Origin of the sequence: Kitasatospora sp. NPDC088160 (genome assembly GCF_044741445.1) — a bacterium.
Taxonomy (GTDB): Bacteria; Actinomycetota; Actinomycetes; order Streptomycetales; family Streptomycetaceae; genus Kitasatospora.
The window spans coordinates 112,231-225,980 of sequence record NZ_JBIUSS010000011.1; the positions used below are offsets into that span (position 1 = coordinate 112,231).

At 72.9% G+C, this 113,750-nt stretch carries 102 protein-coding genes and 1 pseudogene (2 of these 103 only partly in view); 40 read left to right on the plus strand and 63 right to left on the minus strand.

The features are described 5' to 3' along the window. From ACIOGZ_RS18815 to ACIOGZ_RS18830, 4 genes are all read right to left on the minus strand, one after another. A protein-coding gene (locus ACIOGZ_RS18815) for a TIGR03364 family FAD-dependent oxidoreductase (protein ID WP_363580509.1) crosses the window boundary here: on the minus strand, positions 1-489 show its beginning. The gene continues 633 nt to the left of window position 1, outside the view; 489 of the gene's 1,122 nt are visible here — the first part of the coding sequence; it begins with the start codon at positions 487-489; its stop codon lies off the left edge, out of view. 104 nt (positions 490-593) lie between these two features. Next, positions 594-1,109: a pyridoxamine 5'-phosphate oxidase family protein gene (locus ACIOGZ_RS18820; protein WP_350880400.1), complete on the minus strand. Its 516-nt coding sequence runs from the start codon at positions 1,107-1,109 to the stop codon at positions 594-596. A 221-nt stretch (positions 1,110-1,330) separates the two neighbouring features. Next, positions 1,331-2,002 carry a phosphatase PAP2 family protein gene (locus ACIOGZ_RS18825; protein WP_371519329.1) on the minus strand — a complete coding sequence of 224 codons (672 nt, stop codon included), beginning with the start codon at positions 2,000-2,002 and terminating at the stop codon, positions 1,331-1,333. Further along, positions 1,999-2,667, minus strand: coding sequence for a DedA family protein (locus tag ACIOGZ_RS18830; protein WP_363580503.1), 669 nt, complete (start codon positions 2,665-2,667; stop codon positions 1,999-2,001). Before ACIOGZ_RS18830 ends, ACIOGZ_RS18825 begins: the two co-directional genes overlap by 4 nt. A gap of 115 nt (positions 2,668-2,782) precedes the next feature. Between ACIOGZ_RS18830 and ACIOGZ_RS18835 the strand changes: the two genes are divergently transcribed. From ACIOGZ_RS18835 to ACIOGZ_RS18845, 3 genes are all read left to right on the plus strand, one after another. After that, positions 2,783-3,238 carry a BlaI/MecI/CopY family transcriptional regulator gene (locus ACIOGZ_RS18835; protein ID WP_363580501.1) on the plus strand — a complete coding sequence of 152 codons (456 nt, stop codon included), beginning with the start codon at positions 2,783-2,785 and terminating at the stop codon, positions 3,236-3,238. Further along, positions 3,238-4,332: a M56 family metallopeptidase gene (locus ACIOGZ_RS18840; RefSeq protein ID WP_400986506.1), complete on the plus strand. Its 1,095-nt coding sequence runs from the start codon at positions 3,238-3,240 to the stop codon at positions 4,330-4,332. The genes ACIOGZ_RS18835 and ACIOGZ_RS18840 overlap by 1 nt, the downstream gene beginning before the upstream one ends. A 276-nt stretch (positions 4,333-4,608) precedes the next feature. Next, positions 4,609-6,135 (plus strand): GAF domain-containing protein, encoded by a 1,527-nt coding sequence (locus ACIOGZ_RS18845; protein ID WP_363580497.1) that lies wholly within the window; start codon positions 4,609-4,611, stop codon positions 6,133-6,135. Here ACIOGZ_RS18845 and ACIOGZ_RS18850 read toward each other — a convergent pair. After that, positions 6,054-6,554 carry an SsgA family sporulation/cell division regulator gene (locus ACIOGZ_RS18850; protein WP_363580495.1) on the minus strand — a complete coding sequence of 167 codons (501 nt, stop codon included), beginning with the start codon at positions 6,552-6,554 and terminating at the stop codon, positions 6,054-6,056. The two genes, ACIOGZ_RS18845 and ACIOGZ_RS18850, sit on opposite strands and share 82 nt — an antisense overlap. Positions 6,555-6,894: 340 nt before the next feature. On the opposite strand from ACIOGZ_RS18850, the gene ACIOGZ_RS18855 reads away from it, so the two are divergent. The 4 genes from ACIOGZ_RS18855 to ACIOGZ_RS18870 all read left to right on the plus strand — a co-directional run bounded on the left by ACIOGZ_RS18855 (position 6,895) and on the right by ACIOGZ_RS18870 (position 11,534). Then, positions 6,895-8,235, plus strand: a complete 1,341-nt coding sequence (locus ACIOGZ_RS18855) for a hypothetical protein (protein WP_400986509.1) — start codon at positions 6,895-6,897, stop codon at positions 8,233-8,235. 234 nt (positions 8,236-8,469) lie between these two features. Beyond that, entirely contained in the window at positions 8,470-9,747 is a 1,278-nt protein-coding gene (locus tag ACIOGZ_RS18860; protein ID WP_400807619.1) for a TerD family protein, read from the plus strand. Positions 9,748-9,938: 191 nt separating this feature from the next. Next, a complete protein-coding gene (locus tag ACIOGZ_RS18865) occupies positions 9,939-10,901 on the plus strand; it encodes an SGNH/GDSL hydrolase family protein (RefSeq protein WP_363580491.1) in 963 nt (320 codons plus the stop codon). A 144-nt stretch (positions 10,902-11,045) separates the two neighbouring features. Then, entirely contained in the window at positions 11,046-11,534 is a 489-nt protein-coding gene (locus ACIOGZ_RS18870; protein ID WP_363580489.1) for a GNAT family N-acetyltransferase, read from the plus strand. Between the two features lie 9 nt (positions 11,535-11,543). Here the strand turns inward: ACIOGZ_RS18870 and ACIOGZ_RS18875 are convergent, their stop codons facing one another. Then, the gene (locus ACIOGZ_RS18875; protein ID WP_363580487.1) at positions 11,544-11,921 is read right to left on the minus strand and encodes a hypothetical protein; all 378 of its coding nucleotides are present in this window, start codon (positions 11,919-11,921) and stop codon (positions 11,544-11,546) included. A 98-nt stretch (positions 11,922-12,019) separates the two neighbouring features. Between ACIOGZ_RS18875 and ACIOGZ_RS18880 the strand changes: the two genes are divergently transcribed. Next, positions 12,020-12,205 (plus strand): hypothetical protein, encoded by a 186-nt coding sequence (locus ACIOGZ_RS18880; RefSeq protein ID WP_400986511.1) that lies wholly within the window; start codon positions 12,020-12,022, stop codon positions 12,203-12,205. 79 nt (positions 12,206-12,284) lie between these two features. Here ACIOGZ_RS18880 and ACIOGZ_RS18885 read toward each other — a convergent pair whose 3' ends face one another. The 4 genes from ACIOGZ_RS18885 to ACIOGZ_RS18900 form a co-directional block, all read right to left on the minus strand. Then, entirely contained in the window at positions 12,285-13,214 is a 930-nt protein-coding gene (locus ACIOGZ_RS18885) for a proline dehydrogenase family protein (protein ID WP_363580483.1), read from the minus strand. 212 nt (positions 13,215-13,426) lie between these two features. Beyond that, on the minus strand, positions 13,427-15,055 hold the full coding sequence (pruA, locus tag ACIOGZ_RS18890; protein ID WP_400986512.1) for an L-glutamate gamma-semialdehyde dehydrogenase: 1,629 nt from the start codon (positions 15,053-15,055) through the stop codon (positions 13,427-13,429). Between the two features lie 150 nt (positions 15,056-15,205). Further along, positions 15,206-16,471: an FAD-dependent monooxygenase gene (locus ACIOGZ_RS18895; protein ID WP_363580479.1), complete on the minus strand. Its 1,266-nt coding sequence runs from the start codon at positions 16,469-16,471 to the stop codon at positions 15,206-15,208. After that, positions 16,468-17,064 carry a PadR family transcriptional regulator gene (locus ACIOGZ_RS18900; protein WP_363580477.1) on the minus strand — a complete coding sequence of 199 codons (597 nt, stop codon included), beginning with the start codon at positions 17,062-17,064 and terminating at the stop codon, positions 16,468-16,470. Before ACIOGZ_RS18900 ends, ACIOGZ_RS18895 begins: the two co-directional genes overlap by 4 nt. Positions 17,065-17,206: 142 nt before the next feature. Here ACIOGZ_RS18900 and ACIOGZ_RS18905 point away from each other — a divergent pair, with 142 nt between their 5' ends. Next, positions 17,207-18,862: a helix-turn-helix domain-containing protein gene (locus ACIOGZ_RS18905; RefSeq protein ID WP_363580475.1), complete on the plus strand. Its 1,656-nt coding sequence runs from the start codon at positions 17,207-17,209 to the stop codon at positions 18,860-18,862. A gap of 27 nt (positions 18,863-18,889) precedes the next feature. Here the strand turns inward: ACIOGZ_RS18905 and ACIOGZ_RS18910 are convergent, their stop codons facing one another. Together ACIOGZ_RS18910 and ACIOGZ_RS18915 are read right to left on the minus strand one after the other, a co-directional pair. Continuing rightward, complete coding sequence (locus tag ACIOGZ_RS18910; RefSeq protein ID WP_363580473.1) at positions 18,890-20,380, minus strand: alkaline phosphatase PhoX; 1,491 nt, start codon at positions 20,378-20,380, stop codon at positions 18,890-18,892. Positions 20,381-20,583: 203 nt separating this feature from the next. After that, the gene (locus ACIOGZ_RS18915) at positions 20,584-21,672 is read right to left on the minus strand and encodes a hypothetical protein (RefSeq protein ID WP_363580471.1); all 1,089 of its coding nucleotides are present in this window, start codon (positions 21,670-21,672) and stop codon (positions 20,584-20,586) included. A 285-nt stretch (positions 21,673-21,957) separates the two neighbouring features. Between ACIOGZ_RS18915 and ACIOGZ_RS18920 the strand changes: the two genes are divergently transcribed. Continuing rightward, on the plus strand, positions 21,958-22,401 hold the full coding sequence (locus ACIOGZ_RS18920) for a VOC family protein (protein ID WP_363618678.1): 444 nt from the start codon (positions 21,958-21,960) through the stop codon (positions 22,399-22,401). 43 nt (positions 22,402-22,444) lie between these two features. Here ACIOGZ_RS18920 and ACIOGZ_RS18925 read toward each other — a convergent pair whose 3' ends face one another. Continuing rightward, positions 22,445-24,085, minus strand: a complete 1,641-nt coding sequence (locus tag ACIOGZ_RS18925; protein WP_400986515.1) for a hypothetical protein — start codon at positions 24,083-24,085, stop codon at positions 22,445-22,447. Between the two features lie 345 nt (positions 24,086-24,430). On the opposite strand from ACIOGZ_RS18925, the gene ACIOGZ_RS18930 reads away from it, so the two are divergent. Beyond that, complete coding sequence (locus ACIOGZ_RS18930; RefSeq protein WP_363580465.1) at positions 24,431-25,762, plus strand: MFS transporter; 1,332 nt, start codon at positions 24,431-24,433, stop codon at positions 25,760-25,762. A 61-nt stretch (positions 25,763-25,823) separates the two neighbouring features. Here the strand turns inward: ACIOGZ_RS18930 and ACIOGZ_RS18935 are convergent, their stop codons facing one another. From ACIOGZ_RS18935 to ACIOGZ_RS18975, 9 genes are all read right to left on the minus strand, one after another. After that, positions 25,824-26,483, minus strand: coding sequence for a Uma2 family endonuclease (locus ACIOGZ_RS18935; RefSeq protein ID WP_400986517.1), 660 nt, complete (start codon positions 26,481-26,483; stop codon positions 25,824-25,826). Between the two features lie 125 nt (positions 26,484-26,608). Beyond that, positions 26,609-26,989: a metal-sulfur cluster assembly factor gene (locus ACIOGZ_RS18940; RefSeq protein ID WP_350880450.1), complete on the minus strand. Its 381-nt coding sequence runs from the start codon at positions 26,987-26,989 to the stop codon at positions 26,609-26,611. A gap of 20 nt (positions 26,990-27,009) precedes the next feature. Further along, the gene (gene sufU, locus ACIOGZ_RS18945) at positions 27,010-27,462 is read right to left on the minus strand and encodes a Fe-S cluster assembly sulfur transfer protein SufU (RefSeq protein WP_063349529.1); all 453 of its coding nucleotides are present in this window, start codon (positions 27,460-27,462) and stop codon (positions 27,010-27,012) included. Between the two features lie 16 nt (positions 27,463-27,478). Then, on the minus strand, positions 27,479-28,738 hold the full coding sequence (locus ACIOGZ_RS18950) for a cysteine desulfurase (protein ID WP_350880453.1): 1,260 nt from the start codon (positions 28,736-28,738) through the stop codon (positions 27,479-27,481). Beyond that, on the minus strand, positions 28,735-29,499 hold the full coding sequence (gene sufC, locus ACIOGZ_RS18955; RefSeq protein ID WP_030290237.1) for a Fe-S cluster assembly ATPase SufC: 765 nt from the start codon (positions 29,497-29,499) through the stop codon (positions 28,735-28,737). The genes ACIOGZ_RS18950 and sufC overlap by 4 nt, the downstream gene beginning before the upstream one ends. 6 nt (positions 29,500-29,505) lie before the next feature. Continuing rightward, a complete protein-coding gene (locus ACIOGZ_RS18960; protein WP_063349526.1) occupies positions 29,506-29,823 on the minus strand; it encodes a bifunctional 3-phenylpropionate/cinnamic acid dioxygenase ferredoxin subunit in 318 nt (105 codons plus the stop codon). A 5-nt stretch (positions 29,824-29,828) separates the two neighbouring features. Next, the gene (gene sufD / locus ACIOGZ_RS18965; protein ID WP_363627949.1) at positions 29,829-31,061 is read right to left on the minus strand and encodes a Fe-S cluster assembly protein SufD; all 1,233 of its coding nucleotides are present in this window, start codon (positions 31,059-31,061) and stop codon (positions 29,829-29,831) included. A 64-nt stretch (positions 31,062-31,125) separates the two neighbouring features. Then, positions 31,126-32,541, minus strand: a complete 1,416-nt coding sequence (sufB, locus tag ACIOGZ_RS18970) for a Fe-S cluster assembly protein SufB (RefSeq protein ID WP_063349524.1) — start codon at positions 32,539-32,541, stop codon at positions 31,126-31,128. A gap of 9 nt (positions 32,542-32,550) precedes the next feature. Next, a complete protein-coding gene (locus tag ACIOGZ_RS18975) occupies positions 32,551-33,393 on the minus strand; it encodes a MarR family transcriptional regulator (protein ID WP_350880459.1) in 843 nt (280 codons plus the stop codon). Positions 33,394-33,557: 164 nt separating this feature from the next. Here ACIOGZ_RS18975 and ACIOGZ_RS18980 point away from each other — a divergent pair, with 164 nt between their 5' ends. Both ACIOGZ_RS18980 and ACIOGZ_RS18985 read left to right on the plus strand, forming a co-directional pair. After that, entirely contained in the window at positions 33,558-34,484 is a 927-nt protein-coding gene (locus tag ACIOGZ_RS18980; RefSeq protein WP_363580457.1) for an ABC transporter ATP-binding protein, read from the plus strand. 50 nt (positions 34,485-34,534) lie between these two features. Then, positions 34,535-35,254 (plus strand): ABC transporter permease, encoded by a 720-nt coding sequence (locus ACIOGZ_RS18985; RefSeq protein ID WP_363580676.1) that lies wholly within the window; start codon positions 34,535-34,537, stop codon positions 35,252-35,254. 105 nt (positions 35,255-35,359) lie between these two features. On the opposite strand, the gene ACIOGZ_RS18990 is transcribed toward ACIOGZ_RS18985, so the two are convergent. Both ACIOGZ_RS18990 and ACIOGZ_RS18995 read right to left on the minus strand, forming a co-directional pair. After that, complete coding sequence (locus tag ACIOGZ_RS18990) at positions 35,360-36,064, minus strand: LAETG motif-containing sortase-dependent surface protein (protein ID WP_363580455.1); 705 nt, start codon at positions 36,062-36,064, stop codon at positions 35,360-35,362. Between the two features lie 301 nt (positions 36,065-36,365). Continuing rightward, the gene (locus ACIOGZ_RS18995; RefSeq protein WP_400986519.1) at positions 36,366-37,709 is read right to left on the minus strand and encodes a choice-of-anchor A family protein; all 1,344 of its coding nucleotides are present in this window, start codon (positions 37,707-37,709) and stop codon (positions 36,366-36,368) included. A 267-nt stretch (positions 37,710-37,976) separates the two neighbouring features. Here ACIOGZ_RS18995 and ACIOGZ_RS19000 point away from each other — a divergent pair, with 267 nt between their 5' ends. Beyond that, positions 37,977-38,897 carry a heme A synthase gene (locus tag ACIOGZ_RS19000; RefSeq protein WP_400986589.1) on the plus strand — a complete coding sequence of 307 codons (921 nt, stop codon included), beginning with the start codon at positions 37,977-37,979 and terminating at the stop codon, positions 38,895-38,897. Positions 38,898-38,941: 44 nt separating this feature from the next. Here ACIOGZ_RS19000 and ACIOGZ_RS19005 read toward each other — a convergent pair whose 3' ends face one another. Then, positions 38,942-39,346 (minus strand): NUDIX domain-containing protein, encoded by a 405-nt coding sequence (locus ACIOGZ_RS19005; protein WP_363627998.1) that lies wholly within the window; start codon positions 39,344-39,346, stop codon positions 38,942-38,944. A 165-nt stretch (positions 39,347-39,511) separates the two neighbouring features. Next, positions 39,512-39,919 (minus strand): annotated as a pseudogene (locus ACIOGZ_RS19010) (GNAT family N-acetyltransferase); the annotation flags it as partial. Between the two features lie 259 nt (positions 39,920-40,178). Here ACIOGZ_RS19010 and ACIOGZ_RS19015 point away from each other — a divergent pair. Next, a complete protein-coding gene (locus ACIOGZ_RS19015) occupies positions 40,179-40,301 on the plus strand; it encodes a hypothetical protein (protein ID WP_400332509.1) in 123 nt (40 codons plus the stop codon). Between the two features lie 66 nt (positions 40,302-40,367). On the opposite strand, the gene ACIOGZ_RS19020 is transcribed toward ACIOGZ_RS19015, so the two are convergent. After that, positions 40,368-40,706, minus strand: a complete 339-nt coding sequence (locus ACIOGZ_RS19020; RefSeq protein WP_350880471.1) for a hypothetical protein — start codon at positions 40,704-40,706, stop codon at positions 40,368-40,370. 72 nt (positions 40,707-40,778) lie between these two features. Here ACIOGZ_RS19020 and ACIOGZ_RS19025 point away from each other — a divergent pair, with 72 nt between their 5' ends. Then, positions 40,779-41,420: a DUF2461 domain-containing protein gene (locus ACIOGZ_RS19025; RefSeq protein ID WP_363580447.1), complete on the plus strand. Its 642-nt coding sequence runs from the start codon at positions 40,779-40,781 to the stop codon at positions 41,418-41,420. Positions 41,421-41,474: 54 nt separating this feature from the next. Here the strand turns inward: ACIOGZ_RS19025 and ACIOGZ_RS19030 are convergent, their stop codons facing one another. Further along, the gene (locus ACIOGZ_RS19030) at positions 41,475-42,422 is read right to left on the minus strand and encodes a heme o synthase (RefSeq protein ID WP_363580445.1); all 948 of its coding nucleotides are present in this window, start codon (positions 42,420-42,422) and stop codon (positions 41,475-41,477) included. A 463-nt stretch (positions 42,423-42,885) separates the two neighbouring features. On the opposite strand from ACIOGZ_RS19030, the gene tkt reads away from it, so the two are divergent. From tkt to pgl, 5 genes are all read left to right on the plus strand, one after another. After that, a complete protein-coding gene (tkt, locus tag ACIOGZ_RS19035) occupies positions 42,886-44,985 on the plus strand; it encodes a transketolase (RefSeq protein WP_400986521.1) in 2,100 nt (699 codons plus the stop codon). 89 nt (positions 44,986-45,074) lie between these two features. Continuing rightward, positions 45,075-46,214 carry a transaldolase gene (tal, locus tag ACIOGZ_RS19040; protein WP_063349514.1) on the plus strand — a complete coding sequence of 380 codons (1,140 nt, stop codon included), beginning with the start codon at positions 45,075-45,077 and terminating at the stop codon, positions 46,212-46,214. Positions 46,215-46,278: 64 nt separating this feature from the next. Beyond that, positions 46,279-47,835, plus strand: a complete 1,557-nt coding sequence (zwf, locus tag ACIOGZ_RS19045) for a glucose-6-phosphate dehydrogenase (RefSeq protein ID WP_363580670.1) — start codon at positions 46,279-46,281, stop codon at positions 47,833-47,835. Continuing rightward, on the plus strand, positions 47,832-48,938 hold the full coding sequence (gene opcA, locus ACIOGZ_RS19050) for a glucose-6-phosphate dehydrogenase assembly protein OpcA (protein WP_363627954.1): 1,107 nt from the start codon (positions 47,832-47,834) through the stop codon (positions 48,936-48,938). Before zwf ends, opcA begins: the two co-directional genes overlap by 4 nt. Continuing rightward, positions 48,935-49,723 carry a 6-phosphogluconolactonase gene (gene pgl / locus ACIOGZ_RS19055; RefSeq protein WP_363580439.1) on the plus strand — a complete coding sequence of 263 codons (789 nt, stop codon included), beginning with the start codon at positions 48,935-48,937 and terminating at the stop codon, positions 49,721-49,723. Before opcA ends, pgl begins: the two co-directional genes overlap by 4 nt. 68 nt (positions 49,724-49,791) lie before the next feature. Here pgl and ACIOGZ_RS19060 read toward each other — a convergent pair whose 3' ends face one another. From ACIOGZ_RS19060 to uvrA, 11 genes are all read right to left on the minus strand, one after another. Beyond that, a complete protein-coding gene (locus ACIOGZ_RS19060; RefSeq protein WP_063349510.1) occupies positions 49,792-50,079 on the minus strand; it encodes an RNA polymerase-binding protein RbpA in 288 nt (95 codons plus the stop codon). Positions 50,080-50,284: 205 nt separating this feature from the next. Next, positions 50,285-50,521 carry a preprotein translocase subunit SecG gene (gene secG, locus ACIOGZ_RS19065; protein WP_063349509.1) on the minus strand — a complete coding sequence of 79 codons (237 nt, stop codon included), beginning with the start codon at positions 50,519-50,521 and terminating at the stop codon, positions 50,285-50,287. 87 nt (positions 50,522-50,608) lie between these two features. Beyond that, positions 50,609-51,394, minus strand: coding sequence for a triose-phosphate isomerase (gene tpiA, locus ACIOGZ_RS19070; RefSeq protein ID WP_350885798.1), 786 nt, complete (start codon positions 51,392-51,394; stop codon positions 50,609-50,611). A gap of 5 nt (positions 51,395-51,399) precedes the next feature. Then, entirely contained in the window at positions 51,400-52,602 is a 1,203-nt protein-coding gene (locus ACIOGZ_RS19075) for a phosphoglycerate kinase (RefSeq protein WP_363580436.1), read from the minus strand. 150 nt (positions 52,603-52,752) lie between these two features. Next, positions 52,753-53,760, minus strand: a complete 1,008-nt coding sequence (gene gap / locus ACIOGZ_RS19080) for a type I glyceraldehyde-3-phosphate dehydrogenase (RefSeq protein ID WP_363580434.1) — start codon at positions 53,758-53,760, stop codon at positions 52,753-52,755. A 300-nt stretch (positions 53,761-54,060) separates the two neighbouring features. Beyond that, the gene (whiA, locus tag ACIOGZ_RS19085; protein ID WP_063349505.1) at positions 54,061-55,041 is read right to left on the minus strand and encodes a DNA-binding protein WhiA; all 981 of its coding nucleotides are present in this window, start codon (positions 55,039-55,041) and stop codon (positions 54,061-54,063) included. Next, a complete protein-coding gene (gene yvcK / locus ACIOGZ_RS19090) occupies positions 55,032-56,129 on the minus strand; it encodes a uridine diphosphate-N-acetylglucosamine-binding protein YvcK (RefSeq protein ID WP_350885867.1) in 1,098 nt (365 codons plus the stop codon). The genes whiA and yvcK overlap by 10 nt, the downstream gene beginning before the upstream one ends. A 63-nt stretch (positions 56,130-56,192) precedes the next feature. After that, complete coding sequence (gene rapZ, locus ACIOGZ_RS19095) at positions 56,193-57,077, minus strand: RNase adapter RapZ (protein WP_350885802.1); 885 nt, start codon at positions 57,075-57,077, stop codon at positions 56,193-56,195. A gap of 118 nt (positions 57,078-57,195) precedes the next feature. Continuing rightward, the gene (uvrC, locus tag ACIOGZ_RS19100) at positions 57,196-59,277 is read right to left on the minus strand and encodes an excinuclease ABC subunit UvrC (protein ID WP_400986523.1); all 2,082 of its coding nucleotides are present in this window, start codon (positions 59,275-59,277) and stop codon (positions 57,196-57,198) included. Between the two features lie 96 nt (positions 59,278-59,373). Beyond that, entirely contained in the window at positions 59,374-59,817 is a 444-nt protein-coding gene (locus ACIOGZ_RS19105) for a Rieske (2Fe-2S) protein (RefSeq protein ID WP_363580430.1), read from the minus strand. Between the two features lie 111 nt (positions 59,818-59,928). Beyond that, entirely contained in the window at positions 59,929-62,838 is a 2,910-nt protein-coding gene (gene uvrA / locus ACIOGZ_RS19110) for an excinuclease ABC subunit UvrA (RefSeq protein ID WP_350885808.1), read from the minus strand. Between the two features lie 268 nt (positions 62,839-63,106). Between uvrA and ACIOGZ_RS19115 the strand changes: the two genes are divergently transcribed. Continuing rightward, the gene (locus tag ACIOGZ_RS19115; protein WP_363580428.1) at positions 63,107-63,841 is read left to right on the plus strand and encodes a maleylpyruvate isomerase family mycothiol-dependent enzyme; all 735 of its coding nucleotides are present in this window, start codon (positions 63,107-63,109) and stop codon (positions 63,839-63,841) included. A 48-nt stretch (positions 63,842-63,889) separates the two neighbouring features. Then, a complete protein-coding gene (locus tag ACIOGZ_RS19120) occupies positions 63,890-64,543 on the plus strand; it encodes an MBL fold metallo-hydrolase (protein ID WP_363580426.1) in 654 nt (217 codons plus the stop codon). Between the two features lie 80 nt (positions 64,544-64,623). Here ACIOGZ_RS19120 and ACIOGZ_RS19125 read toward each other — a convergent pair whose 3' ends face one another. The 6 genes from ACIOGZ_RS19125 to zapE form a co-directional block, all read right to left on the minus strand. Then, positions 64,624-65,604 carry a TerC family protein gene (locus tag ACIOGZ_RS19125; protein WP_363580424.1) on the minus strand — a complete coding sequence of 327 codons (981 nt, stop codon included), beginning with the start codon at positions 65,602-65,604 and terminating at the stop codon, positions 64,624-64,626. Between the two features lie 217 nt (positions 65,605-65,821). Then, positions 65,822-66,400 carry a TerD family protein gene (locus ACIOGZ_RS19130; RefSeq protein WP_363580422.1) on the minus strand — a complete coding sequence of 193 codons (579 nt, stop codon included), beginning with the start codon at positions 66,398-66,400 and terminating at the stop codon, positions 65,822-65,824. A gap of 281 nt (positions 66,401-66,681) precedes the next feature. Beyond that, positions 66,682-68,775 carry an excinuclease ABC subunit UvrB gene (gene uvrB / locus ACIOGZ_RS19135; RefSeq protein ID WP_363580420.1) on the minus strand — a complete coding sequence of 698 codons (2,094 nt, stop codon included), beginning with the start codon at positions 68,773-68,775 and terminating at the stop codon, positions 66,682-66,684. Between the two features lie 43 nt (positions 68,776-68,818). After that, entirely contained in the window at positions 68,819-69,097 is a 279-nt protein-coding gene (locus ACIOGZ_RS19140) for a helix-turn-helix transcriptional regulator (protein ID WP_363627958.1), read from the minus strand. 26 nt (positions 69,098-69,123) lie between these two features. Further along, the gene (locus ACIOGZ_RS19145) at positions 69,124-69,264 is read right to left on the minus strand and encodes a hypothetical protein (RefSeq protein ID WP_363627959.1); all 141 of its coding nucleotides are present in this window, start codon (positions 69,262-69,264) and stop codon (positions 69,124-69,126) included. A gap of 4 nt (positions 69,265-69,268) precedes the next feature. After that, complete coding sequence (gene zapE / locus ACIOGZ_RS19150; protein WP_350885869.1) at positions 69,269-70,315, minus strand: cell division protein ZapE; 1,047 nt, start codon at positions 70,313-70,315, stop codon at positions 69,269-69,271. Between the two features lie 102 nt (positions 70,316-70,417). Here zapE and ACIOGZ_RS19155 point away from each other — a divergent pair, with 102 nt between their 5' ends. The 4 genes from ACIOGZ_RS19155 to msrB all read left to right on the plus strand — a co-directional run bounded on the left by ACIOGZ_RS19155 (position 70,418) and on the right by msrB (position 73,675). After that, complete coding sequence (locus ACIOGZ_RS19155; protein ID WP_400986525.1) at positions 70,418-71,185, plus strand: pyrimidine reductase family protein; 768 nt, start codon at positions 70,418-70,420, stop codon at positions 71,183-71,185. Between the two features lie 66 nt (positions 71,186-71,251). Beyond that, a complete protein-coding gene (locus ACIOGZ_RS19160; RefSeq protein WP_350885822.1) occupies positions 71,252-71,713 on the plus strand; it encodes an indole-3-glycerol phosphate synthase in 462 nt (153 codons plus the stop codon). Between the two features lie 104 nt (positions 71,714-71,817). Then, positions 71,818-73,248 carry a UDP-N-acetylmuramate--L-alanine ligase gene (murC, locus tag ACIOGZ_RS19165; RefSeq protein ID WP_400986526.1) on the plus strand — a complete coding sequence of 477 codons (1,431 nt, stop codon included), beginning with the start codon at positions 71,818-71,820 and terminating at the stop codon, positions 73,246-73,248. 22 nt (positions 73,249-73,270) lie between these two features. Beyond that, on the plus strand, positions 73,271-73,675 hold the full coding sequence (gene msrB / locus ACIOGZ_RS19170; protein WP_063349491.1) for a peptide-methionine (R)-S-oxide reductase MsrB: 405 nt from the start codon (positions 73,271-73,273) through the stop codon (positions 73,673-73,675). Positions 73,676-73,845: 170 nt separating this feature from the next. On the opposite strand, the gene ACIOGZ_RS19175 is transcribed toward msrB, so the two are convergent. The 8 genes from ACIOGZ_RS19175 to ACIOGZ_RS19210 form a co-directional block, all read right to left on the minus strand. Continuing rightward, complete coding sequence (locus ACIOGZ_RS19175; RefSeq protein WP_400986528.1) at positions 73,846-75,036, minus strand: cytochrome P450; 1,191 nt, start codon at positions 75,034-75,036, stop codon at positions 73,846-73,848. Further along, a complete protein-coding gene (locus ACIOGZ_RS19180; RefSeq protein ID WP_363580665.1) occupies positions 75,033-75,668 on the minus strand; it encodes an ATP/GTP-binding protein in 636 nt (211 codons plus the stop codon). The genes ACIOGZ_RS19175 and ACIOGZ_RS19180 overlap by 4 nt, the downstream gene beginning before the upstream one ends. 55 nt (positions 75,669-75,723) lie before the next feature. Beyond that, positions 75,724-76,077: a DUF742 domain-containing protein gene (locus ACIOGZ_RS19185; RefSeq protein WP_350885830.1), complete on the minus strand. Its 354-nt coding sequence runs from the start codon at positions 76,075-76,077 to the stop codon at positions 75,724-75,726. After that, a complete protein-coding gene (locus ACIOGZ_RS19190; protein WP_363580410.1) occupies positions 76,074-76,505 on the minus strand; it encodes a roadblock/LC7 domain-containing protein in 432 nt (143 codons plus the stop codon). The genes ACIOGZ_RS19185 and ACIOGZ_RS19190 overlap by 4 nt, the downstream gene beginning before the upstream one ends. Beyond that, complete coding sequence (locus ACIOGZ_RS19195; RefSeq protein ID WP_400986530.1) at positions 76,502-78,331, minus strand: ATP-binding protein; 1,830 nt, start codon at positions 78,329-78,331, stop codon at positions 76,502-76,504. The genes ACIOGZ_RS19190 and ACIOGZ_RS19195 overlap by 4 nt, the downstream gene beginning before the upstream one ends. Before the next feature lie 118 nt (positions 78,332-78,449). Further along, positions 78,450-79,463, minus strand: a complete 1,014-nt coding sequence (locus ACIOGZ_RS19200; RefSeq protein ID WP_363580406.1) for an MBL fold metallo-hydrolase — start codon at positions 79,461-79,463, stop codon at positions 78,450-78,452. Positions 79,464-79,584: 121 nt separating this feature from the next. Then, positions 79,585-80,388 (minus strand): hypothetical protein, encoded by an 804-nt coding sequence (locus ACIOGZ_RS19205; RefSeq protein ID WP_363580404.1) that lies wholly within the window; start codon positions 80,386-80,388, stop codon positions 79,585-79,587. A 116-nt stretch (positions 80,389-80,504) separates the two neighbouring features. Next, entirely contained in the window at positions 80,505-81,425 is a 921-nt protein-coding gene (locus tag ACIOGZ_RS19210; RefSeq protein WP_363580402.1) for a GNAT family N-acetyltransferase, read from the minus strand. A gap of 266 nt (positions 81,426-81,691) precedes the next feature. Here ACIOGZ_RS19210 and ACIOGZ_RS19215 point away from each other — a divergent pair, with 266 nt between their 5' ends. The 3 genes from ACIOGZ_RS19215 to ACIOGZ_RS19225 all read left to right on the plus strand — a co-directional run bounded on the left by ACIOGZ_RS19215 (position 81,692) and on the right by ACIOGZ_RS19225 (position 84,995). Next, positions 81,692-83,005: a DUF692 domain-containing protein gene (locus ACIOGZ_RS19215; protein WP_400986532.1), complete on the plus strand. Its 1,314-nt coding sequence runs from the start codon at positions 81,692-81,694 to the stop codon at positions 83,003-83,005. Positions 83,006-83,045: 40 nt separating this feature from the next. Next, on the plus strand, positions 83,046-84,143 hold the full coding sequence (locus ACIOGZ_RS19220) for a TIGR04222 domain-containing membrane protein (protein ID WP_400986534.1): 1,098 nt from the start codon (positions 83,046-83,048) through the stop codon (positions 84,141-84,143). Positions 84,144-84,212: 69 nt separating this feature from the next. Then, positions 84,213-84,995, plus strand: a complete 783-nt coding sequence (locus ACIOGZ_RS19225; protein WP_363580396.1) for a TIGR04222 domain-containing membrane protein — start codon at positions 84,213-84,215, stop codon at positions 84,993-84,995. A 51-nt stretch (positions 84,996-85,046) separates the two neighbouring features. Here ACIOGZ_RS19225 and hemQ read toward each other — a convergent pair whose 3' ends face one another. The 3 genes from hemQ to ACIOGZ_RS19240 are packed head-to-tail and all read right to left on the minus strand — an operon-like array spanning position 85,047 to position 87,809. After that, positions 85,047-85,772, minus strand: coding sequence for a hydrogen peroxide-dependent heme synthase (gene hemQ, locus ACIOGZ_RS19230; RefSeq protein WP_363580394.1), 726 nt, complete (start codon positions 85,770-85,772; stop codon positions 85,047-85,049). Beyond that, positions 85,769-87,202 (minus strand): protoporphyrinogen oxidase, encoded by a 1,434-nt coding sequence (gene hemG / locus ACIOGZ_RS19235; protein ID WP_400986536.1) that lies wholly within the window; start codon positions 87,200-87,202, stop codon positions 85,769-85,771. The genes hemQ and hemG overlap by 4 nt, the downstream gene beginning before the upstream one ends. A 34-nt stretch (positions 87,203-87,236) precedes the next feature. Beyond that, positions 87,237-87,809, minus strand: a complete 573-nt coding sequence (locus tag ACIOGZ_RS19240) for a Uma2 family endonuclease (RefSeq protein ID WP_363618745.1) — start codon at positions 87,807-87,809, stop codon at positions 87,237-87,239. A 55-nt stretch (positions 87,810-87,864) separates the two neighbouring features. On the opposite strand from ACIOGZ_RS19240, the gene ACIOGZ_RS19245 reads away from it, so the two are divergent. Both ACIOGZ_RS19245 and ACIOGZ_RS19250 read left to right on the plus strand, forming a co-directional pair. Further along, the gene (locus ACIOGZ_RS19245; protein ID WP_400986538.1) at positions 87,865-88,317 is read left to right on the plus strand and encodes a DUF523 domain-containing protein; all 453 of its coding nucleotides are present in this window, start codon (positions 87,865-87,867) and stop codon (positions 88,315-88,317) included. 88 nt (positions 88,318-88,405) lie between these two features. After that, positions 88,406-89,386: a DUF4349 domain-containing protein gene (locus ACIOGZ_RS19250; RefSeq protein WP_400986539.1), complete on the plus strand. Its 981-nt coding sequence runs from the start codon at positions 88,406-88,408 to the stop codon at positions 89,384-89,386. Between the two features lie 68 nt (positions 89,387-89,454). On the opposite strand, the gene hemE is transcribed toward ACIOGZ_RS19250, so the two are convergent. Next, the gene (hemE, locus tag ACIOGZ_RS19255) at positions 89,455-90,558 is read right to left on the minus strand and encodes a uroporphyrinogen decarboxylase (RefSeq protein ID WP_063349474.1); all 1,104 of its coding nucleotides are present in this window, start codon (positions 90,556-90,558) and stop codon (positions 89,455-89,457) included. 146 nt (positions 90,559-90,704) lie between these two features. Here hemE and ACIOGZ_RS19260 point away from each other — a divergent pair, with 146 nt between their 5' ends. The 5 genes from ACIOGZ_RS19260 (at position 90,705) to ACIOGZ_RS19280 (ending at position 97,445) form a co-directional block, all read left to right on the plus strand. Continuing rightward, positions 90,705-91,367 carry a DUF3000 domain-containing protein gene (locus ACIOGZ_RS19260; RefSeq protein WP_363368843.1) on the plus strand — a complete coding sequence of 221 codons (663 nt, stop codon included), beginning with the start codon at positions 90,705-90,707 and terminating at the stop codon, positions 91,365-91,367. Between the two features lie 320 nt (positions 91,368-91,687). Then, complete coding sequence (locus ACIOGZ_RS19265; protein ID WP_063349472.1) at positions 91,688-92,422, plus strand: response regulator transcription factor; 735 nt, start codon at positions 91,688-91,690, stop codon at positions 92,420-92,422. Positions 92,423-92,585: 163 nt separating this feature from the next. After that, the gene (locus ACIOGZ_RS19270; protein ID WP_363580384.1) at positions 92,586-93,830 is read left to right on the plus strand and encodes an HRDC domain-containing protein; all 1,245 of its coding nucleotides are present in this window, start codon (positions 92,586-92,588) and stop codon (positions 93,828-93,830) included. 238 nt (positions 93,831-94,068) lie between these two features. Next, complete coding sequence (locus ACIOGZ_RS19275) at positions 94,069-95,313, plus strand: acetyl-CoA C-acyltransferase (RefSeq protein WP_363580382.1); 1,245 nt, start codon at positions 94,069-94,071, stop codon at positions 95,311-95,313. 2 nt (positions 95,314-95,315) lie between these two features. After that, a complete protein-coding gene (locus tag ACIOGZ_RS19280; protein ID WP_363618750.1) occupies positions 95,316-97,445 on the plus strand; it encodes a 3-hydroxyacyl-CoA dehydrogenase NAD-binding domain-containing protein in 2,130 nt (709 codons plus the stop codon). Between the two features lie 75 nt (positions 97,446-97,520). Here ACIOGZ_RS19280 and ACIOGZ_RS19285 read toward each other — a convergent pair whose 3' ends face one another. From ACIOGZ_RS19285 to ACIOGZ_RS19295, 3 genes are all read right to left on the minus strand, one after another. After that, the gene (locus ACIOGZ_RS19285; RefSeq protein ID WP_363580378.1) at positions 97,521-99,050 is read right to left on the minus strand and encodes a glycosyltransferase family 39 protein; all 1,530 of its coding nucleotides are present in this window, start codon (positions 99,048-99,050) and stop codon (positions 97,521-97,523) included. A 137-nt stretch (positions 99,051-99,187) separates the two neighbouring features. Beyond that, complete coding sequence (gene dxs, locus ACIOGZ_RS19290) at positions 99,188-101,095, minus strand: 1-deoxy-D-xylulose-5-phosphate synthase (RefSeq protein WP_363580376.1); 1,908 nt, start codon at positions 101,093-101,095, stop codon at positions 99,188-99,190. 245 nt (positions 101,096-101,340) lie between these two features. After that, on the minus strand, positions 101,341-102,519 hold the full coding sequence (locus tag ACIOGZ_RS19295) for an ROK family transcriptional regulator (protein WP_063349467.1): 1,179 nt from the start codon (positions 102,517-102,519) through the stop codon (positions 101,341-101,343). 418 nt (positions 102,520-102,937) lie between these two features. On the opposite strand from ACIOGZ_RS19295, the gene ACIOGZ_RS19300 reads away from it, so the two are divergent. Continuing rightward, positions 102,938-104,650, plus strand: coding sequence for a PQQ-binding-like beta-propeller repeat protein (locus tag ACIOGZ_RS19300; RefSeq protein WP_400986541.1), 1,713 nt, complete (start codon positions 102,938-102,940; stop codon positions 104,648-104,650). 165 nt (positions 104,651-104,815) lie between these two features. Continuing rightward, on the plus strand, positions 104,816-107,398 hold the full coding sequence (gene pepN, locus ACIOGZ_RS19305) for an aminopeptidase N (RefSeq protein WP_363580372.1): 2,583 nt from the start codon (positions 104,816-104,818) through the stop codon (positions 107,396-107,398). Positions 107,399-107,574: 176 nt separating this feature from the next. On the opposite strand, the gene ACIOGZ_RS19310 is transcribed toward pepN, so the two are convergent. From ACIOGZ_RS19310 to ACIOGZ_RS19320, 3 genes are all read right to left on the minus strand, one after another. Continuing rightward, on the minus strand, positions 107,575-107,808 hold the full coding sequence (locus ACIOGZ_RS19310; protein ID WP_363580370.1) for a hypothetical protein: 234 nt from the start codon (positions 107,806-107,808) through the stop codon (positions 107,575-107,577). A gap of 106 nt (positions 107,809-107,914) precedes the next feature. Further along, the gene (gene malQ / locus ACIOGZ_RS19315) at positions 107,915-110,050 is read right to left on the minus strand and encodes a 4-alpha-glucanotransferase (protein ID WP_400986543.1); all 2,136 of its coding nucleotides are present in this window, start codon (positions 110,048-110,050) and stop codon (positions 107,915-107,917) included. Between the two features lie 378 nt (positions 110,051-110,428). Further along, positions 110,429-110,686: a hypothetical protein gene (locus ACIOGZ_RS19320; protein WP_363580368.1), complete on the minus strand. Its 258-nt coding sequence runs from the start codon at positions 110,684-110,686 to the stop codon at positions 110,429-110,431. On the opposite strand from ACIOGZ_RS19320, the gene ACIOGZ_RS19325 reads away from it, so the two are divergent. After that, positions 110,685-113,750: the 5' portion of a beta-N-acetylglucosaminidase domain-containing protein gene (locus tag ACIOGZ_RS19325; protein WP_400986545.1), read on the plus strand. The gene runs 576 nt beyond the window's last position; 3,066 of the gene's 3,642 nt are visible here — the first part of the coding sequence; the start codon lies at positions 110,685-110,687; its stop codon lies beyond the right edge, outside the window. The genes ACIOGZ_RS19320 and ACIOGZ_RS19325 overlap by 2 nt on opposite strands.

Consider the following 113,750-nt stretch of genomic DNA (forward strand, 5'->3'; position numbering starts at 1 on the left):
GAAGGTGTAGCGGCCGGTGGCCTGGAGGGCGGCGCGCAGCGCGGGCTGGGCGGTGCGGGGTTCGACGGCGGCGTCGCGCTCGCACCACAGGGCGCCGAGGAGTTCGCCGCGCAGGGCGGGGTTGGCGGCCCTGGTCTGGTCGGCGTCGAGCAGCCGGTAGCCGCGGGCGGCGGCGTCGGGCAGGGTGAGTGCCTGTTCGGCGACGGCGAGTTCGGCCTGGGTGCGGATCGCGGTGAGCGATCCGTTGGCGCGGAAGCCGAGGTCGGGGACCCGGGCGCCGATGCCTTCCCACAGTTCGCGGGCGCGCAGCGCGGTGTCCAGTTCCTCGCCCTGCGCGCGGCCGCTGACCCAGACCAGGCCGAAGTTGCGCACCGAGGCGCCGCGCGCCTCGGTCTCGCGCTCCAGGTGGACGACCTCGTGGCCGCGTTCGACGGCCTGCCAGGCGTGCATGGTGCCGAGCACGCCTGCTCCTACGACGATGACTCTCATGCGGCCAGGCTGGTGCGCCCAGGTGTCCTGGGGGCGTCCCGGCAGCGTCCCGCAGATGAATCACCCGAAAAGTTGTACAGACAACCCTGGGGACCGGACAGGGCCTACGGCCGCAGCACCCGCGCCCGCAGGTAGTTGCGCCGCCCGAAGTTCGGCTCGTCCACCGCCGTCAGCTCCTCCACCTGGAACCGGTACAGCGCCGCCGCCCCGCCCCCGGTGAGGAACTGCCGCCGCACCTGCTCGTCCTGTGCGAAGGACGGGTACCGCCCCTGGTAGGCGGCCAGCGCCGCCTCGGCCTGCCGCCCCCAGGCCTCGCTCGCGCCGCCGGCCAGTTGCAGGCCGCGCAGCTGCTCGCCGAAGACCGGCGGCGGCAGGAAGACGGTGGCGGCGGCCCGGGCCTCCTCGGCGAGGTGGTGGCTGTGCCGGGTGGAGCGCTCGCTGACGAAGTACAGGACGAGGTCGTCGTCGTACGCGAAGAAGGCCAGGTTGGCGTGCGGGCCGTGCTCGTGGCCGGCGGTGGCGAGGGTGAGCACCATGGCCTCGGCGAGCAGGCCCTCGACGCCCTTGTGCGGCGACTCGCCCGGCCAGTCCCCCTGCGTGATGTCGAGTCGGTACGGCATTGGCACTCCCTCCGCTGGCACGCCCGGCGCTCCCGCGCCCCGGCACGACTGAGCCGGGCGGGTTCCCCGCGAAGGGGCCCCACGCCCGGCTCACATGCTCTACCCGCCACCCCGGCCAGACAAGGGTCGGACGAGCTACGGGGAGGCTACGGAATCAGCGCTGTCGGGTCTCGCCGCCAGTGCCGCCGACACCCGCCAACAGTGCCGTCGGCACCCGCCGTTCAGTGCTGCCGCGTCCCGTACGCGGCGTGGCGGCCGGCCGTCACCGGCACCGCGCCCGGGCCGAGCAGCGGGCGCAGCGCTCCCGTCCGCATCCGGTCCACCAGCGGCCCGCAGCGGCCGGCGAGCGGCGCCAGCACCACCGCGACCAGGAGGCCGACCAGCGCGCCGACGGCCACGTCGTGCGGGTAGTGCACGCCGACCCAGACCCGGGAGGCGCCCATCAGCACCGCGAAGATCCCGGCGATCCAGCCGAGCCGCCGGTCGGCGAACCAGAGTGCGGTGGCGGCGGCGAAGGCGATCACGGTGTGGTTGCTGGGGAAGGACCAGTCACCGGCGCCGGGGCAGGTCTCCAGCGAGACGCTGCCGGGGATCTGGGCGCACGGCCGGACTTCTTCGACCATGCCCTTGAGCACCGAGTTGACGCCGTACGCGACGACGACGATCACCGGCGAGGCGAGCACCTTGGCCATCACGGCCGAGTCGGCGCCGCGCGCCCGCCACCAGGCGTAGAGCATGAAGACCGCGAACAGGCCGAGGCCGAGCGCCGACCAGACCTTGATCAGCTCGTCGAGCCAGTGCGGGGCGGCTTGCGCCCACCCGTTCACCCGGGTGTAGAGGCTGCCGTCGATGCCGCTGCCGTCGTAGACGGCGAGAGCCCGGGAGGACGTCACTTGTCACCTCCGTGACGGTGCGCCTTACGGGCGCGGAACAGTTCGAGAACAATGGGGAGCACGGAGACAACTACTACCAGACCGATGATCGGGAGCAGATATCTGTCGATGCTGGGGATCGACGATCCGAGCCCGTACCCGGCGAGCACGACGCCGACGGTCCAGACGGCGCCGCCGGTCACCTGCCAGAACGTGAACGAGCGGGCCGGCACTTCGAGCACGCCGCAGAGCGGGTTCAGCACCGTTCGGACCACCGGGATGAAGCGGGCGAGCACGATCGCCTTGCCGTGGCCGTACTTGCCCAGCAGTTCCTCGGCCCGCTCGACGCCCTCCAGCAGGCTCTTGCGCTCGGTGCGGCGCAGCAGCGCGCGGCCGCCGCGCTTGCCGATCAGGTAGCCGACCTGGGCGCCTGCCAGCGCGCCGACCAGGGCGGCGGGCAGCACCTGGTAGAGCTCCAGCTGCGGGCCCCTGGTGGCGCCGGGCACGCACAGCAGCCCCGCGGTGAACAGCAGCGAGTCTCCGGGCAGGAAGAAGCCCACCAGCAGGCCGGTCTCGGCGAAGAGCACGACGGCGATGCCGAGTGCGCCGAAGGCGGCGAGCAGCGAGGACGCGTCCAGCGGGTTCACCGCGAGGTGAGCGGCCGGATCGGCGAGGAACTGAAGCAAGGCTGGCGGACCTCCCGTACGTTGGGGGGCGGTTCACAGCGGAACCCGCCCCGACCGTCTACAGTGACGTAGACGGTCTACATGACTGTAGACGAAACCTGGAGGAAGCGCCGCCATGTCCGACGTACCGTCCGCCCGCCGGCCCGCCGGGGAGCTGGAGGCCGAGGTGCTGGCCGCGCTCTGGTCGGCCCGGCAGCCGATGACCCCGCAGGACGTCCAGTCGGCACTCGGCGGGGACCTCGCCCGCACCACCATCGCCACGATCCTCGCCCGCCTCCACGACAAGGGCACCGTGGAGCGCACCCGGGCCGGCCGCGCCTACGCGTACACCCCGACCGTCCAGGACACCGCGGGCCTCGCCGCCCGCCGGATGCACACCGAGCTCGGCCGCGAGGCCGACCGCTCCACCGTGCTCGCCCGCTTCGTCTCCGACCTCTCCGCCGAGGACGAGCAGCTGCTGCGCGACCTGCTCGGCGACGGCGCCCCGGGTCTCGACTCCACCCCGGGCATCGCCCCCGCCCCCGGCCACCGCACCTCCGGCCACGGCACCCCCGGGGCGGCCGGATCGTGATGATCGCCGTCTGGGCCCCGCTGCTGCTGCCGTTCCTGGCCGCCCCGCTGGCCCGCCGCCTCGCCGACGCGCTGCCGCCCCGGGCCGCCGCCTGGATGCTCGCCGGGACGTCCGCCGTGCTGGCCGGCGGCACCCTCTGCTCGCTCGGCCTGCTCGCCGCCGCCGGGCTGCTCCAGCTACCGCCGGTCGCCGCGATCGGCCACCTGTCGCTGCCCTGGCTCACCGCCGCCGCACCCGACGCGCCGGTGGCGGCCGCCGCGGCCGGTCTGGTGCTCGCCGCGCTGACCGCCCGGGCCGTCCGCACCGCCCGCCGCCACCGGCTGGAACTGCGCGAGGCCCGGGCCGCCCTCCCGGCCTGCCCCGCGCCGGACTGCCCCACGCCGACCGAGGGCCGGCATCCGGACACACGCCCCGGGCACGTCACCGTGCGCCGGGCACGCAGCCCGCAGGCCGTCCTGGCCGGCGCCCGCGCCCTGCTCCAGCCGAGCGAGCACCCGCTCGCCGTCCTCGACGACGAGCGCGCCGACGCCTTCGCCCTGCCGGGGCGCCTGCCCCTCCCCGGCCGGCCCGGCGAGCCCGGCCGGATCGTGGTCACCTCCGGCATGCTGCGCATCCTCACCGGGCCCGAGCGGGCCGCCCTGCTCGCCCACGAGCGCGCCCACCTGACCGCCCGCCACCACGTCTTCCTCGCCCTCGCCGAGCACGCCGCCGACCTCCACCCGGCGCTGCGGCCGCTCCGCGCGCCCCTCGGGTACCACCTGGAACGCTGGGCCGACGAGGTGGCGGCCGCCCGGGTCGGCGACCGCGCCGTGACCGCCCGCGCGGTCGGCCGGGCCGCCCTGGCCGCCAGCCGCTCCCCCTGGCCGGCCCGGCCCCGGCTCGTCCCCGCCGCCCACTCCGGGCCGGTCCCGCGCCGGGTCGCCGCCCTGCTCCAGCCCCGCCCGGCGACCACCGCCACCGGCACCCGCCTGCGCGCGGTCGCGATCGCGCTGGCCACCTGCCTGGCGCTGAGCACCGCCGCCTCCCTGGAGGCCACCGCCGACCTGCACCACACCGTCGAGGCGGCCCAGCGCGGCACCGGCGCGGAACGCTGACCGCGGCACGATCCACCGAGCCCGCACCAGGCCTACGCAAGGCCCTCACCAGGTCCCGTGCCAGGCCTCGCACCAGGCCCGCGCCGGGCCCGCGCCGGGCTCACACCAGGCCCGCACCAGGACCCCCGCTAGTCATCACACCCCGGCATGTCCACGGTCATACCGTCCGGTATGCCGAGTTGGCAGACCCCGTCCCCAGACACTCACCGCCCCCGTACGCTTTCGTCAGCGCGTCGACCCCGGCGCGGCCTCGAACGGCGGCGAGGAGCAACGCGAGTGCGGCAGACCGGACGGCAGTCCCGACGACCAGAACGCCGCACCGCGCCGAGCACGGCCGAGCTGGCCAGGGTCCACGACCGCACCCTCGCCGAAGCCGCCGCCCGCGAACTCGCCCAGCCCCCCTACCCCGACCCCGGCTCCCCCGGCCTGCTCGAACCCCGCCCCGAGATCGGCGACTCCTGGGCCCGGCTGCGCCGCCTCGGGCTCGACCCCGACGCCGGTGCCGCCGCCGTCCACCTCGGCCCCGCCGAGATCGAGCAGCGCCGCCGCACCAGCGGCCTGGACGCGGTCCTGCCGGTGCTGCGCGACACCCTGCTCCAGCCGGTCGGCCAGAGTCCGCTGATCCTCGCCATCGCCGACGCCGACGGCCACGTGCTCTGGCAGGAGGGCGAGCGCGCCCTGCGCCGCAGCGCCGACCGGATCGGCTTCCTCACCGGCGCCCGCTGGATCGAGGAGAGCGTCGGCACCAACGGCATCGCCGTCGCACTGCGCGCCCAGCGCCCGATGCACGTCCACTCCGCCGAGCACTACCTGCGCAGCCACCACTCCTGGACCTGCGTGGCCGCCCCCGTGCACGACCCGGGCACCGGGCGGCTGGTCGGCGCGATCAACCTCAGCGGCCCGGCCCGCAACGTCCGCCCGTACCTGCTGCAGCTCACCGCCACCGCCGCCCGGCTCGCCGAGACCGAGCTGCGCGCCCACCGGCTGGAGGCGCTGCACCAACTGCGCACCCTGGCCGCGCCGGTGCTCGCCCGGGTGGCCGGCCCGGCCCTGGTGGTGGACTCCGCCGGGTGGACCGCCGCCGCGGCCGGGCTGCCGCCGCCCGGCCGGCTGCGGGTGCCGGTCGGCGGCTGGGGGACCGCCGCCGTGCACTGGGTGCCGGGCCTCGGCGAGTGCGCCCTGGAACCGCTCGCGGACGGCTGGCTGGTGCGACCGGTCCGGCCACCCGAGGCGGACGGCTCCGGCACGGTGACGGCCGAACAGGCCGAGCAGGCCGAGGGCGCCCGGCTCCGGCTCGACCTGCGCCGCCAGGACCGCCCGGAGCTGACCGTCCGGGGCGCGGCCGGCAGCTGGTCGCACCCGCTCAGCCCGCGCCACGCCGAACTGCTGCTCCTGCTCGCCACCGGACGCGAGGGCAGCACGGCCGCGCAGCTCGCGGAGGCGCTGTTCGGCGACCCGGGCCGGACGGTGACGGTCCGCGCCGAGCTGTCCCGGCTGCGCCGCTACCTGGGCGGCCTGCTGGCCCACCGGCCGTACCGCATCGCCGAGTCGGTGCTGGTCACGGTGGACGGGCCGGACGACCCGTACGACCTGCTGCCGGCCTCCTCGGCCCCGGCCGTCCGGCGGCTGCGGGCCGGGCTGGCCACGGGGACGGTCCGGCTGCCGGGTACTACGGTGCCCGTCCCGCCGCCGCGCGGGCCCGCCGGCGCCCCGACCGGGCCTCAGCCGCCGGCGAGCAGCGCGGCCAGCTGGGCGTCGGTCGGGCCGCAGGCGCGCTCCGCCTCGGCGGAGACCAGCACGTAGGTACGGTCCAGCCACGCCCGCACCCGGGGCTTGGAGGCCTCCAGCAGGGCGCTGCCGTGCGGTGATTCGAGCGCCAGGTGCAGCGTCGAGCCGTGGCACGGGCAGTACGCCGGCCACAGCTTGACGTCGCCCTGGCCGCTCAGCGTCTGGAGACCGTCGCGCAGCAGCTCGCGCGAGAACACCCAGTCGGCCTCGTCCGGCCGCCCCAGATGGAAGGTCAGCAGCACCTCGTACGGGCGCGCGGCCTCGAACCGGAACCGGGTGCGCACCTCGCCGACCACCTCCTCGCCCAGCGAGATCCGCAGCATCAGCACCTCCTCCACCGCCGCCGGAGCGGCGGTGGAGCCGTCCCCATCGCCGCCCGTGGGGGTGGCGGCGAGGGGTGCACTGGAGGCTGCGGACAGCGGGTCGGGCGGCATGACGGTCTCTCCGGGACGGCGTGGGATGACCTCAGCCTGAGCCACTTCCGGCCGGGCGGGCAAGGGTTGCAAGGAGGTTGCATCGATCCCCGTCCGGGCGGGCCCGACCGCCCTCACCGACTTATCAGACGGATCGTCAACTTCCTTCTGTCGAACGGGTGTCCACGAAACGGATCAAAACCGTCCAGGCCGCGACGAGCCGCTGGTACGCTCTCCCCCTCCCGGCGCGGGCCCCACCCGGACCCCGGCCGACCGACCCCGGGCGGCCGATGCCGGCCCGGTGGCAGCGCATGGGAGAATACCGCGACCGCGACGGCGACTTCGGGGAGGGAGGGGTCCGGTGGCTGCGCGCGAGGACACTGCGCGGGACGTTCGGCACGAACCCGAACGGCACGGCCGGCACGGGCGGCCACGCCCGTTCGGCGGCCGGTTCCGGCTGCCCACCCTGCGCTTCTCCGGTGCCGCGATGGCGATGTCCACCGTCGTCGGCATCAGCATCGCCACCACCCTCCTGCTCAACGAGCAGCAGGGCGTGGGCCGGCGGGCCGGGGTCGCGCGCGTCGGCACCACCCCGCCGCCCACCCCCGCCGCGGGCGACCAGGCCGAGGCCGCCGCCGACCGGGCCCCGACCGCGCCGAACCCCACCGCGCCGAACCCCACCGCGCCGAACCCCACCGACCTCCCGGCCACCGGCCGACCGCCCGCACCGAGCCCCTCGGCGCACCGCCCGGGGGCGGCGGAGGGCACGGCCGCCGGAGCTGCCTCGCCCAGCGCGCCCGGCACCCGGTCGGCACCCCCGGAACCCGCCGGCGGACAGGCCGCGGCCGAACCCATGGCCGACCACGGCCCCGGCACCCGGCCGGCCGGCACCGGCGAGCCCGCCACGCCGGCCGACGCCGCCGCGCCCTCGCCGTCGGCCCAGCCCGTCGCGCCCGCCGCCGAGCAGCCGGCCGACCCCTCTTCGCCCTCCCCCTCGCCGACCACGCCGCACGCGCCCGGACCCCGCCCGGCCGCCCCGGCGCAGCCCGCACCGCCGCCGCCCGGCGCGGTTGCCCCGGGCACCGACGGCCCGACCGCCGGCACCCCTGACCCGGACACCGACCAGGCCCTGACCGGCGTCGCCACGGTCACACCGCTCGGCCGGGACGGCCTCCGGCACCAGCTCGACCTCACCGCCACCGAGCCGCTCACCGCATTTCAGGCCGAATTCCGCCTCACCCCGGGCGAGTTGGCACCCGGAAGCGGCGCCGCCTGGACCGACCTGCCCGGCGCGGTCGTCACCGCCCAACAGGAGCGCGGCACCCTCGTCTACCGCTTCACCACCCCGGCCGGCATCGACGTCCCGCCCGGCCACTACGCCTTCGGCGTGCGCGGCACCCGCCCCGCCGCCGAACCCCCGGGGCCCACCGGCCCGTCCGGCCCGTCCCTCCCGTCCGGCCCCTCGCTCCCGTCCGGTTGGCCCGCTTCGTCCGGCCCGGTCCGCAAGGTCGCCGCGGCGGAGAGCTGGAGCGCCGCCGCCTTCGGCATCGACCGGCCCCGGGCGGTCGCCGCGCTCGGCGCCTTCGGCCCGGTCGCACCACAGCCGGCCGCGCCGCAGCCGGTCACACCGCGGCCCGCCGCGCCCGAGGCACCCGGGCTCCCGCCGCGCCCCGGCACGCCGACGGCCTTCACGCCCCGCTGACCTCCGGCCGCGCCGTCCCGCCGGCTTGCCACCTCGCAGCCTCGCCACCTCGCCGGGGTCTGCCGCCCACCCCCGTCGTCCGGCCGTACCGTCCGACGATCCGACAGGTCACCGCCCCGGACGGGCTCATCCCGACGCGCCCGTTCGTTACTGTGGGCAGCACCCGGCCCGGCGGTCCCAGCGGCCCCGGCCGGCCGCCGTTCCGCATCCGAGGAGGAGTCCGTGTCCACCGTCCTGACCCAAGGCGGCAACGCCCCGCTGACCGCCGCGCGGGTGACTGTCGAGGTCACCGCGCCCAAGGCGCTGGACGTCTCCGGCCTGCTGCTGACCGACGCCGGAAAGGTGCGCTCGGACGACGACTTCGTCTTCTTCAACGCCCCGCACGGCCCCGGCGTCAGCCACCGCCCGGCCGCCGCCGGAGCGCCGGACGCGATCACCGTCGACACCCTGGCCGTCCCGGCCGGCATCACCAAGATCGTGGTGACCGCCAGCCCCGCCGACCAGTCCTCCACCTTCGCCGGGATGGAGCCGACCGCCACCGTCCGCGACGCCGACACCGGGCAGGCCCTGGTGACCTTCACCCCGCCTCAGCTGGGCCAGGAGACCGCGCTCATCGTGGTCGAGGTCTACCAGCGCGGCGGCGCCTGGAAGGTGCGCGCGGTCGGCCAGGGCTACGCCAACGGCCTGGCGGGCATCGCCACCGACTTCGGCGTCTCCGTCGACGACTCCCCGGCCGCGGCCCCGGCCGCCCAGGCCCAGGCCCCGGCCCCCGCCACTCCCCCCGCGGCCCCGCCCACCCCTCCGGCCGCTCCCCCGGCTCCCCCGGCTCCCGCGGCTCACCCGGCTCCCCCCGTCGACCCGCGGATCGCCCTCGCCGCCACTCCGCCCGCGCCCCCCGTGCCCCCGGTCGCCCCGCCGGCCCCGGCCGCCCCCGCCAAGGTCACCCTGGACAAGGGCCGGGTCAACCTGGTCAAGGGCAGTTCGGTCTCCCTGGTGAAGAACGGCCGCCCGTTCCTCTCCTCGGTCCGGATGGCGCTCGGCTGGGAGCCCGCCGGCCGCGGCCGCAGCGTCGACCTGGACGCCTCCTGCCTCGCCTTCGACGCCCGGCGCAAGAAGCTGGAGACGGCCTGGTTCATGAAGCTGACCGTCTTCAAGGGCGCGATCGCCCACTCCGGCGACAACCTCACCGGCGGCGGAGCCGGCGACGACGAGTCGATCACCGTCCATCTGGACGGCCTGCCGGCCGAGGTCACCGGCCTGGTCTTCGTCGTCAACTCCTTCTCCGGCCAGCGGTTCACCGAGGTCAAGAACGCCTACTGCCGCCTGCTGGACGCCCGGACGGAGGAGGAGCTGGTCCGCTTCGACCTCACCCACTCCGAGCCGCACACGGGCGTGGTGATGTGCAAGCTGGTCCGGCAGTCGTCCGGCGAGTGGGTGATGACCGCGCTCGGCGAGTACGTCGATGCCAAGACCGCCCGGGCGATGGTCGATCCGTCCGCCGCCCTGCTCTGAACCGTCTCGCCCCCACCCCGCTCCGCCCCACCCCTCACCGACCCGCCCTGACGCCCAGGGCCGATCGGCCCAACGTCATGGCCGCACACGCGAATTCACCCTCCTGAGGGATCAAGTCGTCCACCCGCCGACTCGATTTACCTCTAGGGGGGTGAATCGCGCTCTCCCGCGCACTCGTTGAGGGAGAGACCGTGCCACGCTTCCTGTCCCGCCTCGCCGTCGCCGGCACCGCCGTCGCGCTCACCGCCGGCCTGATCACCCCGTCCGCCGCCCAGGCCGCCGCCGAGCCGTCCGGCCGCGTCCGGACGCTCGCCTGGGCCGCGCTCGGCGACTCCTACACGGCCGGCTTCGTCGAGGCCGCCGGCGCCGAGACCGAACCCCGCGACGGCTGCGCCCGCACCACCGGCTCCTACCCCGAGCTGATCCGCCGCGGCCTCGGCCCCCTGGTCGAACTGCGCAACGTCAGCTGTTCCGGCGCCACCGTCAAGGACGTCTACCAGACCAAGGAGGCCCCGCCCGGCCGCCCGCTCCCGCCGCTCGGGACCAACCCCGGCGCCCCCTTCCCACCGGTCCCGTCGCAGATCGACGCCGTCTCCCCGAGCGCCGACGTGATCACCGTCGAGATCGGCGGCAACACCCTCGGCTTCGCCGAGATCCTCAAGGGCTGCATCGAACTCGGCGCCGCGGTCCTCGGCCAGGGCACGCCCTGCAAGGACAAGTTCGACGCGAGCCTGCCCGACCGCTTCGACCAACTGCGCGGCGACTTCGACCAGATGCTCGGCGCCCTGCACGCCAAGGCCCCGTCCGCGCGACTGCTGGCCGTCGGCTACCCCCACCTCGTCCCCGAGGACGCCACCCGCTGCACCTACGGCGACCTGGAGCAGTTCGCCACCTTCACCACCGGCGACCTCGCCTGGGCGCGGACGGCCATCCTGGAGCCGCTCAACGCGATCATCGCCCAGCGGACCGCCGCCCGCGGCGACACCTTCGTCGACCTCTACCCCTCCACCACCGGCCACAGCGTGTGCGACCAGGACCACTGGCTGGACGGCGTGCTGACCAGCATCATCCCGCTGCGTTACGCCCTGGTGCACCCCAACGCCAAGGGCCAGGCCCACGCGGCCGCCCTGGTCGAGGACGCCGTCCTGAACTGACCGGCCGCACCGGAAGCGGCCGTACCCGGAAGCGGCCGAACCGGAAGCAGCCGAACCGGAAGCAGCCGCGCCGGAAACGCCCGCGCATCGAGAACCGATCGAAAACCAGTGGCAGGCCCTCCCGTCGCGGATCATGCTGAGCGGATGCTCATCCGCGAAGCCACCCCCGAGGACTGGCCTGCCGTCTGGCCCTTCTTCCACACCGTCATCGCCGCCGGTGAGACGTTCCCCTACCCCCTCGACCTCTCCTCCGACCTCGGCCGGGAGTGGTGGATGCTCGCCGCACCCCATCGCACGGTGGTCGCGGTGGACGAGGCCGGCACGGTCGTCGGCACCGCCAACATGACCCGTAACCGCCCCGGCAACGGCGCGCACATGGCCAGCGCCAGCTACCTGGTCGACCCGGCGCACCACGGCCGCGGCATCGGGCGGGCCCTGGTCGAGTACACCCTCGACTGGGCTCGCGCCAACGGCTACCGCGCCATGCAGTTCAATGCCGTGGTCGCCAACAACCACCACGCCGTGAAGCTCTACCGGTCCCTCGGCTTCGACATCGTCGGCACCGTCCCCGAGGCCTTCCACCACCCCGTCGACGGATACGTCGGCCTGCACGTCATGCACCGGGCACTGTAAGGGAGTTCGCTACTCCTCGATCGCCCCGCCGACCCGCCGCAGGTGCTGCCGGAAGCTGTACGACGGGTCGGCGGCGCGGCGCTCCAGGTACTCGTCGAAGGCGGTCTGCCGGCGCAGCGTGTCGCCGGAGGCGATCCGCCCGGCCTGCGCGCGCTCGGTCCCGGCGATCCCGGCGGCCGTATCCAGCACCTCCCCGGCCCGGTCGGCCGGGACGAACAGCACCCCGTCCGCGTCGCCGAACACCACGTCCCCGGCGCTCACCAGGTGCGGCCCGACCCGCGCCGCCACCGCCGCCACCCCCACCGGCGCCGCCCTGAGCCCCACCCCCAACCGCACACACGCATCCGCCACCAACGGCGTCGACAACCCTGCGAACTCCTTCAGCATCCCCAACTCCTCCCGCCAAAAGCCCAGTTCACGCTGCCTCGATCCTAATCCGGGGTTCCGCCTCACCCCATTGAGTGATCGTCGTCCATCCACCCGACGTGCCACTCCGAGCTCACCTATTCTGTTGGCGCGTCCAACCAATCGACCGCGAGCGGGCCCAGGTCAGCCGCTTCAGCAATCCCCACCGCGACGAGTACACCGAGGTGCACCTGGCAGCCTTCGGCGAACCGCTCGCCCTCCCCGCCCCGTTCGAGTTCGAGTCGGACACCAAGGACTTCCTCTAGAAGTCCCAAGAACGCGACAAACGGCCCGCACCCCCCTTCCACCGGGGGTGCGGGCCGTCGTCGTGCGGGTGCGCGCGGGTCAGCCGCGGGTGGCCATGGCGCGCAGGAAGAAGGTGAGGTTGGCCGGGCGCTCGGCGAGGCGGCGCATGAAGTAGCCGTACCACTCCTGGCCGTAGGGCAGGTACACGCGCATGGTGTTGCCCTCGCCGGCGAGGCGCAGCTGCTCCTCGGGGCGGATGCCGAACAGCATCTGGTACTCGAAGGAGTCGCGCTTGCGGCCGTTCCACTGGGCGAGCTGGCCGGCGATCTTGATCATGTTGGGGTCGTGCGAGGCGATCATCGGGTAGCCCTCGCCGGCCATCAGGACCTTGAGCGCGCGGACGTACGCGAGGTCGACCTCGTGCTTGCCCTGGAAGGCGACCGACTCGGGCTCCTTGTAGGCGCCCTTGCACAGGCGCACGCGCGAGCCGGGGCCGGAGAACTCGCGGCAGTCGGCCTCGGTGCGGCGCAGGTAGGCCTGGAGCACGACGCCCAGCCAGGGGAAGTCCGCCCGCAGCTCGCGCGCGATGCCGAGGGTGGAGTCGGTGGTGGTGTGATCCTCCATGTCGAGGGTCACCGTGGTGCCGGCGTCGGCGGCGGCCTCGCAGATGCGGCGGGCGTTCTCCAGCGCGATCTTCTCGCCGTCCACCGGGAGGAACTGGCCGACGGCCGACAGCTTGACCGACACCTCGGCGCCGGCCGCGAGGCCGGTCTCCTTGAGCGCCTTGAGCAGGTGCTCGTAGGCCTCGGCGGTGCCGGCGGCCTGGGCGGCGTCCTGGGTGTCCTCGCCGAGGTGGTCCAGGGTGACCTTGCGGCCGGTGGCGATCAGGTCGTCGGTCGCGGTGACGGCGTCGTCGAGGACGTCACCGGCGACGAAGCGCTCGACTATCGCGTGGGTCGGCGGGAACTTCTCGACCACGGTGCGGACCTGCGGCGACCGGGAGGCCGCGAGAAGGGCGGAACGGAGCATCGTGACTCCTGGAGCTGGTGCTTCTAAGGGTGGCAGAAGGGGGCCGGGGCGGCGGGCGGCGGGTATGTGACACCGCCGCCCCGGCGGGCGGCGCCCGGCTGCGGGGCCGGGCGTCGCGGGTGACCGAGTGGTCAGGCGACCGGAGTGGTCAGGTGACCGACGCGGCCACGTGACCTGGACGGTCAGGCGACCGGAACGGTCGGGAGGGGCACTCAGCCCATGTGCGGGTAGCGGTAGTCCGTCGGCGGGACGAAGGTCTCCTTGACCGAGCGGGTCGAGGTCCACCGCGCCAGGTTCTGCTTGGCACCGGCCTTGTCGTTGGTGCCGGAGGCCCGGCCGCCGCCGAAGGGCTGCTGGCCGACGATGGCGCCGGTCGGCTTGTCGTTGATGTAGAAGTTGCCGGCCGCGAAGCGCAGCTTGTGCATGGCGTCCTGGGCGGCCGCGCGGTCCTGGGCGATGATCGCGCCGGTCAGGCCGTAGGCGGAGGCCGACTCCATCTGGGCCAGCATCTCGTCGTACTTGTCGTCCTGGTAGACGTGCACGGCGAGGATCGGGCCGAAGTACTCCTCGCGGAAGTACTCGGACGCCGGGTCCTCGCAGACCAGGACGGTCGGGCGGACGAAGTAGCCGACCGAGTCGTCGTAGGTGCCGCCGGCCAGGACCTCGACCGCGGGGTCGGCCTGGGCGCGGTCGATGGCGGCCTTGTTCTTGGCGAAGGCACGGTCGTCGATGACGGCGGACATGAAGTTCGCCAGGTCGGTGACGTCGCCCATGGTGAGGCCCTCGACCTCGGCGGCGAACTCGTCCTTGAGGCCGGCCCAGATCGAGGCCGGGACGTAGGCGCGGGAGAGCGCCGAGCACTTCTGGCCCTGGAACTCGAAGGCGCCGCGGGTCATCGCGGTCTTCAGCACGGCCGGGTCGGCGGACGGGTGGGCGACCAGGAAGTCCTTGCCGCCGGTCTCGCCGACGATCCGCGGGTAGGTGCGGTAGCCGGCGATGTTCTCGCCGACGGAGCGCCACAGGTGCTGGAAGGTGGCGGTGGAGCCGGTGAAGTGGATGCCGGCCAGCGCCGGGTGCTTGAGCGCCACGGCGGAGACGTCCAGGCCGTCGCCGGTCACCATGTTGATGACGCCCTTGGGCAGGCCGGCCTCCTCCAGCAGCTGCATCAGCAGGTGCGCGGAGTACTGCTGGGTCGGGGACGGCTTCCAGAGCACCACGTTGCCCATCAGCGCGGGCGCGGTCGGCAGGTTGCCGGCGATCGCGGTGAAGTTGAACGGGGTGATCGCGTAGACGAAGCCCTCCAGCGGGCGGTGGTCGCTGCGGTTCCACACGCCGTCCGAGGAGATCGGCTGCTCGGCCATGATCTGGCGGGCGAAGTGCACGTTGAAGCGCAGGAAGTCGACCAGCTCGCAGGGCGTGTCGATCTCGGCCTGCTGGGCGGTCTTGGACTGGCCGAGCATGGTGGCGGCGGCCAGGGTCTCGCGCCAGGGGCCGGCCAGCAGGTCGGCGGCCTTGAGGAAGATCGCGGCGCGGGAGTCGAAGGAGAGCGCCTGCCAGGCCGGGGCCGCGGCCAGGGCAGTGTCGATGGCCTCCTGCGCGTCGGCCTGGGTGGCGTTGCGCAGGGTGCCGAGCCTCGCCGCGTGGTTGTGCGGCTGGACGACGTGGATCTCGGCGCCGCCGCCCATGCGGCGCTCACCGTTGATCGTCATGGTCAGCTGGACCGGCTCCTGGCCGCCCAGCTCCTTCAGCTTGGCCTCCAGACGGGCCCGTTCCGGGCTGCCCGGGGCGTAGCTGTGGACCGGCTCGTTCACCGGCGCGGGGACCTGGGTCACAGCGTCCATAGAGCGCACGCTCTCCTTCGTTGATGCGGGGGGATGCCGGCGCGGGTCGCACGTCGGCCACAGCACGAACGCTATTCCTGCCCCTGGGGCCACTTGATTGGCCGGAAGGCTAAATTCCCCCGTACGGCGTTGTCCGGCCCGACGAAGGGGTCACGGCGCAATCACGGCGCGCCGTTGCCGGCCCGTCGCGCCGGAGGCCACCGGGAGCACCGGCCGGTCCCAGTCGATCCGGTGGCCGTGCACCGGGCGGAGCATCTTCTCCGGGCTCAGGAAGGTCCGCATCGCGATCGGCGCGAGCAGCCGGAACAGCGCCCGGCCGACCGGCCCGGAGGACTTCTGGTTGTTGGTGCGCGCCGCGTCGGCCGCGATCTTCTCGACCCGGGGCCGGCGCAGCGCCTCGTAGGCGGCGAAGGCGGCGGTGTGGTCGGGCAGGTCCCGCAGGCAGCGGGCGAGTTCGACGGCGCTCTCGACGGCCAGCGAGACGCCCTGGCCGGAGCTGTTGGAGGGGGCGTGCGCGCAGTCGCCGACCAGCACCATCCGGCCGCGGTACCAGTGCGGGACGGACGGCATGATCTCCAGCCGCGGGAAGACCTCGACGGTGTCGGCGGCGGCCTCGCGCAGCACGTCCCGGGCGGGCAGGTCGTCGGCGTGCAGGTCGCGGACCCGGCGCAGCCACTGCTCCGGGCTGACGGCGCGGACCTGTTCGGCGGTCAGCTGATCGGGCTGCGGGATGTTGCTGAACCAGGCCGTCCCGGCGCCGTCCGGCAGCCCCCAGTAGCCGAAGAAGGCGCGGGCGCCGTTGGCGAAGTGCATGGTCTCGCCGTGTCCGGCCCGGCCGGGCAGCCGGTGCGGGCTGTAGCCGCCGACGCCGAGCAGGCCGGTGTACCGCGCACCGGGTGCGGCCGGGTCGATCAGGGTGCGGACGGTGGAGCGGGTGCCGTCGGTGCCGATCAGCAGGTCGCCGGTGGCGGTGTCGCCGTCGGCGAAGCGGGCGGTGATGCCGTCGGCGCCCTCCTCGGCGCCGACCAGCCGTTTGCCGTACCGGACTTCGATGCCGCTCTCGCGCAGCCGCCGCTGGAGCACCTCGTACAGTTCGGCGCGGCGCATGACCCGGCCGGGCGGCAGGTCGGGGAGGCCGGCGAACTCGGCCAGCACGCCGCCCCGGCCGTCCTCGATCAGCATCGGGCCGATCGGCTGCCCGATCGCGCCGACCTCCGCCCCGAGCCCGACGGTCGCCAGGGCGTCGAGCCCGTTGGGGGCGATCATGAAGGTGCCGCCGATGCCCTCGGCGGAGGACTCGTAGGCCTCGAAGACGACGGCTTCGACGCCGGCCTTGCGCAGGGCCAGTGCCGTCACCGGCCCGGCGATCCCGCCGCCGATGACGAGGGCCCTCTTCTCCCCGTTGCTCGTACTCATTCCAGGCTCCCGAAGATCTCGTGCCAGGTCCGGATGAACTCCGGCTCCTTGAGTCGACCGACGAGGTGCTCGACGAAGCGGCCCTCGGCCTCCAGCGCGCCGACCCGGTGCTCCTCCTCGATCAGGAAGATCCAGGCCACGCCGTCGTCCGAGGCCTTCCGCAGGGCCGCCCGGATGCCCGTCACCTCGGCGGCCAGCGCGGCCCGCCGCTGTTCCAGCAGTTCCACGGCCTCGGCCGGCGGGACCACCATGAGCAGCGACAGCGCGACCCCGAACGCGGGGTACTCGTGCTGCGGTTCGGCGACGAGTTCGCGCATCCAGTCGGTGAGCTCCGCCCGGCCCTCGGGGGTGACGGCGTAGACGGTGCGCTCCGGTCGCTGGGTGTCGCGGACGGTCTCCTGTTCGGCGACGAACCCGGCCTTCCGCAGTTGCTCCACGACCATGTACAGCGAGCTGCGGTTGTACTTGATGTTGCGGTCCTTGCCGTGCTCCTTGAGCCGGCGCCCCATCTCGTACGGGTGCATCGGCCCGGCCACGAGTTCGGCCAGGACCGCGAGGGCCAGCGGGTTCGACACCTTGCGTCGCTTCGCCACGAGACGTCCTCATCTCTTGGTCAGTACTGACTATCCAATCCTGAATAGTCAGAGTCAACTATTTACGAAAGCCGGGCCACGACTCTGTCCGCCCGGCTAAAATCAACCACACGGCATTGTCCGAGCGGATGAAGGAGGCCCGATGACGACCCCCGGCCTCCCCGCCACCCCCGGACTCCCGCCCGTCCCCGGCCTCCCGCCCACCTCCGGCCTCCCGCTCCGCCGGCTGCTGATGTCCCTCGGCGAACCCCTGGTCGAACTCCAGGCCGCCCCGCAGGGCCTGGACGTCCCGGTCCGCGACGTCGCGATCCTCGACCCGGAGGACCCGCCGACCGCCGCCCCCGGCGAACTCGTCCTCGCGATCGGCGCCCGCGGCCGCGCCGCCCTCCCCGCCCTGCGTGCCGCCGGACGGGCCGGCGCCGCGGCGGTCGCGGTCAAACTGGACGGCCCCGGCCAGGCGGACGCACTGCGCGAGGCCGCTACCGAGGCGGGCGTCGCCCTGCTCTCGGTCCGCCGCGAGACCCGCTGGGAGCACCTCGACTCGCTGGCCCGCGCGATCATCGCCGGCCCGGACGCCCCGGACACCCCCGGCGCCCCCGAACCCAACGCGGGCGACCTCTTCTCCCTCGCGCAGACCGTCGCCGTGCTCACCAACGGCATCGTCTCGATCGAGGACACCTCCAGCCGGGTGCTGGCGTACTCCCGCTCCTCCGACTCGGACGAGGTCGACGACCTGCGCCGGCTCTCCATCCTCGGCTGGCAGGGCCCCGAGCCGTACCTGTCCAAGCTCCGCGAGTGGGGCATCTTCCAGCACCTGCGCACCTCGGACGCCCCGATCGCGGTCGAACCGCACCCCGAACTCGGCCTGCGCCGCCGCCTGGCGATCGGCATCCGGGCCGGGGCGCAGCCGCTCGGCACCATCTGGGTGCAGGAGGGGGCGCAGCCGCTGGCGCCGCTCGCCGATCAGGCCCTGGTCGGCGCCGCCCGGGTGGCCGCCGCCCAACTGGTGCGCCGCCGACGCGAGTTGTCCGCCGACACGCGACTCACCCGGACGCTGCTCACCGGCCTGCTGGAGGGCTCCACCGGCCCGCAGTCGCTCGCCACCCACCTGGGGCTGGACCTGCGGCGCCCGGCCACCGTGCTCGCCTACAGCGCGCACACCACCGAGGCGCTGCACCGCTCCGACGTCACCGGCCTGATCTCGGTGCACGCCGCCGCCCGACACCGCACCGCACTGCTCGCCCCGATCGAGTCCCGGGTGTACGTGCTGCTGCCCGAACTCCCGCCCGGCCTGCCGATGGCCACCGTGCGCGGCTGGGCGGACGAGGTGGTGGCGGCCGCCCGGGAGCACCTCGGCGTCCCGCTGCGCGCCGCGATCGGCTCGACCGTGGACGGCCTGGCCCAGGTGCCGGACTCCCGCGCGCAGGCGGACCGCATCCTGGACGCGATGGGCCGCGGCGGGGTGGACCTCGACGTGGCGGCGCTGATCGACGTCCAGGCCGAGGTGCTGGTCAGTGAGATGCTCGCGCTGCTCCAGGAGCGCTCCGGCCTGCGCGACCCCCGGCTCACCGCGCTCGCCGCGTACGACCGCCGGCACGGCACCCGGCTCGCCGAGTCGGTGCTGGCCTGGCTGGACGCGCTCGGCGAGGTCCGGGTCGCCGCGGACGCCCTGCACATCCACCCCAACACCCTGCGCTACCGGGTGCGCCGCGCCGAGCAGTTGACCGGCATCGACCTCGCCCAGCCGCAGCAGCGCCTGCTGGCGATGCTGCAACTGAGGCTGCCCGCGGACGAATGACCGCGGGCAGCCTCGACTCTCAGTGGCTCACTCGCCGTAGCCCTGGCCGCGCTTGTGCTCGTTCAGCCGGTGCCACGGGCCGGTGATGGCCAGCTGGATGCCCGGGGTCTGGATGTTGGCGAAGAGGGTCTTGCCGTCGTCCGAGAAGGTCACCCCGGTGAACTCGCTGAACTCCGGCTTCTCGGCGGTGCCGATGTTCAGCTCGTTGCGGGCGACGGAGTAGGTCAGCCCGTCCTCGGTGGCGCCGAACAGGTGCGACACGCCCTCGCCGTCCTCGGCGATCACGATGCCGCCGTACGGCGAGACGGTGATGTTGTCCGGGCCGTCGAAGTTGTCGTGGTCGCCCCAGACGTCGGTGTTGACGCCGAGCAGCACCTTCAGGGTGATGGTGCGGCGGGTCGGGTTGTAGAACCAGACCTGGCCGTCGTGCTGCACCGGGCTCTCCGAGCGGGCGAAGCTGGAGACGAAGTAGAAGCCGCCGTCACCCCACCACATGCCCTCCAGCTTGCGGGCACGGGTGACCTCGCCGTCCTTGAACTGCTTGCGGACCGAGACGGTCCTGGCGTCGCGGTCCTGAACCTTGACCCAGTCCGCGCCGTAGGTGGTGCCGACCTTGGTGGCGCGGGAGAGGTCGTCGACGAACTTGCCCTGGGAGTCGAAGACCTTGAAGGCCTCCAGCACGCCCGCGTCGGCGGCCAGCTTGCGCAGCTGGTAGCGGCCGTGCTTGAAGCCGGCCGGCGGGGTCCAGCGGAACAGCAGGCCGTTGGGGTTCGAGGCGTCCTCGGTCAGGTAGACGTGGCCGCGCTTCGGGTCCACCACGACGGCCTCGTGCGCGTACCGGCCGAAGGCCTTCACCGGCTGCGGGTCGCGGTTGTAGTCGTCGTCGAACGGGTCGACCTCGAAGATGTACCCGTGGTCCTTGGTGAAGCCGTTCTTGCCGGCCTTGTCCTCGGTCTCCTCGCCGGACAGCCAGGTGCCCCACGGGGTCACGCCGCCCGCGCAGTTGGTGGAGGTGCCGGCGATGCCGACCCACTGCTCGACCGAGCCGTTCCGCTTGGCGTGCACGATGGTGCAGCCGCCGGCCGCGCCCGGGTCGTAGACGTGGCCCTCGGTCAGCGGCACCGGGTACGGCCAGTTGGCGCGGGCACCGGACAGCTCGTGGTTGACGACCAGCAGGTTGCCGCCGCGCTCGTCCTCGAAGGCGGAGGTGCCGTCGTGGTTGCTCGGGGTGAACTCGCCGGTGCGCAGCCGGGTGACGCCGGCGCGGTTGACGACCTTGTACGCGAAGCCCTTGGGCAGCGACAGCAGCCCGGCCGGGTCCTGCACCAGCGGGCCGTAGCCGACGGCGGCGCGCGCGGCACCGGTGTCACCCGTCGCGGACGCGGCCGGCAGCTCGCCGCCGGCCGGGGCGGCGATCGCGCCCGGAGCGCTGGCCAGCGCCTCCGCGCTGCCGGCGATCAGCACGCCGGCCCCGACGAGGGTGGAACGGTTGACGAAGTCCCGGCGGGACAGCGGCATGGCAGCAACTCCTGAGGAATCGGCCGCCGGACCGGGGGCGGGCCCGGTGGCCGGCGGGCGGGGCGTCGAGACGGGGCGTCGACGACCAGCAGACTCCGCCGCGGGGATGAACCCGGCATGAAGCCCACCTCACGCCCAGGCGGCCATTTGCCGACCGATGACCGACACATGACCTCCGCTTTGCCTACGGCACCTGCCGAGGGTCACCCCGACCGCGTCGTCCGCCACTGCTCCCAGGCCGACAACCACAGCTGCTCGGCGAGCCGGTGCTCCTCCCAGACCTCCGGCCCGCCGCCCCGCCGCTCCCGCCAGAGCTGCTCCCAGGCCCGCTGCGCCGGCAGGCTCGCCACCTCGCTGGCGAACACCGTGTACCGGACGACCTCCTCGACGGCCGCCCCGCCCTCCGGCGTGCCGATCAGCCAATGCGTGTGCCGGGCAAGCCGGTTGAGGTGGTTGACCATCGCGGTCAGCGCCGTCACCGCCTCCTCCCGGGTCTCGGTGGCGAGCCGCATCTGCTGGCGCACCGCCACCTCCCAGCGCACCTCGTAGGCGTCCCCGCGCGGGCGCCGCGGCGTCCGCCCGGCCCGGACCTGCGCCTCGACGGCGGCGGACTCGGCGACGCTCTGCGCGATCAGCTCCCGGTGCGCCTCCAGCCCGACGGCGGGCGGCAGTTCGCGCTCCTCCACCGGGACCTGCCGGGCCCGCCGGGCGGCCAGCTCGCCCAGCAGCTCGGCCCGGCCGCGCAGGTACGGCTCGAAGTCCGCGATCCCGCCGAGCTCCACGCCGCCGGGCGGCACCCCGCGCCCGCACACCGTCACGGTCAGGCCGCCGATCCGCAGCCGCCCGGCCCAGACCGGTGCTGCCCCGTCGGCGGCCGACGCGCCCGGCCAGAGCACCGGCCGGTCCTCGTGCACCTCCACCGGGTACGGCTCGCCGTCCACCGTGATCCACTCGCGCAGCGCCCGCACCCGGCCCGGCCCGTCGCCCTCGTCGACCCCGAGGTGGTCGTAGACCCGGTCCCGTTCGTCCTCGACCACGTCCTCCAGCTCGGGCAGGTCCTCGCCGTGCTCCGCGCCCGGCCGGTAGGTGCGCACGCTGACGTACGGGCCGGCCACCGAGCTCCAGTCGCCGGACTGCACCTCGACCCAGGCGAGTTCGCCGCCGGAGGTCTCGAAGGCGGCCAGCGCCTCGCCCCAGCCGCCCGTCGCGCCGCCCCCGCGCGACAGCCCCGCGACGACGCCGTACACCGGGAAGTCGGCCGCGGCCACCGTCCGGCGGGAGAAGTCATCCACCGCGGCGAGACGCTCCTCCCTGCTCCTCGGGTCCGGGACGCGCGCAGGGTCCGTCCGCCCGACGTTCCACTCCGGGGGCCTGCCGCCACTCTCCCGCATCATCCTGTGCCGCACCCCCGAGTCCTCGCGCCCGCACCGCCGACGCCACCTTAGTGCCCGGGACCTGCCGGGTCATCAGCTCGGGTGCCGGGCACCGGCGCAGGCCGCGTCGGGACGCCCGGTCGCCAACGGGCACGGGCCGTGTCAGGAGGCGCGGTTGTCAGCCGCCCTCCCTACCCTGGCGGCATGACAGCAGACAGCAGCTTCCCGGCCCGGATCAGCATCGTCACCCTCGGGGTCTCCGACCTCGACCGCAGCGCCCGCTTCTACGAAGGCCTGGGCTGGCGGCGGTCCTCCGCCTCCAGCCCGGAGATCGTCTGGTTCCGCACCGCCGACTCGGCGCTCGGCCTCTTCCCCACCGAGGAGCTGGCCGCCGACGCGGGCGTGCCCGCCACCGGCGAGCCCGCCTTCCGCGGCGTCACCCTCGCGGTGAACCTGGAGTCCCCCGCGCTGGTGGACGCCGCGTTGAAGACGGCGGTCGAGGCCGGCGCCGTGGTGGTCAAGCCGCCGGTCCCGACCAGCTGGGGCGGCTACTCCGGCTACTTCGAGGACCCGGACGGCCACCTCTGGGAGCTGGCCCACAACCCGTTCTTCCCCTTCGCCGAGGACGGCTCCCTGGATCTCCCCTGACCCGCCCGCCCATCAGCCCGCCGAAGCCCCCCCCGTCGGCCCGTCAGCCCTTGGACCGCGCCTTGAAGGCCGCCTTGCGCGCCTCCTTGGCCACCGCCCGGTCCAGGTGCAGCTCCCCGACGGCCTCCAGGACGTCCGCCGTGTACGGGTGGTCGACCCGCCAGAGCTCGCCGAAGTAGGACGCCGGGTTGCCGGTCACCGGCAGGTCCGCGATCAGCTCGCGCAGCAGCTCGGCGTCGCCGCCGCTGTCCAGCAGCTGGGCGGCGAAGGTGTCGACCACCGTCCACAGCGCCATCGTCCGCTCCGGCACCGGCACGTCCGTCGCTCCCTTCGAGGTCAGCCAGGCCCGGGCGGCGCCGCCCAGCTCGGGGTCGTCCAGTACGTCGCGCGCGGCCGGCTCGGCGGCCGTGCCCAGCATGTTCAGCGCCGAGACGCCGAGCATCCGCCGCATCGGGGCGTACGCGTCGTCGCCGCGCGCCGCCGCCAGCAGCTCGCGCGCCGCCGCCACCGGCTCCCGGCCGGTGATCCAGACCCGCAGCTCCTCGTCCGGCAGCACGTTGGCGGCCTCGCACACCGCGCGCAGCAGCTCGGCCGCGTCGCCCTGGGCCAGCTCGCCGACCAGCGGCGCGTCGTAGCCGTCCTCCAGCAGCCACTGCCGGATGCCGTACTGGCCGAGCGGGGTGAGCCGGACGAGACCGAAGCGCGCCGACTCCTCCTCGTCCAGCGGCGCCTCGCCGACGAGGGCGGGCTCCTCGCCCTCCGGGCCCTCCTCCTCGTCGAACAGCTCCGGGTCGATCGGCCGGTACTCCAGCAGGCCCAGCTCGGCCAGGTCGCCCAGCATCGGGTCCAGTGCGACCATCACATCGGTGATGTCGCCCAGCAGCTCCTCGCTCGGCTCCTCGCCCTCCGGCACCACCAGCAGCGCGGCCAGCACGCCCAGCGGCACGGTCTCGTTGCCCGGATCGGCGAAGGCGGTGGTCTCGTACAGCACCTGCAACGCCTCGTCCAGCAGCTCGGCGGCGGCGTCCCGGGCCTCCTCGACCTCGCTCAGGGCGTCCTCGTCCTCCTCCCCGGCCTCCCCGGCCTCCCCGCCCTCGGCGGCCCGCGCGGCCTCCTCCTCCGGCAGCGAGTCGGCCTCCACGGCCAGCTCCCGGACGATCCCGGCGGCGGTCAGCCACAGCTCCAGGACGGTCTCCGGGTCACCCTCCTCGGCGGGCTCCAGATCCGGGCCCGGCACGGCGACGTGCTCACCGGCCGCCGTCGTCCCGATCTCCACCAGGTCCAGGTCGCAGGCCAGCGACCAGGCCCGCATCGCCTCGACCTCCGCCTCCTCCGGCACCTCCCCCTCGGCGGGGGCCAGGCCCAGCAGCTGCGCCGCGGGAGCCCGGTCCTCCTCCACCAGGTCGCCGAACTCGTCCACCACCCGGTGCGGGGCGGCCCAGCGGGCCAGCGCCAGCGCGTACCCGAACATCGGCACGGCCTTCGCCAGGGCGGCCAGCTCCTCCTCGGCGGGCAGCTTCACCGGCGGTACCAGGACCGCCGCGTCGTCCAGGTCCTCGCCGTCCAGCCCGTGCGCGGCGAACGCCCCGTAGAGGTCCTGGAGCTCCAGGTTGGCGGGCAGAACCGGCTCGGCCGCACTCTCCCCCGGCGAAGCCCCGGCGTTCTTCCGACGTCGTCCGGCCATCGTTGTGCGTTCTCCCTCAGCCAGCGGTCCGCCTATCAGCTCAGCGTCCCGATCCACCACCTCAGCGTATAGGCCGGGCACCCCCGATGCCCGGCCTCAAGGGGCGCGCGCCGCAACCGTGCGCCCACCCTTTATCCTTCGCATTGGCACCGTGCACACCCCGCGCGGGCCACCGGGCAATGAAGCCCTTCGCCCTCCCCGCCCGACACCGGGCAGGAGGGGCCCACTCAGCTCACCCGCTCCACCAGGGAGCCCCGCACCGCGGCCACCACCACAGCGCCTCAGGACGGGCGCGCCGGCACACCCCGCCGACCCGGTGGTGCCCTGCCACAGGAGATCCCTTACATGGCGGACCTCTCCCCCGCCGGCTCCGGCCTGCGCACCGCGCAGCTCGACGGACGCCGACTCTCGGAGGCCCTGCTTCCCCTGGAGCTCGCGCCCCGCGCCCAGCTCCAGCTCGCCGCGGTCAGCCGCTGGAACGCGCTGCGCGGTGTCCGCGTCGGCCTCGTCGCCGCCGCCCTGCTGCTGATGCTGATCGGTGCCAACCTGGCGACGCCGATCTACCCGCTCCTCCAGCAGCGCCTCGGCCTCGGCCCGCTCGACACCACGATCCTCTTCACGATCTACGTGTTCGCGCTGGTCCCCGTACTCGCCGTGGTCGGCCACTGGTCCGACCACCTCGGCCGCCGCGCCCTGATCCTGCCCGCCGTCGCCCTGGCCGCCGCCGGCGACGTCGTGTTCGCCACCTCGGGCAGCTTCTGGCAGCTCGCGGCCGGCCGGGCCGTCCAGGGCATCGCCGTCGGCCTCTCCACCGGCGCCGCCGGGGCCGCCCTCGGCGACCTGCTGCCCGACCACCCGACGCTCGCCGCCAAGCTCACCCTGGCCTGTTCCGCCGGCGGCGTCGCGCTCGGCCCGGTGGTCGGCGCCCTGCTCGCCAACGGCGCGGACCCGCTGCTGACGCCCTTCCTGCTGCACGCCATCGCCCTGCTGGCGCTCTGCGTGCCGCTGGCCCTCGTCCACCCGCGGATGCCCGGCCGCAACCGCCCGCCGACCACCCCGCCCCGCATCACCACCCCGGCCCACCTGCGCCCGCGCCGGCTCGCCCTGCCGGTCGCCGGCCGCCGCGAGTTCCTGCTCGCCGCCTCGGCCGGCTTCATCTCGTACGCGGTGTTCGGCGTCTACCTGGCGCTCGCCCCGGCCTTCTCCGCCAAGCTGCTGCACACCTCCTCGCACCTGACCGGCGCGATCGTGGCCGCCCTGCTGCTCGGCTCCTCCGCGCTGGCCCAGTTGGTCGTCCCGCCGACCTCCGACCGTCTGGTGATCGCCCTCGGCATGACCGGCCTGGCCGCCGGCCTGGCCCTGGTCGTCGCCGCCCAGTACACCGGCACGCCCGCCCTGCTCTTCATCGGCAGCATCCTCGGCGGCGCCTGCCAGGGCATCGCCTTCCGCTCCCTGTTCACCAGCGCGGCCGCCGCGATGGACCCGGAGCGCCGCGGTTCCGAGCTCTCCGCCCTCTGGGTCATCGTCTACCTCGGCAGTTCCCTCCCCATCGTGATCGTCGGCGCCCTGGTCCAGCACTACGGCCTCCTCCCCGCCGTCAGCGGCTTCGCCGCCGTCGCCGCCCTCCTCTGCGCGACCCTGGCCCTCGCCGTCGCCCGCAAACCCAGGCAGTCCTGACCTACCGCAGCCAAAAACGCCGCCGCCCGGGACCGAAGTCCCGGGCGGCGTTCGTACAGGGCTACTCAGCCCAAGGGGCCCAGTCACCGGTGTTGATCTCAAGATCAAAGGGCTTGGGCAACCGAACTGGCTCGCCGAACTTCCACTGACCCAGCACCTGGTAGGTCCCCTCGCCGCGGTCCGGCTCGCCGAACAAGGTGACGCCGGGCTGCCGCGGGTCACGGTCGACCAACAGGTAGTACGGGATCCCGGTGCGTGCGTAACCACTCCATTTGGTGGGCTTCACCTGTCGACCGAACATGGGGCGCCGGTCATGGCGCGCGTTGGACGCGGAGGTCACCTCCACCACCAGCTCAAGATCGACCGGGTGGACGTACAACACATCCTTGGCCCGCTTCTCTGCATCGACGTCCCTGCTCACGATCACCATGTCCGGGATGTAACCGCCCTCGATCTCGACCAGGTCCAGGTTGACCGTCCGGACGGCGCGCCATTGGAACTTCGCGTCAGCGATTTTGCCTGCCAGCACCGACTCCTGAATGTCCGTGAGGATCCCCTCATGGAGGTACACCGGGGCTGGTGACACAACGATCTCCCCTCCGATCACCTCAACCCGTGTGCCGTCATCCGGGAGCCGGAGATACTCGCCGAGTTCTCCCCGGACCCACATGGCGTACGGCGAGTCAGGCAGAAGCAACTGCGCGAACGCAACTACCGACATGACTTCGCTCCCTCCGAGGTCGCGGCTCCAACCTGGCCGCCCGCTGGCAGATATACCACTGCCGCACAAACCTTTCCCCCGAAGGAGAGGTTTGCGCGGCAGCGGGTTGACGGAAAAGCCGTCCGTCAGACGTTGAAGCCGAGGGCGCGGAGCTGGTCGCGGCCGTCGTCGGTGATCTTGTCGGGGCCCCACGGCGGCATCCAGACCCAGTTGATGCGCAGGTCCTGGACCAGGCCGTCGGTGGCGGTCTTGGCCTGGTCCTCGATGACGTCGGTCAGCGGGCAGGCCGCCGAGGTGAGCGTCATGTCGATGGTGGCCACGTCGGACTCGTCGATGTGGATGCCGTAGATCAGGCCCAGGTTGACGACGTCGATGCCCAGTTCGGGGTCGACGACGTCCATCAGGGCCTCGGTCAGGTCCTCCACGGACACGGTGCCGGCGGTGGTGCCGACGATGACGACGCCGTTCGGCTGGTCCTCCGCAGCGGAGGGGGTTTCGTCACTCATGGTCTGTCCTCCTCTGCGGGTCAGTCGTTCACGGCGGGGTGCTGGGCGAGCGCCTGGGCGGTGGCGTCCTTCCAGGCCATCCAGCTGAGCAGGGCGCACTTGACCCGGGCGGGGTACTTGGAGACGCCGGCGAACGCGACCGCGTCCTCCAGCACCTCCTCGTCGCCCTCGCCCTGGCCCTTGCTCTGCATCAGCTCCAGGAAGGCCTCCTGGACGGTCTGCGCCTCGCCGACGGTCTTGCCCACGACCAGGTCGTTCAGCACCGAGGCGCTGGCCTGGCTGATCGAGCAGCCCTGGGACTCGTACGAGACGTCGGCGACCGTCGAGCCGTCGAGCCGCACCCGCAGGGTGATCTCGTCACCGCAGGTCGGGTTGACGTGGTGCACCTCGGCGTCGCCGTCCCGCAGCCCCTTGCCGTGGGGGTTGCGGTAGTGGTCCAGGATGATGTCCTGGTACATCGAGTCGAGCTTCATGTCCTGCCCTGTCCCGTCAGCCGAAGAAGTTCCGGACGTGGTGCAGGCCGTCGATCAGTGCGTCGACCTCGCCCGGCGTCGAGTACAGGTAGAACGACGCCCGCGTGGTCGCCGGAATTCCGTACCGCAGGCAGACCGGCCGCGCGCAGTGGTGGCCGACGCGCACGGCGATGCCCTGCTCGTCCAGCACCTGGCCCACGTCGTGCGGGTGGATGTCGCCGAGGGTGAAGGAGATCGCGGCGCCGCGGTCGACGGCCGTGCGCGGGCCGATGATCCGCAGATCCGGGACCTCCAGCAGGCGCTCGACCGCGTACGCGGTGATCGCGTGCTCGTGCGCGGCGATCTTCTCCATGCCGATGTCCGACAGGTAGTCGATGGCCGCGCCGAGCCCGACCGCCTGGGCGATCGGCGGGGTGCCGGCCTCGAACTTGTGCGGCGCCGGGGCGTAGGTGGACGAGCCCATGGTGACGGTCTCGATCATCTCGCCGCCGCCGAGGAACGGCGGGAGGTCCTCCAGCAGCTCCTGGCGGCCCCAGAGCACGCCGATGCCGGTCGGGGCGAGCATCTTGTGACCGGTGAAGGCGACGAAGTCGGCTTCCAGCGCCTGGACGTCCAGCACCATGTGCGGGGCGGCCTGCGAGGCGTCGATGACGACCAGCGCGCCGACCGACTGGGCCTTGCGGACGATCGTCTCGACCGGGTTGACGGTGCCGAGCAGGTTGGAGACCAGGGTGAAGGAGACCACCTTGGTCTTCTCGGTGATCAGCTCGTCGATGTCGGACAGGTCGAGCCGGCCCTCGTCGGTGAGCCCGAACCACTTCAGCTTCGCGCCGGTGCGCTGCGACAGCAGCTGCCACGGAACGATGTTGGAGTGGTGCTCCATCTCCGTGATGACGATCTCGGAGTCGGCGTCCACCCGGTACGGCTCGTCGGCCCAACCGAGCATGTTGGCAACGAGGTTGAGCGACTCGGAGGCGTTCTTGGTGAAGATCACCTCGTTGCGGCTGGGCGCGTTGACGAAGGCCGCGACCTTGTCCCGCGCGCCCTCATAGAGCGCCGTGGCCTCTTCGGCGAGCACGTGCACGCCGCGGTGGACGTTGGCGTTGTGCCGCTCGTAGTAGGCGGTCAGGGCTTCCAGCACCTGGCGCGGCTTCTGCGAGGTGGCCGCGTTGTCCAGGTAGACGAGCGGCTTCTCCTCGTGCAGCACACGCTGCAGGATCGGAAAGTCCTTGCGGATCGCGTCGGTGTCGAGCAGACCCGTGAACGGATGCGTCACTCGGACGCGCCCCCCTTCACATACGCCTCGTAGCCCTCGTTCTCCAGCTTGTCGGCCAGCTCGGCACCGCCGGACTCGACGATGCGGCCGCCCGCGAAGACGTGGACGTAGTCGGGCTTGATGTACCGCAGGATGCGGGTGTAGTGGGTCACCAGCAGGGTGCCGACCTCGCCGGTCGAGCGGACCCGGTTGATGCCCTCGGAGACGATCCGCAGCGCGTCGACGTCCAGGCCGGAGTCGGTCTCGTCGAGGATCGCGATCTTCGGCTTGAGGAGCTCCAGCTGGAGGATCTCGTGGCGCTTCTTCTCGCCGCCGGAGAAGCCCTCGTTGACGTTGCGCTCGGCGAAGGCCGGGTCCATCTGGAGGGCGGCCATCGCCTCCTTGACCTCCTTCACCCACAGACGCAGCTTGGGGGCCTCGCCGCGGACGGCGGTGGCGGCGGTGCGCAGGAAGTTGCTCACCGAGACGCCCGGGACCTCGACCGGGTACTGCATGGCCAGGAAGACGCCGGCCTTGGCGCGCTCGTCGACGGACATCTCCAGGACGTCCTCGCCGTCCAGCAGCACCGAGCCGCCGGTGACGGTGTACTTGGGGTGGCCGGCGAGCGAGTAGGCCAGGGTGGACTTGCCGGAGCCGTTCGGACCCATGATCGCGTGGGTCTCGCCCTGCTTCACGGTCAGGTCGACGCCCTTGAGGATCTCGCGCGGGCCGTTCTCGGCCTCGACGGAGACGTGCAGGTCGCGGATTTCAAGCGTTGCCATGGGTACTCAGGACTCCTGGTTGACGGAGACGAGCACATCGTCCCCTTCGATCTTTACGGGGTAGACAGCGACCGGCTTGGTGGCGGGCAGGCCGGAGGGCTTGCCGGTGCGCAGGTCGAAGCTGGAGCCGTGCAGCCAGCACTCGATCATGCAGTCCTCGACCTCGCCCTCGGAGAGCGAGACGTTCGCGTGCGAGCAGGTGTCGTTGATCGCGAACACCCCCTCGTCGGTGCGGACGACGGAGACCGGCACGCCGTTGAGGTCCACGCGCTTGGGCACGTCCTCCTGGAGGTCGCTCAGCGCGCAGGCACGGAGGAAGGTCATCTGGATCAGACCGCCGCTTCCAGCTCGGCCTCGATCTTCTCCATCAGCTGGTCCTGGATCTCGGCGACGCCGATCTGCTGGACGAGTTCGGCGAAGAAGCCGCGGACCACCAGGCGGCGGGCCTCGTCGGCCGGGATGCCGCGGGACCGCAGGTAGAACAGCTGCTCGTCGTCGAAGCGGCCGGTCGCGGAGGCGTGGCCGGCGCCGACGATCTCGCCGGTCTCGATCTCCAGGTTGGGGATCGAGTCGACCCGGGCGCCGTCGGTGAGCACCAGGTTGCGGTTGAGCTCGTAGGTGTCGGTGCCCTCGGCGGCGGCGCGGATCAGCACGTCGCCGACCCAGACGACGTGGGCGTCCTGGCCCTGCAGCGCGCCCTTGTAGACCACGTTGGAGCGGCAGTGCGGGGTGTCGTGGTCGATGACCAGACGGTGCTCCAGGTGCTGGCCGGCGTCGGCGAAGTAGAGGCCGAACAGCTCGGCCTCGCCGCCGGGCGCGGCGTAGTTGACCCGCGGGTGGATCCGGACGACGTCGCCGCCGAAGGTGACGACCACGGACTTCAGCGAGGCGTCCCGGCCGACCAGCGCGGTCTGCTGGGCGACGTGGACGGCGTTGCGGTCCCAGTCCTGGACGGAGACGAAGGTGAGCTTGGCACCGTCGCCGACGAGCAGCTCGACGTTGGCGGCCCGGGTGCCGGTACCGGTGTGGTTGATCACCACGACGGCCTCGGCGAACGGCTTGACGTCGACCACCACGTGGGCGAAGCGGGTGCCGCCCTCGCCGTGCACGTCGATCTTGACCGGCCCGGTGAGCACCGCGTCCTGGGGGACGGTGACCACGAGCGCCTGCTCGAAGGCGCTGAACGCCTGCGCGGCGACCCGGTCGACGGGCTTGCCGGCCTTGCCCAGACGGGCGTCGTCGCGGCCGACGGTCTCGGCGGTGACGCCGTCCGGCAGGCTCAGCTCGACCTTGTCCTCGCCCTTGGCCGCCTCGGCGGCGGTGCCGTCGTGCAGGCCGCCCAGGCGGTGCATCGGGGTGAACCGCCAGTCCTCCTCGCGGCCGGTGGGCACCGGGAAGTCGCCGACCTCGAACGAGGGCTTGACGGCGACCCGGGCGTCGATCGGCTGCTGGACGGTGGCGCGGCCGGTGCCGGGGCCGGCGAGCTGGGCGCCGGCGCCGGCGGTGCCGACCTCGATCGACCCGGCGGTGGTGGAGCCGGTGGTGGTGTTGACGTCAGCCATGGCTGTCGTAGTGCTCTCTTCCTCGAAAAGCTCGAAAAGTCGGTGGGCGGTCAGCGGCTGGACGTCAGCCGACCGCACCCTCCATCTGCAGCTCGATCAGCCGGTTGAGCTCCAGCGCGTACTCCATCGGCAGCTCGCGCGCGATCGGCTCGACGAAGCCGCGGACGATCATCGCCATCGCCTCGAACTCCGTCATGCCCCGGCTCATCAGGTAGAACAGCTGGTCCTCGCTGACCTTGGAGACCGTCGCCTCGTGGCCCATGGACACGTCGTCCTCGCGGACGTCCACGTACGGGTAGGTGTCCGAGCGGGAGATGGTGTCCACCAGCAGCGCGTCGCACAGCACGTTGGACTTGGCGCCCTTGGAGCCCTCGCCGATCTCGATCAGACCGCGGTAGGAGGTCCGGCCGCCGCCGCGCGCCACCGACTTCGAGACGATGTTGGAGGAGGTGTTCGGCGCCATGTGCACCATCTTGGCGCCGGCGTCCTGGTGCTGGCCCTCGCCCGCGAAGGCGATCGACAGGGTCTCGCCCTTGGCGTGCTCACCCATCAGGTAGACGGCCGGGTACTTCATGGTGACCTTGGAGCCGATGTTGCCGTCGACCCACTCCATGGTCGCGCCCTCGTACGCCACGGCGCGCTTGGTGACCAGGTTGTAGACGTTGTTCGACCAGTTCTGGATGGTCGTGTAGCGGCAGCGGCCGCCCTTCTTGACGATGATCTCCACGACCGCGGAGTGCAGCGAGTCGGAGGAGTAGATCGGCGCGGTGCAGCCCTCGACGTAGTGGACGTACGCGTCCTCGTCGACGATGATCAGCGTCCGCTCGAACTGGCCCATGTTCTCGGTGTTGATCCGGAAGTAGGCCTGGAGCGGGATGTCGACGTGGACGCCCTTGGGCACGTAGATGAACGAGCCGCCGGACCACACCGCCGTGTTCAGCGCGGCGAACTTGTTGTCGCCGGCCGGGATGACGGTGCCGAAGTACTCCTTGAAGATCTCCGGGTGCTCGCGCAGCGCGGTGTCGGTGTCCAGGAAGAGGACGCCCTGCTCCTCCAGGTCCTCGCGGATCTGGTGGTAGACGACCTCGGACTCGTACTGGGCGGCGACACCGGCGACCAGGCGCTGCTTCTCGGCCTCCGGGATGCCCAGCCGGTCGTAGGTGGCCTTGATGTCCGCGGGCAGGTCCTCCCAGGACTCGGCCTGCTTCTCGGTGGAGCGGACGAAGTACTTGATGTTGTCGAAGTCGATGCCGGAGAGGTCGGAGCCCCAGGTCGGCATGGGCTTCTTGCCGAACAGCTTCAGGCCCTTGAGACGCAGGTTCAGCATCCACTCGGACTCGTTCTTCTTCGCGGAGATGTCGCGGACGACCTCCTCGCTGAGCCCGCGCTTGGCCGCGGCACCGGCGGTGTCCGGGTCGGCCCAGCCGTACTCGTAGGTGCCCAGGCCCTCGAGCTCGGGGTGCGAAACGGTGTCAGTCATGCGAGCTTCCTAACGCGCGGACGCTGAATCTTCGGTGGACGTACCGGCAGTCGGCACTGCATCGGAGCCGCGGCCCGCGGAACGCCGGGCAGGCGACGATGCGGCACCGGGTGCCGGCACATAGGTGGTGCAGACCCCGTCGCCGTGGGCGATGGTGGCCAGCCGTTGCACATGGGTGCCCAGCAGCTGGGAGAAGACCTCGGTCTCCGCCTCGCAGAGCTGCGGGAACTGCTCGGCGATGTGCGCGACCGGGCAGTGGTGCTGGCAGAGCTGGGCGCCTGCCGGGGCCTTCGCCACGGCCGGCGGGACCCGCCGCACCGTGGCAGCGTACCCGTCCGCGCTCAGCGCCTGGGCGAGCGCCTCGGTGCGCTCCCCCGCCTCGGCCAGCCGCAGGAGCTCCAGGTACCTCTCGCCCTGCTTGCCGAACCGGGCCCGGGCGAAGGCGGCGACCGCCTCCTCGCCCGCCTTGCCGCCGCCGACCGAGTCGGAGATCCAGCGCAGCGCGTCGGCGGCGAGCTGGTCGTACGCCTGGTAGAAGGCGTCCCGGCCGCCGTCGGTGAGGGCGAAGACCTTGGCCGGGCGGCCCCGGCCACGGCTGCCGTAGACCCGCTGCTCGCGGGACTCGACCAGGCCGGCGGCGGCTAGTCCGTCCAGGTGGCGGCGGACGGCGGCGGCGGTGAGGCCGAGCCGGGTCGCCAGGTCGGCGGCGGAGGAGGGGCCGTGGTCGAGGATCGACCGGGCGACCCGGTCCCGGGTGGCCCGGTGGCCCTCCAGCAGCACCTCGGCCGCCGTCACGGGCACGTCGCACCCGGGGGCCGACTCGGCCTCCTGGGGCGTGGCGTGCTCGCGCATGTTTTTCACAACACCAGTGTTGCGTAATTACTTCCGACAGGACAAGCCGTGATGCAGGCCTCACTCGTGTCATCTGTCACGCAGGTAAGCCTTACCTGACCTGCAAAAACGATCATCGAGGGCGCCGTCCGGGCCCGGCGTCGGGGCCTCTTACACTCGCCGGTATGCACTCCGAACCCGCGGTGAAGATCGCCGGGCTGGTCAAGCACTACGGCGACAAGCCCGCGGTGGACGGCCTCGACCTCACCATCGCACGCGGCGCGATCACCGCCGTCCTCGGCCCCAACGGCGCCGGCAAGACCACCACCATCGAGACCTGCGAGGGCTACCGCCGCCCCGACGCCGGCACCGTCCGCGTCCTCGGCCTCGACCCGGTCGCCCAGAACGCCGCGCTGCGCCCCCGGATCGGCGTCATGCTGCAGTCGGGCGGCGTGTACGCGGGCGCGCGCGCCGTCGAGATGCTGCGTCACACCGCCGCACTGCACGCCCACCCGCTGGACGTCGACGCGCTGGTCGAACGGCTCGGCCTCGGCTCCTGCGGCCGCACCGCCTACCGGCGCCTGTCCGGCGGCCAGCAGCAGCGGCTCGCCCTGGCCATGGCCGTCGTCGGCCGCCCCGAGCTGGTCTTCCTGGACGAGCCCACCGCCGGACTCGACCCGCAGGCCCGGCGCGCCACCTGGGAACTGGTCCGCGACCTGCGCCGGGACGGCGTCACCGTGGTCGTCACCACCCACCACATGGACGAGGCCGAACAGCTCGCCGACCAGGTCGCCGTCATCGACCGCGGCCGGGTGATCGCCACCGGAAGCCCCGAGGAGCTGTGCCGCGGCGGCGCCGAGAACGCCCTGCGCTTCGACGGCCCGCCCGGGCTCGACCTCGGCCCGCTGCTCAAGGAACTGCCCGAGGGCGCCACCGCCACCGAGACCACCCCCGGCGGCTACCGCGTCGAGGCGCCCGTCGACCCGCAGCTGGTGGCCACCGTCACCGGCTGGTGCGCGGCCTCCGGCGTCCTGCCCGAACGGCTGTCCGTCCAGCGCCGCAGCCTCGAAGACGTCTTCCTCGACCTGACCGGACGGGACCTGCGCTCGTGAGTACGACCACCGACTACTCCCCCAAGCCCGGCGCGGCCCCGGTCGGCCGGATGCTGCTCGCCCAGACCGCCTTCGAGACCAGGATGCTGCTGCGCAACGGCGAACAGCTGCTGCTCACCGTGGTCATCCCGACCGTGCTGCTGGTGCTGTTCTCGGCCGTGGACATCGTCGCGGTGGACGGGCCCGGCAAGCGGGTCGACTTCCTGGCCCCCGGCCTGCTCGCGCTGGCCGTGATGTCCACCGCCTTCACCGGGCAGGCCATCGCCACCGGCTTCGAGCGCCGCTACGGCGTGCTGAAGCGGCTCGGCGCCAGCCCGCTCCCGCGCTGGGCACTGCTGACCGCCAAGACCGGCTGCGTCCTGGTCACCGAGGCGCTGCAGGTCGCGCTGCTGTCGGCGATCGCGCTGGCGCTCGGCTGGTCCCCGCACGGCAACCCCCTGTCGGTCGTCGCGCTGCTGGTGCTCGGCACCGCGGCCTTCTCCGGCCTGGGCCTGCTGATGGCCGGCACGCTCAAGGCGGAGGCCACGCTGGCCGCCGCCAACCTGGTGTTCATCCTGCTGCTGCTGGCCGGCGGGGTGATCGTGCCGCTGAGCAGGTTCCCCTCGGCCGTGCAGTCGGTGCTGGAGCTGCTGCCGATCTCCGCGCTCTCGGACGGCCTGCGGTCGGTCCTCCAGCACGGCGCCGGGGTGCCCTGGTCCGACCTCGGCATCCTGGCCGGCTGGGCCGTCCTCGGCCTGGCCGCCGCGGCCCGCTTCTTCCGCTGGGAGTAGCCCCCGGCCCCGCACGTGAACCGCTACGTACATGAGGCCGCCCCACACGGGAACCGCCCCCCGGCCGCTTCGGCCGGGGGGCGGTCTCACGTCACCGACGGAACGTCAGCTCTGGCTGCCGCGACGCTTGCGGGCCAGCAGGACGAGCGCGCCACCGACCAGCAGCACGCCGCCGCCGGCCGCCGCGATCATCGGGGTGGCGTCGTTGCTACCGGTCTGGGCGAGCGCCGGGCCACTGGTGGTGGGCGTCGGGACCGGGGTCGGGGTCGGCGTCGCGGTCGCGGTCTTGCTCGCGGTGGGCGAGGCCGACGGGGTCGGGGTCTTGGTGGGCGTGGGAGTCGGCGTCGGAGTCGTGGTCTGCGACGGGGTCGGGGTGGGAGTCGGGGTCGAGGTCTTGGTGGGCGTGGGGGTGGGAGTCGGCGTCGGAGTCGGCGTGTGGCACGGCTCGATCGTCTTGGTCTCGTTGATGTTCCAGCCCTTTTCGTTGGGCGTCTCCGTCGTGTTCACCACGAGGTTCGCCTTGACGGGGGCCGTGTGGTCCTTCACCGGGAAGGTGCCGTGGAACTCCGCGGGGAAGGCCTTGGCGTCCAGGACCTTCTCGCCGTCGATGGTGAGGCTGACGGTGTTCTTCACGTCGGGCTTCGGGCTGTAGTTGATCAGATCGATCACGATCTTGTCGCAGGTCACCGACCAACTCGGCACGTGCGCCGAGGCGTTGGTTGCCAGCGCCAGAGGCAGGAGAATTCCGGCCGCCGCCGTCCCGGCGAGTGCCGCCGCGCCGATCCGCATGTGCCGCTGCTGTCGCGCCATTTACGCTGTTCCCCTCAGAACGGTCTTGCGCAGCAGGCGTGTTGAAGGTTTCGCGGTGGCCCGCTACGACTGTCCGGGGGACTCTACCGGCACTCCCGCACCTCTCCACACCCCGCCGTACGACCGAATTTCGTCTGTTGGTCCGTCGTCTGATGTGTATGACCAGCCCATCACAGCTGCCACCTCGCGGAACGCGGATTCGGCAAACTTGAATGAACTTCGTCACCTGACTGAAATACGTGCGCCCTCGGTGATCAGGTTCAATCACCAAGGGCGCAACACCGGTCGACCGGCGAAATGATCAGGCCTTCTTCGCCGCCCGACGCCGGGTGACGACCACGATCGCGCCACCGGCCGCGAGCACCACCGCGCCGCCGATCGCCAGCGGCACGACGGGCCCGGAGCCGGTGTGCGCGAGGTTGCCGCCCGCGTTCGCCTGGGCGGACGGGCTCGCCGAGGCCGAGGCCGAGGCGGCCGGCACACCCGCCGAGGCGGTGGCCGACGGGCTGGCCGAGGCACCCGCGCTCGGCTTGCCGCTCACCGGGGCGGAGGGCGTGTCCGAGGGGCTCGCCGAGGTCCCGGGCGTGGCCGAGGTGCCGGGAGTCCCGGGCGTGGTGGAGGCCGACGGCGTCCCGCTCGGCACCACCGGCGGCACGGTGGGCGTGGTGGACGGCGTCGGGACGACGACGCCGGGCAGGCAGCCGGCGAACGGGTAGTGGTGCGTCTCCGCCCCGCCCTTGCCGGTCAGCGAGGCCGCGATGACCGAACCGTTGACCGGGCCGCCGCTGCCGAGGTCGAAGGCGGCGTTCGGCGCCAGCACGGTGCCGGCCCAGGCGGCCTTGCTGCTCTTGACCACCTTGGTCGCGGTGGGGAAGTTCCACAGCAGCTTGGCGCGGATCGCCCCGCCGGCCGCGCTCTGCAGCTTGTCGTCCAGGACGAAGGACGCCTTGGCCTCGTCCCACAGGTGGAAGCCCGTGGTCCCGGCGGCCGCCATGTCGTACGAGCCGCCGGTCACGGTGACCACGGTGACGGACCCGGCCGGCACCTTGAGGAAGACGTCCTTGGCGCCCTGGAGCTTCGCGGCGTCGACGGTGAAGCTGTTGTACTTCGCGTCGCCGCCGGTGAACGTGAGCTTGGCCCCGTCGGCCTGGACGGTGGCGCCGGCGGTCTGCGGCGCGGCGGCCAGCGCGGTGGAGGCGGCGCGCAGCTTGGCGAACTCGGCCTTGAAGTCGATCGGGGAGGCGCCCTGGGCGATGGCGCCCTGGTGGGCCTGGACGACGGCGCCGTCGGCCTTGGAACCGTAGACGCCGCTGCCCTTCATCACCTGGGTGTTGCGGCCGGTGATGCGGCCGGCGACCACCAGCGCGTTCTTGCCGGGCAGGGCGTCGACCTCGGCGGGGGTCAGCTCCTGGCCGACCGAGAAGCCGCCGGTGAAGTCGGCGTTGCCGCCCACCGCGACGGCGCCCTCGGCGTCGGGGGTGTGGGTGTCGTCGCCCTCGATGAACTCGCCGTAGAGGTTGGCGACCCCGAGGCTGCGGCACTCCTGGCCGGGGTCGGCGGCGTGGGCGGCGGCGGGGGCGATCAGGCCGGCCAGTGCGAGCGAGCCGCCGACTGCGAGCGCGGCGGCGGACGTGGGTATGCGCATGTGCAGGTCTCCGCTTGTGCGGGAGGAGTGGGAGAGGTCCGAAAAAGGTATGGACCAATCCGCACTCTTTCGGCCTCGCAGGTGATTGGTCAAGACCAATGACCGCCTTGACCGAAGAGTCCGGTTTGCGCCCCGTCCGGCCCGGTGCGGGCGACGCCCACGCGGCACCCGCGCCCCGCCCCAAGATCGGCTGTAAGGCCGCCTACGATTGACCCCGTGCCTAATCCCTTCTCCCTGCTCGCCGACCGCTGGCAGCCGTCCGCCGTGATGGTCCGGCGCGCCGCGTTCGCCGCGCTGGTGATGAGCGTGGTGATCGTCGTCACCGGCGGCGCCGTCCGCCTCACCGCCTCCGGCCTCGGCTGTACGACGTGGCCCCGCTGCACCGCCGACAGCCTGACCCCGACCGCCGAGATGGGCTTCCACGGCGTCGTCGAGTTCACCAACCGGATGCTCACCTACGTGCTGAGCGCCGCCGTCGGCTGGGCCATCCTGGCCGCCCGCTGCCACCGCCCCTGGCGGCACAGCATGACCAGGCTCGGCTGGGCGCAGTTCTGGCTGGTGATGAGCAACGCGGTGCTCGGCGGCATCACCGTGCTGACCGGCCTCAACCCGTACACCGTCGCGCTGCACATGATCGCCGCGATGGCGCTGGTGTGGGTCGCGCTGCTGATGTGGGAGCGGTCGAAGGAGGGCGACGGCGTCCCCAAGCTCGCCGTGGCCCGCCCGATCCACCAGCTCTCCTACGTGCTGGTCCTGGTCGTCGGCCTGCTGGTCGCGGCCGGCACCCTGGTCACCGGCGCCGGCCACCACCCGGGCACGCCGAAGGACAACAAGATCGTCCCCCGGATCCCGATCGACTACGACAGGCTGGCCCAGTTCCACGCCGACCTCGCGTTCGTGTCGGTCGGCCTGGCCATCGCGGTGCTCTTCGTCTTCGCCGCCGTCAAGGCCCCGCCGGCGGCGAAGGCCCGCGCCAAGGAACTGCTGGCGGTCCTGCTCCTCCAGGGCGTACTGGGCTTCATCCAGTACTTCACCGACGCCCCCGAGCTGATGGTCGGCCTCCACATGCTCGGCGCCACCCTCACCTGGATCGCCGCCCTCCGCATCCCCCTCGCCCTGCGCACCCGCGCGGACGAGGCCCCCGCCGCGCCCCTGCCCGCCCAGACCCCACAGGCTGCCGCAGTCTGAAACAAGCGCCGAAGGCCCCCATCCTCGGATGGGGGCCTTCGGCGTCACAACAGCCGCCGCCCGTCGTGGCTCCGGATACTCGGCGACGTGTCCCCCCGAAGCGCGTCCAACACCCGCACGGCATAGACCTCCGCCATGCGCACGGAGACCTCGTCCGCCGTGAGCCAGTCGACCTCGACCGACTCATCCGAGAGCCGTACTTGTCCGCCCTCAGGCCGACACCGGAAGACCAGCGCGACAACCCCTCGACGCAGGTTCTTGTAGACACCGGTCAGCCGCTCCACGCCGGCGTGGATCCCGGTCTCCTCGTAGACCTCCCGGCACACGCCGTCTTCGATGCCCTCGCCCAGCTCCAGCACGCCCCCCGGCGGCTCCCAAGCCCCGTTGTCAGCCCGCCGAATCGCCAGCACCCGCCCGTCCTCCCGCACCACCACCCCCGCGACGGACACCGAGTGGAGTGGCGTCACGCTCGCACCACCGGGTGGATCAGATCGAGGAGCATCACGTCGTGCCGAGCCCGCGCCGTCCCACGGGATCGCCGACCCGACACGCCGGTAGCCCCACACTCGGTAGGACGCCCGGGCCGCAACCGCCTCTGGTCGGGTGTTCAGCATCACCCGGGCGCTGTCGATGCCCTCGATGAGGACGCGATGCATGCGAGTGGCGACGCCCTGGCGCCGCCACCGGGGCCGAACCGCCAACTCGAAGAGACCGAACGTGCGCTTTCCGTCCTCATGCCTGGGGTTCTCGGGCACGGGATCGATCAGGGTGTCCCACCATCCGGTGTCCGCCGACAGCGGGTAGCCGTACGCCATGCCCACAACGGTGTCGCCGTCGAAGGCGATGGCCGCCTGGAACCCCCGCCGACGCGCCTGCGAGCGGAACCGGCGAAACGCCCGCTCCACGTCGGTCGGCCCCTCGCCGTAGGGGGCTTCCGCGAACGCCTCCGAGAACACCTCCTTCAACTGGCCCTCCAGCTCGACCGCCTGCTCGCCGTCCAACAGCCGAACCACCACCGTCACACCGTCCTCTGTTTCCGGGCCGAAACCCCGAGCGATCGAAGTTCCTCGACGCAGTCTCGCGCCATCGCCGTATCAACAGGACGACCAGCGGCTACGAGCCCTGCGGCCTCTCGACCGACCACCAGCGCTGGTTCGAGGCGGCCTACACCGACGCCCCCGTCGTCACCCAGGTCAATGACGGCCAGGCATCGGCCGATCCGCCCGACCCAGCCGACGTTTGGCGCTCCTCCTCCGCCTCCGCCCCTCGATCGTCGTCCGCATGCTCCGCGACCTCGACGTCCGACCCGGAATGAACGTCCTGGAGATCGGCACCGGCACCGGCTGGCTGGACCAACCGGCCCGACTCGTCCGGGTGCTCGACCGCGAGGAGCTGCCCCGTTGAGCCCACGGCAACGGCCCGGCTCCCCCGCCTGAGGGAGCCGGGCCGTCGCCGTGGGCGCCGAAGTGATCAGCCGCCGAGCTGGATGCCGGCCATGCGCTTCCACTCGTACGGGCCGGTCTTCACCTTGAGGGCCAGCTCGCCCTCGAAGTCGTCGTGCAGGGTCAGCCCGGCCAGTTCGGCGGCCCGGCGACCGACGGCGTAGCTCGGGGCCACCTGGTCGCCCCAGGCGCCGTCCGCGCCCACCACGACGATCCGGGTGGCCACGGCGCCGACGTACTCGACGACCGCGTCGGCGCCGCCCCCGTGCTGGCGGGCGAAGCTGCTGAGGTGCTTGGCGATGCGCTTGGCGCGGCGCTCGGTACGGGCGTCCGGCGCGGTGGCGGTGGCGGTCTCTGCGCTGCTCATGCCCGCATGCTACCCACCGGTAGTCGAGCTGGCGACGGGAGCGCCCTGTGCACCGGGCCACATACTGGAGGCGTGACCTTCTCCGGCTGGCCGGCCGCGGCGCTCGACTTCTACGAGCACCTCGAAGCCGACAATTCCAAGACCTTCTGGCAGGCCCACAAGGAGCAGTACGACAACGACGTACGGACCCCGATGGAGCTGCTGCTCGCCGAGCTGGAGCCGGAGTTCGGGCTTGGGAAGATCTTCCGTCCCAACCGCGACGTCCGGTTCAGCGCCGACAAGTCTCCGTACAAGACGCACATCGGCGCCCACCTGGAGACCGGCGGCTACGTCCAGCTCTCCGCCGACGGCCTGGCCTGCGGCAACGGGATGTACCAGCTCGCCCCCGACCAACTGGACCGCTACCGCGCCGCCGTCGCCGAGGACGTCAGCGGCGCCGAACTGGAGCGGGTGATCGCCGCGGTGGAGCAGGACGGCCCCCAGGTGCACGGCCGGGACTCCCTCAAGACCGCTCCGCGCGGCTTCCCCAAGGACCACCCGAGGATCGAGCTGCTGCGCCACAAGGGCCTGGTCGCCTGGCAGGAGTGGGCGCCCGCGAAGTGGCTCGGCACCCGCGGCGCCCACACCCGGATCACCGCCTTCCTGCGCGCCTCCCAGCCGCTCCGGGACTGGCTGGACGACCACGTCGGCCCGTCCGAGCTGCCGGCCCGGTGAGAACGCGAAGAGCCCCGGTCCACCGGACCGGGGCTCTTCGACGTCGGACGGGCCCTACTTCACGAACGGGTCGATCGCGCACACCACGAACAGCAGCGACAGGTAGGTGATCGACCAGTGGAACAGCCGCATCTCCTTCAGCTTCGCGCCCACCACGCCGGCCTTGGCCCGGCCGTACAGCGCGTGCGCCTCGCGCAGCCAGAACCCGCCGAGCAGCACCGCCGCGACGGGGTACAGCCAGCTCATGTGCCCCAGCGGCCACACCGCCAGCGAGGTCGCCACCATCACCCAGGAGTAGGCGACGACCTGCTTGCCGACCGCGACGTTGCCCTTGACCACCGGCAGCATCGGCACGCCGGCCCGCTCGTAGTCCTCGCGCACCTTCATCGAGAGCACCCAGGTGTGCGGCGGCGTCCAGAAGAACACCACCAGGAACAGCGCGACCGCCGCCCAGGACAGCGAGTTGGTGACGGAGGACCAGCCGATCAGCACCGGCATGCAGCCGGCGATGCCGCCCCAGACGATGTTCTGCGAGGTGCGCCGCTTGAGCCCCAGCGTGTAGACGAACACGTAGAACAGCAGCGCGCCGAGCGCCAGTCCGGAGGAGAGCCAGTTGACGCCGAAGCCCAGCAGCAGGGTCGAGACGATCGCGAGGGCGATGCCGAACACCAGCGCCTCGCGCGGCGACACCATCCCGGTGACGATCGGCCGGCGCTCGGTGCGGGACATCACCGCGTCGATGTCGCGGTCGATGTACATGTTGAGGGCGTTGGCGCCGCCCGCCGAGAGGTAGCCGCCGACCACGACCTTCAGCACCAGCAGCATGTTCGGGACGCCCTGCTGGGCGAGGAACATCACCGGCACCGTGCTCATCAGCAGCAGTTCGATGATCCGTGGCTTGGTCAGTGCGACGAAGGCGCCGACACGGGCCCCGATGGGCCGGTGCGCAGGAGTCGCCCCGGTGACCCCGGCGGGACGGGTTTCGACGGCGGTCACTAACACCCCAACTGAAGATGAATCCTCGCAGGCGTCCACAGGAACGAAGGGTCCCAAATCGTCCGCTCTGCGCGTACCACGCCACCTTAGACGCTCCATATATCCCATCCGGCTCCGGGGTCCCCCGGCGAGGCCGATGGCACACCCCCGGGTGAACCGACCGGGTGAAGCCACGGAGCCGTTCCGGCGCGCCGCCGCAACCCGTCCTGACCACCGGAGCGGCAGGGTGCCGTAAAACAGGAGAGCCTGGGACAAAATCAGGCAGACCGCCCTGGTGGGAATCACCATCCGGATTTCCTGGTTGTCCCAGCACGGAGGGTGAGCCCCGGGCCGGACGGTAGGCTCGCACGCAGAAGCGGGATCTACCCTCCGTGACCGGCACCACCCAGCGTCGAGACCACAGCGCCGTGGCCGACCCGGTCCCCTTTCACGGGGTCACTCTTCACAACGGAAGGAGCCCTGAGACAGGGTGAGCACGACGCCGACGAACGCATTCGAGTGGTCCGAACTGGACGAGCGCACGGTTGACACAGCGCGGGTCCTGGCCATGGACGCCGTCCAGAAGGTCGGCAACGGACACCCCGGGACGGCCATGTCGCTGGCCCCCGCGGCGTACCTGATCTTCCAGCGTTTCCTGCGCCACGACCCGACCGACCCGTCGTGGGTAGGCCGCGACCGGTTCGTGCTGTCCCCCGGGCACACGAGCCTGACCCTCTACACCCAGCTGTACCTGTCGGGCTACGGCCTGGAGCTGGACGACCTCAAGGCCTTCCGCGTCGCGGGCAGCCGCACCCCGGGCCACCCGGAGCACGGCCACACCGCGGGCGTGGAGACCACCACCGGCCCGCTCGGCCAGGGCATCGCCAACGCGGTGGGCATGGCGATGGCCGCCCGCTACGAGCGCGGCCTGTTCGACCCGGACGCCGCCGCCGGCGAGTCCCCCTTCGACCACACCATCTGGGCCATCGTCTCCGACGGCGACCTGGAGGAGGGCATCTCCGCCGAGGCCTCCTCGCTGGCCGGTCACCAGAAGCTGGGCAACCTGGTCGCCCTGTACGACGACAACCACATCTCGATCGAGGGCGACACCGAGACCGCCTTCTCCGAGGACGTCCTCAAGCGCTACGAGGCGTACGGCTGGCACGTCCAGCGGGTCGCCCCGAAGGCCAACGGCGACATCGACGTGGCCGTCCTGGCCGACGCGCTGGCCGCGGCCAAGGCCGAGACCACCCGTCCGTCGATCATCGCGATGCGCACGATCATCGCCTGGCCGGCCCCGGACGCCCAGAACACCGCCAAGGCGCACGGCTCCGCGCTCGGCGCCGCCGAGATCGCCGCCACCAAGAAGGTCCTGGGCTTCGACCCGGAGAAGACCTTCGAGGTCTCCGACAAGGTGATCGAGCACGCCCGCGAGGTCATCAAGCGCGGCAAGGCCGCCCACGCCGAGTGGGAGCAGTCCCTGGAGGCCTGGCGCGCCGCCGACCCGCAGCGCGCCGCCGAGTTCGACCGCATCCAGGCCGGCGAGCTTCCCGAGGGCTGGAAGAAGACCATCCCGGTTTTCCCCGCCGGCAAGGACGTCGCCACCCGCAAGGCCTCCGGCGAGACCCTCAAGGCGATCGGCGCGGTCATCCCGGAGCTGTGGGGCGGCTCGGCCGACCTCGCCGAGTCCAACCTCACCACCATCGACGAGGACAGCTCGTTCCTCCCCGAGGGCAACCCGCTGAAGAGCGCCAGCCCGTACGGCCGGACGATCCACTTCGGCATCCGCGAGCACGCCATGGGCTCGACCATGAACGGCATCGCCCTGCACGGCAAGACCCGCGTGTACGGCGGCACCTTCCTGGTCTTCGCCGACTACATGCGCCCGGCCGTTCGCCTGGCCGCGCTGATGAAGCTGCCGGTCACCTACGTCTGGACGCACGACTCGATCGGCCTCGGCGAGGACGGCCCGACCCACCAGCCGGTCGAGCACATGGCCTCGCTGCGCGCCATCCCGGGCCTGGCCATGGTCCGCCCGGCCGACGCCAACGAGACGGCCGTCGCCTGGCGCACCGTCATCGAGCGCCAGACCACCCACCCCGGCCCGGTCGGCCTGGCGCTCACCCGCCAGAACGTCCCGACCTTCGACCGCGAGGTCTTCGGCTCCGCCGAGGGCACCGCGAAGGGCGGCTACATCCTGGCCGAGGCCTCCAGCGGCGACCCGCAGGTGATCCTGCTGGGCACCGGCTCCGAGGTCCAGCTGGCCGTCAAGGCCCGCGAGGTGCTGGAGGCCGAGGGCATCGCCACCCGGGTGGTCTCGGTGCCGTCCTTCGAGTGGTTCCAGGAGCAGGACCAGGCCTACCGTGACAGCGTGCTGCCGCCGTCGGTCAAGGCCCGGGTGTCGGTCGAGGCCGGCATCGGCCAGGGCTGGCGCGAGCTGGTCGGCGACCACGGCCGGATCGTCTCGCTGGAGCACTTCGGCGCCTCCGCCGACTACAAGGTGCTCTTCGAGGAGTTCGGCCTGACCGCCGAGCGCGTGGTGGCCGAGGCCCACAACGCCCTCCGTTCCCTTGAGGCCGTCAACCGCTGACGCCCCCTGGGCCGTGCGCCCGCCCGCACGCGGGCGCACGGCCCCCTCTGACTACCCCACGAAGCAGAACAAAAAAGGACTGAAGCACCATGACTGACGCACTGAAGCGCCTCAGCGACGAAGGCGTGGCGATCTGGCTGGACGACCTCAGCCGCAAGCGGCTGAACACCGGCAACCTCGCCGAGCTGGTGCAGAACAAGCACGTGGTGGGCGTTACCACCAACCCGACCATCTTCCAGAAGGCCATCGGCGGCGGCGACGACTCCTACGACGGCCAGCTGCGCGACCTCGCCGTCCGCAAGGTCACCACCGACGAGGCCGTCCGCATGATCACCACCTCGGACGTGCGCGACGCGGCCGACGTGCTGCGCCCGGTCTACGACGCCTCCAACGGCCGCGACGGCCGGGTCTCCATCGAGGTCGACCCGCGCCTGGCGCACGAGACCGCGGCCACCGTGGCCGAGGCCAAGCAGCTGTGGTGGCTGGTCGACCGCCCGAACGTCTTCATCAAGATCCCCGCCACCAAGGCCGGCCTGCCCGCGATCGCCGAGGTGATCGGCCGGGGCATCAGCGTCAACGTCACGCTGATCTTCTCGCTGGAGCGCTACAAGGCCGTCATCGACGCCTACCTGACCGGCCTGGAGGCCGCCAAGGCCAAGGGCCTGGACCTCTCCCAGATCGAGTCGGTCGCCTCCTTCTTCGTCTCCCGCGTGGACACCGAGATCGACAAGCGCCTGGAGAAGATCGGCGGCGACGCCCGGGACCTTCGCTCCAAGGCCGCCCTGGCCAACGCCCGCCTCGCCTACCAGGCGTACGAGGAGGTCTTCGGCTCGGTCGACGGCAAGTCCGCCGGCAGCGCCCGCTGGCGCTCGCTGGAGGCCGCCGGCGCCAAGCCGCAGCGCCCGCTGTGGGCCTCCACCGGTGTCAAGGACCCGGCTCTGCCGGACACCCTGTACGTCACCGAGCTGGTCGCCCCCGGCACGGTCAACACCATGCCCGAGGCCACCCTGGAGGCCACCGCCGACCACGGCGTGGTCACCGGCGGCACCATCGTCCCCAACTACGCCGACGCCAAGGCCGTGATGGACGCCATCGCCGCCGCCGGCGTGGACTACGACGACGTGGTCCAGGTGCTGGAGGACGAGGGCGTGGAGAAGTTCGAGCAGTCCTGGAACGAGCTGCTCGACACCGTCACCGCCTCGCTCGCCTCCTTCGCCGGCGAGAAGTGACCGTTCGCTCACACAGCCAGCGCACGAAAGCGGAGCCCAACAAGTGAGCACTGATTTCCCCGAGTTGACCTCGGAGTCGGACGCGGACGATCTCCCGCCGGCCCCCGTCAACCCGCTTCGTGACCCGGCCGACCGACGGCTCCCGCGCATCGCGGGGCCGTCCGGTCTGGTCATCTTCGGAGTCACCGGCGACCTGTCCCGCAAGAAGCTCATGCCGGCCATCTACGACCTGGCCAACCGCGGTCTGCTGCCGCCGGGCTTCTCTCTCGTCGGCTTCGCCCGGCGCGAGTGGGACGACGAGGACTTCGCCAAGGAGGTCCACGACGCGGTCAAGGACCACGCCCGCACCCCGTTCCGGGAGGAGGTCTGGCAGCAGCTCGCCAAGGGCATGCGCTTCGTCCACGGCACCTTCGACGACGACGACGCCTTCGACAAGCTCCGCGAGACCATCGACGAGCTGGACAAGGCGCAGGGCACCGGCGGCAACTTCGCCTTCTACCTGTCCGTCCCGCCGAAGTTCTTCCCGACCGTCGTCCAGCAGCTCAAGAAGCACGGCCTGGCCGACCCCCCGCAGGGCTCGTGGCGTCGCGCGGTCATCGAGAAGCCCTTCGGCCACGACCTGGAGAGCGCCCAGGAGCTGAACCGGATCGTCCACGAGGTCTTCCCCCGGGACGAGGTCTTCCGGATCGACCACTACCTGGGCAAGGAGACGGTCCAGAACATCCTGGCGCTGCGCTTCGCCAACCAGATGTTCGAGCCGATCTGGAACCGGTCGTACGTCGACCACGTGCAGATCACCATGGCCGAGGACATCGGCATCGGCGGCCGGGCCGGCTACTACGACGGCATCGGCTCCGCCCGCGACGTCATCCAGAACCACCTGCTCCAGCTGATGGCGCTCACCGCCATCGAGGAGCCGGCGTCCTTCCACCCGAAGGCGCTGGTGGCCGAGAAGCTCAAGGTGCTCAGCGCCGTCAAGCTCCCGGCCGACCTCGGCCGGCACACCGTGCGCGGCCAGTACGCGGCCGGCTGGCAGGGCGGCGAGGAGGTGGTCGGCTACCTGGACGAGGACGGCATCGACCCGGACTCCAAGACCGACACCTTCGCGGCGATCAAGCTGGAGATCAACAACCGCCGCTGGGCGGGCGTCCCGTTCTACCTGCGCACCGGCAAGCGGCTGGGCCGCCGGGTCACCGAGATCGCGGTGGTCTTCCAGCGCGCCCCGTACCTGCCGTTCGACTCCTACGCGACCGAGGAGCTGGGGCAGAACGCCCTGGTCATCCGGGTCCAGCCGGACGAGGGCGTGACGGTGCGGTTCGGCTCCAAGGTGCCGGGCACCTCCTTCGAGGTCCGGGACGTCACGATGGACTTCGCCTACGGCGAGTCCTTCACCGAGTCCAGCCCGGAGGCGTACGAGCGGCTCATCCTCGATGTGCTGCTCGGCGACGCCAACCTGTTCCCGCGTCACCAGGAGGTCGAGCTCTCCTGGCAGATCCTCGACCCGATCGAGAAGTACTGGGACACCCACGGCAAGCCCGCCCAGTACTCCGCGGGGACCTGGGGCCCGGCCGAGGCGGACGAGATGCTCGCACGAGACGGCAGGAGCTGGCGCCGGCCATGAAGATCGACCTCACCAACACGACGTCCAGCAAGATCAACGCCGCGCTGATGGAGGCGCGCCGGGCCAGTGGCTCCACCGCCGCCGGCATGGTGCTCACCCTGGTGATCGTGACCGACGAGGGCAGCGCGTACGACGCCCTCAAGGCCGCCAACGACGCCTCCCGCGAGCACCCCTCGCGCACCCTCGCGGTGATCAAGCGCGCCGGGCGCTCGCCCCGGGCCCGCGCCGAGACCCGGCTGGACGCCGAGATCCTCGTCGGCACCGACGCCGGCTCGGGAGAGACGGTCATCCTGCGCATGCACGGCGAACTCGCCGCGCACGCGCAGTCGGTGGTCCTGCCACTGCTGCTCCCGGACGCCCCGGTCGTCGTCTGGTGGCCCGACAACGCGCCGCTGCACCCGGCGCAGGACCCGCTGGGCGCGCTCGCCCAGCGCCGGATCACCGACGCCGTCACCGCCGAGTCCCCGGTCGGCCAGCTCGCCCAGCGGGCCCAGAGCTACACCCCGGGCGACACCGACCTGGCCTGGACCCGGATCACCGGCTGGCGCTCGATGCTGGCCGCCGCGCTGGACCAGCGGCCGGTCACGATCACCTCCGCGGTGGTCGAGGGCGAGTCCTACAACCCCAGCGTCGAACTGCTCGGCCTCTGGCTGCACAACCGGCTGCACGTGCCGGTCGAGCGGATCGTCACCGGCGGCCCCGGCATCACCGCGGTGCACCTGCGCACCAAGGACGGCGACATCACCCTGGACCGCCCGGACGGCCTGATGGGCACGCTCTCCATGGTCGGTTCCCCGGACCGCCAGGTGGCGCTCAAGCGGCGCGAGACCTCGGAGCTGATCGCCGAGGAACTGCGCCGGCTCGACCCGGACGACATCTACGCGACGGCCGTGCGCACGCCCGTCGACCGGCTGCGCGAGCCGGACACCGCCGAGACGGCGGCGGCCGAGCGGGTCGCCCGCGCGGCGGTCACCGAGGCCGCGGTGGCCAACCCCGCCCGGGTGACCGCCAAGGTCGCGTCCGAGGACGTGGCCGAGGCCGAGGCCGCCGAGAAGGCTCCCGCCAAGAAGCCCGCCAAGCGCGCCGCCAAGGGGAGCGCATGACCAACGCGACCCCGCAGCTGGTCGTCCACCGGGACAAGGAGCTGATGGCCCAGGCGGCCGCGGCCCGGCTGATCACCCGGATCGTGGACGCCCAGGCCGCCCGCGGCACCGCCTCGGTGGTGCTCACGGGCGGGCGCAACGGCAACGCCCTGCTGGCCGCGATCGCCGCCTCCCCGGCGCGCGACGCGGTCGACTGGGCGCGGCTGGACCTCTGGTGGGGCGACGAGCGCTTCGTCCCCGCCGGGGACCCGGACCGCAACGCCGTCCAGGCCCGCGCCGAACTGCTGGACTCCGTCCCGCTCGACCCGGCGCGGGTGCACGAGATGCCCGCCTCGGACGGTGCGGACGGCTCGGATGTGGAGGCCGCCGCCGCCCGCTACGCGGAGGAGCTGGCGAAGGCCTCCGGCCCGGGTGACCGGCTCGGCGTCCCGGCCTTCGACGTGCTGCTGCTCGGCGTCGGCCCGGACACCCACGTCGCCTCGCTCTTCCCCGAGCACCCGGGCGTGCGGGAGACCGAGCTGACCGTGATCGGCGTGCGCGGGGCCCCCAAGCCCCCGCCGACCCGGATCTCGCTCACCCTCCCGGCGATCCGGGCGGCCCGCGAGGTCTGGCTGCTGGCGGCCGGCGCGGACAAGGCGGACGCGGTCGCGATGGCCCTGTCCGGCCCGGGCGAGCTCCAGGCGCCCGCCTCCGGCGCGTACGGCCGCAGCCGCACCCTGTGGCTGCTGGACCGGGCCGCGGCGGAGCAGATCCCGCCCCAGCTGTACCCGCCGGCCTCGGCGTAACGGGCCCGGCAACGCACAAGGGCGCCACCGTCCTCGACGGTGGCGCCCTTCGCTGTCTGTCGTCCGGGTCAGATCTCGCCGCGCAGCTTGGCCAGCGCCTCGGCGAGGATCGCCTCGCCGTCGGCGTCGGTGCGCCGCTCGCGGACGTAGGCGAGGTGGGTCTTGTACGGCTCGTTGCGCGAGGGCGCGGGCGGGTTGTGCTCGTCCTGTCCGGCCGGGAAACCGCACCGCGGGCAGTCCCAGGTGTCCGGGATGACGGCCTCGGCGGCGAAGCTCGGCCGGGTCTCGTGCTTGTTGGCACACCAGAAGGTGATCCGGTTGCGCGGGGCGGACTCGCCGCGCTCCGCCTCGCCCATCGGGCCCGCTCCGACCCTGCTGCCACGGATGGCGTTGCCACTTGCCACGGTCTGACTCCCTGCGTGCTGGTGCGCCGACCCTCCGCAGTGCGCGTCGGTGGCGAAAGTCGTCCTAGTGTAAGCAGGAGTTAAGCGTCCACCGCCATCGCCTCCGCCCCCGACCGTCCCAGGATAGGCGCTCGGGCGACGGGGCGTCAGGGTTACGTCAGCTCTTGTACTTCAGCACCAGGCCCAGCACGATGATGCAGGCGAACCAGGCGAGACCGACCACGATCGTGATGCGGTCCAGGTTGCGCTCGGCCACCGCCGAGCCGCCGCCGGTGGACATCGCGCCGCCACCGAACATGTCCGACAGGCCGCCGCCCTTCCCCTTGTGCAGCAGCACCAGCAGGATCATCAGCAGACTGAAGATGATCAGGGCAATCGAGAACCCGAGAACCACGACGGGACCAACTCTCTCGTATCTTCGGCGACGGGGCCGGACCGCTGACGGCGGTCCGGCCCCAAAGCCTACGTTGCTGCAGCGGCGTTAGCCTACTGCCTGCTCACGGTAGCGCACGATCTTGACGAACTCGTCGGCGTCCAGCGAGGCACCGCCGATCAGGCCGCCGTCGATGTCGGGCTTGGCCATCAGACCGGCCGCGCTCGACGACTTCACCGAACCGCCGTACAGCACGCGGACCTTGTCGGCCAGCTCGGCGTCGTACAGCTCGGCGATCCGCTTGCGGATGGCGGCGCAGACCTCCTGCGCGTCCTCCGGGGTGGCCACCTCGCCGGTGCCGATCGCCCAGACCGGCTCGTAGGCGACCACGATGGACTCGGCCTGGTGGGCCGGGATGTCCGCCAGGGCGCCGTCCAGCTGGGCGAGGGTGTGCTCGACGTGGGTGCCGGCCTTGCGGACGTCCAGCGGCTCGCCGATGCACAGGATCGGGGTGATCCCGGCCCGGTAGGCGGCCTTGACCTTGGCGTTGACGATCGCCTCGTCCTCACCGTGGTACTGGCGGCGCTCCGAGTGGCCGATCACCGCGAAGGTGCACTTCAGCTTGGCCAGCATCGGGCCGGAGACCTCGCCGGTGTAGGCACCGGAGTCGTGCTGCGAGATGTCCTGCGAGCCGTACTTGATCTTCAGCTTGTCGCCGTCGACCAGGGTCTGCACCGAACGCAGGTCGGTGAACGGCACCAGGACGGCGACCTCGACGGCCTCGTAGTCCTTGTCGGCCAGCGCGAAGGCCAGCTTCTGGGTGTGCTGGATGGCCTCAAGGTGGTTGAGGTTCATCTTCCAGTTGCCCGCCATCAGCGGGAGACGCTCAGTCATTGCTTTCAGCCTTCCAGGGCGGCGAGACCGGGGAGGGTCTTGCCCTCCAGGTACTCGAGGCTGGCGCCACCGCCGGTCGAGATGTGTCCGAATGCGTTCTCGTCGAAGCCCAGGATGCGGACGGCCGCGGCGGAGTCGCCGCCACCGACCACGGTGAACGCGTCGCTGTCCAGCAGCGCCTGGGCCACGGCCTTGGTGCCGTTCGCGTAGTCCGGGTGCTCGAAGACGCCCATCGGGCCGTTCCAGAACACGGTGCCCGCGTCGGCCAGCTTCGCCGCGTACAGCTCGCGGGTCTTCGGGCCGATGTCCAGGCCCTCCTGGTCGGCCGGGATCGCGTCCGCGGCGACGAGCGAGGGGTTGGCCGGGGCCTTGGTCTTGAGGTCGGGGAAGTCCACCGACACCAGGACGTCCACCGGCAGGACGAACTCGACGCCCGTCTCCTCGGCGCGCTTCAGGTAGTCCAGGACGACCGGGATCTGGTCCTCCTGCAGCAGCGAGATGCCGACCTCGTGGCCCTTGGCCTTGAGGAAGGTGTACGCCATGCCGCCGCCGATCAGGATCCGGTCGGCCTTCTTCAGCAGGTTGTCGATCACGCCGAGCTTGTCGGAGACCTTGGCGCCGCCGAGCACGACCACGTACGGGCGCGCGACCTCCTCGGTGAGCTTCTTGAGCACACCGACCTCGGTGGCGATCAGGTCGCCGGCCGCGTGCGGCAGCAGGCCGGGCAGGTCGTAGACCGAGGCGTGCTTGCGGTGCACGGCGCCGAAGCCGTCACCGACGTACAGGTCCGCGAGGGCGGCCAGCTGCTCGGCGAAGGCCTTGCGCTCGGCGTCGTCCTTGCTGGTCTCGCCGGCGTTGAAGCGCAGGTTCTCCAGCAGCGCGACCTCGCCGTCGCCCAGCGCGGCCACGGTGGACTCGGCGCTCTCACCCACGGTGTCGGTGGCGAAGGCGACGTTCTTGCCGAGGATCTCGCCGAGGCGCGCGGCCGCCGGCGCGAGGGAGAACTGCGGGTCCGGCGCGCCCTTGGGGCGGCCGAGGTGGGAGGCGACGACGACCCGGGCGCCGCGCTCGACGAGCTTGGCGATGGTCGGGGCGACGGCGCGGATCCGGCCGTCGTCGGTGATCGTGGTGCCGTCCAGCGGGACGTTCAGGTCGGCACGGACGAACACGCGCTTGCCGGCGACGTCGAGGTCTTCGATGGTCTTCACGGGGATTGGCTCTCCTGGGGAGATGGTTGATGCGCAGAGGCGGCACGGCGCAGGGGCCGCCTGGGAAGTCCTGGTGCGCAGAGCGAGGGCCCGGTCGGCACAGTGCGCCAGCCGGGCCCTCGCCCCTACATCACGTCAGCTCCCGCTGCGTCAGAGCTGGCCGCCGACGAGGGAGGTCAGGTTGACGAGGCGGTTCGAGTAGCCCCACTCGTTGTCGTACCAGCCGAGCACCTTGACCTGGTTGCCCTGGACCATGGTGAGCTGGGAGTCGAAGATGCAGGAGGCCGGGTCGTTGACGATGTCCGAGGAGACGATCGGGTCCTCGGTGTAGGTCAGGATGCCCTTGAGCGGGCCCTCCTGCGAGGCCTTCTGGAAGGCGGCGTTGACCTCGTCCTTGGTCACCTCGCGCTCCAGGGTGACGACCAGGTCGGTGATGGAGCCGGTCGGGACCGGGACGCGCAGCGAGGTGCCGTCCAGCTTGCCCTTCAGCTCCGGCAGGACCAGGGCGGTCGCCTTGGCGGCACCGGTCGAGGTCGGGATGATGTTCTGCGACGCGGCACGGGCGCGACGCAGGTCCTTGTGCGGGAAGTCCAGGGTCACCTGGTCGTTGGTGAACGCGTGGACGGTCGTCATCAGGCCCTTGACGATGCCGAAGTTCTCGTGCAGCACCTTGGCCATCGGCGCCACGCAGTTGGTGGTGCACGAGGCGTTGGAGATGATCGAGTGGTTGGCGGCGTCGTACTTGTCCTCGTTGACGCCCAGGACGATGGTGACGTCCTCGTCGCTCGCGGGCGCCGAGATGATGACCTTCTTGGCGCCGGCGGTGAGGTGCTTCTTCGCGGCCTCGGCCTTGGTGAAGATGCCGGTGGACTCGACGACGATGTCGGCGCCCAGGGCGGCCCACGGCAGGTTGGCGGGGTCACGCTCGGCGCTGACCTGGAAGGTCTTGCCGTCGACGGTGATGCTGTCCTCGGTGTGCGAGACCTCGCCCGGGAAGGTGCCCAGGGTGGTGTCGTACTTGAGCAGGTGAGCCAGGGTCTTCGTGTCAGTGAGGTCGTTGACACCGACGATCTCGATGTCCGCGCCCTGCGCCTTGACCGCGCGGAAGAAGTTGCGGCCGATGCGGCCGAATCCGTTGATGCCTACCCGGATCGTCACGAACCGATCTCCTCGTTAGGTACGCCGGAGCTAAGCCGACGGGGGTGAGATTTGGGAAGTCCCCGACCGCCTATGACCCTACCCCTCCCAGGCCTGGGAGGGCACATCGCGCCACGTGCGACGACCTGGCGTGGCGCGAAATCAGGCCGACCGTCCTTGGCCGTCAGGGCAGTTGGTCCCGGTCAGTGGTCTCTACCAATTTGCGCACACCGGGCGCGTCCGGGTATCCCCTCCGGACACGGCGGCGGCCGGTGCCCGGAATCCGGACACCGGCCGCGGAACAGCCACTCGGTGCGGCGGTCAGTTCATCGCCATCTCGTCGGTGAGGTTGGCCTCGGTGCTCGGCAGGCCGAGCTCGGAGGCGCGCTTGTCCGCCATCGCCAGCAGGCGGCGGATCCGGCCGGCCACCGCGTCCTTGGTCAGCGGCGGGTCGGCGAGCGCGCCCAGTTCCTCCAGCGAGGCCTGCTTGTGCTGCATCCGCAGCTGACCGGCCGCGGCCAGGTGCTCGGGCACCTCCTCGCCGAGGATCTCCAGCGCCCGCGCCACCCGGGCGCCGGCCGCCACCGCGGCGCGGGCCGAGCGGCGCAGGTTGGCGTCGTCGAAGTTGGCCAGGCGGTTGGCGGTGGCCCGGACCTCGCGCCGCATCCGGCGCTCCTCCCAGGCGAGCACCGACTCGTGCGCGCCGAGCCGGGTCAGCAGCGCGCCGATAGCGTCGCCGTCGCGGATCACCACCCGGTCCACGCCGCGCACCTCGCGGGCCTTGGCCGGGATGCCGAGCCGGCGGGCCGCGCCGACCAGGGCGAGGGCGGCCTCGGAGCCGGGGCAGGTGATCTCCAGCGAGGAGGAGCGGCCCGGCTCGGTGAGCGAGCCGTGCGCCAGGAAGGCCCCGCGCCAGGCCGCCTCGGCATCGCAGGTGGCCCCGGAGACGACTGCCGGGGGCAGCCCCCGGATCGGCCGGCCCCGGCCGTCCACGAGGCCGGTCTGGCGCGCGAGCAGTTCGCCGTCCTTGACCACCCGGACGACGAAGCGGCTGCCGCGCCGCAGTCCGCCGGGGGCCATCACCACGAGGTCGGAGGAGTGTCCGAAGATCTCCAGCAGGTCCTTGCGCAGCCGCCGCGCCGCCGCGCCGGTGTCCAGCTCCGCCTCGATCACGATCCGGCCGCTCACGATGTGCAGCCCGCCCGCGAACCGCAGGATCGCCGACACCTCCGCCTTGCGGCAGCAGGCCCTGGTGACCGGGAGCCGGCTGATCTCGTCCTTCACCGCTGGAGTCATCGCCATGGCCCGATCCTTCCATGTGTCCGGAAAATCCGGTCGTACGCTGCCGCCAACAGCTCCGGGTCGTGTCGCGGGGTGCCGTCGGTGCGGGCCACCCGGCCCAGGACCAGGGCGGCGCCCATCCGCTCGGCGGCCTTCTCCAGACCGGCCAGATCCGCCTGGCCGAAGGCGCCGCCGGTGACGGCGCGCTCGTCCACCAGGATCGCATCCACCGCGAGGCCCGGGGCGTGGTCGGCGATGACCTCCAGGTGGCGCTGCGGGGTGAAGCCCTCGGTCTCGCCGGGCTGGGGGGCCAGGTTCAGGGTGAGCAGGCGGCGGGCGCGGGTCTCGGTGAGCGCCTTGGCCAGCTCCGGGACCAGCAGGTGCGGCAGCACGCTGGTGAACCAGGAGCCGGGACCGAGCACCACCCAGTCCGCCTCCCGGACGGCGGTGACCGCCTCCGGGACGGCCGGCGGCCCGTCCGGCAGCAGCCGGATCGACTGCACGGTGCCGGGCGTGACCGCGACGCTGGCCTGGCCGCGGACGGCCGACAGCTCGCCGGGGCGCTCCGGGTCGTGGCCGCGCACGGTCGCCTCGATGTCCAGCGGCACCGCCGACATCGGCAGTACCCGGCCCTGGACGTTCAGCAGCCGGCCGACCCAGTCCAGGGCGGCCACCGGGTCACCGAGCTTCTCCCAGAGCGCGACGATCAGCAGGTTGCCGACCGCGTGGCCGCCGAGCTCGCCGGTGCCGGTGAAGCGCTGCTGGATCACCTCGGACCAGGTGCGCCCCCAGTCGTCGTCCCCGCACAGCGCGGCCAGCGCCTTGCGCAGGTCGCCGGGGGGCAGCACGCCCAGCTCGGTGCGGAGCCGGCCGCTGGAGCCGCCGTCGTCGGCGACGGTGACCACGGCGGTCAGGTCGCTGGTGAGCCGGCGCAGCGCGGAGAGCGAGGCGGACAGGCCCTGGCCGCCGCCGAGCGCGGTGATCCGGGGGGCCGGGTTGGCCCGGGCGGGGCTGCTGCGCGGCCGGCTCGGGACCGGCGGCCGGGCCGGGCCACCCGCCCGGTCGGCACTCCTGTTCTGCGGTTGCCGCCCGGGCACATATCCCGCCACACTCACCTCGCGTTCCTCGCCGCGGCCGCCGGCCCCGCCGGCGGCCCGGCTAGGAGGCGGCGGTCACTCCCGTCCCATGTCACGGTGGACGAGCACCGTCTCCACTCCGTCGGCGATGAGACGCTTGGTCAGGCGCTCGGACATCGCGACGCTGCGGTGCTTGCCACCGGTGCAGCCTACGGCAAGCGTCATGTAGCGCTTCCCCTCGCGGCGGTACCCCTCGGTGATGATGCGCAGGAGCTCGGCGTAGCCGTCCAGGAACTCGTTGGCACCGGGCTGCTGGAACACGTAGTCGGCGACGTCCGCGTCGGTGCCGGTGCGGGCGCGCAGCTCGGGCACCCAGTGCGGGTTGGGCAGGAAGCGGCAGTCCACCACCAGGTCGGCGTCGACCGGCAGGCCGTACTTGAAGCCGAAGGACATCACGGTGGCGCGCAGCTCGGGCTCGTCGTGGTCGGCGAACTGGGCGTCCAGCTTGGCGCGCAGCTGGTGCACGTTGAGGTTGGAGGTGTCGATCACCAGGTCGGCCTCGCCGCGCAGGTCGCGCAGCAGGTCGCGCTCCTGGGCGATGCCGTCGACGATCCGGCCGTCGGCCTGCAGCGGGTGCGGGCGGCGCACGCTCTCGAAGCGGCGGACCAGCGCGTCGTCGGAGGAGTCCAGGAAGACCACGCTAAGCCGGACGCCGCGCTTCTCCAACTCGTCGAGCGAGGTGAGCAGGTCGTCGAAGAACTGACGGCCCCGGACGTCCACGACCACGCCGATCCGGGCGACGTTGCCCTGGGAGCGGGCGCCCAGGTCGACCATGGTCGGGATCAGGGCCGGTGGCAGGTTGTCCACCACGAACCAGCCCAGGTCCTCCAGGCACTTCGCGGCGGTGGAGCGGCCGGCTCCGGACATGCCGGAGATGATCACCAGCTCCGGCGCGTTCTCGGCCACGTCTGACACGGTCACTTCGGTTCCCCGCTCTCGGTCTTTCTGCTGGGGAGAACGCGCACGGCGCGATCGCCCTTCCCCTGCCCGGACAGGCGGGCGGGGGCTGGGCGCGCCGTCTGACGGTCGGCGTCGACCGTCATGGCGTCTCCTGGGATGGTGCGGTCTGGGATGCTGCGACCACCGGCTCGGCGGCCGGTTCGGCCCCGTCCTCGATGATCTCGCCGGTAGCGGTGTTCACCGCTGGTGCGACGGGTGTACGGGAGGACAACGCCGCCGCAACAGTCTCCGCCGTGCGGCGTCCGATGCCGGGTACGGCGCAGAGTTCGTCGACGGTGGCGGCCCGGAGCCTCTTCAGCGAGCCGAAGTGCTTGAGCAGCGCCTGGCGGCGAGTCTCGCCGAGGCCCGGGACGGAGTCCAGTTCCCCGGCGGTGAGTCGCTTGGAACGCTTGCTGCGCTGGTAGGTGATCGCGAAGCGGTGGGCCTCGTCGCGGACCCGCTGGAGCAGGTAGAGGCCCTCGCTGGAGCGCGGCAGCACGACCGGGTCGTCCTCGCCGGGCAGCCAGACCTCCTCCAGCCGCTTGGCCAGGCCGCACAGCGCGACGTCGTCGATGCCGAGTTCGTCCAGGGCGCGCTTGGCGGCGGCGACCTGCGGCTGGCCGCCGTCGACGACCAGCAGTTGGGGCGGGTAGGCGAAGCGGCGCGGACGCCCCGTCTCCGGGTCGATCGGGCCGGCCGGGGCCCCGGTGCCGTCGGCGGCGGCGCCCGGGTCGTCGGCCTCGGGGACGACCCACTCGCCGGTCTGCTCGCGCTCCTGGAGGTAGCGGCGGAAGCGCCGGCCGATCACCTCGTGCATCGAGCGGACGTCGTCCTGGCCCTCGAAGCCCTTGATCTGGAAGCGCCGGTACTCGCTCTTGCGGGCCAGGCCGTCCTCGAAGACGACCATCGAGGCGACCACGTCCTCGCCCTGGAGGTGGGAGATGTCGAAGCACTCGATGCGCAGCGGCACCGAGTCCAGCTCCAGCGCGTCGGCGATCTCCTGCAGGGCGCGGCTGCGGGTGGTGAGGTCGGAGGCGCGCTTGGTCTTGTGCAGTGCCAGCGCCTGCTGGGCGTTGCGCTGCACGGTGGCCATCAGGTCCTTCTTGTCGCCGCGTTGCGGGACCCGCAGGTCGACCTGGCTGCCGCGCAGGCCGCTCAGCCAGTCCCGGACCGGGCCGGCCGGCTCGGGCAGCGCGGGGACGAGCACCTCGCGCGGGACGGACTCGTTGCGCTCGTCCGGGCCGCCGGCGGCGCCGTAGAGCTGCTGGAGGGCGTGCTCGACCAGGCCGGCGGTGTCGACGTCCTCGACCTTGTCGGTGACCCAGCCGCGCTGGCCGCGCACCCGGCCGCCGCGGACGTGGAAGATCTGGACGGCGGCCTCCAGCTCGTCCTCGGCGACGGCCAGCAGGTCGGCGTCGGTGGCGTCGGCGAGCACGATGGCGTTCTTCTCCATCGCGCGCTTGAGGGCGCCGATGTCGTCCCGCAGCCGGGCCGCCTTCTCGTACTCCATCTCCTCGGCGGCCTCCCGCATCTGCTCTTCCAGCCGGCGCAGGTAGTTGCCGGTGCGCCCGGCCATGAAGTCGCAGAAGTCCTCGGCCAGCGCCCGGTGTTCGTCCGGCGAGACCTTGCCGACGCAGGGCGCGGCGCACTTGCCGATGTAGCCGAGCAGGCAGGGCCGGCCGACCTGCCGGGCGCGCTTGAACACGCCGTTGGAGCAGGTGCGGACGGGGAAGACGCGTAGCAGCAGGTCGACCGTCTCGCGGATCGCCCAGGCGTGCCCGTACGGGCCGAAGTAGCGCACGCCCTTCTTGTGCGCCCCGCGCATCACCTGGACCCGCGGGTACTCCTCGTCGAGGGTGACGGCGAGTTCCGGATAGCTCTTGTCGTCGCGGTACTTGACGTTGAACCGCGGGTCGAACTCCTTGATCCAGGAATACTCCAGCTGGAGCGCCTCGACCTCGGTGGCCACCACCGTCCACTCCACCGAGGCGGCGGTGGTGACCATGGTCGCGGTGCGCGGGTGCAGGCCGGCCAGGTCCTGGAAGTAGGACGACAGGCGCGGCCGCAGGCTCTTGGCCTTGCCGACGTAGATGACCCGTCCGTGGGCGTCACGGAACTTGTAGACGCCCGGTGAGGTCGGGATCGCGCCCGGCGCCGGGCGGTAGGTGCTCGGGTCAGCCATGGGTCCACCGTACCGAGTGGGGCCGGGGCCGCGAAGGAGAGATCGACGGGGCGGAGATCAACGGGGCGGGGATCGACTGGGCGGAGATCAACTGCTTCAGCTCGGGGTCACCTTGAGGTTCCCGCCGTCGACCGTGACGGCGTAGGCGGGCAGCGGCCTGGGGGCCGGGCCGTCCTGGACGGCGCCGTCGGTGATGGCGAACCGGCTGCCGTGGCAGGGGCACTGGATCTGCTGGCTCTTCACCTGGTCGACGACGCAGCCGGCGTGGGTGCAGACGGCGCTGAAGGCCTTGTACTCCCCCGCGGTCGGCTGGGTCACGACGATCTTCTGGTTGCGAAAGACCTTGCCGCCGCCCTCCGGCACCGCCGAGGCCGGGCCGAGGTCCACCGGGCTCTTGGCCGCGCTGCCGGCGCCGGAGGAGCCCGAGGAGGAACCGCAGCCGGCGACCGCCACGGTGCCGCCGGCCGCCAGTACGGCGGCGGCGCCGCAGAGCACGGTGCGGCGGGAGGTGGCGGGGCTGGTCTCGGGGGCCTCTGACATCGGTGCGCTCCTGCGGTTCGGCTTCCTACGAGGGACCACGGAAGTCTATGCGGCACCCGCTCCGCCGCCCCGGGGGGCGGGGCGGCGGAGCGGGTCGCTTCTCCCTCTTCGCTACTTCTTCGCCGCGGCGGCGCGCTTGCGCGGCGCCTTCTTCACCGGGGCGACCGGGGCGTCCGCGAACTCGCCCGGAAGGATGTCCCGGAGGAACTTGCCGGTGTGGCTCTCCGGGACGGCGGCGATCTGCTCCGGGGTGCCCTCGGCGACCACCATGCCGCCGCCGGAACCGCCCTCGGGGCCCATGTCGACGACCCAGTCGGCGGTCTTGATCACATCGAGGTTGTGCTCGATGACGATCACCGTGTTGCCCTTCTCCACCAGCCCGCTGAGCACCTTGATCAGCTTGCTGATGTCCTCGAAGTGCAGGCCGGTGGTGGGCTCGTCCAACACGTAGACCGTCCGCCCGGTGGAGCGCTTCTGCAGCTCGGAGGCGAGCTTGACGCGCTGCGCCTCGCCGCCGGAGAGCGTCGGCGCGGACTGGCCGAGCCGGACGTAGCCGAGGCCGACGTCGTTGAGCGTCCTGAGGTGCCGGGCGATCGCCGGGACGGCCTCGAAGAAGGCCAGCGCCTCCTCGATCGGCATGTCCAGCACCTCGGAGATGGACTTGCCCTTGTAGTGGACCTCCAGCGTCTCCCGGTTGTACCGGGCGCCGTGGCAGACCTCGCACGGCACGTAGACGTCCGGCAGGAAGTTCATCTCGATCTTGATGGTGCCGTCGCCCGAGCAGTTCTCGCAGCGGCCGCCCTTGACGTTGAAGGAGAACCGGCCGGGCAGGTAGCCGCGGACCTTCGCCTCCTGGGTCTCCGCGAAGAGCCGGCGCACGTGGTCGAACACCCCGGTGTAGGTGGCCGGGTTGGAGCGCGGGGTGCGCCCGATCGGCGACTGGTCGACGTGCACCACCTTGTCCACCAGGTCGGTGCCGGTGATCCGGGTGTGCCGGCCGGGCACGCTGCGGGCGCCGTTCAGCTCCCGGGCGAGGTGGGTGTAGAGGATGTCGTTGACCAGCGTCGACTTGCCGGATCCGGAGACGCCGGTGATCGCGGTGAAGGTGCCGAGCGGGAAGCCGACCGTGACGTCCTTGAGGTTGTGCTCGCGGGCGCCGTGGACGGTCAGCTGGCGCTTCTTGTCCCGGTCGCGGCGGCCCGCCGGGATCGGGATGGACCGCTTGCCGGAGAGGTACTGGCCGGTCAGCGACTCCTTGTTGGACAGCAGCCCCTTCAACGAGCCGGAGTGCACCACCTTGCCGCCGTGCTCGCCGGCGCCCGGGCCGATGTCGACCACCCAGTCCGCCGTCTTGATGGTGTCCTCGTCGTGCTCGACCACGATCAGCGTGTTGCCGATGTCGCGCAGCCGCACCAGCGTCTCGATCAGCCGGTGGTTGTCCCGCTGGTGCAGGCCGATGGACGGCTCGTCCAGCACGTACAGCACGCCGACCAGGCCGGAGCCGATCTGGGTGGCCAGCCGGATGCGCTGGGCCTCGCCGCCGGACAGGGTGCCGGCCGCGCGGTTCAGCGAGAGGTAGTCCAGGCCGACGTCGACCAGGAAGCGCAGCCGCTCGTTGACCTCCTTCAGGACGCGCTCGGCGATCTGCTTGTCCCGGTCGTTCAGCTTCATCGCGCCCAGGAACTCGGCGCAGTCGCTGATCGACATCGCCGAGACGTCGGCGATCGACTTCTCCTCGACGGTGACCGCGAGCACCACCGGCTTGAGCCGGGTGCCCTCGCACGTCGGGCAGGGCACCTCGCGCATGTAGCCCTCGAAGCGCTCGCGGCTGCTGTCGCTCTCCGCCTCGGTGTGCCGGCGCTGGATGAACGGGACGGCGCCCTCGAAACCGGTGCTGTACGAGCGCTCGCGCCCGAAGCGGTTGCGGTAGCTGACCTGCACCTGGTGCTTGTGCCCGTACAGCAGCGCCTTCTTGGCGCGGGCCGGCAGCCCGGCCCACGGGATGTCGGTACGGAAGCCGAGCTCCCCGGCGAGCGCGTCGATCAGCCGCTGGAAGTACTCCTTGGCGTGGCCCGCCGACCACGGGTGGATCGCGCCCTCCTCCAGCGAGCGCTCGGGGTCCGGGACGACCAGCTCCGGGTCGACCTCCATCCGGTTGCCCAGGCCCGAGCAGTCCGGGCAGGCGCCGAACGGCGAGTTGAAGGAGAACGAGCGCGGCTCCAGTTCCTCGAACGACACGTCGTCGTACGGGCAGTAGAGGTGCTCGGAGTACATCCGCTCGCGCTCCGGGTCGTCCTCCGCGAGGTCGACGAAGTCGAGCACGACCATGCCGCCGGACAGCCGCAGGGCCGTCTCCACCGAGTCGGTGAGCCGCCGCTTGGCGCTCTCCTTGACGGTCAGGCGGTCGATGACCACCTCGACGGTGTGCTTCTCCTGCTTCTTGAGCTTCGGCGGCTCGGCGAGCTGGATCGTCTCGCCGTCCACCCGGGCGCGCGAGTAGCCCTTGGACTGGAGGTCGGCGAAGAGGTCGACGAACTCGCCCTTGCGCTCGCGCACCACCGGGCTGAGCACCTGGAACCGGGTGCCCTCGGCGAGCTCCAGCACCTTGTCGACGATCGCCTGCGGCGACTGCTTGGCGATCGGGCGACCGCAGTGCGGGCAGTGCGGCTTGCCGATCCGGGCGAACAGCAGGCGCAGGTAGTCGTAGACCTCGGTGATCGTGCCGACGGTCGAACGGGGGTTGCGGTTGGTGGACTTCTGATCGATCGAGACGGCCGGGGAGAGGCCTTCGATGAAGTCCACATCGGGCTTGTCCATCTGCCCGAGGAACTGGCGGGCGTAGGAGGACAGCGACTCGACGTAGCGGCGCTGGCCCTCGGCGAAGATCGTGTCGAAGGCGAGCGAGGACTTGCCGGAGCCGGAGAGGCCCGTGAAGACGATGAGGGAGTCGCGGGGCAGGTCGAGCGAGACGTTCTTGAGGTTGTGCTCGCGAGCACCGCGGACGATGAGGCGGTCGGCCACTGCTTCTGGCGCCTTTCTCCGGGGCGAGAGGACTTGCGGGGAGATGTGTGCTTCTTCCAGGATGCGGCAGCCAGCCTACTAGCTCAGACGTTCGAATATCGACCGTGTCCAGTGGAGTCCACCCGAACGAGTGAGAGCGCCTCTCGGACCCTCCGTACCCGGACCGAAAAAGGCCCTGCTCAGCGGTCGGATTCGGCGATAGCGTCAGCTGGTCAACGAGCGGAGCCCCCCGCGGGCAACGCGCCGTCTCCCACAGAAGGCCGATCCGATGACCGACCCGCAGACCGCCGCCGAGGCCGCCGCGCAGTACCTGGCCCTGGTCGAGGAGAGCACCCGGCACCTGCTGCACACCGTCGCCGAGCTGAAGCCCGAGGCCGTCGCCGAGCCCTCCGCCCTGCCCGGCTGGACCCGCGGTCACGTGCTGGCCCACCTCGCCCGCAACGCCGACTCCCTGGTCAACCTGCTGGACGGCGCCCGCACCGGCACCGACATCCCGCAGTACGCCAGCACCGAGGCCCGCGACCGGCAGATCGAGGAGGGCGCGCCCCGCCCGGTCGACGTCCAGCTCGCCGACCTGCGCGACTCCCGCGAGCGCTTCGCCGCGGCCGCCGCGCTGCTGCCCGCCGATGCCTGGACGGTCGAGGTCCGCCACCGCACCGGCTACGTCTTCCCCGCCCACGACCTCCCGTGGAAGCGCCTCGCCGAGGTCGAGTACCACCACGTCGACCTGGACGCCGGCCACACCCCCGCGCACTGGCCGGAGGTCTTCGCCGTCACCGAGTTCCACAAGATCGCCAACAAGCTGCACGGCGCCGCCCTGCCCGGCGTCGAGCTCGTCGCCGAGGACACCGGGGACATCGGCCTGATCGGCACCGGCGAGCCCGCCCTCACCGTCCGGGGCCCCCTCCGCTCCCTGCTCGCCTGGCTCTCCGGCCGCTCCGACGGCGCCGACCTCCGGGCCACCCCCGACACCGCCCTCCCCCAGCTTCCCCCGCTGGGCTGACGGCGCGAAGATGATCCTGAACCCCTTCACCGGACGAGGAGCGGACGGATGACGTACCACGGAGCGGTCAAGGTCGGCGGGCCGCCGGACGTGCGGGAGCTGGCGCACCTGATCATCACCAAGGTGGCCGTCGGCCCGTACGACAACAACGCCTACCTGCTGCGCTGCCGGGCCACCGACGAGCAGCTGCTGATCGACGCGGCCGCCGACGCCCCAGTGCTGCTGGAGACCATCGGCGACGAGCTGGCCACCGTGGTCACCACCCACCGGCATCACGACCACTGGGCCGCGCTCGCCGAGGTGGTCGCGGTGACGGGGGCTCGCACCGCCGCCGGCGCGCACGACGCCGAGGGCGTCGACGTGCCCACCGAGCTGCTGCTCGCGGACGGCGACAAGCTGCGGGTCGGCGACGTGGAACTCACCGTCCGGCACCTGGTCGGACACACCCCGGGCGCGATCGTGCTGGTCTACGACGACCCGCAGGGCCACCCGCACGTCTTCACCGGCGACTGCCTCTTCCCCGGTGGCGTCGGCAACACCTGGGGCGACCCGGAGGCCTTCCGCACGCTCTTGCGAGACGTCACCGAGAAGGTCTTCGACGTGCTGCCGGACGAGGCCTGGGTCTACCCCGGCCACGGCAACGACACCACCCTCGGCGCCGAGCGCCCGCACCTCGACGAGTGGCGCGAGCGCGGCTGGTGACCTCGGCCTCCGGGCACCGGGCACGACGAGGCCCCCGCGACCCCTTTCGGGTCGCGGGGGCCTCGGCCGTCACGCGGGGGTCAGGCGTCCAGCTTCTGGGCCTCGCGCTCGGCCCGCTCCTGCTTCTTCGAGGCGATCAGGCTGGTCACCGTGGTGACGGCCAGCACGACCACGATGACGCCCAGCGAGAGCGGGATGCCGATCTCCGGCACGTTCGCGCCCGCCTCGTGCGCCGCGTGCAGCACCAGCTTCACGCCGATGAAGCCGAGGATCACCGACAGGCCGTACGACAGGTGGACCAGCTTCTTCAGCAGGCCGCCGATCAGGAAGTACAGCTGGCGCAGGCCCATCAGGGCGAAGGCGTTGGCGGTGAAGACGATGTACGGGTCCTGGGTGAGGCCGAAGATCGCCGGGATGGAGTCCAGCGCGAACAGCACGTCCGTGGTGCCGATCGCCAGCATCACGATCAGCATCGGGGTCATCAGCCGGCGGCCGTTCTCCCGGATGAAGAGCTTGGTGCCGTGGTACGTGTCGGTGGACGGGAAGCGCCGCTCGATCGACTTGAGCAGGCGGTTCTCCTCGAACTCGTCCTCCTCCTCGCCCGCCCGGGCCTCCTTGATCAGCTTCCAGGCGGTCCAGATCAGGAAGGCGCCGAAGATGAAGAACACCCAGGAGAACTGGGTGACCAGCGCCGCGCCGCCGGCGATGAAGACCGCCCGCAGCACCAGCGCGATGATCACACCGAACATCAGCACGCGCTGCTGGTAGATCCTCGGCACCGCGAACTTGCCCATGATCAGGATGAAGACGAACAGGTTGTCGACACTGAGCGACTTCTCGGTGATGTAACCGGCGAAGAACTCACCGGCCGGCTGCGCGCCGGAGTGCCACCAGAGGAACCCGCCGAAGATCAGCGCCAGCACGATCCAGACCGCGGTCCAGATCCCGGCCTCCTTGACCGAGACCTCGTGCGGCTTGCGCCCTCCGATGAAGAAGTCCGCCACGATCAGTGCGATCAACACACCGATCGTGGTGACCCACATGGCTATGGAAACGTCCACTACTGCTCCTCCGGCAGGTAGGCGAGACAGTCATCGTCACTGCCGGAGGTCTCTTCCGCCCGTCGGGCCCGCTCTCGGGGCGTCCGCACGGACCAGCGCCCCGGGGCGCCGCTCGTGGGCGCCCGTGATGACGGGGACAACTGCAGGGGAATACTCCCCTCCGCTGCCATCGAGAGTAACAGGAAGCCCAAAGAAAGGTAAAGAAGGTAAAGAACCGTCAGAGGTACGGCTCGATCGCCGGCAGCAGGTCCTGGAAGGTCCGCCCCTTGGCCGGCGCGCCGATCGCCTGCATCTCCCAGCCGCCGGCCCCGTCACGGAACACCTTCGCCATGATCTGCCCGGTGTGCGACCCTCCCCCGGCCAGCTCGTACCGGGCCAGCTCCTCGCCCGTGGTCTCGTCCACCAGCCGGCAGTGGGCGCCCCGCACCTCCGCGAAGGTCTGCCCGGTGTACGAGCTCACCGTGAACACCACCTGGGTGATGTGCGCCGGCACGTGCAGCAGGTCCACCAGGATCGCCTCGTCGTCCTCCGTGCCCGAGCCGCCCTCCAGGTTGTCCCCGGTGTGCCGGACGGAACCGTCCGTGCTCTCCAGGTGCTGGAAGAACACCACGTCGGACGGGGTCTTCTCGGCGTACAGGAGCGCCGACGCGTCCAGGTCGATCGTCCTGGTGCGGCTGCCGAACAGGCCCCGCTTCGGCGCGGCCTGCCAGCCGAGCCCCATCCGGACCACGGTCAACGCGCCGCCCGGCCCCTTCTGGAGACTGACCCGCTGTCCCTTGGCAAGGTTCACCGACACGGCGTTGTCCTCTCTACCCGGCCACGCGGTCGCTCCCCGCGCGGCGCCACGGTGGAACACCCCGTGCCGTCCCCCGGCTGAGGCCCCCTGTTGCTGTCGCACCACCCCGTCCCGAGGTCGATGCCGCAGGCCAGCCTAGGGCCTGCGGCACCCCGCACCTCCCGGCGGTCGCCGCATTGTGGCAAGGCTGAGACACCGCCGGGCTTGACCGGTGTCACACCGGCCCGGCCCGGCGGCCGCCTCGACCCGCCTCAGACCCCCGTCGGCCCCTCGGCCCCCGCTCAGGCCACGCCGGCCTCCCTCATCTGGCGCAGCTCCCGCTTCAGCTCCTTCACCTCGTCGCGCAGCCGGGCCGCGACCTCGAACTGGAGGTCGGCGGCGGCCGCGTGCATCCGGTCCGTCATCGACTGGATCAGCTCCGCCAGCTCGGCGGCCGGCAGGCTCTCGCCCTGCTTGCGCTCCATGCCCAGGGCCGGCACCGGGGCCTTGCCCTTCCCGGCGGCCCCGCGGTAGCCGGTGGACAGCAGCTCGTCGGTGTCCACGTCCTCGCGGGCGAGGGTGTCCAGGATGTCGCCGATCTTCTTCCGCAGCGGCTGCGGATCGATCCCGTGCTTCTTGTTGTACGCCTGCTGCACGACCCGGCGGCGGTTGGTCTCGTCGATCGCCTTCTCCATCGACGGGGTGATCCGGTCCGCGTACATGTGCACCTGGCCCGAGACGTTTCGGGCGGCCCGCCCGATCGTCTGGATCAGCGAGGTGCCGGAGCGCAGGAAGCCCTCCTTGTCCGCGTCCAGGATCGCCACCAGCGACACCTCCGGCAGGTCCAGGCCCTCGCGCAGCAGGTTGATGCCGACCAGCACGTCGTACCTGCCCGCGCGCAGCTCGCGCAGCAGCTCCACCCGGCGCAGGGTGTCCACGTCGCTGTGCAGGTACCGGACCCGGATGTCCAGGCCGAGCATGTAGTCGGTGAGGTCCTCGGCCATCTTCTTGGTCAGCGTGGTCACCAGGACGCGCTCGTCCCGCTCCACCCGCTTGCGGACCTCGTGCACCAGGTCGTCGATCTGGCCCTCGGTCGGCTTGACGATCACCTCCGGGTCGATCAGACCGGTCGGGCGGATGATCTGCTCGACCTGGCCGTCGCCGCGGGACAGCTCGTACGGGCCGGGCGTCGCCGACAGGTACACCGTCTGGTCGATCCGCCCCAGGAACTCCTCCCACTTCAGCGGGCGGTTGTCCATCGCGGAGGGCAGCCGGAAGCCGTGCTCCACCAGGGTGCGCTTGCGCGAGGCGTCGCCCTCGTACATCGCGCCGATCTGCGGGACCGTGACGTGCGACTCGTCGATGACCAGGAGGAAGTCCTCCGGGAAGTAGTCGAGCAGGGTGTTCGGCGGGGAGCCGGGCTCGCGGCCGTCGAAGTGCATCGAGTAGTTCTCGACGCCCGAGCAGGTGCCGATCTGGCGCAGCATCTCGATGTCGTAGGTGGTGCGCATGCGCAGCCGCTGGGCCTCCAGCAGCTTGCCCTGCTTCTCCTGCCGGGCGAGCGTCTCCTCCAGCTCCTTCTCGATGCCGGTGATCGCCCGCTCCATGCGCTCCGGGCCGGCCACGTAGTGCGAGGCGGGGAAGACGTACACCGACTCGTCCTGGCTGATGATCTCGCCGGTGAGGGGGTGCAGGGTGTACAGCGCCTCGATCTCGTCGCCGAACATCTCGATCCGGACGGCCAGCTCCTCGTAGACCGGGAAGATCTCGATGGTGTCGCCGCGGACCCGGAAGGTGCCCCGAGTGAACGCCACGTCGTTGCGGGCGTACTGGATGTCCACGAAACGGCGCAGCAGGACGTCCCGGTCGATCTCCTCGCCGACCTTGAGTGGGACCATCCGGTCCACGTACTCCTGCGGGGTGCCGAGGCCGTAGATGCAGGACACCGACGCGACCACGATCACGTCCCGCCTGGTCAGCAGCGAGTTGGTCGCCGAGTGCCGCAGCCGCTCGACCTCCTCGTTGATCGAGGAGTCCTTCTCGATGTAGGTGTCCGTCTGCGGGACGTACGCCTCGGGCTGGTAGTAGTCGTAGTACGAGACGAAGTACTCGACCGCGTTGTTCGGCAGCAGCTCGCGGAACTCGTTCGCCAGCTGGGCGGCCAGCGTCTTGTTCGGCGCCATCACCAGGGTGGGCCGCTGCAGCCGCTCGATCATCCAGGCCGTGGTGGCCGACTTCCCGGTACCGGTGGCACCGAGCAGGACGACGTCCTTCTCCCCGCCCTTGATCCGCCGCTCCAGCTCGGCGATCGCCGCCGGCTGGTCCCCGTTCGGCTGGAAGGGACTGACGACCTCGAAGGGCGCCACTGACCGCTCAATACTCGTGATGGGTCGCACGAGTCCACCGTACGACCCACCACCGACAAGCGGTGCGGCTCCCTCAGGCCGCGTGCCCCTCGAACCTCATGGCCGGCTCGCGGGCCGGGTCGATGCGGACGACCGAGTCGAAGTCGGCGGCGAGGCGTTCGATCAGCGGCAGGGCCGGATCGACGCCGCTCTCCTCGATGCTCTCGACCGTCGCCTCGTCCAGCCCGGACCGCTCCGCGAGTTCGGCGAGCGTCCAGCCGAGAGCGGAGCGGCGGGCGTACACGGCCTCGGCCGGCGCCATCCGCCGCCCGGCCGGCCGGTACTGCTCGCTCTCCCGATGCTCCGGCGGCACGACCCACCGCGTGTGACAACCGCTGCTCACCGCTGCTCCTCCCGGTCGTAGACGTCGTGGTCGGCAGCGGGCAGATGCTCGGCCTCACGCTCTGCTCCGCCGGGCCCTGTCCGGCTGATCTTGCCGGACAGGGCCCGGGAGCAGCGCCCGGCCGGGGCGGGGGTCACGGGCTCAGGTCTTCGCGCTGTCGCGGGCGAGGGCTACCAGCCGGGAGATGGCGCGGAGGTACTTCTTGCGGTAGCCGCCGCGGAGCATGTCGTCGGGGAAGACCTGGTCGAAGGGGAGGCCGGAGGCGGTGATGGGGAGCTCGCGGTCGTACATGCGGTCGGCGAGGACGACCAGGCGCAGGGCGGTGGACTGGTCGTCGACCTGGCGGACGCCGCGCAGGCAGACGGCGGTGACGTCGTCGAGCAGCGCGCCGTAGCGGCTGGGGTGGACGGCGGAGAGGTGGGCGAGGAGGGTGTCGAAGTCGTCCAGGGAGGCGCCGGGGGTCCGGGCGGCGACGGCGTCGACGGCCGCGTCGGGGTAGGGCGGCGGGGCGTCCGGGAGGCCGCGGTGGCGGTAGTCCTGGCCGTCGATCCGCATCGGGCGGAAGTGCGCGGACAGGCCCTGGATCTCGCGCAGGAAGTCGGCGGCGGCGAAGCGGCCCTCGCCGAGCTTCTCCGGCAGGGTGTTCGAGGTGGCGCAGAGCTTGACGCCGTTGTCGACGAGGCGGCCGAGCAGCGTGGAGACGAGGACGGTGTCGCCCGGGTCGTCGAGCTCGAACTCGTCGATGCACAGCAGCGTGTGCCCGGAGAGGGTCCGGACGGCCTGCTGGAAGCCGAGCGCACCGACCAGGTTGGTCAGCTCGACGAAGGTGCCGAAGGCCTTGGGGCCGGGGGCGGCGTGCCAGAGCGAGGCGAGCAGGTGGGTCTTGCCGACGCCGTAGCCGCCGTCGAGGTACACACCGGCCGGGCCGGTGGGCGCCGGGGCGGAGCGGCGGAACCAGCTGCGCTTGGGTGCGGAACCGTTTCCCCCGCCGAGGGTGGTGGCGAACTGCTCCAGGACCTGGACGGCCTCGTACTGGCTGGGCTGGTTCGGGTCCGGAATGTACGTCCCGAAGCTCACGTCGGAGAACCGGGGCGGCGGGACCATCTCGGCGACCAGCCGCTCGGCGGGCACGACGGGGCGGCGGTCGGCGAGCGCGATCGGGGAGCCGGCCGCGCTCGCGGCGGCTATGGACTCGGTCGCGGTGTCGGGGCGGGGGGCTGCTGGCACGTTAGTAGAGGGTACGCCTGGTCCCAGGCCCCTCGGGACGGCGGCCGGTGGAAGACTGAGGGCATGCAACAGTTGATCAGCCCGCTGGGCGAGCCGGTCGTGGACCCGGCCTCGCTGGAGTCGCTCGCCGCCGTCTACGCGTACCCCGACCAGGTGAATCGGGGGCGGCCCTGGCTGCGCGCCAACATGGTGGCCGGTCTGGACGGCGGGGCGAGGCTGGGGGGCCTCTCGGAGGGCCTGTCCGGGGACGCCGACAAGCGGATCTTCGGTGTGCTGCGCGCGCTGTCGGACGTGGTGCTGGTGGGCGCGGAGACGGTCCGCGCGGAGGGCTACCGGCCGGCCCGGGCCCGGGCCGAGTTCGCGGCGGCGCGGGCGGCGGCCGGGCAGGCCCCGGCTCCGGCGATCGCGATCGTGAGCCGCTCGCTGACCCTGGACCTGACCGCGCCGCTGCTCACCGCCCCGCTGGTCAGAACGGTGGTGATCACCACCGCGGACGCGCCCGAGGAGCGCCGCCGGGCGGTCGCCGAGGTGGCCGACCTGGTGCTCGCCGGGGAGGGGGCGGTGGACCTGCGGGCGGGCGTGTCGGCGCTGGCGGAGCGGGGCTGGACGCGGTTGCTGAGCGAGGGCGGCCCGCGGCTGCTGGGGCAGCTGGCGGCGGCGGGTCTGCTGGACGAGTTGTGCCTGTCGCTGGCTCCGTTGATCACGGGCGGCGACGCGCCGCGCATCATCCGCGATGCGGAAATGCCTGACGTGCAGCGGATGCGGCTGGTCTCATTGATCGAGCAGAAAGGATTCCTCTTCACCCGCTACATGCGTCCGCCGACCCCGTGACCGACGGGTCGTGATCCCGTTAATGCGATGCCGGGGCCCGGGGGCCGGCCACTGGAAGGGACTCACGTGTTCAAGACGGTACTGATGATCGAAAAGGCTCTCTCCGACGCGGACGTGGAACTCGTCACCACGCTCCACAGCGACGAGAAGGTCTCCTTCGTCGTCCTGATGCAGCCGCGCGGCAAGCAGGACGAGCTGCTGCGGGCGCTGGACGACGTGGCGCTCGGCCACCTCGACAAGGTGGTGCACGAGCACGACGAGTCCGAGTCCGGGCCAACCGTGGCCTCCGAGTCGCTCGAACACAGCCTGCGCCACCTGCGCGCGGCCGGGGCCGAGGCGGTCGGCGAGCTGGTCGAGGAGAAGCCACTGGACCGGCTGCGGGCGGCGGTCGAGGAGCACCGCGCGGACGAGGTGGTGGTGCTCACCTCACCGCACTTCGTCGAGGAGTTCTTCCACCGCGACTGGGCCTCCCAGGCCCGGCACAAGGTGGGGGTCCCGGTGCTGCGGCTGTTCGCCAGCGACTCCTAGGGATCCCGGCCGGTGGTGCAGAATCGTCCTTGCGGTCCGCCCGCGAGGACGATTCCCCATCCCGTCCGCCCGACCATTCCGCCCCCGCCCTACGGAGCCCCGCCTTGAACGACGCCGCGCACGACCTGCACGCCCCGCACTTCATCGGCATCGGCGGCGCCGGGATGTCCGGCCTGGCGAAGATCCTCGCGGTGCGCGGCGCCAGCGTCTCCGGCAGCGACTCCAAGGAGTCCGAGACCGTCCTCGCGCTGCGCGCCCTCGGCGCGACCGTGCACGTCGGCCACGCCGCCGAGCACGTGCCGGACGGCACCAGCAGCGTGGTGGTCTCCAGCGCGATCCGCGCCGACAACCCGGAGCTGGCCGCCGCCCACGAGCGCGGCATCCCGGTGGTGCACCGCTCCGACGCGCTGGCCGCCCTGATGGGCGGCCGCCGGGCGCTGGCGGTGGCCGGCACCCACGGCAAGACCACCACCACCAGCATGCTCGCCGTCGCCCTCGGCGAACTGGGCCTGGACCCGTCCTACGCGATCGGCGGCGACCTCGACACGCCCGGCTCCAACGCCCACCACGGCGCCGGCGAGATCTTCGTCGCCGAGGCCGACGAGAGCGACCGCAGCTTCCACAAGTACGCGCCCGAGGTGGCGATCGTGCTCAACGTGGAGCTGGACCACCACGCCAACTACGCCTCGATCGAGGAGATCTACGAGTCCTTCGAGACCTTCGTCGGCCGGATCACCCCCGGCGGCACCCTGGTGGTCTCCGCCGACCACGACGGCGCCCGCGAACTGACCGCCCGGGTGGCCGGCCGCGAGGGCCTCACCGTGGTGACCGTCGGCGCCGCCGAGGACGCCGACGTCCGGGTCCGCTCGGTGGTCGCCCGCGGCATGACCAGCGAGGTCACCGTCGAGCTGGACGGCGCCGAGCTGTCCTTCACCGTCTCGGTGCCCGGCCGGCACTACGCGCACAACGCGGTCGCCGCGCTGGCCGCCGGCGTCGCACTGGGCGTCCCGGCCGCCGACCTGGCCAAGGCCCTGGGCGCCTACACCGGCGTGCGGCGCCGCCTCCAGCTCAAGGGCGAGGCCGGCGGCGTCCAGGTGATCGACTCCTACGCCCACCACCCCACCGAGATGACCGCCGACCTGGAGGCGATCCGGGAGGGCCTGGAGGGCGAGGGCCGGGTGCTGGTGGTCTTCCAGCCGCACCTGTTCAGCCGCACCCAGCAGCTCGCCGAGGAGATGGGCCGGGCCCTGGCGCTGGCCGACGCCTCGGTGGTGCTGGACATCTACCCGGCCCGCGAGGACCCGATCCCCGGCGTGACCAGCGAGCTGATCATCGACGCCGCCCACCGGGCCGGCGCCGACGTCACCGCCGAGCACTCCTTCGCCGCCGCCCCCGCCGTGCTGGCCGGCCTGGCCCGCCCCGGCGACCTGCTGCTCACCATGGGTGCCGGCGACGTCACCAACCTGGGCCCCGCCATCCTGGAGGAGATCCGGGGAAGCGTGCAGCACCTCTCGAACGTTGCCTCCAACGTCTGACGTACCCCGACCGGGAGCCGTGATGAGCTACGAGATCGAGAAGACCGAGGCCGAGTGGCGGGACGAGCTGAGCCCCGAGGAGTACCACGTGCTCCGCGAGGCCGGCACCGAGCGCCCGTTCACCGGTGAGTACACCGACACCAAGACCGTCGGCGTCTACGGCTGCCGGGCCTGCGGCGCGGAGCTGTTCAGCTCCGAGACCAAGTTCGACAGCCACTGCGGCTGGCCGTCGTACTACGCGCCGCTGGCCGGGGACCGGGTCCAGTACATCGAGGACACCACGCTCGGCATGCGCCGGGTCGAGGTGCGCTGCGCCCGCTGCGGCGGGCACCTGGGCCACGTCTTCGAGGGCGAGGGCTACGGCACGCCGACCGACCAGCGGTACTGCATCAACAGCGTCTCGCTGACGCTGAAGCCGGCCGAGTAGGGCCGGCCGGTCGCGCCGCGAGGCCCGGGTTTCCGTACGGACGGACGCCCGGGCCCTCGTGCGTCCCGGGCCGCCGGGGCCCGGACCAGCAGGGTCCGGGCCGCCGAGGGGCGGGCCGCCGGGGCTCAGGCCGTCGGGGCTCAGGCCGTCGGGGCTCAGGCCGTCGGGGCTCAGGCCGTCGGGGCGAAGCGGACCGGGAGGTGGACCAGGGCCCGGTGGAACGGGCCGGGGCGCCAGAGCAGGTCCTCGGCCGGGGTGGCCAGCTCCAGGTCGCTGAGCCGGCTGGTCAGCTGCTCGATCGCGGTGATCGCGATCAGCAGCGCCGGGTCACGGGCCGGGCAGCCGTGCGGGCCGGCCGCCCAGGCCAGGTGGGCGCTCTCGCCGCTGCGCAGCTCGGTGCCGTCGGTGGGCGGCGCGGCCTGCGAGTTGGCGGCCGCGTAGGAGACCAGCACCAGCGTGCCGGCCGGGATCTCCCGGCCGTGGAAGGTGATGTCGTAGCGCGGGTAGTGGGCGGAGAGGTTGGCCAGCGGCGGCTCGTGCCAGAGCACCTCGTCGATCGCCTGGTAGGCGGTCATCGCGCCGCCGATGAGGGAGCCGGCGTAGCGGGCGTCGGTGAGCAGGCGCAGCAGGGCGTTGCCGATCAGGTTGGTGGTCGGCTCGTGCCCGGCGATCATGGTGAGGGTGATCTGCCGGATCACCTCGTCGTCCTCCAGCCCGGCCGGGTGGGTGACGAACCAGGAGGTGAGGTCGTGCCGGGGCCGCTCGCGCCGCTCGGCGACCATGGCGGTGACCACCGCGACGAGGTCCCCGTATGCGACGACGGCCTTCTCGGTGGACTCGATCATCCCGGCGATCCCGGCGACCAGCCGGGCGCTGTGCTCCTCCGGCACGCCGAACCAGGTGGTGAGGACGAAGGCCGGCAGCTGGCGGGCGTACTCGGCGATCAGGTCGGCGGTGCCGGCCGCCTCGAAGCGGTCGACCAGCTGGTGGGCGACCTCGGCGACCCGGCGCTGGAGCCGGTGCGGTTCGAGCAGGGCGAGGCCGTCGGTGATCACCGCGCGGTAGCGCGCGTGCACCTCGCCGTCGCTGAACAGGGCGGTCGGGCGGTAGCCGAGCACCGGCAGCAGCGGGTTGTCGGGGGCGACGGTGCGCTGCCAGGCGCGGGAGTCCTTGGAGAAGGTGTCGGTGTCGCGCAGCAGGTCCAGGGCGGCCTGGTAGTCAGTGACCAGCAGGGCCCCGACACCGGGCGCGATCTCCACCGGGGCGACCGCGCCGTAGCGGCGCAGCCGGTCGTAGACCAGCTGCGGGTCGGCGGCGAAGACCGGGCCGTAGATGGGGGTCGGGCGGGTGTCGGTGGTCACGGGCGCTCCTCGGCGGCGGAGGCGGCAGGGGCGGTCGCGGCCGGGACGGCGGGCTCGGTGACGTCCGCCGGGGTGGCGAGGTCGGCGGCGTCCGCGGGGGCGGCGGGCAGGCCGTCGAGGACGTGCTCGGCCAGCGCGATCAGCGCGTCCAGGCTGGCACCGCGCTCGCGGGCGTCGCAGAGCAGCAGCGGGGTGGTGGGGTGCAGGTCCAGGTGGGCGCGCAGCACCTCGATCGAGTGGACCGGCGCGTCCGGGAAGCAGTTGACGGCGACGGCGTAGGGCAGGCCCTGCTCCTCGACCATGTCCATGATCTCGAAGGAGTCGGCGAGCCGGCGGGTGTCGGCGAGCACCAGCGCGCCGAGGGCGCCGCGGGCGATGTCCTGCCAGAGCGGGAAGAAGCGGCGCTGGCCGGGGGTGCCGAACATGTAGAGCACGAGGTTGCCGGGCAGGGTCAGCCGGCCGAAGTCGACGGCGACCGTGGTGGTGGCCTTCTCGGGCAGGCCCGCCAGGTCGTCCACCGGCCGTCCGGTCTCGGTCATCGCCTCCTCGGTGTGCAGGGTGGCGATCTCGGAGAGGGTGCGGATGAGCGTCGTCTTGCCGACCCCGAACGGGCCGGCCACCACCAGCTTCATCAGCGTCTGGTCCCGGTCGGGCAGGTAGCCCACCCGGCTCGGCCGGTCGGCCGGGCTACCGGAGCGCACGGAGTCCAACGAGGAGCCTCTCGACGATGGAGCGGTCGGTCTGCTGGGCGCGCGGGATCGGCGCGCGGGCGCGCAGGCAGCCCGCCTCGACCAGATCGGCCGCGAGGAAGACGGTGGCGCTGACCGGCAGGCGCAGGTGCGCGGCGGCCTCCACCACGGTCAGCGCGCCGGGCCGCAGCAGTTCCCAGAGCCGCTGGTGTTCGGGTTCCAGCTCGCGGGGCGGTTCGACGCGGTCCGCGAACAGCACGGTGAGCCGGTCGAAGCCGGCGGTACCGGGGCGGCTGCGGCCGCCGGTGGCCAGGTAGGCGGGCACCATCCGCCTGCGGGGTACGGCGGTCATGATCGGACGGTGGTGTCCTGCTGCCGGGTCGGACTCGCGAGGGCACGGCCCAGGGCGGCGACCTGTACCTGCATCTGGTAGGCCACGTTGCCGAGTTGGGCCTCCGGGGAGGTGAACACGGCAAGCGAGGTGTTCTCCCCGGCCGGGACGACGACGGCGTAGCCGAGGTCGGACTCGACCACGGTCTGGGCCAGCCGGGGCCGTTCGGTGTCGGTGAAGGCGCTGGTGAACGCGCGGGCGGCGGCGTGCACGGTGGCGGTCATCGCGGCGACCCGCTCGGCGGAGGCGCGGTCGAGCCCGTCCGAGGCTCCCTCGACGAGGCCGTCACCGGTGGCGATGACCGCGTGCAGCACCCCCGGCAGCTCCAGCAGCGGGGTCAGCACCCACGAGATCTCGTCGGCGGTGGTCGGGCTGGGCGTGCTGGTCACTGCTCGGCTCCTTCGGGGGTCGGGGCGGTCGGGCGGACGGTGGTGCGGGCACCGGTGTCGCGGGCGGCCGCGGTCGGGCCGCTCCCGCCGGTCGCGCTGGTCCCGGCGGTCGCGCTGGACTCGCCGGTCGTGCTGGTCCCGCGGGCGGCCTGTGCCACGGCGGCGCGGCCGGAGTCGGTGCCCTCCTGGAGCGCCTGCCAGTGGGCGGCGGCGCGCTCGGGCGTCCGCTCGGGGGCCCGGGCGGGCGGCTCGGCCGGTGCGGCGGACGGCCCGGCGGCGGGCTCGGGGGCTCCGGGGCCGTCGGCGGTGACCGGTCGGCGGCGTCGCCGACTGGGCAGGCCGGTGCCGTCATCGACCGGGTCGGCGGGGCCGGCCGGTGCGTCGGGCACCGCGTGGATGGCGGGCGCGGGGTGCGGGCCCGGCTGGTTGTGCCGGTCGGCGAGCGGGGGCGGCCCGTCGCCCTCGTCGGCGTCGCGCATCGGCGGGACGGCCTGGACGGTGGGCGCGGGGGCCGGGCCTGCGCCGGCCCGCAGCGGCAGCGGGGTGAGCACCGACAGCGGCTGCTCGTCGTCGACGACGGTCACCAGCGCGGCCGGGATGCGCAGGATGGTGCGCATCCCGCCGTACGGCGAGGGCTCGATGTGGCAGGAGAAGCCGTACTGGCGGGCCAGTTTGCCGATCACCGCGAAGCCGGTCTTGGGCGGGTTGCCGAGTTCGGTGAGCAGGACGTCGGGCGGGCCGGCCAGCAGTCGGCGGGCCCGGCGCAGCTGGTCGTCGTCCATGCCGATGCCGCTGTCGTCGATGATCACCAGCGCGCCGCGGCCGCCCTGCTGGACGGTGACCGGGATGTCGGTCTCCGGGTGCGAGTAGGCGGAGGCGTTGGCGAGGAGTTCGGCGACGGTGATGGCCAGCGGCTCGGCGGCCCGGGCGACCACGGCGAGCCGCTGCTCGCGCAGGTGGTTGGCGACCTTGATCCGGGCGTAGCCGGGCACCCGGGAGAGCGCGCCGACCACCACTTCGGCGAGCGGCGAGTCGGTGCGGGCCAGGCCGGGCCAGGCTTCGCAGAGCACGGCGACGGTCTGGATCCGGCGCAGCGCGACCTCGTTGCGGAAGTCGACCTCCAGCAGCCGGGGGTCGTCGTTGTCGTGCTGGAGCTGCTGGACCAGGCTCTGGATCTGGTAGAGCAGGGTCTGGATCCGGGAGGTGGCGCCGCGCATGGCGGCGCGGGCGGCGGCGTCGACGCGTTCGCGCTCGTCGGTGAGGGCCGCGGAGGCGGCGTCCAGGACGGACTGCAGCGCCCGGACGGCCTCGGGGCCGACGGCCTGCCCGTCCAGCGGGCCGACCAGCGGGGCGTTGGCGTGGCTGAGCCGGACGGCGGTGGCGGCCACCCGTTCCTGGGCGAGGTGGCCGATCTCGGCGAGCACGGCGGCGGTGTGCTCCTCGGCGGCGGTGAGCCGCCGTTCCGCCTCCCCGGCCCGGGTGTTCGCGGCGGCGGCCCGCTGGTCGGTCTCCCGGGTGGCGTCCTCGGCGGTGCGGGCCCGGCTCTCGGCCTCCCGGGTGCGCTCCTCGGCGGCCCGGTAGCGGCTCTCGGCGTGGTGGGTCTCCTCGGTGGCGCGCCGGGCGGCGTCCTGCGCCTCGCGCAGTTGCTGCTCGGCGCGGGCCAGCCGGCCTTCGGCGGCGCGGGCGCGTTCCTCGCCGTGGCCGCGGGCGGTCTCGGCGGCGACCGCCCGGGTGAGGGCCCGGGCCCGGCCGCGGGCGAGCACGCCCGCCGTCGCGGCGGCGACCAGCGCCAGGGCGATCAGCGCAATCTGCGCGATCTGCGTCATCGAAGTCCTCGGAAGTCCTCTGGGGGTCCGGTTGGTCGGCTGCTGCCGGGGCCGGGGCCGGCGGTGGTCCGGCCCGGGCGCGGCGGGCGGTCGGTCCCGGGCGGTCAGTCCCGGGCGGTCAGTCCCGGGCGGCGGCGCGCGGGCGCGGGCTGCGGGCGGCGTCCTCGGCCAGTTCGCGGGCCACCTGGGCGACCTGGCCCATGGCCACCAGGACGTTCGGCACCTCGGTGCCGTCCAGGTGTCGGTACTCGGCGGCGACGGTGAGCACCAGCCGCTCGGGCAGGCCGAGTTCGGGGTGGCGCTGCTCGGCTATCACCCGCCGGGCGGCGTCCAGCGCGGGGATCCCGGCGGTGTGCAGGGCGTGCGCGCGCTCCCGGACGTACGTCAGGTAAGCGATGTGGTGGCGAACCCCGTCGCGGTCGAGCACAGGGCCGTGGCCGGGGACGAAGATCTCGGCGCCGGTGGCCAGGATCCGCTCACAGGCGGTGATCACGTTCTCCAGCGGGCCGGCCCAGTGCACCGGGTGGTCGCCGGGGTACTCGGGGGTCGAGCCGAAGATCACGTCGCCGGTGAAGACGGCGCGCTGGTACGGGAGGTGGACGATCAGGTCGCCGCCGGTGTGGGCGGCGGGCAGGCCGGTCACCTGCACCGGGTACTCCCCCACCCGCAGTTCCAGCTCGCCGGTGAAGACGGTGTCGGGGTGCACGGGGTCGGTGGCGGACCAGTCGAACCGTCCGAAGTGCTCCCTGAGGTAGCCGCCGAGCGGGGAGTCCGGGTCGCCGCCGACGACGAGGGCGTGCTGCTGCTGCGGGGTGGGCTCGTAGTGGATGTGCTCCAGCGCCTCACGGGTGGAGATCACCTCGGCGTCCGGGACGACTCCGGCGCCCCACAGGTGGTCGCCGTTGGCGTGGGTGACGATCACCCGGTCGACCTCGACCCCGGCCGGCAGCAGGCGGCGGCTGGCGGCGAGGAACTCCCCGGCCAGGGTGGGGTCGTAGGGGGTGTCGATCCAGAGCGCGGTCTTCGCCGAGGCCAGCAGCCCGCAGTTGGCCAGGCCCCAGCCCCGCTTCGGGGGGAGCCACACGTACAGGTCCTCGGCAATCGCGCTCACGTTCGCACGGTTGATCGTCATGTGCGCGATTATGCCCAAAGTGTGTCAGGGGCGGGGCAAAACCTGTACGGCTGCCAGGAGTTGCTGCCCCAGACTCTCCCGAGCTGTCCGGTTTCGCCCCTCGTGGTCGAGACCAATCGTCTCAACCGTCGGGACGACCCGTGGACACCTCGCCCCGGAATCCCGACGGGACGTCGGACCGGGGCGCGGGCAGGGTGCGGCAGACCTCGACCGTGACGTCGACGGTGTCCAGGCCTATGACCCGCCCCTCCACCGCGACGAATCCTTTCTCCCCCGAGCGGAAGAGCGCCGCCAGCGGGGAGTTGCGGCTCGCCGCGGTCAACGCCTCCACCGCCATCGCGGAGCCGAAGGCGAACACCCCGCAGAGCACGATGCAGGGCGCCTGCCGGGGCGTGCGGGTCACGAAGATGAAGCCGTGGTCGCGGATCAGCTCCCCGGCCGGGTTGTACAGCGCCTCGAAGGTCATTCCGCCCCACCGGGCGCGGGCCTCGTCCGGGTACTCGATGGCGAAATCCGGGAACACCGCGTCCAGCACGCCGCCGGAATAGGAGTTGACGCTCGGGCCCCCGATCGAGAACGTCGGCATCCGGGGATCCTGCGCGCCGGCCACCACCAGTTCGATCGTCGCCTTCCGGTTGACCTTCCGCAGCAGGTCGGTGAGCCCCGCTATCGCCCTGGCCTCGGCCATCGGCATGAACAGCACGTTCTTCGGCCCGCGGCTGGTCAGCTGGCAGCCGTCCGTGGTGAAGGCGAACTCCGCGACCTCGATGCTCGGCGTGATGATCTGCACCCGGCTGTACGGCGCCAGCAGCGCCCGCAGGAAGCCGTAGCGCAGGAACAGTCTGGTCCGGGCGAGGGAGCGGGCCGCGAGGAATCCGATCACGGCCGGAACCGATGCGATGAACACCTGGAGCAGGATCTCCATATCATCCCCACGGAGGAAGACTCGACCACGAACTGTGTGCCCTGGTTAAGTCCCCTCCGTGGCCGGAAATACCCCCCTCGCGACAATTCCCACCGTCAGGATCGCCGCACCCGGCGTCACTTCAAGCGCTTGATCCCCTTGCGTTCCCCCGCGCACCGCTCGTACCCCAGCCACGCGTTGATCGCGAGCATCGGCGCATTGGTCTCGTCGTTGGAGGTGTACGCGCGCCGGTAGCCCGCCGCGGCCGCCAGGCGCAGCGACTCCAGCTTGGCCAGCTTGCTCAGCCCTCGCCCGCGGAACTCCCGGCGGCAGGCGGTGAACGCGGACCAGTAGCGGTCCACCCCGTCGGTCTGCGCCATGCTGAACGCGGCCGGTTCGCCGTCCACCACGGCGACGACGGTCAGCGCCCGGTCCAGGTCCGGCCGGGCCCAGTCGCCCCGCAGCCAGTCCTCGTAGTCCAGGGCGTCCATCGGCACCTCGCCGGGCTCGTCCTGGATGGCGTCCGCCTCGACCAGGAACAGCGGGCGCGGGTCGGCCGCCCAGTCTCCGGCCGGGCGCAGCTCGACGCCGGCCGGCCGTACGGGCGCCTGCGGCAGCGGCAGCGCCAAGTCCCGTCCGCCGAACTGCGCCGCGCGCCCGAGCTCGTAGCCACGGGCGGCGGCGAAGGCCAGCGAGGCGGGCTCGTCGTCCAGCCAGGTGTGCAGCTCGCTCACTCCGTGCCCGGCCAGGTGCCGTTCGGCCGCGGCCAGCAGCGCGGTGGCCGCGCCGCGCCGCCGGAACTGCGGCAGCACGCTGCCGTTGGCGTACCCGACGCCGGTGGTCGTCGTCCCGAGCACCACCGCGCAGCGCACCGCGCCGACCACCCGGCCGTCCAGCTCGGCGACGAAGGTGCGGAAGTGCTCGCCCGGGCTCTGCCGGCCGTTAAGCCAGAGCAGGGCCTCGGAGGTCATCACCAGGTGCTCGCGCCCGGCCCGGTGGGCGGCGGCCACGGCCTCGGCGTCGTCGGGGCGGAAGTCACGGATCGTCAAAGAAGTCATGGGTTCCCACGCTAACCCCGACGCCCGTCCGGCGCCTTCGAATTTCCCCTCGCCGGTGCGCCTCACCTGCGGCAACGGCCCCGGCTCGGGACCAAAGTCCCTCACCCCCGCAGCGGCAAGCTCAAATAATGCTCTGAGAAGACCGGGCGGGGCTTGGCAGCCGTCCCACCCGGGGACATCCTCAGCACACGGCCGCGCGGTCCTGGCGACGAAGCCCGCACCACCCGGCGGCCTCCCCACCCGGCCCTCCGAAAGGGGGCGAACCGATGACCTCCCCTGCCCTGGACCTGCCCGGCTCCGCCACCCCGGCGCGGGACGGCGCGCCCCGCCTCGGCGTCGGCCTCGGCTGGCGCAGCGAGATCGACACCGTCGTCGAACGCCAACCCGGCCTGGACTGGGTCGAGGTGGTCGCCGAGAACATCTGCGCCGACCACCTGCCCGAGTCCCTGACCGTCCTGCGCGCCCGCGGCGTCACCGTCGTCCCGCACGGCGTGGCGCTCGGCCTCGGCGGCGCCGACCTGCCCGACCCCGCCCGGCTCGCCAAGCTCGCCGAGGCGGCACTCGCCCTCGACTCCCCGCTGGTCACCGAACACCTGGCGTTCGTCCGGGCCGGCGGCCTGGAGGCCGGCCACCTGCTGCCCGTCCCCCGCACCCGGGACTCGCTGCGGGTGATCGCCGAGAACGTCCGGATCGCCCAGGACCAGCTCCCGGTGCCGCTCGCCCTGGAGAACATCGCCGCCCAGCTGGCCTGGCCCGACGACGAGCTGACCGAGGGGCAGTTCCTCGCCGAACTGGTCGAGCGGACCGGCGTCCGGCTGCTGATCGACGTCGCCAACCTGCACACCAACCGGGTCAACCTCGGCATCGACCCGGCCGCCGAACTGGACCGCCTGCCGCTGGAGGCGCTCGCCTACGTCCACGTCGCCGGCGGCACCCTGGTCGACGGCGTCTGGCACGACACCCACGCCCACCCCGTCACCGAACCGGTGCTGGAGGTCCTGGCCGAACTCTGCGCACGGGTCGCACCACCCGGCGTCCTGCTGGAACGGGACGCCGACTTCCCGCCGCCCAGCGAGCTGGCCGGCGAACTGGACGCCGTCCGCCGGGTGCTGGAGGGGAGCACCCCGCGGACGGCCCCACCGGCCCCCCGCGCCGAGCCCCGGGGGACCGCGGCGGGCGCGTGCCCGAGCGGCACCCGCGCCCGGCTGGCGCGGCGCCAGGAGGACCTGCTCGCCGCCCTGGTGGCCGGCGGGCCCGTCCCGCCCGGCTTCGACCCGGACCAGGTCCGCGCCCAGTCCACCGGCCTGGCCACCAAACGGCGGGACACCGTCGCCAAGGTGGCCCCCGAACTGCCCCGCCTGCTCGGCCGGCCGTACGGGCCGCTGTTCCTCGACTACGCCCGCCGGCACCCGCAGACCGGCGGCTACCGCGCCGACGCCCGGGCCTTCGCCGCCTGGGCGCTCGCCGACGGCGGCCCGCTCGCCGCCGACCACCGCCGGTCCCTGGAGCAGTGGCTCCACCCGGCCGCCGAGCGGCCGCCCGGCGCGTTCGCCCGTCTGCGCCGAGCCCTGCGGCGCTGAGCACCCGCCTTCACCGCACACCTTCGGGGGGAACCCGCCCATGTGGCACAACACCTACTTCGTCATCCCCGCCGTCCTGCTGGTGGCGGCCTCGCTGTACGCGTCCCGGACCAAGCAGCGGGTCGGCCACGTCCCGCACGTCCAGGGCCTGCCGGGCCGCGGCCTGCCGCTGATGGACGCCGCCTTCCTGTCCGGCGGCCCCGGCCGGGTCTTCGACACCGCCCTGATCCGGATGCACCTCTCCGAGCGGGCCGTGATCAGCCGCGCCGGCCTGGTCACCCTCACCGGGCACAAGCCGTACGACGCCGTCGACCAGGCCGTCCTGGACGCCGTCGGCCGGGGAGGCAGCCGTGAACTCGCCCCGCTGCGCCGCGCCGTGATGCGCTCCGCCGCCGTGCAGGAGATCGGCGACCGGCTCGCCGACCGCGGCCTGATGCGCCACCCCGAGCGGCTGCGGCGGGCCCGCACCGCCCGGCGGCTGCTCTGGCTCGCGCTGCTCGGCGTCGCCGTCTCGACCGTCCTCTCCCACGTGCTGGACGAGGGCGGCGCCGGCTCCGACCGCCCCGCGCTGTGGATCCCGGTGGTGCTCCTGGTCTTCGGCGGGATCAGCCTGCTCGTCACCTGGCCGGCCAAGGGCCGGATCACCCCGGCCGGGCGGCGCCAGCTCTCCCTGATGAAGGTCGGCACGCCGTGGACGCCGAGCGCCGGCCTGTCGCCGAAGGCGACCGGCGGCGTGCTGCTGGGCGCCCTCGCGCTCGGCGGGCTGGCCGCCGCCGGGCTGGAGGACGACGAGCTGCGGTCCGCGATGCTGGCCGCGTCCGCCCAGGACGAGGTGATGAAGTCGGCCGCCGCGAGCTCCTACGCCGCCTCCTCCTCGACGGGCTCCTCCACCAGCTCTCCCCCCAGCTCGTGCAGCTCGTCCGGGTCCTCCTGCGGGGGCTCCACGGCCTGGTGCGGCTCCTCCCACTCCGGCTCCTCCGGCTGCGGGGGAAGCGGCAGCAGCTGCGGATCCTCGTCCTCCAGCTGCGGCTCCGGCTCCAGCAGTTGCGGCTCCTCCTCGTCGAGCTGCGGGTCGTCCTCCTCCAGTTGCGGGTCGTCCTCGTCGAGCTGCGGTGGTGGCGGCGGCTGCGGCTCCTGACGTCACAGTTCGGTATCGCGGTCCGGGAAGCCGTTCCCCGCGCCATCGGCCCAGGCATACAACAAGCCCATGTGGTTGCTGTTCCTGATACCGGCGTGCGTCGCGGCGGTCCTCTCGTGTCTCCGGCTCGTCCGGACGACCGCCACCGCCGACGCCCTGGCCGAGGCGGACGGCCTGCGCCCGCCCGAGGCCGTCGGGATCGGGCTGTACGAGACGGCCTACCTGGCCGGCGGCCCGGACCGGGTGGTCGAACTCGCCCTCGTCCTGATGGCCGGCCGGGGCCGGCTGCACCTGGCGCACACCGGCTGGACCACGGTGGTCGACCCCCGGGGCCGCAGCCGCCTGGAGCGCGCGGTCATCGTCACCGTCGGCCCCGACGGCCAGTGCCGCACCGACGGGCTGCGCCGGGCGATGGCCGAGCACCCGACCGTCCTGGAGATCGGCGCCCGGCTCTCGCTGGCCGGCCTGGCCACCCCGGCCCTGGTCCAGCGCAGCACCGTCCTGGTGGTCCGGCAGGTGCGGCACGCACTGCTGCTGACGCTCCTCCTGCTGGCCGCCGCGCTGACCCTCACCGGCTTCACCGGCGGTGACACCGTCGCCCCGCTCGCCTGGTTCTCGCTGCCGCTGGTGCTCACCTCGGGCACCCTGCTGATGGCCCGGGTCGACGTCTACCCCTACACCCGCTGGGCGTCCCCGGTCGGCCAGGAGGTGCTGCGCGAGGTCCGCCCGGCCCGCCAGCACGGCCTCGCGGACGACGAGGAGCGCGAACTGCTCACCGCCGTCGCCATGAACGGCCCCGCCGTCCTCCCCGACCCCCGCCTGCGCGCCGCCCTCCGCCCCCACCGGACGTGACACGCAAACGGGGCCCGCCGAAGCGGACCCCGTTCACCGATCCCGCGGAACTCAGGCCAGGCCGTTGAGCAGCTCGCTGACCGGCTTGCGGCGGCCGGTGAAGAACGGCACCTCCTCGCGGACGTGCAGCCGGGCCCGGGAGGGGCGCAGGTCGCGCATCAGGTCGACGATGCGGTGCAGCTCGTCCGCCTCGAAGGCGAGCAGCCACTCGTAGTCGCCGAGCGCGAACGAGGCCACCGTGTTGGCCCGCACGTCCGGGTAGCCGCGGGCCATCTGGCCGTGCTCGGCGAGCATCGCGCGCCGCTCGGCGTCCGGCAGCAGGTACCACTCGTAGGAGCGGACGAACGGGTACACGCAGACGTAGTCGCGCGCGCGCTCGTCGGCGAGGAACGCCGGGATGTGCGACTTGTTGAACTCGGCGGGGCGGTGCAGCGCCATGTTGGACCAGACCGGCTCCAGCTGACGGCCCAGACCGGTGCGGCGGAAGCGGTTGTACGCCTCCTGCAGGTCGTCCGAGTCCTCGGCGTGCCACCAGACCATGAGGTCGGCGTCCGCGCGCAGACCGGACACGTCGTACGTGCCGCGCACCGTCACGTCCTTCGCGGCCAGCTGGGCGAACAGCTCGTCCACCTCGGCGGCCAGCGCCGTCCGGTCCTCGGGCAGCGTGCCCTTGAGCTTGAACACCGACCACATGGTGTAGCGGATGACCTGGTTCAGGTCGCGCGCCTTCTTCTTCTCGGGCTGCTGCTCCGGCTGCCGCTCAACGGTCTCAGTCATGCGCCCATTGTCCTCTCCGTGGAACCTTCCCCGGTTGCCGGGGTCAACAGTTTGTCGAGGGCGGCCACCGCGGCGGCCGCCGAGCCGATGCAGGCCGGAATGCCGACCCCGTCGTACGCGGCGCCGCACAGCGCCAGTCCCCCCACCCCGGCCGCCGCCGCCCGGACCCGGGCCACCCGGTCCAGGTGGCCCACCGGGTACTGCGGCAGGCCCGCCCGGAAGCGCGAGACGGCGGTGTCGTACGGCCGGGCGGTCAGGCCGATCGCCTCCCGGAGGTCCGCCAGCGACCGTGCCACCAGTTCCTCGTCCGGCAGCTCCAGTGCCTCCTCCTCGCGGTAGCGGCCCAGCGAGGTGCGCAGCAGGAACGCGTCCGGGGCGGAACGCCCCAGCCAGCCCCACTTGTTGGAGGAGAAGGTCGACGCCTTGATCCGCCGCCCGTCCACCGGCGGCACCAGGAACCCGCTGCCGGCCGGCAGCTCCGCCAGGTCGGCCCGGCGGAACGCCAGGGTCACCAGCGCCATGCCCGCGTACTCGACGGCGTCCAGCTCGGCGGCCGCCGCCGACGCGTCCGCGCGCAGCAGCCGGGCCGCGGCCGGCGCCGGGACGGCCAGCACCACGGCGTCCGCGTGCAGCACCTCGCCGTCGCCGGTCACCACCCGCCAGCCCCCGGGGGTGCGGTGCAGCCCGTCCACCGGCGCACCGGTGCGCAGGTCCACGCCCGCCTTCCGGCAGGCGGTGGCGACGGCCTCCGGCAGGGTGCCGAGCCCGCCGCGCAGGCCCTGGAACACCGGGGTGCCGACCACCTTCGGCCGCGAGGCCAGCTCGTACACCCCGTCGACCAGCGAGCCGCCGCCCCGCGCGATCGCCAGCAGCTGCGGCACGGCGGCGCGCAGCGAGATCTCCTCGGCCCGCCCGGCGTAGACGCCGCCCAGCAGCGGCTCGACCAGCCGGTCCACCACCTCCTGGCCCAGCCGGTCGGCGACGTAGCGGCCGATCGCCACGTCGTCCCCGACCTCGGTGGCGCCCTCGTGCCGGGCCCGCTCCAGCCCCTCGGCGGTGAGCACTCCGGAGGCCGCCAGCGCGTCCAGATCGCCCGGGACGCCCATCACCTGCCCGCCCGGCAGCGGGCGCAGTGCGCCCCGCGTCCAGATCGAGGCCTTCGCGGTGGTCGGCGGCTCCAACTCCTCGCCCAGCCCGACCGCCCGTGCCAGCTCCACCGCCTCCGGCCGCCGCGCGAGCATCGACTCGGCCCCCAGGTCCACCCGGACCCCGCCGACCTCGCCGCCCCGCAGCTTCCCGCCGACCCGCTCAGACGCCTCCAGCAGCGTCACCCGCGCCCGCACCGGCCCCCCGGCGGCCCCGCTCAGAAAGGCGGCCGCAGCCAGCCCCGCGATCCCACCACCGACGACGACGACCTGTGCATCCGACATGCCTCGCAGTCTCGCAGGTCTTTACACCGGGCCCTCAATCCGCCAGCGCGTTCAGGTCGATCATGATCGGGAACGGCACCGGGCGCTCCAACGACTCCCGGAAGATCCCGGCGGGCACGTACGCCGAGGTCGCCTGGTCCAGCTCGTAGACGTGTACGGCTGGCCGACCGCCCTCTTCCTCCTCGACGATCCAGTAGTGCGGGATCCCTGCCTCGGCATACTTGCGGACCTTGACGAAACGGTCACGGTCTACGGACTCAGGCGAGACGACCTCGATGACGAGCAGGACTTCATCAGGAGTGAACTGCGTGCGCTTTCTCTCGAAATTGGCCTTGACGACGAGAACGTCCGGCTCGGGACGGTTCCGCCTGTCGAGCTTGATCGACATCTCCCGCCCGACCCTGGCCCCTTCCGGGACCTGGGGAATCAGCGCCATCTTCAGGTTGTCGACAACTTCACCGTGCCACCAGCGCTGCGGAGACATCACGAAGACCAGTGCCCCATCGATCAGTTCGGTGTGGCGCGGCGCCTGCGGCAGGTGGTCGAGGTCATCGGCAAACCAGCCCTCGTCTCTGGGCGCGTACATCCAGTCCGGCAGCTCGCTCATGCTCCCAAGATAGCGAGTTCCGAGGCCCTGCGAGCCGCTGCCTAGGCTGTGTGCTATGGAACCGATCGTGGTGAGTGCGTGTCTGGCCGGGGTGCCGTGCCGGTACGACGGGCGGGCGAAGACCTCGCCGGACGTGGTGGGGCTGGTCGAGGCGGGGCGGGCGGTGGTGGTGTGCCCGGAGGGGGCCGGCGGGCTGCCGACCCCGCGCCCTGCGGCGGAGATCGTCGGCGGGGACGGGGCGGACGTGCTGGACGGGCGGGCCCGGGTGGTGGACGCGACGGGCGCGGACTGTACGGCGGAGTTCGTGGCCGGGGCCCGGGCGGCGCTGGCGGCGGCCGACGCCGCGGGGGCGCGGCGGGCGGTGCTGATGGCGCGCAGCCCGTCCTGCGGCTGCGGGCGGGTGTACGACGGGACGTTCACCGGGGAGCTGCGCCCCGGGGACGGGGTGACGGCGGCGCTGCTGCGGCGGGCGGGCATCGAGGTTGTCCGGTCCGCTGCCGAGCTGTGATCGAGTCGCGACCTTCCGGCGGGGTCCGCTCGGGGCGTTCCTTCGTCCAATGGGCAGATCTCACAGCGGACTTGGGGAGGGCTTCGGAATGGGGAGACGGGCAGGGGCGGGGGCGCTGGCGGTAGCGACCGCGGGCGTGCTGCTGGTCGGGGCGTGCAGCGCCGGCGGTGCGGGCCGGGCGGGGGAGGCGGCGAAGGCGGACGCCGTCGCCCCGGCGGCACCGGCGGCACCGGCGGCACCGGCGGCCGCGCCGAGCGTCGCCGGGACGGCTCCGGCGGCGGGGGCGAGTGCCCAGCCGGTCGCGGACAACCGGCTGATCGCGTACACCGCGCAGTTGACGCTGCGGACCGGGGACGTCGCCCAGGTGCTGGCGAAGGCCCGGGAGTTGACGGCGGCCGCGGGTGGCTACGTCGGCGCCGAGTCGGTCTCCGGCGCGGTGGAGGGCGGGCCGGGGAGCACGGCGGGGGGCGAGGCGGGCGGCCAGCTGACGCTGAGGATCCCCTCCGCCGCCTACCAGCAGACGCTGGACCAGCTGGCCGCGCTGGGCCAGGTGGTGTCCCGCAGGAGCCAGGCGGACGATCTGACCCAGCAGGTCGCGGACGTGGCGAGCCGGGTGCAGACCCAGCAGGCGAGCGTGGAGCGGGTGCGGGCGCTGATGGGGCAGGCGAAGTCGCTGAGCGAGGTGACCACGCTGGAGGCCGAGTTGAGCCGCCGGGAGGCCGACCTGGAGTCGCTCCAGAAGCAGCAGAAGGAGCTGGCCGGCAAGACCTCGCTCTCGACCGTCACGCTGGACGTGCGCCGTGCGGCCGCCTCGCCGACGCCCACCCCGGCACCGCCCAAGGGCGGCGGCGAGGGCTTCGGGGCGTCGGTCGGCTCCGCGCTGGGCGGCGGCTGGCACGTGCTGGTGGCGATCGTGCGCGCCCTGGCGGTGGGGCTCGCGGCGGTGGCGCCGTTCCTGCTGGTGCTGGGCGTCCCGGCGGCGCTGGTGTACCGGCTGCGGCGCCGACGCCGCCCGGCGGCCGCGCTGCCCCCGGAGTCCGGACCGCGGGAAGGGCCCGCGGAGGACTGAGCGACGACTGAGCGAGGACTGAAACACGGCGTGCCCCCTCCCGGTCGGGAGGGGGCACGCCGCCGGGGTCAGCGGGCGCTGGCCTCGTGGACGAAGGCGACGAGGCGGGAGAGGGCGTCCGGGTCCATGGACGGCAGGACGCCGTGGCCGAGGTTGAAGATGTGGCCGCTGGTGCCGAGGGCCTGGGCGGCGTGCAGCACCTCGCGGGCCTTGGTCTCGACGACCTTGGTGGGGGCGAACAGCACGGCCGGGTCGAGGTTGCCCTGGAGGCCCTTGCCGGGGCCGACGCGCTCGGCCGCGACGTTCAGCGGCACCCGCCAGTCGACGCCGACGATGTCCGCGCCGGCCTGGCCCATCAGGCCGAGGAGTTCGCCGGTGCCGACGCCGAAGTGGATCCGCGGCACGCCGTAGGAGGCGACGGCGTCGAAGACCTTGGTGCTGGACGGCATGACCGAGCGGCGGTAGTCGTCGGGGGCGAGCGAGCCGACCCAGGAGTCGAAGAGCTGGACGGCCGAGGCGCCGGCCTCGATCTGCACCTTCAGGAAGGTGGAGGTGATGTCGGCGAGCCGGTCGACCAGGGCGGCCCACAGCTCGGGCTGGCCGTACATCATGGCCTTGGTGTGCTCGTGGTTCTTGGACGGGCCGCCCTCGACCAGGTAGCTGGCCAGCGTGTAGGGGGCGCCGGCGAAGCCGATCAGCGGGGTCTCGCCGAGTTCGTCCACCAGCAGGCCGACGGCCTCGGTGATGTAGGGGACGTCGTCGGGCTCCAGCGGGCGCAGCCGCTTGAGGTCCTCGGCGGTGCGGATCGGGTCCGCGATGACCGGGCCGACGTTGGGCTTGATCTCGACGTCGATGCCGACGGCCTTGAGCGGCACCACGATGTCGCTGAAGAAGATCGCCGCGTCCACCTTGTGCCGGCGGACCGGCTGGAGGGTGATCTCCTTGACCAGCTCGGGCCGCATGCAGGACTCCAGCATGGGGATGCCCTCGCGGACCTTCAGGTACTCGGGCAGCGAGCGGCCGGCCTGGCGCATGAACCACACCGGGGTGTGCGGCACGGGCTCGTGCCGGCAGGCGCGCAGGAACGCGGAGTCGTGCGCGGCGCCGCGGCGCGCGGGGGTGGGCCTGCCATCGGGGGTGGCCGCCGTGGTGTCTGCCGTAGTCTCGCTCACGGTCCAAATCTTCGCATGCGCCTCGGGGCGCTCTTCCCGGCCGGTCTCGTCGGTTCCTCCAAGATCTGGCCGGGTTTGCCGTTCCGGCACGCCGCTCGGACGGAAGTTGCGGCCTTAACCGCGGTTTTCGACCTAGTCTTCGGGTCATGGCAGCGGTCGGCGGGCACCCCGCGCAGGGTGGCGGAGCAGGTGGCGGAACAGGTCGGGAGGGGGCTCCGAGCGAGTTCCGGGCCGCCGTGGAGGCCCTCGACGGAGCACGTCTGCGGCCCGAGATCCAGCTCTCCCCCGCGCCGGCCCCGCGCCGGCTGGCCCCGTACGCGTTCGCGGTGACCGCCTCGGTGGAGGTGGACGGCGAGGAGCTGGCGGACGGCCGGCTGGTGCTGCTGTACGACCCGGCCGGGCAGGAGGCCTGGAACGGGGAGTTCCGGGTGGTGACGATGACCCGGGCGGAGCTGGAGCCGGAGATGGCCGGCGACCCGATGCTCTCGGAGGTCGGCTGGGCCTGGCTGCTGGACTCGCTGCAGGCGCACGGGGCCGGGTACGCGGAGCCGTCCGGCACGGTGAGCCACTGCGCCTCGCAGTACTTCGGCGGGCTGGCGGACCGCCCGTCCTCGACCGAGATCGAGATCCGGGCCTCCTGGACGCCGGCCGACGGCCGGTTCGAGCGGCACCTGGCGGCCTGGGGGGACCTGCTGTGCATCAGCGCCGGCCTGCCGCCGGCCGCGCCGGCCCCGCAGGCGCCGGCCGATGTGCCGTCACTCGGTGGGGTGGTCCCGATGCCCGCGCGGCGGCGTCCTCGTTCGCACTGAGGAGTGGCGCACCGGGCCGGGCGGTCCCGACCGCCCCGATGCCACCCCCAGGGCTGACGGAGTGTGACTTCGAACCCGCTCTGGGTCAATTAACCGGTTGAAACCGACCGATCAGCACCAGATCTGATCGATTTTGTGCGAATTCAGGACGGGTCGTATCACTCATATGCGCGATTTGTCCGTATTGTTACTCACTAGATCGTGATCTTTCGCTAAAGCCGGGCACGGTAGCTGCCGAAGCAGACTGTGACCCTTTCCGAACGCGGAACACTCCGACCGCCCCCTCGGGGTTCCGTCCGCCACTCCCCGCAGGAGGCCTGGTGTCGGTCCTTCTTGAGCACCCCGCAAACGTGGTCGCCTACCGGCCGACCAAGCCCACCGCCATGGTGGTCATCGCCGATCCCCGTGTCCGAAACACCGTCACCCGCCACCTGTGGGCGCTCGGCGTCCGGGACGTGATCGAGGTGTCCTCGATCGCCGAGGCCCGCCCCCGGGTCTCCACTCCGCGCGACATCTGCGTCGCCGACGTACACCTGCCGGACGGCTCCGGCCTGACCATCCTGGCCGAGACCCGCGCCGCGGGCTGGCCCAACGGCCTGGCCCTGTCCGCCGCCGACGACATCGGCGCCGTCCGCAGCGCGCTGGCCGGCGGCGTCAAGGGATACGTCGTCACGGGCACCCGCACCAACGTGGCGATGCCCGGCCGCCCGGGTCTGCCGCTCGGCGCCGCCGGGCTGGCCGGGCGGATGCGCCGCCCCGGCATGCCGGGCATGCCGGGCGCCGTGGGTGCGCCGGGCGCCCACGGAACCCACGGAGCCCCCGGTGCGCCCGGTGCGCCGGGCACACAGCAGTCCGCCTACCGCGAGCTGTCGGGCCGTGAGGTCGAGGTGCTGCGGCTGGTCGCCGAAGGACAGTCGAACAAGGCGATCGGGGTGGCGATGGGCCTGTCCGCGCTCACCGTCAAGAGCCACCTCGCCCGGATCGCCCGCAAGCTGGGCACCGGCGACCGCGCCGGGATGGTCGCGGTCGCGCTGCGCACCGGCATCATCCACTGAGTCCTCGGACGGACCCGCCACGGCGGTCGAGGAGGAACGTTTCCTCCTCGGCCGCCGTAGCCGTGCCCCTCGGCCACCGCCCGGGCCCCGTGGCATAGTCACGGACCCGGTCTGACCAGTCCGACAACACTCCCGGCCGCGAGGACCGTCGTACCCTTGGTGGGTGACCGACGCCGTAGCAGCCATCCCAGAAGAAGCAGCCCCGGTCCCGCTCCTCGAACCGAAGGAGGGGATCCCGCCCGTCGTGGCGGACGAGCAGGCGCTGGCCGCCACCGTCGCCGCCTTCGCCGGGGGCACCGGACCGGTCGCCGTCGACGCCGAGCGGGCCTCCGGCTACCGCTACGGGCAGCGCGCGTACCTCATTCAGCTGCGCCGTGCGGGCGCCGGCAGTGCGCTGATCGACCCGATCGCCTGCCCCGACCTCAGCGGCCTGGGCGACGCCCTCGCCGACACCGAATGGGTGGTGCACGCGGCCACCCAGGACCTGCCCTGCCTGGCCGAGGTCGGCATGAGACCCCGGCAGCTGTTCGACACCGAGCTGGCCGGGCGGATCGCCGGCTTCGCCCGGGTCGGCCTCGGGCCGATGACCGAGAGCGTGCTCGGGCTGAGCCTGGCCAAGGAGCACTCCGCGGTCGACTGGTCCACCCGCCCGCTGCCCGAGCCGTGGCTGCGCTACGCCGCTCTGGACGTCGAGGTGCTGGTCGAGCTGCGCGACGCACTCGAACAGGAGCTGGACGCCCAGGGCAAGCTCGGCTGGGCCCTGGAGGAGTTCGCGGCGATCGCCGCCGCACCGCGCCCGGCTCCGCGCACCGACCCGTGGCGCCGCACCTCGCAGCTGCACAAGGTCCGCCGGCGCCGCCAGCTGGCCGTGGTGCGCGAGCTGTGGCTGGCCCGGGACCGGCTGGCGCAGGAGCGCGACGTCTCGCCGGGCCGGGTGCTCTCGGACGCCGCGATCGTCAACGCCGCACTGGCCATGCCGCTGAACATCGCCGCGCTGCAGGGCGTCCAGGGCTTCGGGCCGCGGGTGCACCGGCGCCAGCTGGAGCAGTGGCTGGCGGCCGTCCAGCGGGGCCGGGAGGTCCCGGAGAACCAGCTGCCGCCGGCCTCCGCGCCGCACGACGGGCCGCCGCCGCCGCGGGCCTGGGCCGAGAAGGACCCGGTGGCCGCCGCCCGGCTGTCCGGGGCGCGCGCCGCGGTCGCGGACCTCGCCGAGCGGCACAACCTGCCGGCCGAGAACCTGATCACCCCGGACCTGGTGCGCCGGGTCTCCTGGGAGCCGCCGGCCGATCCGGCCGCCGCGGGCGTGGCCGCCGCGCTGCGCCGGCTCGGCGCCCGGCAGTGGCAGGTCGACCTGGTGGCGCCGGTGGTGGCCGCCGCGTTCGCCGAGGCCGCGGCCGCCCAGGACTGACCTGGAGCGCGTCCGGAGGGGGTGCCGTCCTCGTGACGACACCCCCTTCGGCGTATTCGGGGTCCGTCTTTCGAACTCCGCCGGTCGGACGTGTCGCGGGACACACGGGGTGAACCCTCCGTGAGGCCTGGGCAGGTTGGTTACCGACCGGTAGCATGACGGTGAAGCGGCGCCGCTCGGGTCTTCACCGGCGGCAGCCTGCCCACCTCAAATGTTGGTCCCTGGGAGGAGAGCCCCCGTGCCTCGTACCGTGAGGGACGTCGTCTTCGTCGATGGCGTCCGCACCCCGTTCGGCAAGGCCGGCCCGAAGGGCATCTACCACGAGACGCGCGCCGACGACCTGGTCGTCAAGTGCATCCGGGAGCTCGTGCGCCGTAACCCGAACCTGCCCGTCGAGCGCATCGACGAGGTCGCCATCGCGGCCACCACGCAGATCGGCGACCAGGGTCTGACCATCGGGCGCACCGCCGCCCTGCTGTCCGGCCTACCCAAGTCCGTCCCCGGCTACTCGATCGACCGCATGTGCGCCGGTGCGCTCACGGCCGTGACCGCCACCGCCGGCGGCATCGCCTTCGGCGCGTACGACGTGGTCGTGGCCGGCGGCGTCGAGCACATGGGCCGCCACCCGATGGGCGAGGGCGTCGACCCGAACCCGCGCTTCGTCTCCGAGAAGCTGGTCGACGAGTCCGCCCTGTTCATGGGCATGACGGCGGAGAACCTGCACGACCGGTTCCCGCACCTGACCAAGGAGCGCTGCGACGCCTACGCCGTGCGCTCGCAGGAGAAGGCCGCCAAGGCGTACGCCAACGGCGACATCCAGCCCGACCTGGTACCGATCTCGATCCGCAACACCAACCCCGAGGTCGGCGAGACCGGCTGGGGCCTGGCCACCGTGGACGAGCCGATGCGCCCGGGCACCACGATGGAGAGCCTGGCCGGTCTGAAGACCCCCTTCCGCCCGCACGGCAACATCACCGCGGGCAACTCGGCCGGCCTCAACGACGGCGCCACCGCCTCGCTGCTGGCCGCCGAGGACGTCGCCGAGGAGCTCGGCCTCCCGGTCAAGATGCGCCTGGTCTCCTACGCCTTCGCGGGCGTGGAGCCCGAGGTCATGGGCATCGGCCCGGTGCCGGCCACCGAGAAGGCGCTGGCCAAGGCCGGTCTGACCATCGACGACATCCAGGCCTTCGAGGTCAACGAGGCCTTCGCCGTCCAGGTGCTGTCCTTCCTCGACCACTACGGCATCGCGGACGACGACGAGCGGGTCAACCCGTACGGCGGCGCGATCGCCTTCGGCCACCCGCTGGCCTCCTCCGGCGTGCGCCTGATGAACCAGCTGGCCCGCCGCTTCGAGCAGCGCCCGGACGTCCGCTACGGCCTCACCACGATGTGCATCGGCTTCGGCATGGGCGGGACCGTCATCTGGGAGAACCCGCACTGGAGCGGAGCGGAAAAGTCGTCCGAGCTCGAGGGTGGTAAGTGAACATGACGAGCACCACTGAGCTGCTGCAGCACGGCGCCGAGCTGTTCCCCGGCGAGGTCGTCACGACCGCGCACGTGCGCCACCTGGACCTGCCGCTGCAGGCCGGCAAGCTGGCCCTGATCACCCTGGACAACGGCTTCGACCACACCAAGCCGACCACCTTCGGCCCGGGCTCGCTGCTGAAGCTGTCCACCGCGCTGGACCAGGTCGAGGCCGAGGCCGCCGAGGGCAAGGTCGTCGCCGTCGCCGTCACCGGCAAGCCGTTCATCTTCGCGGTCGGCGCCGACCTCAAGGGCGTCGAGCTGCTCAAGGAGCACGCGGACGCGCTGGCCATCGGCAAGGGCGGCCACGAGGTCTTCAAGCGGATCGCCGCGCTGCCCGTCCCCTCCTTCGCCTTCTACAACGGCGCGGCGATGGGCGGCGGCGTCGAGGTCGGCCTGCACGCCACCTACCGCACGGTCAGCGCGGGCGTCCCGGCGTTCTCGCTGCCGGAGGTCTTCCTGGGCCTCGTCCCCGGCTGGGGCGGCTGCACCCTGCTGCCGAACCTGATCGGCCCCTCGAAGGCGATCAAGGTCATCATCGAGAACTCGATGAACCAGAACAAGCAGCTCAAGGGCAAGGACGTGTTCGAGCTGGGGATCGCCGACGCGATCTTCGAGCCGGCCGACTTCCTGGAGCAGTCGCTGCTGTGGGCCGCCAAGGTCCTCAAGGGCGACGTCGTCGTCGAGCGCGAGGAGATCGACCGCGGCAAGGCCTGGGACGACGCCGTCGCCTGGGGCCGCCTGGTCGCCGACGCCAAGGTGCACGGCGCCGCGCCGGCCGCCTACAAGGCGCTGGACATCATCCAGCAGGTCAAGGACTCCGACCTCCAGGCCGGCTTCGACGCCGAGGACGCGGCCCTGGCCGACCTCATCATGAGCGGCGAGCTGCGCAGCGGCATCTACGCCTTCAACCTGGTGCAGCGCCGGGCGAAGCGCCCGGTCGGCGCGCCGGACAAGTCGCTGGCCCGCCCGGTCAGCAAGGTCGGCGTCGTCGGCGCCGGTCTGATGGCCTCGCAGCTGGCGCTGCTGTTCGCCCGCCGTCTGGAGGTGCCGGTGGTCCTCACCGACATCGACCAGGAGCGCGTCGACAAGGGCGTCGGCTACGTCCACGCCGAGATCGACAAGCTGCTCGGCAAGGGCCGGATCGGCCAGGACAAGGCCAACCGTCTCAAGGGCCTGGTCAGCGGCTCGCTCGACAAGGCCGCCGCCTTCGGCGACGCGGACTTCGTGATCGAGGCCGTGTTCGAGGAGATGGGCGTCAAGCAGACCGTCTTCGCGGACCTGGAGAACGTGGTCTCGCCGACCTGCGTGCTGGCGACCAACACCTCCTCGCTGTCGGTCACCGAGATGGCCTCGAAGCTGAAGCACCCCGAGCGGGTCGTCGGCTTCCACTTCTTCAACCCGGTCGCGATCCTGCCGCTGCTGGAGATCGTCCGCGGCGAGCAGACCGACGACGCCTCGCTGGCCACCGCCTTCGGCGTCTCGAAGAAGCTGAAGAAGACCTCGGTGCTGGTCAAGGACGCCCCGGCGTTCGTGGTGAACCGGATCCTGACCCGCTTCATGGGCGAGATCCAGACCATCATCGACGAGGGCACCCCGATCGCCACCGTCGAGAAGGGCGTCGAGCCGCTCGGCCTGCCGATGTCCCCGATCGTGCTGCTGGAGCTGGTCGGCCCGGCCATCGCGCTGCACGTCTCGGAGACCCTGCACGGCGCGTTCCCGGAGCGGTTCGCCGTCTCCGAGAACCTCGGCAAGGTGGTCAAGGCCGGCAAGCGCGGCTTCTACACCTGGGTGGACGGCAAGCAGGTCCTCGACCCCGAGGTGCTGGAGCTGCTGACCTTCGGCGACACCGTGCTGACCGAGGAGCAGGTCCTGGACCGCGCCCTGGAGGCCGTGGCCCAGGAGATCGGCCTGATGCTGGAGGAGGGTGTCGTCGCCGAGGCGCAGGACATCGACCTCTGCATGATCACCGGCGCCGGCTGGCCCTTCCACCTGGGCGGGATCACCCCGTACCTGGACCGTGAGGGCGTCTCGGAGCGGGTGAACGGCAAGCGCTTCCTCGCCCCCGGCGTGGCTTCGGTGCCCGCGTAACGCGTAGCGCCCCCGCACATGCCGGAGCCCCGGTGACCTGGACGGTCACCGGGGCTCCGGCATGTGCGGGGGCGGTCAGCTCTTCTTGAGGCGGTAGACCACGGTGTCGGCGAAGACGCCGACCATCTCGTAGTGGGTGTCCAGCAGGTTCTCGATCCGCGGGACCAGCACCGGCTGGTACGGGGCGATGCCGGAGTCGTCCACCACGACCTCGGGCAGGTTGTCGGCGAGCTCCTTGTCGAAGGTCTGCCAGGCGTTGCTGACGCTGAACTGCTCGCCCACGTTGGCGTTGCCGTCCTTGCCGCCGCTGTAGTTGGTCAGGAAGCCGGCGGTCAGGTAGCGGGTGGCGGGCTTGCGGTCGGCCAACCAGTACAGCTCGGGGTGCATGCCCCAGACCAGGACGGTGTCCTTGGGGGTGGTCTGGGCGGCGACCGCGGTGGCGACCTCGGTGGTGCGGTCGAGCCGCTCCCCCGGCCAGGCCAGGGCCAGCGCCCAGAAGACCGTCGAGGCGACCGTGGTGTACACCAGGACGGGCTTCCAGCGGACCGCCGAGGTGGCCACCGCCCCGGTGCCCAGCAGCACCAGCGGGGGGATCAGCTGTAGGTAGTAGTGGCCGAAGAAGTGGAAGCCCACGCTGACCGCGACGACCGAGGAGGCCAGCCAGACCCACAGGTCGCCGGTGGAGCCGTGCTCCTCCCCGGCGACGGGCAGCGGACGGTGGCGGTGCTTGAGCCAGAGCCGGCGCCCGACCGGGAGCAGGAAGCCCAGCCCGGCCGCGACCAGGATGGCCGAGTTGCCGAGCGCGCGGCCGATCATCTGGAGCCAGGCGCCGCCGAAGGAGGCATAGTCCCCGCTGCCGGTGACCACCCAGAACAGGAAGCCCTTGGGCTTGGTCAGGATGACCGCGACCAGCGCTATCGGCAGGATGAAGCCGAAGCCGATCTTGAACAGGGCGGGCGGCCAGCGCACCCCGCGCCGGCGGGCGTCCTGGAACAGCATCCAGAGCACGGGCAGCAGCACCGCGCCGCCGGTCTGCTTGGTCAGCGAGCAGAGCGCCACCGCGATGCCCGCGGCCAGCCAGCGGCGGCGCTCGGCGTACCGGAACGCGGCCACCATGGCGGGCAGCATGAAGACCTCGAAGGTCGCCGCCTGGGTGTCCTCCGGGGAGAGCCCGATGGAGACCAGCAGGTAGAGCAGCCCCGCACCGGCCCCGGCCCGGTTGCCCCAGCGGCCGCGGGCGATGGACGCCAGCAGGATCGCGGTGACCAGGTGGGCGCCCACCGCCAGGGTGCGCAGCGGCCACAGCGAGGCGGAGCCGAAGATCGTGAAGCAGGCCTGGTAGAGCCAGGGGAGCAACGGCGGCTTGCGGTCCACCACGGTGTCGTACAGCACTCCGCCGTCGGCCAGCATCCGGGCCTGGGTGGCCAGGAACCCCTCGTCGGGGCTCCAGACGGGCCGGGCGAAGGACGGGATGTGGGTGAGCAGTGCGACCAGCGCGAGCACCGGCACCAGCCTCGTCCAGTACCCGGTCTGCACATGGGTACGGACGCGCTCGGGCAGGCGCTCGGCCATTCCGGCGAAGCGGAAGCGGGTGGGGGTGGGCACGGATGACAACCTACCGGGCGGGATCGGCGCGGGCGGCGCCGGTCCCGCCTTTCGGTGCGATTGTCAGCTTGTTTCGTGACGAACTGTTACGGAGTTACGACGAACGGTCGTCGGTGGAACGCGTTCCGGGCCCGTTCTCAGGCCTCGACCCGAGCCGCGTCCAGGCCGGCGACCAGGGCCGTCACCTTTCGGGCGATGTCCGGGGCGTTCAGGCCGATCTCGGCCAGGATCTCGTTCCGGCTCGCGTGGTCCAGGAACTCCTGCGGAATCCCGAAGTCGCGCACCGGCAGATCCACGTCCGCGTCGCGCAGCGCCTGCGCCACCGCGGCGCCGACACCGCCCACCCGGCCGTTGTCCTCGATCGTGACGACCACCCGGTGCTCGGCCGCCAGGCCCGGCAGGGCGGCGTCCACCGGCTTGACCCAGCGCGGGTCCACCACGGTGGCGGTGATGCCCTGGGCGGCCAGCAGGTCCGCGACCTCCAGGCTGGTGGCGGCCATCGCGCCGACCGAGACGACCAGCACGTCCGCGCGGTGCGTGCCGCCCGGCTCCTCGGCGGCGCGCAGCACGTCCATGCCGCCGATCCGGCCGACCGCCGGGACGGCCGGGCCGACGGTGCCCTTGGAGTAGCGGACCACGGTCGGGGCGTCCTTGACCTCGACGGCCTCGCGCAGCTGGGCGCGGACCTGGTCGGCGTCGCGCGGGGCGGCCAGCCGCAGGGTCGGGACGATCTGCAGCATCGACATGTCCCACATGCCGTTGTGCGAGGCGCCGTCGTCGCCGGTGACGCCGGCCCGGTCGAGCACGAAGGTGACGCCCAGCCTGTGCAGGGCGACGTCCATCAGGACCTGGTCGAAGGCCCGGTTCAGGAAGGTCGCGTAGACCGCGAAGACCGGGTGCAGCCCGTTGGTGGCCAGGCCGGCGGCGCTGGTGACGGCGTGCTGCTCGGCGATGCCGACGTCGAAGATGCGGTCCGGGAAGGCCTCGGCGAAGGGCGCGAGGCCGACCGGGTGGAGCATGGCGGCGGTGATGCCGACGATGTCGTCCCGCTCGTGGCCGAGCGCGACCATCTCCTCGGCGAAGACCGAGGTCCAGCTCCGGCCGCCGGCGTTCTTGATCGGCAGGCCGGTCTCCGGGTGGATCTTGCCGACCGCGTGGAAGCGGTCCTCGTCGTTGTTCTCCGCGGCGTGGTAGCCGCGGCCCTTCTCGGTGAGGCAGTGCACGATCACCGGGCCGCCGAAGCCGCGCGCCTTGGTCAGCGCGGACTCCAGGGCGGTCAGGTCGTGGCCGTCGATCGGGCCGATGTACTTGAGGCCGAGGTCCTCGAACATGCCCTGCGGGGCGATGAAGTCCTTGAGGCCCTTCTTGGCGCCGTGCAGCGTCTCGAACAGCTGCTGGCCGACCACCGGGGTGCGCTGCAGCGCGTCCTTGCCCCAGGAGAGGAAGCGCTCGTAGCCCTGGGTGGTGCGCAGGGTGGCGAGGTGGTTGGCCAGGCCGCCGATGGTCGGCGAGTAGGAGCGCTCGTTGTCGTTGACGACGATGACCAGCGGGCGGTCCTTGGCGTCGGCGATGTTGTTGAGCGCCTCCCAGGCCATGCCGCCGGTGAGCGCGCCGTCGCCGATGACCGCGACGACCGGGTCCGGCTTGCCGAGGATCTTGTTGGCCTTGGCCAGGCCGTCGGCGTAGGAGAGCACGGTGGAGGCGTGCGAGTTCTCGATCACGTCGTGCTCGGACTCGGCGCGGGACGGGTAGCCGGACAGGCCGCCCTTCATCCGCAGCATCGAGAAGTCCTGGCGGCCGGTGAGCAGCTTGTGGACGTAGCTCTGGTGGCCGGTGTCGAAGAGGATGCGGTCGCGCGGCGAGTCGAAGACCCGGTGCAGCGCGATGGTGAGCTCCACCACGCCGAGGTTGGGGCCGAGGTGGCCGCCCGTCTTGGCGACCTCGGTCACCAGGAAGGTCCGGATCTCCTGGGCCAGTGCGGCCAGCTGTCCCGGCGTGAGCCGGTCGAGATCACGCGGTCCCCGAATGCGGGTCAGCAGGGCCACCCGTTCCTCCTCGTTCAGTGTTCGCGGACCGCGGGCGGTCCGACGGGCGTCGCTGCCCGGTCTGGCGGCGGGCCGGCGGTCGCGGCCGGTGCCGACCGGTCGAGTCTAATGTCCGCTTGCCGGACACCGAGCGGCGCGCCCGGTGCCACCGACCCGTTACCGCCATTCCCGGAGGTCGGCCCGGGGGTCGCGCGTCACCCTGGATTGACGAATGGACGTTCGGGAACGATCCGGGCCGCAGCGGCTCAGCCCCGCCCCAGCGCCCCGGACTCCCCCATCTCGCTCATCACCAGGGCCAGCGCGCCGAGCACCTCGGCCCGGCCGCCCAGCGTGCCGGGGACCACCGAGAGCTGGCGGGCGGCGCTCGGGATGGCGTAGCGGGCCACCGAGTCGCGGATCGGGGAGAGCACCAGCTCACCGGCCTCGGCGAGGTCGCCGCCGAGGATCACCCGGCGCGGGTTGAGCAGGTTGCACAGGGTGGCGACGCCGGTGCCGATCTGCCGGCCGGCGTCGGCGATCACCCGGCGGCAGCCGAGGTCACCCTGATGGGCCAGCTCGACCACCCGGGGCAGGGTGAGGTCCGGGCCGAGGGTCGGGGTCAGCAGGGAGAGCAGGTAGCGGGAGCCCACGAAGGTCTCCAGGCAGCCGCGGTTGCCGCAGCGGCAGACCGGCCCGGCCTCGTCCAGGGTGATGTGCCCGATCTCACCGGCGGTGCCGCCCGGCCCACGGTAGATCTGGCCATTGACCACCAGTCCGGCGCCGACCCCGCTGGCGACCTTGATGTACGCGAGGTCGCTCAGCCCCCGCCCGGCCCCCCAGACCAGTTCGCCGAGCGCGCCCAGGTTGGCGTCGTTGTCCACGTGCACCGGCATGCCGAGCCGTTCGGCCAGCTCCCGGCCCGGGGCGATGCCCGTCCAGCCGGGCAGGATCGCGGTGGAGCCCAGCGCACCGGTCTCCACGTCGATCGGGCCGGGCACGCCGAGGCCGACGCCGATCACCTTCTCCGGGCGGAACCCGGCCTGCCGGAGCAGCCGTTCCACCATCGCCTCGGCCCGGTCGAAGCCCTGCGCGGCGGAGACGTCCACGTCGATCGGGGCGCTCTCCTCGGCGAGCACCCGGTGCGCGAGGTTGCCGACCGCGACCCGCAGGTGGGTGTGGCCGAAGTCGATGCCCACCACGATGCCCGCGTCCCCGCTGAGCGAGACGCTGCGCGCCCGCCGGCCGCCGGAGGAGGTGTCGGCGACCACGACGGTGCCGCTCTCCTTCAACTCCCGCACGATGTTGGAGACGGTGGCCGCGGACAGACCGGTGCCGCGGGCGATCTCGGCCTGGGTCAGCGAGCCGGCCGTCCGCACCGCGCGCAGCACCCGCTCCAGGTTCGCCCGGTGCAAGGACGACTGCGAGCCCGGTGTGTCCGTCGACATGATCCACCCTCCCAGGGCGGGGACCCCTCCGCCGGGACGTCCCCTTCAACTCCTGAAGGGTAGGGCCTGTGCCGCGGATCGGCGCTGATCGGGCCGGGACGGGGCGACGGGGACCGGCGGCGGGCCCGGGAGCGGCGGGGGAAAGTGGCGGGGGGAGGTGGCGGGGGAGCGGACGGAAACGGGCCGACGGAGTCCTGGGTTCGACCGAAAAACACCCACCACTAGCATGGTGCCCTATCTCACGCGTCCCCCCGGACCGCGGGGCGGTATCGGCAGGGGGGCGCTTCCAGGAATGACGGGGAATCAGATGGCAGGGGATCACCCTACGCCGGGGGCAGGCGCAGTGCCGGGCAGCGGCCCGCAGGACAATCGGGGCGTCTCGTTCGGGCGCCCGCCCGGCGGCGTGGATCCGGCCGCCGTGGCGGACCAGGTGACACAGCTCGACGGCGCGGCGATCCCGGGCCCGGCCTCGCCCGCCGGGCCGCCGCCGGCCCAGCCGCCGGCTCCGCCCGCGCAGCCGCCCGCCGCCGGTGCCGGTGCCGGTGCCGGCTACCAGCCGTACGCGCCGACCGCGGCCGCCTTCCCCGGCCAGGCTCCGCCGCCGCCGGCCGGGGCGCCGGTCGGCCCGTACGACCCGATGCCCGGTGGCGCCTACGGCGCGCCGGACGGCGGGCAGGCCTACGGCGCCGGCTACGGATACCCGCAGCAGCAGCCCGGGTACTACCCGGGCGCGCCGCTGCCCCCCGCGCCCAAGCAGCGCAACCCCGTGATGCTGTGGGGCGGGATCATCGGCGGCGTCCTGGCGATCGCCATCGTCGCCGGGCTGGTCGTGCTCCTCAAGGGCAACGACCCCGACCCCACGCCGAACGCCAGCTCCGGCGGCACCACCACGTCCGGTGGCACCACTTCCGGAGGCACCGTCACCAGCGCCCCGACCGCCGACAGCACCAGCGGCAGCACCACCGGTGGCACCACCGGCGGGGCCGGCTACAACATCGCCTGGAACGCCCCCAAGGCCGCCAACGCGGACAGCGGCTCGCAGCTGCTCGGCATCTGGGGCAGCGACAAGGTCGCGGTGCGCGCCGACAGCACCGGCATCCGGGCGTACAACACCTCCGACGGCAAGGAGGCCTGGAACATCCCGGTCCCGGCCGGCAGCAAGGAGGTGTGCACCGCCTCCTACTCGGCCAACTCGAAGAACATCGCCGCCGTCTCCTTCAACACCGGTGACAGCGACTGCTCCACCATCGGCGCCGTCGACGTCAGCCAGGGCAAGCTGCTCTGGAGCGTCAAGGTCTCCACCGACCGGATGTCCTCGCCGACGCTCAGCGTCACCGACAAGGTGGTCGCCATCGGCGGCAACGTGGTCGGTGGCCTGAACATCGACAACGGCTCGGCGGCCTGGCAGTTCCAGCCGCGCGACAAGGACTGCAGCCTCTACGGCCGCGCGGCCGGCAGCCAGATCGCGGTCAGCGACCGCTGCTACGGCGGCTCCGGCCCGAAGTCGCAGCTGGTCATCGTGGACGCCGACAGCGGCAAGGCCGCCAGCACGCCGATCACCCTCACCGGCAGCATCGAGCGGATCGACAAGGTCGTCCAGGACCAGCCGCTGGTGCTGCTGATGAGCAGCGGCCCCAACGGCGACTACATCCTGCCGTTCGACAAGAGCAACAAGCCCGGCAACCAGATGTCGGTCAAGGAGCCCGGCGCGGACAGCCTTCGGCTGTCCGGCCAGTCCGACGCCTACAGCCAGAACGTGGTCAGCGGCACCACCCTGTACGCCCAGATCACCGGCGCCAAGTCGGCCGTCAACGCGTACGACCTGACCACCGGCAAGCGGATCTGGTCCGCCGCCAGCGCCACGTCCAACCAGGACATCCGGCTGGTGTCCGGCACCGACAAGGACGGCAAGGTCCGCGCCATCGTCAGCCAGGGCTACAACAAGCCCGCCCGGCTGGTGACGCTCTCGCCTGCCGACGGCTCGATGACCGACCTCGGCACCATGGCCATGCCCAACGGCCTGGACATCGGGATGAGCATGTCCGAGTACGTCCTCTCCAGCGACGGCAGCGCCGTGTACGCCTTCCGCCGCGGCAGCTCCGACGCACCGCTGACCAAGTGGAAGAAGTGACGGCGGGGGGCTGAGCACCCCTCGGACACGGGCCCTCGCGGCTCGTCCTGGCGGGGCGGGAACGGGCGATCTGTCCGGACCCGCCCCGCCTGCGATTTTTCCGGGAGCCCGTCCGTTGGGTCATGGGAGGATTCGCCCCATCAGCCTGACGAAGGAGTGCAGCGAGTGCCCGGCACCAACCTGACCCGCGAGGAGGCCCGCACCCGGGCCGACCTCCTCCACGTGGACGCGTACGACATCGAGCTCGACCTGAGTTCGGCCCGCGAAGGAGGCACCTTCCGGTCCACCACCGTGGTCCGGTTCACGGCCACGACCCCCGGCGCGGACACGTTCATCGACCTCGTCGCGCCGAGCGTCGAGGAGATCACCCTCAACGGCGCGCCGCTCGACCCGGAGAGCTTCGCCGACAGCCGGATCCCGCTGCCGAACCTGGCCGCCGAGAACGAGCTGCGCGTCGTCGCCAACTGCGCCTACACCAATACCGGTGAGGGCCTGCACCGGTTCGTCGACCCGGTCGACGGCGAGACCTACCTGTACACCCAGTTCGAGGTGCCGGACGCCCGCCGCGTCTTCGCCTCCTTCGAACAGCCCGACCTGAAGGCCGCGTTCGCGTTCACCGTGACCGCCCCCACCGGCTGGGTCGTGGTCTCCAACTCGCCCACCCCGACCCCGGTCGGCGAGGGCGCCTCGCAGGTCTGGACGTTCGAGCCCACCGGCCGGATCTCCACCTACATCACCGCGCTCGTCGCCGGCCCGTACGTCGGCGTCTTCGACACCTACGAGAACGGCGCGCAGAAGGTGCCGCTGGGCGTCTACTGCCGCCCCTCGCTGCGCGAGTTCCTGGACGCCGAGGACATCTTCGCCGTCACCAAGCAGGGCTTCGACTACTTCCAGGAGAAGTTCGACTTCCCCTACCCGTTCGCCAAGTACGACCAGCTGTTCGTCCCGGAGTTCAACGCCGGCGCGATGGAGAACGCGGGCGCCGTCACCCTGCGCGACCAGTACGTGTTCCGCTCCAAGGTCACCGACGCCGCCTACGAGGCCCGCGCGGCGACGATCCTGCACGAGCTCGCCCACATGTGGTTCGGCGACCTCGTCACCATGGAGTGGTGGAACGACCTCTGGCTCAACGAGTCCTTCGCCACCTTCGCCGAGGCCGTCTGCCAGGCCGAGGCCCCCGGCTCCAAGTGGCCGCACTCCTGGACCACGTTCGCCAACCAGATGAAGACCTGGGCCTACCGGCAGGACCAACTGCCCTCCACCCACCCGATCATGGCGGACATCAACGACCTGGAGGACGTCCAGGTCAACTTCGACGGCATCACCTACGCCAAGGGCGCCTCGGTGCTCAAGCAGCTGGTGGCGTACGTCGGCCAGGACGCCTTCTTCCAGGGCGTGCAGGCCTACTTCAAGCGCCACGCCTGGGGCAACACCCGACTCACCGACCTGCTCGGGGCCCTGGAGGAGGCCAGCGGCCGCGACCTGCGGACCTGGTCCCAGGCCTGGCTGGAGACCGCCGGCATCAACGTGCTGCGGCCCGCCATCACGCTGAACACCGACGGCGAGATCGAGTCCTTCGCCGTCCTCCAGGAGGCCCCCGCGCTGCCCACCGGCGCCAAGGGCGAGGCCGTGCTGCGCCCGCACCGCATCGCCATCGGCCTGTACGAGCTCGCCGACGGCGCGCTGGTGCGCACCGACCGGATCGAGCTCGACGTCGACGGCCCGCGCACCGAGGTGCCCGAGCTCGTCGGCCGGCACCGCCCGGCCGTCGTGCTGCTCAACGACGACGACCTCTCGTACGCCAAGATCCGGCTCGACGAGGACTCGATGGCCGTCGTCACCGAGCACCTCGGCGGCTTCACCGAGTCGCTGCCGCGCGCCCTGTGCTGGGCCTCCGCCTGGGACATGACCCGCGACGGCGAACTCGCCGCCCGCGACTACCTGGCGCTCGCCCTCTCCGGCATCGGGCGGGAGAGCGACATCGGCGTCGTGCAGTCCGTGCAGCGCCAGGTCCGGCTCGCCCTCGACGCCTACACCGACCCCGACTGGCGCGAGCAGGGCCTCGCCCAGTGGGCCGCCGCCGCCGAGGAGCACCTGCGCGCCGCCGAGCCCGGCAGCGACCACCAGCTCTCCTGGGCCCGCACCCTCGCCTCCGTCGCCCGCACCGACGGGCAGCTCGGCCTGCTCGCCGGCCTGCTCGACGGCACCGCCGAGATCAAGGGCCTCGCCGTCGACACCGAGCTGCGCTGGACCCTGCTCACCCGGCTCTGCGCCACCGGGCGCGCCGACGAGGCCGCCGTGACGGCCGAGCTGGCCCGCGACAACACCGCGGCCGGCCAGGAGCACGCCGCCACCTGCCGCGCCGCCCGGCCCACCGCCGAGGCCAAGGCCGAGGCCTGGACCGCCGTCGTCGAGTCGGACACCCTCACCAACTACGTCCAGGAAGCGACCATCGCGGGCTTCCAGCAGTCCGACCAGCAGGAGCTGCTCGCGCCGTACGCGGCCAAGTACTTCGCCGCCGTCAAGGAGGTCTGGGAGACCCGCAGCCACGAGATCTCGCAGCAGATCATCGGCGGGCTGTACCCGGCGCTGCAGGTCACGCAGGCCACCGTGGACGCGACCGACGCGTGGCTGGCCGAGGCCGAGCCGGCCCCGGCGCTGCGGCGCCAGGTCGTCGAGGCCCGGGCCGGGATCGAGCGCGCGCTCAAGGCCCAGGCGGTCGACCGGGCGGCGGGCGCCGGCCGCTGACCTGCCGAGGCGCCCGGCGGGGTCCCGGTCGGGGTCCCGACGGGCGCCTCGGGGCTCCGGCGGGGCGCCGTCGGGGCGCCGTCGGGCGCCGTCAAAGTGCGCTGGAAACGCCTGAAGGGGCACCGGAGATCTCCGGTGCCCCTTCGGGGTCGTGCAGGTCCTGGTGGACGCGGTGGTTACTTCTTCTTGCCCTTGCCCTTGCCGTACGGCAGGCCCGCGAGGGCGGCGATGATCACGAAGGCGGCGATCGGGATCAGCACGTACAGGCCGATGGTCTGGCCGACGCTCAGGCCAGGACCCGGGTCGTCGCCGTCGTCCCTGGTGAAGGCCATGGCGGGCGACGACAGCAGCATCATCAGCGTGACCGTTGCGGAGACCGCGCCGGCTCGCAAAGCGTTCCTCTTGTCCACGTTTCCAACTTACCCGCCGCTTATGACCCCCCGCGCGTCGGGGTCGGCCTTCCGGAAGGGGGCCGTCCGCGGTGCCGGGGTCAGGCGGCGGGGCCGCACGGCGGGGTCAGACGGCGGGGTGGGCGCCGGGCGGGGCCAGCAGGTGGGCGAGCAGGCGGGCGGCCGGGGTGGCGGCCAGCCGGTCGAGGGTGACCGGGTCGCCGGCCCCGTCGGCGACCGGCAGGCGCCAGTTCGGGTACTGGTCCCAGGTGCCGGGCAGGTTCTGCGGGCGCGGATCGCCGACCAGATCCGGCAGCCAGACGCCGACCAGCTCCGCCGGGGTCGCGCGCAGGAAGCGGTACAGCACCGGCATCGACAGCGGCTCGCCCGGCGCGAGCAGCCCCCGCGCGGTCAGCTCGGCCCGCCAGTCCGCCAGCTCGGCCACCGCCTCCTCCTGCTCCTCGCCCAGCGGACGGGCCAGCAGCCCGAGCCGGTGCCGCAGCTCGACGTGCTCGCCGGAGAGCCGGGCGGCGGTGCTCGGCAGGTCGTGGGTGGTGAGGGTGGCCAGGCAGCCCGGGCGCCAGCGGTCCGGGGCGAGGATCTCCCCCGCCCCCTGCCAGTCCCGCTCGAACCAGAGCACGGAGGTGCCGAGGATCCCGCGCGCCGCCAGCTCCTCCCGGACGCCCGGCTCCACCGTGCCCAGGTCCTCGCCGATCACCGCCGTCCCGGCCCGGTGCGCCTCCAGGGCCAGCACGCCGAGCATCGCCTCGGCGTCGTAGCGGACGTACGCGCCCTCGGTCGGCGGGTGGCCGTCCGGCACCCACCAGAGCCGGAACAGGCCCATCACGTGGTCGATCCGGACCGCGCCCGCGTGCCGGGCCGCCGTGCGCAGCAGCTCCGCGTACGGGGTGTAGCCGGCCGCCGCCAGCGCGTCCGGGCGCCAGGGCGGCAGGCCCCAGTCCTGGCCGTGGGCGTTGAAGGCGTCCGGCGGGGCGCCGACGGAGATGCCGCCGGCCAGCACGTCCTGGAGCGCCCAGGCGTCCGCGCCGTCCGGGTGGACGCCGACGGCCAGGTCGTGGATCAGGCCGACCGGCATGCCGGCCTGCCGGGCCGCGCGCTGGGCCTCCGCGAGCTGCCGGTCGACCTGCCAGGCGAGCCAGCGGTGGAACTCGACCCGGTCGGCGAGCTCCCGGGAGGCGTGCCCCACCTGTGGGCCGTCCGGGTGACGCAGCCCCTTCGGCCAACCGTGCCAGTCGGCGCCGTGCACCTCGGCGAGCGCGTTCCACAGCGCGTGCCGGCGCAGCCAGTCGCCCTCGCGGCGCTGGTAGGCCTCGTACGCGGCCTGGCGGCCGGGGCCGCGCGGCACCTCGTGCAGCAGTTCCAGCGCCTCGCGCTTGAGCGCCCAGACGGCGTCCCGGTCGATCAGGCCGTCGTGCCCCAGCACCTCGTCGCGCAGCCGGGCGGCCCGGCGGCCCAGCTCCTCCGCCTCGGCGCGCTGGTCGCCCGTCAGGTAGGCGTACTCGGGGACGGCCTCGACCCGCAGGTGCACCGGATCGGCGAAGCGGCGGGAGGAGGGGCGGTAGGGGGACGGGTCGGTGGGGGCGGCGGGTGCGGCGGGCAGCGCCTGGTGCAGCGGGTTGATCTGGACGAAGCCCGCGCCGAGGCCGGCGCCCGCCCACTGGGCCAGCTCGGCGAGGTCGCCGAGGTCGCCCATGCCCCAGGAGCGGTCGGACAGGACGGAGTACAGCTGGGCGAGGAAGCCCCAGCTGTAGCCGGGCAGCGGGGGGAGCTTCTCCGGTGCGACGATCAGCGCCGCCTGGGCCTTGCCCTCGCCGCACTCCGCCCTGAGCACGTGCCGCCCGAGCGGCAGGTCCGGCGGCAGCCAGTGCGAGTGGCCGCGCGGCAGCTCCCACACCCCGCCGTCCTCCAGCTCCACGTGCAGCCGCGCGTCGGCCGGCACGTCCAGCGCCGTCCGCCGCCCTTGACGGACCACCACGCAGGGCGGCAGCAACCGGGCCTGCTGCGCGGCCCGGTGACGATCCAGCGCCTCGCGCGCCTGCTCCGGCGTCCCCGCCGCCACCCCCAGGGCCGCCAGCACCGCGACCAGCGTTCGCGCCCCCACGGCCACACCCCCCGGCCCGGGGTACCGGGTGTCCACCCCGTACGCCTGCGCCAGCGCCACCAGTTCGGGCGGTGGCGGCGGCGCGTCCTGCGTCGGCACCCTCAGCCCGTCGGCTCCGTCACGGTCGAGATAAGCGGCCACTCGCGGCTCCTGCGATGTCTCGGCAACGCCTGGTCAGGACGACCACAGTCCTACCCGGGTGACGGCCCGACGACGCTGCGCGACACGACCGCGCGGGTGGATCGGCCTGCCGGCCGGGGGCTGCCGCGGCCCCGGACCGAATTCTCGAACCGGGGCAGACCAGGCATAGCGGGCGGTCGCGTTGACACCGGGTTGGGTAGCTGGTGGGGTTGCGGCGATGTGGTCCAGGCCTGGCGAGGAGGCTCCTGTGGAAGCCCGAGTGTCCGTTGTGGCCGGGCGGCGGCTGCGGCAGCGGTTGGAGCGGAGTGCGGCGTTGCGGGAGGTGCTGTACCACCCGGCGGCGCTGGCGGCGCGGCGGGCCACAGCGCGGACGTGCCGTCAACTGGCGCCCAGGACGGCGGACCGGCTGATCGCCGGTCTCAAGGGGACGGAACCGCTGCTGGCGTCGGGGCGGGCGGAGCGGGCCCGGCGGGCGGCGGGGCGGCCGGGGCGGCGGACGCTGCAGATCGCGGCGGGGGTCGCGGCGGCGGCGGTGGTCGGCGGGTTGCTGGCCGGGCCGGTGCCGTCGGCGGCGTACGCGGCGTCGGCGGGGCCGGACGTGGTGAGCAGCGCACCGCAGACGCCGCTGGGGAGCATGACGAACCCGCAGGTGTTCCCGCGTCCGCAGGAGCAGACGGTGGCCGGCAAGCCGGTCGCGGTGCCGGCCGTGGTGACGCTGGTGCCGGCGCCGGACGCGGACCTCGGGGCGTTGGACGCCGTCCGGGAGGTGCTGGAGATCGCCGGGGCGACGACCGTGACCCCGCAGCCGGACGCCGACGCGCCGGCCGCCGGGTCGCTGGTGGTGTACGTCGGCGGACCGGCCGAGGCCGCCGACGGCGGGACGGACCGGGCGCTGCGCGCGCTGTCCGCCGCGGCCGGCGGCAAGGACGGCGCCGCCCCCTCGACCGCGGGCATGCCGGCCGGCGGGTACGTGCTGTCGGTCGGTCAGCTGCCGGCCCGGGGCGGCGGGACGTACGGCGCGGTGGTGCTGGCGGGCGCGGACGCGGCGGGCACCTTCTACGCCGTGCAGAGCCTGCGCCAGCTGCTCGCCGCCGTCCCGGCCGGGCAGGGGCAGGCGCCGGGCGCCGCCGGGCTGGGCCTGCCCGGGATCACGCTGCGGGACTGGCCGAGCGGCGCGCCGGTGCGCGGCACCGCGGAGGCGTTCTACGGCAGCCCGTGGACCGCGCAGCAGCGGCTCGACCAGGTGGACTTCCTCGGCCGCTCCAAGCAGAACTTCTACCTCTACGCTCCCGGTGACGACCCGTTCCGGCTCTCCCGCTGGCGCGACGCCTACCCCGCCGCCCAGGCCGACGAGCTGCGCGAACTGGGCGCCGCGGCCCGGCGCAACCACGTCACGCTCGGCTACGCGATCGACCCGGGGCAGTCCCTCTGCTTCAGCTCCGGCAAGGACGTGAACGCGCTGGTGGCCAAGCTGGACGGGCTGCGCAAGCTCGGCTTCACCGCCTTCCAGCTCCAGTTCCTGGACGTCAGCTACGACGAGTGGCACTGCGGCGACGACCGCGACACCTACGGCACCGGCCCGGCCGCGGCCGCCAAGGCGCAGGCCGCGCTGGTGACCAAGGTGCGGGACCGGCTGATCGCGCGCAACCCGGGCCTGGCGCCGCTGTCCGTCGTGCCCACCGAGTACCACAAGCAGGGCGTCACGCCGTACCGCAAGGCGCTGGCCGCGGCGCTGCCGGACGGCGTGCAGGTGGCCTGGAGCGGGGGCGGGGTGATCCCGGAGAAGATCACCGGCGCCCAGGCCGCCGAGACCGGCGACCTGTACGGCCACCCGCTGGTCACCATGGACAACTACCCGGTCAACGATGCCAGCCCGGACCGGCTCTTCCTCGGCGCCTACACCGGGCGCGAACCGGAGGTGGCCACCCGCTCGGCGGTGATGCTCACCGGTGCCATGCAGCAGCCGATGGCCTCCCGGATCGCCCTCGCCACGGCCGGCGACTTCGCCTGGAACCCGGCCGGCTACCGGCCGGAGGACTCCTGGCAGGCCGCGGTGCGCTCGCTCGCCGGCCCGACCGGTGCCGGCAGCACGCCCGCCGGCACCGCCCTGTCCGCGGTCACCGCGCTGGCCGGCAACAGCTCCTCCTCGCCGCTGTCCCAGCAGGAGTCCGGCTACCTGACGCCGCTGCTCGACCGGTTCTGGGCCGCCGCCGAGCCCACCTCGGGCACCGCGTCGGACCTCGCCAAGCTGATAGAGGCCGCCGCGCCCCTGCGGGACGCCTTCGCCGCGATGGCCACCGCCCAGCAGACCCTCGCCGGCACCCAGGCCACCGCCCAGCTCGCCGCCGAGGCCGCGCCCTGGCTCGCCCCGCTGCACGACTACGGGCTGGCCGGGCAGTCCGCGCTGGACATGCTGCTGGCCCAGCACGGCGGCGACGGCGCGGCCGCCTGGAAGGCCCGGGTGGAGCTCAACCGGCTGCGCGAGCAGCTCGCGCAGAGCCCGGCCACGATCGGCGCGGGCGTGCTCGACCCGTTCCTGGAGCGGGCCGTCGGGGCCGCCGACAACTGGGCCGGGGTGGCCGGCGGCGGGATCACCCCGACCACCACCATGGGCACCGCGCACGACCACCTGCCCGCGCTGATGACCGACGGCGTAGCCGACACGTTCTACTGGAGCTCCGCTCCCCCGCAGCCCGGCGACGCGGTCGGCGTCGACCTCGGCGGCGGGCGCCCGGTCGGCGCCGTCACCGTGCTGATGGGCTCCTGGGGCAACGGGCCGGACGGCCGGAGCGCGGTCGACGACTACCTCCACGACGGCGTGCTGGAGTACAGCACCGGCGAGGGCGGCTGGAAGCAGCTCGCCGTGGTCAAGAACCAGAAGTCGGTCAGCGCCAAGCTGCCGGCCGGCTCGGTGGTGCGGGCCGTGCGGCTGCGGGCCACCGCCGCCCAGAAGACCGCCGTCGCGGTGCGCGAGTTCACCGTCACCGCGCCCGACGACGCCCCCGCCAGCGTCACCGGCGGCCCCGCCGCGCTGCCCGGCTCCTCGGCGTCCGCGGTGCTGGACGGCAATCCGGACACCGCGTACCGGGCCGCCAAGCCGCCCACCGCGCAGGACGAGCCGCTCACCGTCGAACTGGGCGCCGCCCGCCCGCTCGACCGGCTCACCGTGCTCACCGACCCGGGCGTGCACGCCACCGCCACCGTCTCGGTGCGCCGCTCGGACGGCGGCTGGACGGACATCGGCACCGTGCAGCCCGGCTACAACGAGCTGCCGGCCGGCGGGCAGGCCGCCGACGCGTTCCGGCTGGCCTGGAAGCCGGGCGGCGACCCGCCGGTGGTCAACCAGGTGATCCCCTGGTACGCGGACGTCCCGGCGGCCCGGCTCAGCCTGTCCGACCCGACCCTGGACGTGGTGGCCGGCGCCGCCGCGCCCGCCCAGACCCGGGCCACCGTCGAGGCCGGCCGCCCCGAGGGGACCAGCGGCGAGCTGCACACCGAGGTGCCGGCCGCGGCCAAGGGCCTGACCGTGACCCCGGCGGCCGGGGTGACCGTGCCGCGCGGCGGCCGCATCGGCGTGCCGCTGCTGGTCAGCGCCGCTCCCGGGACGCCGTTCGGGACGTACCAGGTACCGGTGCAGTTCGCGGCCGGCGCCACCACCGTGAAGCAGGTGCTCCAGGTGCGTGTGGTGCCGCCGACCAGC

Bases quoted from the DNA above. Each gene is read 5' to 3' on its own strand.
- ACIOGZ_RS18895 (WP_363580479.1), bottom strand. From the start codon at position 16,471: ATGAGTACGAGCAACGGGGAGAAGAGGGCCCTCGTCATCGGCGGCGGG.
- ACIOGZ_RS18930 (WP_363580465.1), top strand. From the start codon at position 24,431: ATGGCGGACCTCTCCCCCGCCGGCTCCGGCCTGCGCACCGCGCAGCTC.
- pgl (WP_363580439.1), top strand. From the start codon at position 48,935: ATGACCAACGCGACCCCGCAGCTGGTCGTCCACCGGGACAAGGAGCTG.
- sufU (WP_063349529.1), bottom strand. From the start codon at position 27,462: ATGAAGCTCGACTCGATGTACCAGGACATCATCCTGGACCACTACCGC.
- ACIOGZ_RS19195 (WP_400986530.1), bottom strand. From the start codon at position 78,331: ATGACGCAGATCGCGCAGATTGCGCTGATCGCCCTGGCGCTGGTCGCC.
- ACIOGZ_RS19225 (WP_363580396.1), top strand. From the start codon at position 84,213: ATGTGGTTGCTGTTCCTGATACCGGCGTGCGTCGCGGCGGTCCTCTCG.
- ACIOGZ_RS18985 (WP_363580676.1), top strand. From the start codon at position 34,535: ATGCTGCTCGCCCAGACCGCCTTCGAGACCAGGATGCTGCTGCGCAAC.
- ACIOGZ_RS18875 (WP_363580487.1), bottom strand. From the start codon at position 11,921: ATGCTGAAGGAGTTCGCAGGGTTGTCGACGCCGTTGGTGGCGGATGCG.
- ACIOGZ_RS19280 (WP_363618750.1), top strand. From the start codon at position 95,316: ATGACGAGCACCACTGAGCTGCTGCAGCACGGCGCCGAGCTGTTCCCC.
- tpiA (WP_350885798.1), bottom strand. From the start codon at position 51,394: ATGACTGAGCGTCTCCCGCTGATGGCGGGCAACTGGAAGATGAACCTC.
- ACIOGZ_RS19115 (WP_363580428.1), top strand. From the start codon at position 63,107: ATGACCGACCCGCAGACCGCCGCCGAGGCCGCCGCGCAGTACCTGGCC.
- ACIOGZ_RS18870 (WP_363580489.1), top strand. From the start codon at position 11,046: ATGCTCATCCGCGAAGCCACCCCCGAGGACTGGCCTGCCGTCTGGCCC.
- ACIOGZ_RS18990 (WP_363580455.1), bottom strand. From the start codon at position 36,064: ATGGCGCGACAGCAGCGGCACATGCGGATCGGCGCGGCGGCACTCGCC.
- ACIOGZ_RS19220 (WP_400986534.1), top strand. From the start codon at position 83,046: ATGTGGCACAACACCTACTTCGTCATCCCCGCCGTCCTGCTGGTGGCG.
- ACIOGZ_RS19155 (WP_400986525.1), top strand. From the start codon at position 70,418: ATGCAACAGTTGATCAGCCCGCTGGGCGAGCCGGTCGTGGACCCGGCC.
- ACIOGZ_RS19200 (WP_363580406.1), bottom strand. From the start codon at position 79,463: ATGACGATCAACCGTGCGAACGTGAGCGCGATTGCCGAGGACCTGTAC.
- ACIOGZ_RS19015 (WP_400332509.1), top strand. From the start codon at position 40,179: ATGCTCCGCGACCTCGACGTCCGACCCGGAATGAACGTCCTGGAGATC.
- ACIOGZ_RS19210 (WP_363580402.1), bottom strand. From the start codon at position 81,425: ATGACTTCTTTGACGATCCGTGACTTCCGCCCCGACGACGCCGAGGCC.
- ACIOGZ_RS19185 (WP_350885830.1), bottom strand. From the start codon at position 76,077: ATGACCGCCGTACCCCGCAGGCGGATGGTGCCCGCCTACCTGGCCACC.
- ACIOGZ_RS18940 (WP_350880450.1), bottom strand. From the start codon at position 26,989: ATGAGTGACGAAACCCCCTCCGCTGCGGAGGACCAGCCGAACGGCGTC.
- ACIOGZ_RS19215 (WP_400986532.1), top strand. From the start codon at position 81,692: ATGACCTCCCCTGCCCTGGACCTGCCCGGCTCCGCCACCCCGGCGCGG.
- ACIOGZ_RS18925 (WP_400986515.1), bottom strand. From the start codon at position 24,085: ATGGCCGGACGACGTCGGAAGAACGCCGGGGCTTCGCCGGGGGAGAGT.
- opcA (WP_363627954.1), top strand. From the start codon at position 47,832: ATGAAGATCGACCTCACCAACACGACGTCCAGCAAGATCAACGCCGCG.
- ACIOGZ_RS19240 (WP_363618745.1), bottom strand. From the start codon at position 87,809: ATGAGCGAGCTGCCGGACTGGATGTACGCGCCCAGAGACGAGGGCTGG.
- ACIOGZ_RS19060 (WP_063349510.1), bottom strand. From the start codon at position 50,079: ATGGGCGAGGCGGAGCGCGGCGAGTCCGCCCCGCGCAACCGGATCACC.
- ACIOGZ_RS18905 (WP_363580475.1), top strand. From the start codon at position 17,207: ATGACGACCCCCGGCCTCCCCGCCACCCCCGGACTCCCGCCCGTCCCC.
- ACIOGZ_RS18820 (WP_350880400.1), bottom strand. From the start codon at position 1,109: ATGCCGTACCGACTCGACATCACGCAGGGGGACTGGCCGGGCGAGTCG.
- ACIOGZ_RS18840 (WP_400986506.1), top strand. From the start codon at position 3,238: ATGATCGCCGTCTGGGCCCCGCTGCTGCTGCCGTTCCTGGCCGCCCCG.
- ACIOGZ_RS19120 (WP_363580426.1), top strand. From the start codon at position 63,890: ATGACGTACCACGGAGCGGTCAAGGTCGGCGGGCCGCCGGACGTGCGG.
- ACIOGZ_RS19020 (WP_350880471.1), bottom strand. From the start codon at position 40,706: ATGAGCAGCGCAGAGACCGCCACCGCCACCGCGCCGGACGCCCGTACC.
- ACIOGZ_RS19245 (WP_400986538.1), top strand. From the start codon at position 87,865: ATGGAACCGATCGTGGTGAGTGCGTGTCTGGCCGGGGTGCCGTGCCGG.
- ACIOGZ_RS18980 (WP_363580457.1), top strand. From the start codon at position 33,558: ATGCACTCCGAACCCGCGGTGAAGATCGCCGGGCTGGTCAAGCACTAC.
- ACIOGZ_RS18850 (WP_363580495.1), bottom strand. From the start codon at position 6,554: ATGCCGCCCGACCCGCTGTCCGCAGCCTCCAGTGCACCCCTCGCCGCC.
- ACIOGZ_RS19205 (WP_363580404.1), bottom strand. From the start codon at position 80,388: ATGGAGATCCTGCTCCAGGTGTTCATCGCATCGGTTCCGGCCGTGATC.
- sufC (WP_030290237.1), bottom strand. From the start codon at position 29,499: ATGGCAACGCTTGAAATCCGCGACCTGCACGTCTCCGTCGAGGCCGAG.
- ACIOGZ_RS19105 (WP_363580430.1), bottom strand. From the start codon at position 59,817: ATGTCAGAGGCCCCCGAGACCAGCCCCGCCACCTCCCGCCGCACCGTG.
- ACIOGZ_RS18885 (WP_363580483.1), bottom strand. From the start codon at position 13,214: ATGCTCCGTTCCGCCCTTCTCGCGGCCTCCCGGTCGCCGCAGGTCCGC.
- whiA (WP_063349505.1), bottom strand. From the start codon at position 55,041: ATGGCGATGACTCCAGCGGTGAAGGACGAGATCAGCCGGCTCCCGGTC.
- ACIOGZ_RS18835 (WP_363580501.1), top strand. From the start codon at position 2,783: ATGTCCGACGTACCGTCCGCCCGCCGGCCCGCCGGGGAGCTGGAGGCC.
- ACIOGZ_RS19250 (WP_400986539.1), top strand. From the start codon at position 88,406: ATGGGGAGACGGGCAGGGGCGGGGGCGCTGGCGGTAGCGACCGCGGGC.
- ACIOGZ_RS19295 (WP_063349467.1), bottom strand. From the start codon at position 102,519: ATGTCGACGGACACACCGGGCTCGCAGTCGTCCTTGCACCGGGCGAAC.
- ACIOGZ_RS18910 (WP_363580473.1), bottom strand. From the start codon at position 20,380: ATGCCGCTGTCCCGCCGGGACTTCGTCAACCGTTCCACCCTCGTCGGG.
- ACIOGZ_RS19260 (WP_363368843.1), top strand. From the start codon at position 90,705: ATGGCAGCGGTCGGCGGGCACCCCGCGCAGGGTGGCGGAGCAGGTGGC.
- uvrC (WP_400986523.1), bottom strand. From the start codon at position 59,277: ATGGCTGACCCGAGCACCTACCGCCCGGCGCCGGGCGCGATCCCGACC.
- hemG (WP_400986536.1), bottom strand. From the start codon at position 87,202: ATGTCGGATGCACAGGTCGTCGTCGTCGGTGGTGGGATCGCGGGGCTG.
- ACIOGZ_RS19000 (WP_400986589.1), top strand. From the start codon at position 37,977: ATGGTCCGGCGCGCCGCGTTCGCCGCGCTGGTGATGAGCGTGGTGATC.
- ACIOGZ_RS18960 (WP_063349526.1), bottom strand. From the start codon at position 29,823: ATGACCTTCCTCCGTGCCTGCGCGCTGAGCGACCTCCAGGAGGACGTG.
- ACIOGZ_RS18995 (WP_400986519.1), bottom strand. From the start codon at position 37,709: ATGCGCATACCCACGTCCGCCGCCGCGCTCGCAGTCGGCGGCTCGCTC.
- ACIOGZ_RS18975 (WP_350880459.1), bottom strand. From the start codon at position 33,393: ATGCGCGAGCACGCCACGCCCCAGGAGGCCGAGTCGGCCCCCGGGTGC.
- ACIOGZ_RS18920 (WP_363618678.1), top strand. From the start codon at position 21,958: ATGACAGCAGACAGCAGCTTCCCGGCCCGGATCAGCATCGTCACCCTC.
- ACIOGZ_RS19180 (WP_363580665.1), bottom strand. From the start codon at position 75,668: ATGAAGCTGGTGGTGGCCGGCCCGTTCGGGGTCGGCAAGACGACGCTC.
- pruA (WP_400986512.1), bottom strand. From the start codon at position 15,055: ATGGACGCTGTGACCCAGGTCCCCGCGCCGGTGAACGAGCCGGTCCAC.
- msrB (WP_063349491.1), top strand. From the start codon at position 73,271: ATGAGCTACGAGATCGAGAAGACCGAGGCCGAGTGGCGGGACGAGCTG.
- ACIOGZ_RS19320 (WP_363580368.1), bottom strand. From the start codon at position 110,686: ATGCTCCCCAGCGGCGTCTGCGGTGCGCTGCTCACCACGTCCGGCCCC.
- hemQ (WP_363580394.1), bottom strand. From the start codon at position 85,772: ATGACTGAGACCGTTGAGCGGCAGCCGGAGCAGCAGCCCGAGAAGAAG.
- sufB (WP_063349524.1), bottom strand. From the start codon at position 32,541: ATGACTGACACCGTTTCGCACCCCGAGCTCGAGGGCCTGGGCACCTAC.
- ACIOGZ_RS18935 (WP_400986517.1), bottom strand. From the start codon at position 26,483: ATGTCGGTAGTTGCGTTCGCGCAGTTGCTTCTGCCTGACTCGCCGTAC.
- tal (WP_063349514.1), top strand. From the start codon at position 45,075: ATGACTGACGCACTGAAGCGCCTCAGCGACGAAGGCGTGGCGATCTGG.
- sufD (WP_363627949.1), bottom strand. From the start codon at position 31,061: ATGGCTGACGTCAACACCACCACCGGCTCCACCACCGCCGGGTCGATC.